The following is a 113220-nucleotide window of genomic DNA, read 5'->3' on the forward strand; positions in this document are numbered from 1 at the left end:
TCCAGGAATTCGCGGTCGTGAGAAATGGCCAGCAAGGTGCCCGGGTAGCGCGCCAGCCAGTCTTCCAGCCAGACGATGGCATCTAGATCGAGGTGGTTGGTGGGTTCGTCCAGTAAGAGCAGATCGGACGGACACATCAGCGCCTGGGCGAGGTTGAGCCGCATGCGCCAGCCGCCGGAAAAGGTGCCTACCTCGGCACGGGTCTGATCCAGCGTGAAACCCAGGCCAAGCAACAGGGCTTCGGCCCGCGCCGGCGCGGTGTAGCCGTCCACGTCGGCAAACGCAGCGTGCGCTTCGGCTTCGGCGGCACCGTCGCCGCGCGCTTGCGCCTCGGCAATGCGCGCCTCGGCTGCGCGCAGCGGAGTGTCGCCGTCGAGCACGAAATCCAGCGCGCTGCGTGCCAGGGCTGGGGTTTCCTGGGCGACATGAGCGATGCGCCACTGCGCGGGTACCCGTACCTCGCCGGCATCAGTGTGGAGCTTGCCCTGCATCAGCGCGAACAGGCTCGACTTGCCGGCACCGTTGGCTCCGATCAGACCCACGCGCTCACCGGGCTGGATCGTTGCTCGGGCGACGTCGAACAGCGGCTTGCCACCGCGCTGGAGCGAGAAATCTTCGAAGACGATCATGGTCAGCGGCGCGCGCGGAAAAAGGCGCGCAGGAGGTCGGCGCAGTCCTGCGCAAGGACGCCGCCTTGAACCTCGACGCGGTGATTCAGGTGCGGATCGTGCAGCACCTGAAAGACGCTGCCGGCCGCCCCGGCGCGCGGGTCGGGGGCGCCGAACACCAGGCGCTCGATGCGAGCATGCACCATGGCACCGGCGCACATCAGACAAGGCTCCAGGGTGACGTATAGACAGCTTCCGGGGAGACGGTAGTTGCGCTGCGAGAGACCGGCCGCGCGCAGGACCTGAATCTCGGCGTGCGCCGTGGGATCATGCTGGCCGATGGGCTGGTTGCCGCCCTCGGCAATGATGCGTCCCGCCTGGACGAGGACCGCACCCACCGGGACCTCGCCAGTCTCCTGGGCCTGCCGTGCGAGCGTGAGCGCGCGCTGCATGAACTGTTCATCGCGGCTCGCATCCGAAGACGGGCTGTCGGAATCGGTCGGCGGATGGCGGGTGGACATGGCGGGCTTAGCCAAGCAGATGTTCCAGTACGCGATCATAGACGGCAGCGAGCTGATCGAGTTCGTCCACACTCACCCACTCGTCGACCTGATGGATCGAGGCGTTGACAGGCCCCAGTTCCACCACCTGAGCACAGTGCCGGGCGAGGAAGCGCGCATCCGAGGTGCCGCCGGTGGTCGAACACGCAGCCTCGCGACCGGTGATCTCTCGCACGGCCTTGCGGACCGCGTCGACCAGCAGGCCTTTTGGCGTGAGAAACGGTTCGGCGCCGAGGGTCCAGTCGATGCTGAAATCGAGCCCGTGATGGACCAGGACTTCCTCGGTGCGCTGGCGCAGGGTGTCCGCCGGGCTGGCCGGATTGAAGCGGAAATTGAACTGCACCGTCATCGTGCCGGGGATGACGTTGCCGGCACCGGTGCCGGCGTGGATGTTGGAGATCTGGAAGGAGGTCGGCGGGAAGTCGGTGCTGCCTTCATCCCAGCGTTCAGCCACGAGTGTGGCGAGGGCCGGGGCGGTCAGATGCACGGGGTTGGCGGCTTTGTGGGGGTAGGCCACATGACCCTGAACGCCGTGAACCTTCAGCGTGCCGCTCAGTGATCCACGCCGGCCGTTCTTGACCATGTCGCCCAGTGCGCGTTCGCTGGTGGGTTCGCCGACGATGCACCAGTCGGGGATCTCTCCGCGCTGTACGAGGGTTTCCACGACCCGCGCCGTGCCGTCCACGGCCGGACCTTCCTCGTCGCTGGTGAGCAGCAGGCCGATGCGCCCCCGAGGTTCCGGATGGCGGCCAAGAAACGCCTCGATGGCAGTCACCATTGCGGCCAGGCTGCCTTTCATGTCGGCGCTGCCCCGGCCGTAGAGGCGGCCATCGCGGATGCTCGGAACGAATGGTGCGCTGCGCCACGCGTCTTCCGGTCCGGTGGGTACCACGTCGGTATGCCCGGCAAACACGGCCAGCGGGCCCTGGTGACCATGCACCGCCCAAAGGTTGGTGACGGCTCCGAACGTCAGCGTTTCCAACCGGAAACCCAGCGCAGTCAGGCGCGCGCCGATCAGCGCTTGGCAACCTGCATCGTCGGGGGTGACCGAAGGGCGCTCGATCAGCGCACGGGCCAGCGCGAGAGTGGGCGACATGGCGGTTTACTCGACTTCACGCAGCAGTTCGTTGATGCCGACCTTCTGGCGGGTCTTCTCGTCAACCTGCTTGACGATCACTGCGCAGTATAGGCTGTAGCTGCCGTCGGCCGATGGCAGGCTGCCGGAGACAACTACCGCACCGGCCGGCACACGGCCATAGCTGATGGTGCCGGTGCGCCGATCGTAGATGCGGGTGCTCTGGCCGATGTAGACCCCCATGGAAATCACCGCACCACGCTCGACGACTACGCCTTCGACGATTTCCGACCGGGCGCCGATGAAACAGTCGTCCTCGATGATGGTCGGGCTCGCCTGTAGCGGTTCGAGCACGCCGCCGATGCCGACTCCACCGGAGAGGTGCACGTTCCTGCCGATCTGTGCGCACGAGCCGACCGTGGCCCAAGTGTCGACCATGGTGCCTTCCCCCACGTAGGCGCCGATATTGACGTAGCTTGGCATGAGTACCGCGCCGCGACCGATGCAGACACCGCGCCGGACCGTGGCCGGTGGGACCACCCGAACGCCCAAGGCGCGGAAGTCAGCTTCAGAAAAGCCCGCAAAGCGGGTCGGCACCTTGTCGTAGAAGCGGGTGAAACCGCCTTCCACCGGATGGTTGTCTTCCAGACGGAACGAGAGCAGGACGGCTTTTTTGAGCCACTCATTGACCTGCCATCCGCCCTGCGCCAGGGGCTCGGCTACGCGCGCCTGGCCGCTCTCCAGCAGATCGAGGGCATTCTGCACGGCGCGGCGCACGCTCTCGGGGGCTTGTTGGGGCGAGATATTCGCCCGATCCTCGAAGGCTGCTTCGATGGTGTCTTGCAGGGATGTCATGGCCGGCCTCCTGAAAATGGGCCGCCTATTCTAGCAGTCGGCTGCCGGCGGGACGATCCGTGCGGGCCAGTCAAGACTGGCCTTCTTCAAGCGCCTGCGTCAGTGCCGCAACCAGTTCGCTGCGCCGGGTTGGGTCGTCGATTCTCCCTTGGGCATCGGCGATCCAGAAAATATCCTCAACGCACTCCCCGATGGTTGCGATTTTAGCGGCGAGGACGCGGATACCATGTTCGGCGAAGACCTGTCCGATCCAGGACAACAGCCCCGGGTAATCGGTGGCGACCAGTTCCATCACCGTGCAGGGTCCCGGATCGTCGCGGAATTCGATGCGCGGCGCGCTGACAAAGATGCGTGCCAGTCGAGAAGGGCGTCGCGTGACCAGGCAATCTTCATCGGCGGGGCGGGTTAGCACCTCGATCAGCTGCTCGCGAATCTCGTGCAGCCGATAATGATCGTCGACGAAATGACCATCCTGTTCGAGCACCATGAACGTATCCAGCGCGTGGCCGTCGGTGGTCGAGCTGATGCGGGCATCCTGAATCGTCAGGCCCAGTTGGGTGAGCACGGCACATACGCGACCGAACAGGTAATCGCGATCCGGCAGGTACAGGAAAATCGCGGTGCTGCCACGATCATTGTCCGGCCGCAACTGGACGATGAGTCCACCGGGGCGGGGTGCCGAAACCAGAGCGCGGGTTTGCCAGGCGATTTCATCGCCCTGATGACGCAGGAAATAGGCCTCGGGAAAATTCTGCCACGTTGCCACGGCGGTTTCTGTGCTGACGCCGCTGCGATTGAGTTGCATCAGCGCCTCCTCGCGGTTCTCGGCGACAACCGTCGCGGCGTTGAGTGGACGATCCAGGCCGCGTTCGAGAGCTTCACGAGTGGTACGGTACAGCTGGCTGAGCAGACGGAACTTCCATTCGGTCAGCAATCCAGGGTTGGTCGCGCGCATGTCGGCGACGGTGAGCAGGAACAGATAATCGAGTCGTGAGCGCGTGCGCACCTTGCGTGCGAAGGCATGGATTTCCTGCGGATCGGCAATATCACGTCGTTGGGCCGTCATGGACATCAGCAGGTGATTGCGGACCAGCCAGGTGACCAGCTCGGTGTCCCGCTCGCTGAGACCGTGGCGACAGCAAAATGCGGTGGCCAGCTGGGCGCCGATCTCGGAGTGGTCTCCCCCCTGACCTTTGCCCATGTCGTGGTACAGGCCTGCGATATAGAGGAGCTCGCGCTTGGGAATGCGCTCGACAATTTCGCTGCACAGCGGGTATTCATGCGCAAATTCAGGCACGGTGATGCGCCGCAGATTGCGCAGCACGAACAGAAGATGCTGATCGACCGTGTACGCATGAAACAGGTCGAACTGCATCCGCCCGACTAGGGCGCCGAACTCCGGTAGATAGCGGGCCAGAATGCCGTAGCGGTTCATGCGCCGCAATTCGTGAGTGATGCCGTGGGGTTGGTGCAGCATTTCCATGAACAGGCTGCGCGCGCGGAGGTCTTCGCGGAACGGGCCGTCGATCAGATCGCGATGCTGCCGGATCAGGCGGATGGTGGCCGCGCGCACGCCCTGAAGTTCGGGGTGCTGCATCAGCAGCAGAAAGATTTCCAACAGGGCAAAGGGGTGGCGGCGAAACACCTCGGGACGGGTGACTTCGATATGCCCGTTGCGGACCTGGAAGCGGCTGTTCAGGGGAATGGGCGGCGAAGCATCACTGGTGGGATAGAGCAGAGTTTCCTCGAACAGCTGAAGCAGCAGCTCGTTGAGCCGGCTAACCCGCGTCACGGTGCGGTAGTAGTTCTGCATGAACTGTTCGACCGCCAGATTATGATCCTGGTCGCTGTAGCCGAACAGCTCGGCTAGCCGCGGCTGTACATCGAACAGGAGCCGGTCTTCGCGGCGCCCAGTCAACATGTGCAGCGCCCAGCGCACTCGCCAGAGGAATTGTTGACTCTGCAGGAGTGAGCGCAGCTCCCGCTCCGTCAGGAAGCCGTGTTCGAGCAACTCGTCGAGTGTCTCGGCCTGGAAATGGCGCTTGGCCACCCAGCCGATGGCCTGGATGTCGCGCAATCCACCGGGACTCTCCTTGACGTTGGGTTCCAGCTGATAGCCGGTATCGTGGAATTTGTGGTGACGGGTCGTCTGCTCGGCAACCTTGGCCGCGAAAAAGGTTCGGCTGTCCCACATGCGGCGCGGGGAGGTGGCGGCCCGCATGGCCTCAAGCAGATGCGGATCGCCGGCGAGCAGGCGGGATTCCAGGAGATTGGACATGACGGTGAGGTCGGTCGCTGCCATCTGGGCGCACTCCGCCACGCTGCGCACGCTATGTCCGACTTGCAACCCGATGTCCCACAGGAAGGTGATGAAGCGCTCCAGCGCGCCGGTCCAGTCGTCGTTGACGCCGGCGGGCAGCAGAATCAGGACATCGATATCCGATTGGGGTTGCAGCTCGCCGCGACCATATCCGCCCGTGGCAGCCAGACACAGCGCCTCGGCATGGGGAGCGAGGAAATGCAGCCAGGAGAGACTGAGCAGGCGATCGATCAAGGTCAGACGCGTTTGGATCAGCTGCTCGATCGGAACGTTCTGCTGTAACTCGGCCCATTGGCGGCTGTCCAGTTCTTTCAGGCTGTTGCGGAGTTCCGCGAGCCCCTTGGCGCCGGTGCTCAGCCAAGTTCGCACCGCCTGCTCATCGGGCAAGGATTGCGGGACCGCGGTTGGGGCAGGGGGTGCGGCGGTGGACATGATACGGCGCTCCGATACGATCAGCGCGCCGGCGCGCGCAGAGGCGGTGTCTCGTTAGAGCGCAAAGTGAGGATTTCGTGCCCGGTTTCCGTGACCAGCAGCGTGTGTTCCCATTGCGCCGATAGACTATGGTCTTTGGTGACCACGGTCCATGCGTCAGGCAAGAGTTTCACCTGCCGCTTGCCCGTGTTGATCATCGGTTCGATGGTAAAACACATGCCGGGCTGCAAGATCAGCCCCGTGCCCGGTGTGCCGTAATGCAGCACTTGGGGTTCCTCATGAAACACTCGCCCGATGCCGTGGCCGCAGTATTCCCTGACCACGCTGAATCGTTCGCGCTCGGCGTGGGCCTGGATGGCTGCCCCGATATCGCCCAGGCGCGCGCCGGGGCGAACCATGTCGATACCGATGTACAGGGCTTCCCGTGTCACCCGCACCAGACGCTGGGCCAGGATCGAGGCCTCGCCGACGACGAACATGGCGCTGGTATCGCCGTGAAATCCGTCCTTGATGACAGTGATGTCGATATTGATGATATCGCCTGACCGGAGTTTCTTGGGTCCGGGGATGCCGTGGCAGACGACGTGGTTGACCGAGGTGCAGATGGATTTGGGGAAGCCGTTGTAGTTCAGCGGGGCAGGGATCGCGTCGAGCTCGCCGACGATATAGTCATGGCAAATGCGATCGAGTGCGTCGGTGGTGACTCCGGGCTGCACGTGCGGCTCGATCATTTCCAGCACGCGCGCGGCGAGCCGGCCGGCCACGCGCATCTTTTCCTGTTCGTCAGGTGTTTTCAGATTGACCTGCATGGATACTCATCAAGATGGAGGGATGGCGTCAGGCGCAGGCGAGTCGCCGAGGACTGGCGCAAGCCCGATTTGTCGTGAATTGAAGGTCTATGGTATAAATCGCCGGCTTTTTCAGCAACAACTTAATGCCGTTGGTACCCGGCTGCGGTGCAGCGGCACCAATGATTCCACACGTACGCCGACACGATTTGCTGGGTGCCCGCATGGGTGGCAGATCGGGGCGTGCGGAGGCTTAACCCAAATCTGGAGTTTTTGATCATGCCTGATATCTCGATGCGTCAGTTGCTCGAAGCGGGGGTTCATTTCGGTCATCAGACCCGATTTTGGAATCCGCGCATGGCACCCTATATTTTCGGGTCGCGCAACAATATCCACATCATCAACCTCGAACATACGCTGCCGATGCTGCGCGAAGCCCTCGATGAGGGGCGCCGGGTCGCGGCCCAGGGCGGCACCATCCTGTTCGTGGGAACCAAGCGTGCTGCTTCCGATCACATGCGCGAGCAGGCAGCTCGTTGCGGCATGCCGTTCGTGGCCCATCGCTGGCTGGGCGGAATGCTGACCAACTGGCAGACCGTGCGTCAGTCGATCCGACGCCTCAAAGGGTTGGAGCAGATGGCTGAGGACGGCACCCTGGATCGGCTCAGCAAGAAAGAAGCCCTGATGCTGGAGCGCGAGCGCGAGAAGTTGGAGCGTAGCCTGGGCGGCATCAAGGACATGAATCGTTTGCCCGATGCCCTGTTCATCGTTGATGTGGGTCATGAGTCCATTGCTGTGAACGAGGCCGCCAAACTCGGCATTCCGGTCATCGGTGTGGTTGACACGAACAATTCGCCACTGGGCGTGCACCATCCTATCCCGGGTAACGACGATGCCATGCGGGCGGTGGGTCTTTACGCGCAGCTCATGGCCGATGCGGTGCTCGAAGGCAAGCTGAGCCGCGGCGAAGGTGGGCTGGGTGATGAATTCGTGGAAGTGGAACCGGAAGCCGCCGCTGCGGCCGCTCTGACCGATACGGCCGATTCGACACCCTGATTTCTCTGCCGCGGTCAGGCGCGACTTTTAAGGAGTTTGATTATGTCTGTAACAGCCGCAATGGTTAAGGAACTGCGCGAACGAACCGGCGCGGGGATGATGGAGTGCAAGAAGGCCCTGACCGAAACCGCGGGCGACCTGGATCAGGCTATCGAGCTGATGCGCAAGCAGGGCCTCGCCAAGGCTGACAAGAAGGCGGGGCGTGTGGCCGCCGAGGGTCGCGTGGTGGTCGAGCGTGATGAGGCAGGTCGCGTTGCGGTCGCGATTGAAGTGAATTGCGAGACGGACTTCGTCGCCGGTGGTGATGATTTCCAGGCCTTTGCCAATCGGATTGCCGGAGCAGCACTGGCCGCATCGCCGGTTGATGTCGACGCACTGCTGGCGCTTCCGTATGCCGATGAGATGACCATTGATGAGCGTCGCCGCGAAATGGTGGCCAAGATCGGTGAAAACATCGCCGTGCGCCGGTTCGAGCGCCTGGAATGCCAGGGTGATGTGTTTGGTCTCTACAGCCATGGCAGCCGAATCGGCGTCATCGTGGACCTCAAGGGCGGCGACGAAGCCTTGGCGCGGGATATCGCCATGCATATCGCGGCCAGTCGTCCGCTTTGCGTCTCGCCCGAAGACGTCCCCGCGGAGGTGGTGGCCAAGGAGCGCGAGATCTTCGAGGCGCAGGCCCGTGAGAGCGGAAAGCCTGACGACATCATCGAGAAGATGGTCGAGGGCCGCGTTCGCAAGTACCTGAACGAAGTTGCGCTCGTGGGTCAGCCTTTCGTCAAGGATCCTGACATGACCGTTGCGCAGCGCCTGAAGCAGGCGGGTGCCCAAGTCATGCGCTTCGTCCGTCTGGAAGTGGGTGAGGGCGTGGAGAAGAAAGTCGAAAACTTTGCCGAGGAAGTCATGGCGCAGGTTCGCGGCGGCTGATTCCGAGGGAAGCTTGATGGGGCCGGAAGTCTCGTATGGCGGGGCTTTCGGTCATTCTGCGTGAACCATCCATAGCAATCGAACCTTCCGAGGATTCCATGATGCCATCCGCCCCGACCTATCGCCGCATTCTGCTCAAGCTCAGTGGTGAAGCCCTGATGGGGGAGGCGGATTACGGGGTAGATCCCGACATCATCGCGCGTTTGGCCGAAGAGATCCGCGAGGTGCGTGATCTCGGCGTCCAGACCGGGATCGTGATCGGCGGCGGCAATATCTTCCGGGGCGCCGGATTGGCCAATGCGGGCATGGATCGGGTCACGGCTGACCACATGGGAATGCTGGCCACGGTGATGAATGCCCTGGCACTGCAGGATGCCTTGGAGCGCAAGGGCGTCTTTGCGCGCGTGATGTCGGCGTTGCGCATCAACGAGGTGTGTGAGGACTATATTCGGCGCCGCGCCATTCGCCACCTTGAAAAGGGTCGGGTGGTCCTGTTTGCGGCCGGAACAGGGAATCCGTTTTTTACCACGGATACTGCTGCCAGTCTGCGTGCTATCGAGGTCGGCGCGGAACTGCTGCTCAAGGCCACCAAGGTCGATGGTGTCTACAGTGCCGATCCGGTCAAGGATCCTGCGGCGCAGCGCTACGAGCGCTTGAATTACGATGAGGTTCTGGATCGCCGGCTCATGGTGATGGACACGACCGCCATCGTCTTGTGTCGTGACCATGATTTGGCGCTCAGGGTGTTTGATATCAAACAGGAAGGTGCCTTGATGCGGATCGTTACCGGTGATCAGGATATCGGTACGACCGTCGATAACGGGACGTACGAACCGGCGGCGTCCCATCGCCAGGGAGCATGAGATGATCGATGAAATCCGCAAGGATGCCGCGGAACGCATGAAGAAAAGCATCGAGGTGCTGCGGCAGAACCTGTCCAAGATCCGTACTGGCCGGGCACACACCAGTCTGGTCGATCATATTCAAGTGCCCTATTACGGAAGCGACGTACCGCTGACCCAGGTGGCCAGCGTGGCAGTCACCGACGCACGCACGCTGACCATCACCCCGTGGGAAAAGAACATGGTGGCGCCGATCGAGAAGGCGCTCATGGCCTCCGACCTGGGCGTCACACCCAACACCGCGGGCACGACCATTCGCATCATCCTGCCGCCATTGACCGAGGAGCGTCGCCGCGATCTGGTCAAGGTGGTGCGGCACGAGGGTGAGAACGCCAAGGTTGCGGTGCGCGCGATTCGGCGCGACGCGAACGATCAGTTCAAGCAGCTTGAAAAAGAAAAGCTCATCAGTGAAGACCAGGTTCGCAAGGCTCAGGATGACATCCAGAAGGTCACCGACGATCATATCGCCCAGGTCGATCGTGTTCTCGAGGAAAAGGAACAGGAGCTGATGCAGATCTGACCGGGCCACCGGCTATCATCCCTCATCAGCGGCCCCCTCTTTCCTCTCTTGAAGGCCAGCACCTGATCCATGAATTCTGCGGCATCCTCCCGAGTTCCCCGCCATATCGCCATCATCATGGATGGCAATGGCCGTTGGGCCATGCAGCAGGGAAAGCCGCGACTGCATGGCCATGAAGCCGGCGTCCATGCTGCCCGCACGATTGTGCGGGCCGGTCGCGATGCCGGGGTCGAGGCGCTCACCCTCTATGCCTTCAGCAGCGAAAACTGGTTGCGTCCTGCGACCGAGGTGAGTTTCCTGCTCGAACTGTTCATTCGCACGATGGCCGTCGAGCTCGACACGCTCCATGACGAAGGGGTTCGCGTTCGATTCATCGGCGATCGGACCGCGCTGCCGTCGAACTTGCTGGCGATCATCGAGGCCAGTGAACGGCGTACCGCAAGCAATCCCGGCATGGTTCTGGTGATCGCGCTGGGATATGGCGGGCGACAGGATCTGGTGCAGACGGTCCGTGCGCTCGGCGCCCAAATCGAAGCCGGTGCCCTGAAGGCCGCTGATCTCGATGAAAAGACCCTGCGCGATGCCCTCGATCTAGGCGATCTTCCCGATCCCGACCTATTGATTCGTACCGGCGGCGAATACCGGATCAGCAACTTCCTGCTGTGGCATCTGGCGTATACCGAGTTTTATTTTTCCGACATTCTATGGCCTGATTTCAGTTCCGCGGATTTTCATCAGGCGCTGGCCTGGTTCGCTGAGCGCGAGCGCCGATTCGGGCGCACGGGCGCCCAAGTTCACTCGGAAAGAGGCGATCAGGATGCCCAGTGACCGTATTCGAACCGCCTTGTGGGTGGTCCCGCCGATTGTCGCTGCGGTTCTGTTGCTGCCCAATCCATGGGTGGCGGTGTTGTTCGCGGCCATCGTCTGGGGCGCCGGACAGGAGTGGACGGCCTTGATGGGCTTGCCGCACGACGGCGGCAGAGCGGCAGGAGTCGTCCTGCTCCCTCTCATGGCGGCAACCTATGTTTGGGGTGATCTGGATGCCGTTGGGGTGCTGCTTGGTGTGGCGCTGTTCTGGTGGGTTCTGGCGACCATCTGGGTCGTCTGTTTCCCGGTGGGTTTGCCGGGTGGCGCCTCGCTGCGGGGCCGCAAGCTGCTCGTCGGGTTGCTGCTGTTGCTGCCGGCGTGGCTGGCGCTGATCACGCTACACGGTTCCGCCGAAGGACCCCGTTGGGTCCTTTTGTTACTGGTCATGATCTGGCTTGCCGATGCCGGCGCCTATTATGCCGGACGCCGCTTCGGCCGGCGCAAACTGGCGCCGCAGGTCAGCCCGGGCAAAACCTGGGCGGGCTTCTGGGGGGGCTTGGCGGCCGGTCTCGCTGCTGGATTGCTCGGTCCGCTGTTGCTGCGGCTGGAAATGCCAGCGCTGGGCGCGTACGCCCTGACTTGCCTGGTGACTGTTGCCGGGTCCGTGGTAGGCGACCTCACGGTCAGCATGTTCAAGCGCCAGATGGGCGTCAAGGATACCGGCCATCTCTTGCCCGGCCATGGCGGGATTCTGGACCGTATCGACAGTCTGACCGCTGCAGCACCGATTTTCACCTGGGGTCTGGGGCGGGCACAGGGATGGCTGTGACGGGACTGTGCATTCTGGGCGCGACGGGGAGCGTGGGGTGCAGCACGTTGGATGTGGTGGCTCGCCACCCCGACCGGTTTCGGGTGGTGGCGCTGACCGCGCAGCGGCAAGTGGAACGGTTGCTGGCGCAATGTCGCCAGTTCGATCCCATGGTGGCGGTGGTTGGAGATGCGACCGCGGCGCGGTGGCTGCAGCAGGAGCTGGCCGCTGGTGGGATCAAAACAGCGGTCTTGCATGGCCCGGATGGGCTGACTCAGGCCGCGGCCCTGCCCGAGGTGAGCACGGTGATGGCCGCCATCGTCGGGGGTGCCGGCTTGATGCCGACGCTGAGTGCAGTGCGCGCCGGCAAGACCGTATTGCTCGCCAACAAGGAATCGTTGGTCATGGGCGGCAGCCTCTTCATGGATGAAGTGCGGCGCTACGGCGCGCGCCTCATTCCGATCGACAGCGAGCACAATGCCATTTTTCAATGCCTGCCGCAGGATTCCTCGGTTGGCCTCGATCCGGATGGCGTGCGTCGCGTGCTCCTGACGGCGTCGGGTGGTCCATTTCGGCAGCTTGCGGCAGAGGCGCTGGCGCATGTCACGCCCGAGGCGGCTTGCGCACATCCCAACTGGGTGATGGGACGCAAGATCTCGGTCGATTCGGCGACCTTGATGAACAAGGGGTTGGAGGTGATCGAGGCGCACTGGCTGTTCGGTCTGCCGGCCGAGCGGATCGAGGTCGTGGTGCACCCGCAGAGTGTGGTGCATTCGCTGGTGGAATATGTCGACGGTTCCGTTTTGGCACAGCTGGGGCATCCGGACATGCGCACTCCCATTGCACACGCGCTGGGATGGCCTGAACGCATCGACATCGGTCTGCCGATGTTGGATCTGATCCAGATCGGTCAGTTGACCTTTGAGGCGCCCGATCAAGGCCGTTTCCCGGCGTTGAGGCTGGCCTATGAGGCGCTGACCGCGGGTGGGGGTGCGCCTGTTGTGCTCAATGCGGCCAACGAAATCGCCGTCGCGGCGTTTCTGGACGACCGGCTGCCGTTTCCGGGAATCGCTGCGCTGATCGAGCGGGCGTTGCAGGTCCTCGGCAGCACACCGGCGGCGTGCTGGGATGCGGTGATAGAATTGGATGATCGCACCCGCGCAGCTTGCGCCGTATGGCTGGGGAACGGAACATGAGTCAGGTGATGTCGTCCTTGCTGGCATTCATCGTCGCGCTGGCGTTGCTCATCGCGATCCACGAATGGGGGCACTTCTGGGTGGCGCGGCGCTTGGGGGTCAAGGTGCTGCGCTTCAGTATCGGCTTCGGCCGGCCTCTCTGGCGGCGTATCGGTCGGGACGGGACCGAGTATCGGGTGGCGATGATTCCCTTGGGTGGATACGTCAAGATGCTCGACGAGCGGGAAGGGCCTGTCGTTCCGAGCGAACGACAGCACGCGTTCAACCGTCAATCGGTCAGCGTTCGTGCCGCCATCGTGTCGGCCGGACCGATCGCGAACCTTCTGCTTGCCATCGCCCTGTACTGGCTGGTGCTGTGCCTGGGTGTGCCGGGCATGCGCTCGCTGATCGATACGCCGGCGCCGAACACCCCTGCGGCTGTTGCGGGCCTCGAGGGCGGTGATGAGATCTTGCGGGTCAACGACGCGTCGACGCCGACTTGGGAACAGTTGGGGCTGCGTGTGGTTCAGGCGGCACTGGATGATGTTCCGCTGGAGTTGCAGGTGCGGCGAGCCGACGGCGCCGAGCAGACACTGATCCTCGACGCGGATTGGTCGAACGCACTCGATGAGCCGGCGCGAATCAATCAGGATCTGGGGCTGGCGCCTTACCAGCCGCCTTTGCCCGCGCAGTTGGGCGCACTGCAGTCCGATGGGCCGGCGGCTTCGGCCGGACTGGCGCCGGGTGATCGCATCCTCGCCATGGATGGGCGGCCTGTGGCGGACTGGGCAGATTGGGTCAATCAGGTCAGGGCGCGTCCGAACGAGGCCGTGGAGATCGAGATTTCCAGTGGCGACGAGACACGGCGCCTCACCCTGCGCATCGGTTCGCGGCAGCAGGACGGGATTCGCATCGGTTATGTGGGCGCCAGCCCTCACGTTCCCCAACAGTTGCAAGAGAGCCTGCGTGCCGAGTACCGTTATGCGCCGATAGCGGCATTGCCCGTGGCCGTTCAACGCACCTGGCAGATGAGTGTGATGACGGTTCGGATGCTGGCACGCATGGCGACGGGGCAGCTGGGGCTCGATAATCTCAGCGGTCCCATCAACATTGCCCAGTATGCAGGGTATTCTGCCCAGATCGGCTTGGTGTCCTATCTTGGATTCCTTGCGGTGATCAGCATCAGTCTGGGGGTGCTCAATCTGCTGCCCATTCCGATTCTGGATGGGGGGCACTTGGCTTTCTATCTGATGGAAGGAATACGGGGCAAGCCGCTTTCCGAACGCGTTCAGCACTGGGGGCAGCAGATCGGGATCATTGCCCTGGTGCTCATGATGGGGCTGGCTTTCTACAACGATTTGGTCCGACTTTTCGCGCCGTGAGCTGCAGGTGGATGCAGGTTCCGGCTCAGCAAACATCAAGGTTTTTATGAACAAGAAAACATGGTCTCGCCTGGTAGGGATGGTACTGTTGCTGAGTCTGGGATCGGCTTGGGCGTTTGACGCCTTCGTGGTCCAGGATATCCGGGTGCAGGGACTGGAGCGGCACGATGTGTCGCGCGTCTATCGCGCCATCAATCTCAATGTTGGCGATCAGGTCGATGAACGTCGCGTCCAGCAGATGACGCGCGACCTGTTCAAGACCGGCTATTTCAGCGATGTCGGGTTTTCGCGGGAAGGCGATGCGATTGTCATCCGGGTCGTGGAGCGTCCGAGCATCGCGCGCTTTACCGTGACCGGAAACAAGGAGATTCCCTCCGACCAGCTGTTGAAGGGCTTGCGCGATGTCGGGCTGACCGAGGGGCGGGCTTTCGACCGATCCGTGCTGGAGCAGGTCGAGCAAGAGTTGCGTCGGCAGTACTTTGCCAATGGTCGCTATGCCGTCAAGATCGAAACCGATATCAAGGAAGAAACCGACAACCGGGTTGCCGTCGCCATCACGATCGATGAGGGGGACGTGGCCTCCATCCGCCGCATCAACATCGTCGGCAACGAGGCATTCAGTGACGAAGAGCTGCTACAGCCGCTGCGCTCGCGCAGCAAGAGCTGGTGGCGCCTGTTCGGCAGCCGGGACCGTTATTCCCAGCAGGTTTTCTCGGGCGATCTCGAGACTCTGACCTCGTTTTACCAGGATCGTGGCTATTTGAACTTTCGGGTTGAATCGACGCAGGTATCTCTGTCTCCGGACAAGGAAAGCATCTATCTCACCATCAACGTCTATGAAGGACCGAAATACAACGTCAGCGAAGTCGCGCTGCTGGGCGAACTGGTGGTGCCCGAATCCCAATTGCGCTCGCTGATCACGATTCGACCGGGAAGCACGTTCTCGCGCCAGGAAGCCACGGAGACGGCCAAGAAGATCTCCGAGCGACTTGGCGATGAGGGGTATGCCTTCGCCCAGGTCGAGCCGATGACGGACATCGATGAGGCCAATCGGCAGGTCAAGATCAATCTCCTGGTCAAGCCGGGAAATCGGTACTACGTGCGCAATGTCAATTTCCGAGGCAACGTCACGACCCAGGACCAGGCATTGCGGCGTGAAATGCGTCAGTACGAGGGCGCATCCTTCGCGGCCAGCGAAGTCACCCGCTCGCGGGTTCGGCTGGCGCGCTTGCCGTTCATCGAGCAGGCTGACGTTCAGGTGCGGCCCGTGCCAGGCGAAAGCAATCTCGTCGATGTCGACTATGAGGTCACCGAGCGCAGTGCCGGCGCATTCCAGGTCGGCGTGGGTTATTCCAGTGGCCAGGGCGTGCTGGTCAATGCGAATGTCTCCCACAGCAACTGGTTCGGAACCGGTAATCGCGTGAGCCTGGATTTCGTGACCAGCGAGTTCAGCCGCAACTACAGCGCTTCGCTGACCCAGCCTTTTTATACGCTCGATGGCGTGAGCCGTACGATCTCGCTGTTCCAGCGCACCACCGATTCCTTGACGCGGGTCAGCTCGCGGTTCGACACGGATACATGGGGTGGCTCGCTACGCTACGGAATTCCCATCACCGAATACGACAGCATTCGTCTGGGTGGCAGCTTCCGATCCACGCAGTTGACGGTGCTCGAGGGCAGTACCCCCCAGCAGATCATCGATTTCGTGGACCAGAACGGCGATTCGTTCAATGCCCTGACCTTCGATACGGGCTGGGTCCGCGACACCCGCAATCGCACCGTCTTTGCAGACAAGGGCTATATTCATCGGCTGTTTGCGGACATCTCTATTCCCGTGGCCGATCTGGAGTACTACAAGCTGACCTATGATTATGAGCAGTATTTCCCCATCAATCGCCACCTGATCGGCACGGCGCGGCTCGGTGTGGGCTATGCCGACAGCTACGGCGACACCACGGACCTGCCGCCTTACGAAAAATTCTTCGCCGGCGGCATCAATTCAGTTCGTGGTTACCAGGGAAGCTCCTTGGGCACACGGGACGAGTACAACAACCCATTGGGTGGCAACTTCCGCACCATTACTCAGCTCGAGATGTTGTTCCCAACCTTGCTCGGAGAAAGTCGCAATACGCGTTTCAGCCTGTTCGTGGATGCCGGTAATGTGTTCGACACCTATGATGACTTCGATGCAGGCGAGCTGCGTGCATCCACCGGTGTTGGCTTCCAGTGGTTGACACCGATCCTCGGTCTGCTGGAGTTCGCCATTGCCTATCCGCTGAACGACGAATCGGGGGACGATACCGAGGTGTTCAGCTTCACCTTCGGAGCCACGTTCTGATTGATCGCGACAGGAGCAATGACAATGCGAATGGCTGTAGCGGTCATCCTGCTTGGCTTGACGAGTTTGGCCCATGCGGAGATGAAAGTGGGCGTGATCGACCTGGCCCAGTTGCTGCGCGAGGCGCCGCAGGCCCGTGCGCTTCGCGAAAGCCTCGAGGCTGATCTGGAGCAGCGCAAGCGCATGCTCGCCCGCGAGGAAACGGCATTCACCCAGAAGCAGGAAGATTTCGATCGCAATGTTCAGACCTTGTCCCCGGAACGACGCGAACAAATGGAGCGGGAGCTTCTGGCCGCCCAGCGGGAGCTGATTCGAAAGCGCCGCCAGTTCGAGGAAGAGCTGCAAGCCCGCCGCATGGAGGGTTTACGAGAAATCGATCGCAATGTCTCGCGCGTGATTCGGGATTTGGCCGAGCGTGAAGGCTTCGACCTGATCCTTTCCGAAGGGGTGCTGTATGCCTCACAGCGGATGGATATCACGGCGCGAGTAATCCAGGAATTGCAGGGCAAGGCGCGCTGATCTGCCGCCGGGAAGTGAGGGTGGCAGAATATACACTGGCCCAATTGGCCCAACGTTTTGATTGTCGCTTGTTGGGCGATGGTGAGACGCGCATTGTCGGCGTCTGTTCGCTGTCGCCTGGCCGGCGGGGGCACATCGCGTTTCTGGCTAGCGCCGCCTATCGGCGATCGCTCGGTCAGACCCAAGCCGGGGCCGTCGTGCTTCAGGATGCGGATGCGGCGTCGAGTCCGGTACCGGCGCTGATCTCCCCCAATCCCCATTTGGTTTTTGCACATCTGGCGACCCTGTTCTGCCCGCCTGATGCGATCGTTCCGGGCATCCACCCCACGGCGGTCGTCGATCCGGCTGCCCGCGTTCATTCGAAAGCCGAAATCGGGCCGCACTGTGTCATCGAGGCCGGGGCCGAAGTCGGCGAAGCGGCCGTCATCGGGCCACATTGCGTGATCGCTGCAAACGCCTGCATCGGCGAGCAGAGCCGGCTGGTCGCGCGGGTTTATGTCGGCAAGGCCGTCACCATGGGTCGCTGTTGCGTCATGCATCCCGGTGTTGTGATCGGTGCCGATGGCTTCGGTTTTGCCCAGGATGGCGAGCAATGGATCAAAGTCCCGCAGCTCGGCTCGGTGAGAATCGGCAACAATGTGGAAATCGGCGCCAACACGACGGTCGATCGGGGTGCCTTGGACGATACCGTTCTGGAAGATGGCGTCAAGCTCGACAACCAGATTCAGATCGGCCACAACGTGCGCATCGGCGAACATACCGCGATTGCGGCCTGCACCGGTATTTCCGGGAGTACGGTGATCGGTCGACGCTGCATGATCGGTGGCGGCGTGGGGATGAACGGTCACCTGCAGATTGCCGACGGCGTTGTGATTACCGGGATGACCATGGTGACCCATTCGCTGCATTCGCCCGGGGTATACTCATCCGGCTTGCCGGTTGACGACAATCGCCGCTGGCAGCGCAACATGGCGCGCGTGCGTCATCTGGACGAGATGGCCGGCCGTCTGCGCCGCCTGGAACGTCGGGTGAGCACCCTCGATCCGGGCGCCGATGAAGAAGGATCTGACACTTGACTCAAATGGACATTCCGCAAATTCAGGCCTTGTTGCCCCATCGTTACCCGTTTCTGTTGCTTGATCGGATCGTCGAGGTCACCCCGAGTAGTCATCTGGTGGCCCTCAAGAACGTCACCATCAACGAGCCCTTCTTCCAGGGGCATTTTCCGGGGCGGCCGGTCATGCCCGGCGTCTTGATTCTGGAGGCGATGGCGCAGGCGACCGGTGTCCTGGCTTACCGCAGCGCCGACACGCCGTCGGATCCGAGCCAGCTTTACTATCTGGTTGGAATGGATCGCGCGCGGTTCAAGAAGCCCGTCGAACCGGGAGATCAGTTGCGGATTCACGTCGTGCTCCAGCGCACGCTGCGGCAAATCTGGCGCTTCGAGACCCGTGCCGAGGTCGACGGCGTCTGTGTGGCCGAGGCCGAAATCATGTGTGCGGCACGGAGGTACGGTCGTGATTGATCCGCGCGCCATCATCGATTCAGGAGCCACGTTGGGCGAGGGGGTTCAGATCGGCCCCTACAGCGTCATCGGTCCCGGCGTGGAGATCGGGGCCGGTTGCGTCATCGGTCCCCACGTCGTGATCAAGGGACCGACCCGGATCGGCTGCAATAACCGCATCTACCAGTTTGCCTCCATCGGCGATGACCCGCAGGACAAGAAATACCGCGGCGAACCCACGCGTCTGGAGATCGGCGACGGCAACACGATCCGCGAGTACTGTACGATCAACCGAGGGACGATCCAAGACGAGGGTGTGACTCGCATCGGTAGCCGCAACTGGATCATGGCCTACGTGCACATCGCCCATGATTGCATCCTGGGCAACGACGTCGTCATGGCCAACAACGCCAGTTTGGCCGGTCACGTGCACATCGACGACCACGCCATCCTGGGCGGTTTCGCCATGGTGCACCAGTTCTGCAAGATCGGCGCTCACGCCTTTTTGCAGTTTGCCGCGGGCGTGAATCGCGATGTGCCGCCGTTCGTGGTGGCCTCGGGCATTCCTGCCAAACCGGCGGGACTGAACACCGAAGGCATGCGCCGTCACGGCTTCGATGCCGACCGGGTCCTGGTGCTCAAGAAAGCCTACAAGCTGCTCTATCGCAGCGGCTTGCGTCTGGAACAGGCACGCGCGGAACTCGAGGTGCTGGCGGCCGGTCATCCCGACGTCGCCCGCTTCAGCCATTTCCTGGAATCCAATCCGCGCAGCATCATCCGCTGATATGGCCTTGCGCATCGGCATCGTCGCAGGCGAGTTGTCCGGTGATCAGCTGGGCGGCGCATTGATCCGAAGCCTGCGTCAGCAGTCGGACCGACCTGTGCGCGTGGAAGGTGTGGCGGGACCGCGCATGGTCGGGGCGGGCGCTCGGCCACTGGCCGATTGCGGCGAGTTGGCGGTGATGGGGCTGACCGAAGTGATCCGTCATGTTCCCCGTCTGATGCGCCTGCGCCGGGAACTCGCCGAGCATTTCCTCCGAAATCGACCCGATGTGTTCATCGGTATCGACGCGCCGGATTTCACGCTGGGCCTCGAGCGGCGTTTGCGAGCCGCAGGAATTCCCACCGTCCACTATGTCAGCCCATCGGTCTGGGCCTGGCGGCAGGGGCGAATCCGGGGCATTCGTCGGTCGGCCGATGCGATGCTGACCCTGCTGCCCTTCGAAGCGGAATTCTACCGCCAGCACGGTGTGCCCGTACGGTTCGTGGGGCATCCCCTGGCCGACATGTTGCCCGATCCACCGGACCGGGCAGCAGCGCGGCGGCGCCTGGGATTGCCGGATGCCGGACCGCTCATTGCGCTCTTGCCCGGCAGTCGGCAAGGCGAAGTTCGCCGGCTGGCGGAACCGTTCCTCGCCGCTGCCCGTCTTGTGGCCGCGCGGCATTCCGATGCCCGTTTCCTGGTCCCGCTGGCCCATCCGGGCTTGCGCGAGCCGATTGAAGCAGCCCGTGTTCAGGTGGCGCCGGGCCTGCCACTGCAACTCTTGGAGGATGGTGCACGCGACGTGCTCGAGGCGAGTGACGGGGCGTTGGTGGCCAGCGGCACCGCGACACTCGAAGCGATGCTACTGGGCTGCCCCATGGTGGTGGGCTACCGGCTCGCGCCGACCACCTATGCCCTGGCGCGTCATCTGGTGCGCACCGAACATGTCGCACTGCCGAACCTGCTCGCCGGAGAACGGCTGGTGCCCGAGCTGATCCAGGACGCGGCAACCCCAGACGCGCTGGCCAACGAGATGCTCGCGTTGCTGGACGATCCGGGCCGCGGTGCGGCGATGCGCGCGCGTTTCACTCAACTGCGCCAGACGCTGCGGGCCGGCGGGGCCGAAGCTGCCGCCGATGCCGTGCTGCGTGTGGCGCGGAGGTTGCCGCCCGCATGATCAAAGGGCATTCCGCAACGTGGATCGCTGGCGTGGATGAGGCCGGTCGGGGTCCCTTGGCGGGGCCGGTGCTGGCGGCGGCAGTCATCCTGCATCCCGAGCGACCCATCGCGGGTCTGGATGACTCCAAGCGCCTCAGCGCCAGACGCCGGGAAGCCCTATTCGGCCACATTCTCATCCATGCCCATGCCTGGGCGATCGGTCGCGCCGAGGTCGCCGAAATCGACCACATGAATATCCTGCAGGCTACCTTGCTGGCCATGGCACGCGCCGTCCAGGCCCTCCCTGTAGTACCCGATGCGGTGTGGATCGATGGCAATCAGGCGCCCGTCCTGTCCATGCCGACACGGACGATAATCGGTGGGGATCGTGACGCGGGCGCCATCAGTGCTGCGTCGATTCTGGCCAAGGTGAGCCGTGACCGGGAGATGACCCAGCTTGCGGCGCGCTACCCCGAATACGGTTTCGCGCGTCATCAGGGCTACCCGACCGCTGCGCATCTGGCCGCATTGCGGCAGCATGGGCCAAGCCCGGTCCATCGGCGCAGCTTCGCGCCGGTTCGGCGCGTGTTGGCGGAAGGTGCAGGATGACGGTTTCCTTCATCCACCTGCGGGTGCATACGGAATATTCGCTGGTCGACGGGCTGGTGCGCATCAAGCCCCTGGTGGCCCGCGCGCGGGAACTGGGCATGCCTGCGGTCGGCATCACTGACCAGTCCAACTTGTTCGGCCTGGTGAAGTTCTACAAGGCGGCTCGGGGCGAGGGCATCAAACCCATCGCCGGGGTGGATGTCTGGGTGGATGAGGGGGAGTCCTTGCCGCCCACACGCCTCACGCTGCTGTGCCAGAACCTTGCGGGCTATCATCATCTGACCCGATTGGTGACGCGGTTGTACCGCGAGGGCCAGCGTCGCGGCCCGCCGCTGCTCACATGGGATTGGCTGACCGAAGAAGGTACCGAAGGACTGATCGCCCTATCGGGCGGGCGGGAAGGCGCGATCGGTCGCGCGCTCATTGCCGGACGGGACGAACAGGCGCGGACGCTCCTGGACTCGGCTACAGCGCTGTTCGGCGATCGCTATTATCTTGAGCTGAGCCGCATCGGCCATGCGGATGAGGCGATCTATCTCCCCGGCGCCGTGGATCTGGCCGGGCGTGCCGGCGTACCCCTGGTGGCCACCAACGATGTACGTTTTCTGCAGCCCGAGGATTTCGACGCACATGAGGTGCGGGTCTGCATCAACAGCGGCCGTCTGCTGGATGATCCCCGGCGACCGCGCGAGTATACGGCTGAGCAGTTTCTGCGCTCGCCCGAGCAGATGGCCGAGCTGTTCGCCGATCTGCCTGAAGCGTTGGCCAACAGTGTCGAGATTGCCCGTCGATGCAGCCTGCAATTGCGGCTCGGGGAAAACGTGCTGCCGCGGTTTCCGGTGCCCGACGCACGCAGTCCGGAGGCATATCTCGGTGAGGTCGCCCAAGCAGGGCTGAGCGCACGGCGTGCGAGCGGTCGGGCGGGGGCGGGCGACGATGTCCGTTATGACCAGCGCCTGGCCCGCGAGCTTGATGTGATCAGCGGCATGGGTTTTGCCGGGTATTTTCTCATCGTGGCCGATTTCATCGGTTGGGCCCGCGAAAACGGCGTGCCGGTGGGCCCGGGGCGCGGATCGGGCGCCGGCTCCCTGGTGGCTTACGCGCTTGGCATCACCGATCTCGATCCCATTGCCTACGATCTGCTGTTCGAGCGTTTCCTCAATCCGGAACGCGTATCGATGCCGGATTTCGACATCGATTTCTGCATGGAAGGTCGTGATCGGGTCATCGACTATGTGGCCCAGCGCTACGGTCGCGATCAGGTGTGCCAGATCATCACCTTCGGCAGCATGGCGGCCAAGGCCGTGGTGCGCGATGTCGGCCGCGTGCTGGGCCATCCCTACGGCTTCGTCGACCGTATTGCGAAGCTCATCCCGTTCGAACTTGGCATCACGCTGGACAAGGCACTGGAGCAGGAACCCGAGCTCGGCCGGCTCTACCGCGAAGATGAGGCGGTGCAGGTGCTGATCGACTTGGCCCGGGCGCTCGAGGGTGTGGCCCGCAATGCCGGTAAGCACGCCGGCGGCGTGGTGATCGCGCCCTCCGAGCTCACCGACTTCACGCCGTTGTACTGCGAAGCGGGCGGCGAGAATCTGGTGACCCAGTTCGACAAGGACGACGTGGAAGCCGCCGGTCTCGTCAAGTTCGATTTCCTCGGCTTACGGACGCTCACCATCCTCGACTGGGCGGTCGCGGCCATCAACCACGAGCGCAACGCGCGCGGCGAAACACCACTGACGCTCGATGCGCTGCCGCTGGATGATGCTGCAACGTTTGCCTTGCTCAAGCGTTGCGAGACCACCGCGGTATTCCAGCTTGAATCGCGCGGCATGAAGGATCTGATCAAGCGCCTGCAGCCGGACTGTTTCGAAGACATCGTCGCGCTGGTGGCGCTGTTCCGGCCCGGACCGCTGCAATCGGGCATGGTGGACGATTTCATCAACCGCAAGCACGGACGGGCGAAGGTAGACTATCCCCATCCGGCACTGGAACCCATCCTCAAACCGACCTACGGCGTGATCCTGTATCAGGAGCAGGTGATGCAGATCGCGCAGGTACTGGCGGGCTATACGCTCGGCGGCGCCGATCTGCTGCGTCGCGCCATGGGCAAGAAAAAGCCCGAGGAAATGGCCAAGCAGCGCGAGATTTTTCTGGCCGGTGCACAGGCTGGCGGCGTGCCGGAGGCGACGGCGACGCACATCTTCGACCTGATGGAGAAGTTCGCCGGCTACGGTTTCAACAAGTCGCACTCGGCGGCCTATGCGCTCCTCTCCTACCAGACCGCGTATCTCAAGGCGCACTATCCGGCCGCGTTCATGGCAGCCGTGCTGTCGGCCGATATGGATCACACCGACAAGGTCGTGAACCTGATCGACGAGTGCCGGGCCATGGCGCTCACGGTGCAGACGCCGGATGTGAATCAGTCCGATTACCGCTTCAGCGCCCCCGCACCGGACCGGCTGCAGTACGGCCTGGGTGCCATCAAGGGTGTGGGACGGGGTGCGATTGATGCGATTGTGGAGGAGCGTGCCGGCGGCGGGCCTTTCAAGGATCTGGTGGATCTGTGCTGCCGCGTTGATGGGCGGCGGGTCAACCGACGGGCGCTCGAGGCCATGATCCGCGCCGGTGCGATGGATACGCTGGGCCCAACGCGCGCCGGGATGATGCAGGGTCTGGATGAGGCGCTTCGCCTGGCGGAGCAGCAGGGGCGTGCCGGCGCTGTGGGGCAGGATGACTTGTTCGGCCTGGGCAGTGAGCCCGTCCGGCCGGCGCTGTTGGCCACGGCCGGGATCCCCGAATGGCCTGAAGCCCAGCGCCTGCAGGAAGAAAAAGAGACCCTTGGCCTCTATCTCACGGGCCACCCGATTACCCAGTTTGAAGCAGATTTGCGACAGTTTGTCTCCGATCGGCTGAGCAATCTTTCCACCGGGACGACGGAGGGCGGATCGGGGCAGAAACGGGATGTGGTGGTTGCGGGGCTGGTCGTCGCGATTCGGCGCCAGGCCGGCAAGCGCGCGTTTCTGACGCTGGATGACCGTTCCGCACGCCTGGAGGTGGCGGTGTTCGAGGATCAATACCAGCGCTATCAACATCTGATCGTGAAAGACCAACTGCTGGTGGTCGAGGGGAGTTTCGGCTACGACGACTACTCGGGTAATTTCCGGCTGACGCCGCGTCAGCTGCTGGATCTTGAGCAGATGCGGCTGCGCTATGGCAAACGCCTCACCCTGACGCTGGATGAAACTTCTGCCACGCTGATCGATCGGCTTGTCGATGGATTGGAACCGTTCCGGGGGGGATCCTGCCCGGTGCGCATCGTCTACCGGACACCAATCGCCGAGGCGATGCTCTGTGCAGGGGAATCCTGGCGCATTCAGCCGTCCGGCGATCTGCTGCAGCGCTTGCGCGATCTGCTGGGCGTTGAAGCCGTGCAACTGGAATACGCGCGTCCCGCACCGTCGGCGGCGACGCGATTTCCTCGGGCTGCGGCCCTTCAAGGCTGAGCCATCCCCTGCGAATCAAGGGTTTGATGTCATTCTGTATCTCTTGGGAAATGAAGCGCCGAAAAGCGCCGCGACCACGCTCAGCGTCACGGTCATGAGCGTATACCACAGCGGCAAGCGCGTCATCACGGGCCCAGTGAAGATCAGCGCAGTCAGCAGCGCGATGCCGAGGGCATGCCAATATTCCAGCGCGGTGACGCGGTTCGCTACCGTGTATCCCGCCGCCCCGGCCGCCGACACGCCGGGTAGGATGGCCAGCACCATTTGGGGATAGGACTGAAATTGCCGGGTCAAGAAGTCATGAATCTGGGCGTCATCCCATCCCCGGACACCCAGATAAAGCCGGGTGAGCCCGGACAGGGCGACACTGCTGATGACCATGGCGGCGAAATAAGCCGCTATTGCCCATCCCATGGCACGCAGGCTTTGGCTGGACCATCCCCTGGTCATCTTCCAATCCCTTGGTTTCGCGAACAGCGCTGATTGTAGCGCGGGCGACATCGCAATACGGATCGTCGGGCTGATGGTGGCGCGTGCCGGCGATCAACGCGCCAGGATGTACTGCCCATTCAGCGTGAGCAGATAGGCGCCGGCCAGGCTCAGAGAAGCGCCGGTGACCGTTCCTGCCAGCCCGGGGAATGAATGCAATCTGGACGCGAAAGGCTGAATCGAAGGCAACGTCACCGGATCGAGGGAATCGCGCAGGCTCATGGCCCAGGTGAACGGGGGCGCGACGGTGGGAAGGCTGAGTCCGATTGCCTCCCATTCGGCATTGAGCGTCCAGGGACTGGAAATCGGAACGGCCGGCTGCTGTGGCTCGATCATGGCGGGTCCCGGATTCCAGGTGCCAAGCCCATTGGTGCCCTCGATACGGCTCAGTTCGGCGTCTGACAGCTCAATCAGTTCGGCCTGAACCGTAAACGGGGCCAATGCCGCAGAAAGTACCCAGGCGCAAGATGTGACTCTTCTCACGATTTTCTCCTCCTCGGTGGACCGGCTATTGTTTCCGACTGCCAGTAATCGCCTTATCGGCACGAGGGTTGGGACGCTGAGCGATCGCGGCGCAGAATGAATTCGGTCTGGCTTGGACAGCGAGGGGGTTTTCTGGTGCAATGTGGCCCTCGCCGATCTGACGACAGGCAGACCATGCAGCTCAACTTCCTTGAATTTGAAAAGCCCATCGCCGAACTCGAAGCGAAAATCGAAGAACTCCGGCATGTAGGGGATGACTCCGCAGTCAACATCAGCGAAGAAATCCAGCGTCTCGAAGCCAAGAGCCGGGCGTTGACCGCGACGATTTTTTCAAAGCTCACGCCTTGGCAGGTCTCGCAATTGGCGCGGCATACCCGTCGCCCGCATGCACTTGATTACATTCAGACGATCTTCACCGATTTCGAGGAACTGCACGGTGACCGGTCGTTTGCGGATGACGCGGCCATCGTGGGCGGCGTGGCGCGGCTGGACGGCCGGCCCGTCATGGTGATCGGCCAGGAGAAGGGCCGCGACACCAAGGAAAAGATCCGGCGTAACTTCGGCATGCCGCGCCCGGAAGGCTATCGCAAGGCGCAACGCCTGATGGAAATGGCTGAGCGCTTCGACCTGCCGGTGCTCACCCTGATCGATACGCCGGGCGCCTACCCCGGAATCGATGCGGAAGAGCGGGGACAGAGCGAGGCCATTGCCCGAAATCTGTTCGTCATGGCGCGGTTGGGGACCCCCATCGTGTGCACGGTAATCGGCGAAGGCGGCTCCGGTGGCGCGCTGGCCATCGGCGTCGGCGATCGGGTGGCGATGCTGCAGTATTCGATCTATTCGGTGATCTCGCCGGAAGGCTGTGCCTCCATCCTGTGGAAGGATGCCGCGCGCGCCGAGGAGGCCGCTGCAGCCATGGGCATCACGTCGGATCGGGTGCTCGAACTCGGTTTGATCGATACGGTGATCGAAGAACCCTTGGGGGGCGCGCATCGCGACCCTGTCTTGATGGCGGAGCGTCTGAAGAGTTTTCTGATCCAGAGTCTCGACGAATTGCAGACCTTCGATCGGGCGCGACTGATTGAGCGGCGTCGGGAGCGGCTGATGGGATATGGGCCCTATCGGGAGAGTTGAGCGGTCGTGACCGCAGCTGTGCGAGATGCCTTCCGGCAGGTCGTTCAGCACTGGCCTGACGCGTCCCGCTGGCATATCGGATTCAGCGGCGGCCTCGACTCGACGGTGCTGATGGATCTGGTCCTGCAGGACCGGAGCGCACTGCCACCCTTTCACGCCATTCATGTCGATCACAGGTTGCATCCGAACAGTGCCGACTGGGGTGCGCACTGTCGGGTATGGTGCCAGGAGCGGGAGATCGACTTCACGCTTCTCACGCTGACGGACGATCCCCCGACCGGGGCGAGTGTGGAGGCCTGGGCGCGCGAAGCTCGCTATGCTGCGCTGGCTGCGCAGCTCGATGCGGGCCAAGTGCTGTTAACGGCCCATCACGCCGATGACCAGCTCGAGACCTTTCTGCTCCAGGCCCTGCGCGGTGCGGGCCCGGCCGGTTTGGCGGCGATCGCGCCGTGGCGTCGTCTTGCCCCGGGTTTTGTGGCGCGACCGCTCCTGTCGCTCACGCGGGCGCAGTTACACGACTACGCGGTGCGTCGCGGATTGCGGTGGCTCGAGGATCCGAGCAACGCGGATCCGTCCTTGGATCGCAACTTCCTGCGCGGTGTGGTGCTGCCGCTGTTGCGCAAACGCTGGCCGCAGGCGGCGCAGACGGTGTCGCGCAGCGCCCACCATTGTGCCCAGGCTGCGCGCCAGCTCGAGTGCTGGTCGGAAGCCAACGCGCATACAGCGGTCGTGATCGACGGCGCACTGGCCTTGGCGCCGTGGCTTGCCCATTCCCGCGTCGAACGCGACCTGTTGCTTCGTCATTGGCTTGCGCGTATCGGCTTGCCATTGCCGAGTGCGCGCATGCTGAGCACCATTGCGCAGCAATTGGCGCATGCGGGCACCGATCGGCAGGTGCTGCTGCGCTATCGGGGCGGGGAGATTCGGCGCCACCGGCATTACGCCTATGCCATGGCGCCGCTGCCCGACGCGCCATCGGGCAGTCTGGACTGGCCGGATCCCCGCGGTCCTCTGGCGTTGCCGTCCGGGTTGGGGACCCTGGATCTGGAATCCACGCTGGGCGGCCTCGATCCGGCACGCCTCACAGGCCGCCATGTGGAAGTCCGCTTCCGGCGTGGCGGCGAGCGAATCCGTCTGCCGGGTCAGGTGCATCGCAAACTCCTGACCGAACTGTGCCGCCAAGCGGGGATCGCCCCCTGGGTCCGCGATCGCTTGCCGCTGCTCTGGGTGGACGGGGAACTGGCAGCGGTGGCCGAGACATGGGTCGCAGCGGCTTTCGCCGCTCCCCCGAATGCGGTCGGCGCGCGGCTGCGTTGGTCGCGCCCCGAAGGGCTACCATGGCCGGTCAGCGCATCAGGTTGAACAGCGACAGACCTTGAACCTTGAGATAGCTCTGCTGAGCGGCCTGCAGGGCCACGGTTTGGAGATTCAACCGGCCGATTGCCTCGGTGTAATCCAGATCCTGCAACTGCGAGCGCAGGGATTGCAGGTTCAGGACCTCATCGGCATTGATTTCCCGTTGCTGATCGAGCGTCGCCATGCGGCTGCCCACCTCCGTGCGGATGGTTTGCAGATGGCTCAGCGCTTGATCGATTTCCTCGATGCCACGTCCGAGCGCGCTGATTTCACGGGCGGATTCAGCCGGATCGCCATCCAGGCTGGATACCGCCTGGGTCACCTGAGCCAATGTGCTGAAGATGTCCTGATGCGCGCTGGGACGGAGCTGAAACTGATCGCCGGCCTTAGGTGTACCACTGACCGTGACCTGAATGCCGTTGAACACGATGGCACTGTCGGCGACATATGCCCCTGAGCCGATGACACCGCCGGTGCCATCGCGGATCTCGTATTGATCAGGCGTCGTCATGACCAGGGTATAGGTGTCCGCGACCCATGCGGACCGGTCCACGACACTGCCGGCATCGATGCGCCCGCTGCCGGTATTGGCGGATTCGGCAGCCGTGCGGAAGACGCCGTTGCCGTCGCGCGCCGTGAGCAGGACCCGCTCGCCGGAATCACTGACGGCCACGAGCCGATTCTGGCCGATGGACACCAAGCGTTGGCCTGCATCGCCCGTATAGCTGACGGTGCCGCTGGCGTCGCGCAGGAATGGCGTTTGCCGGCTCTGATACCCCCCGAACAGGAACTCGCCCTGCGCATCGGTCTGATTCGCGACATCCAGAAGCTGATCCTGGAGTACGCGCAATTCGGCGGTGATCGCGTTCCGGCTGAGGCCATCCTGTGCCGCCGTATTGGCCTGCAGTGCCAACTCGCGTGCGCGCAACAGGATGTCCCCCATGGCCGCCAGTGCGCCTTCCTCGGCCTGCAGGCGGCTTTGAGCCAGATCGCTGTTGCGCCCGAACGTGGTCAGCCGATCCAGGGCGCGATCCAGCGCCAGTGTCCGCAACGCCGCCGAGGGATCGTCGGCGGGGGCGAGCAGACGCTGGCCGGTCGCCAGTTGCTGCTGAGTGCGCGCGAGCTGGGTTTGTTTGTCCAGCATCGTCTGGACCAGTTGGCTTTGAGCTTGGGCGGTAGAAATGCGCATGGTTATCTCCGCAAGGCGTCCAGCAGGGTTTGGAACAGGCCATCTGCCGTCGCGATGACCTGCGCGGCGGCTTGATAGGCCTGCTGAAACCGCAACATCTGCGCCGCTTCTTCGTCCAGGTTCACGCCGGAGACCGCATCGCGCGCCGCGCGGGCCTGATCGACGAGCAGGCGTTGCGTGTCCCGTCCCAGCGCGGCCTGACGACTGCGATTGGCCACTTCACCCACCACACGCTCGTACCGCTCACCGTAGGTTGCGCTCCCGCCGTCCAGCAGGCTTTGTGATTGCAGCCCGGCCAGCGCCAATGCGTTGCGGTTGTCGCCGACGCCGCCGCTGTTTGGCGCGACGGTGAACTGATCGCCCGCTTGAGGTGCCCCATTGATCCGGATCTCCCAGCCATTCATGGCGATTGCGGCATCCGCGCTGTAGGCAAAACTGCCGCTGCCATTGATGGAATAGGTGGTGGGCGTGAGGAATTCGATGGTGACTGGCGTCATCAGGGCGGGATCGGTCGGATCGACGACGAGCCCGGCATCAATGCGCCCCGTTCCCGCGTTGCTGAGGGCAGCGCGGGTACGAACGGGGCTGGCTGCGGCGAGTTCGCGGGGGTCATCGATCACCACGCGCAGACTGGCCGCTCCTCCCGCAGTCGGCTGGATCAGGAACCGATCGCCCGCCGCCGGCGTTCCGGTGAGGTCGATGGTGATGCCGTCCAGCGCCAACGGCAGGTTGCCGCTGGTCTGCATGCCATCCGACAGGCGGGTGATCTCCCATTGGCTGCCATCGTAACGCGCCTGGTAGTCGGATGCCGTCAGCGCTCGGGGATCGGTGATGCTCGCTGCCACGGTCGCGGTGCCGGCATTGTCGCGATGCGGCAGAACCCCCGGGGCATCGATTGCAAAGACCGCGGCGCCCAACTGACCGTTGAGATCCATGCCCATGCGATGTTGTTCGTTGACCGTCTCGGCAACGCCAATCGCCAGCTGGCCCAGACTGTTGCGTGCGACGTCGAGCGTTTCGCGCCGAAAGGCCAGTGTCCCGCCGAGACTGCCGCCGGTGAGCTGGTTGCTCACCTGGGGACCAGTGGGGCTGCCATAGGCAATTTCCAGTCGAGTCGGTTCATAGGCATTGGCGACGGTGGCCAGCGGCGTTGCGGTCTGCCCCACAACCAGGGCCTGACCGCTACCTGCAAACACATTGACCGCGCCGTTGTCCTGGGCAACGGTCTGAATCGAAACTTTTTCTCCCAGCTGGCGCAGGGCTTCGTCACGCGCATCGAGCAGATCATTCGGGGGCGTGCCGTTGGCCCGACTTTGAGCGAGTGCGATTTGTCCGTTGAGCTCGGCGACATTTCTGGAAAGTCGATTGATTTCCGTGACATCGCTTGCGATTTGACTGTTCGTCTCGGCTTGCAGGTTGTTCAACTGTGCGTCGAGCGCGTTGAAACGATCCACAAGCAACTCGGCATCGGTCAGCACCACCTGACGTTCGGGGATGCCGGATGGGTTTTCCGCAAGGCGCTCGATGTCGTTGAAAAACTGCGTCAGCATGGGAGAGATGGAGGTGCCAGGCGCCGCAAGCAGGTTGTCGAGGCGAGCGGCGAGTGTCGCATAGCGATCCATCTGCGCGGCTGCACTGCCCGTGTTGCGGACCTGCTCGGTCAGCAATTGATCGTAGCTGCGCCGGACGGTTTGGCTATTGACGCCGGTTCCGAGGTAGAAATCGTTCTGCAGTTCGGCGGGGCGGGTGCCCAGCTCGACCCGCTGACGGCTGTAGCCCTCGGTGGCGACATTGCTGATGTTGTGACTGGTGGTCGTCAGGGCGTTCTGGAAGGCCAGAAGCCCGGATACCCCGGAAGAAAACATGTCGGCCATGACGAACGACTCCGATCAAACCAGGCTCGTGCCGGGTTCGGGTTGATCCAAATGGGTCATGCGCGTCGCCATGATGCGCTTGATCTTCGCGGCATAGTTCGGGTCGGTAGCGTAACCGGCGCGTTGCAAGGCATCGGCAAAGGCGCCGTGATCATTGCCGGCGCCCAGCGCATCCTGATAACGGGGATTGTTCTTGAGCAGCCGGACATAATCAGCAAAGGCGTCCGACAACGAATCATAGGCCCGGAAGTGCTCCAGCCGCCGCTCGCTCACGGTACCGGTGTATTCCAGCGTCGATACCCGTACGCGTTCACCCTCCCAGCCGCGGCCGGCCTTGATGCCGAACAGATTGAAACTCGTGCGGCCATCGGGATGCCGTATCTGACGCTTCCCCCAACCACTTTCGAGAGCGGCCTGGGCCAGGAGCACCTTGGGCGAGACTCCGAGATCCTCGGCGGCCCGTTGGGCATGGGGCCAGAGGGCGCCGATGAAGGCTTCCGGCGAGTTCGGCGGCCAATCGACACGTTCGGCAGCGGATGCGATCCGGGTCGCCATTGCATCGCGAGCAGGGGCGGCCAGTTGCGGTGGCCGATTGACCGGTTCGACGCTGCGCGCGCGCGGCGCCGGTTCGGCATGACCCGACGCGGGGGCGGAGCGAAGTGGCGCCGCTGCGAACGCGGTGAAGGCCGGGAGAGGCGCTGGCCGGACGGCGTGCGTCGGCGGGGTCAGAGTGGGCCGGTTCAGCGTCAGATTCTGAAACAGTCCAGGTGCGGCCGCCTCCGCGGACGAGTCGGCGCGCGGCCGCACGGGTGCCGGATCAAGCTGGCGGGTCACCTGTTCTCCGATACCGAGGCCCTGTCCCTGAGCCAGTTGCTGGCTGATCTGGGTATCGAACAGTTCCTGATAGAACTGGCTCTGATCCGAGTCGGTCACGCCGGGGCTGATGGTCGCGCTGCGCATGTTCTTGAGCATGATCTGAATAAACAGCGACTCGAATTGACGTCCCACTTCGGTTCGCCCCTGATCCGGCTCATTGCGGAGCCGCTCCCGCAAGGTATCCAGGCTCTTTGGGTCGGCAGCAAAGGTATTGGGGGCATGGATCATGCGGACATCCTCGGAATCAGATCACAACCAGCTCGGCACGCAGGGCACCGGCTTCCTTGAGCGCTTCCAGTATGGCGACCAGATCGCCGGGCGCGGCGCCCACTTCGTTGACAGCCCGGACGATCTCGGCGAGACCCACGCCGGGTGCGAACAGGAACATGCGATTGTTCGCTTGACTCACTTCAATGCCCGTGTCCGGCGTCACGACGGTGCGGCCCTGGCCGAACGGTTCGGGCTGGGACACACGAAAATCCTCGCGAATCGTGACGGTCAGACTGCCGTGCGTCACGGCGGCGGGGGAGACACGCACTTCCTGATTGATGACCACCGTTCCGGTTCGGCTGTTGACGATGATTCTGGCCGGGGCTCCCCCTGGCTCCAGTTCAAGGTTCTCGAGCGCCGCGAGAAAGGCCACGCGATGTTCGGCGCTGGCAGGGGCCCGGATGGTGACCGATGCGGCGTCCTGGGCGCGTGCGATTCCCGACCCGAAGCGTTGTTCGATGGCTTCCGACAGGCGGTTGGCGGTGGTGAAATCAGGGTTGTGCAGGTTCAGCTGGATCGCGTCGCCGTGGGCGAAACCGCTGGGGACTTCCCGTTCCACCGAAGCGCCGCCGGGAATTCGGCCGGCGCTCGGGATGTTGATGCTGATACGAGATCCATCGCGTCCCGATACGCCCAGGCCGCCGACGGCCAGATTGCCCTGTGCCATGGCGTACACCCGGCCATCGGCGCCTTTGAGCGGCGTCATCAGCAGGCTGCCGCCGCGCAGGCTCTTGGCATTGCCGATAGAGGCCACGGTGACATCGATGCGCTGGCCCGGCTTGGCAAAGGCCGGCAACTCGGCCTGTACCGAGACCGCGGCCACATTCTTGAGCTGCGGATTGGCATCCGGCGGAACGATGATGCCGAATTCGGCCAGCATGTTCCGGATGCTCTGGATGGTGAAGGGGGCCTGGCTGGTCTGATCTCCGGTGCCGTCCAGCCCGACGACCAGGCCGTAGCCTACCAGCTGGTTGCTGCGAACACCCTGCACGCTGGCGAGATCCTTGACGCGTTCGGCCTGTGCGATCGGGACGCCCGAGGTGATCATCAGCAGCAGGCCGATGAGAATCCGTTGCCGCACGCGGCCATGTAAGGATTGCAGACGCATCATGCCTCCCTAGAACGGCCACACGGGATGATTGAAAAACCGCGCCAGCCATCCCATCGCGTTGCTGTCGGCCAGCGCGCCGCGCCCGCTGTAGGTGATCCGGGCATCGGCCACCTGCGTCGAGGCCACGGTGTTGTCCGGCGTGATGTCGGTTGGCCGCACAATGCCTTCGACCCGCACCAATTCCTGTCCCTGGTTCAGGGTGAGCCATTTTTCACCTTTCACCAGCAGGTTGCCGTTTGGATGGCGGCCCACGACCTGGACCGTGACGCTGCCAGTGAGTCGGTTGCTTTGCTGGCTGGCGCCTTCGCCATTGAAATCGCGATCGCCTTCGATCGACGCGCTCAACAGCGGTTTGCCGCCCCAGGTGACGTTTCGGCCGAACAGGGTCGGGTCGGCGATCTCCACACTCTGGCTCTTGGAAGTCTGGGTGGAGGCACTCTTGCTTGCGTCGGTGCGCTCCGTGAGGACGATGGTCAGCACGTCGCCCACGCGCCGTGCCGTTCGATCCTCGAACAGCGCCCGTTCGGTTTCCGGCCGGTAGATGGCCCCGTTGGGGCTTTTGTCGATCGGCTGAACCGCGGGCAATGTGGGCGGGGGAACCTCGGTCACCCGGGTCGGCGGCGCTCCGGCGCAGCCAACCAGCAGCCAGGCGGTCGCCAGGCCGAGTCCGGGGAGGGTTCGCGATCGATGCAGCAGCGCGTTCACGGCGGTGTGGTCTTACAGATTGTTGTTGAGATATTCGAGCATGCGATCCGTCGTGCTGATGGCCTTGGAGTTCATTTCATAAGCACGTTGGGTCTCGATCATGTTCACGAGCTCTTCCACCACATTCACATTGCCGCTTTCGACGGTGCCTTGCAGCAGCGTGCCCAGGCCGTTGAGCCCCGGGGTGCCGAGCTGCGCCGGGCCCGAGGCAGCGGACTCCATGAACAGGTTCTGGCCTTGCGGTTGCAGGCCCGTGGGATTGACGAAATCCGCGGTTTGCAGGGCGCCGAGCTGCACCGGGGCGGCCTGACCGGGAAGCTGCACGGTGACCGTTCCGTCGCCACCGACGGTCACGCTTTGCGCGCCTTGAGGAATGGTGATGCCGGGCTGGACGACATAGCCATTGGCGGTCACCAGCTGGCCTTGATCATTCAGATTGAACGAGCCATCACGGGTATAGCCCAGGCTGCCATCCGGCATCAGGATCTGGAAAAAGCCGCGTCCCTGGATGGCGAGGTCCAGCGCGTTGCCGGTCTGGACCAGGTTGCCCTGGGTAAAGATTTTTTCGGTGGCCACCACGCGCACACCCGTCCCCAGGTTGAGACCGGAAGGATATTGGGTCTGCTGGCTGCTCTGAGCACCGACCTGACGCAGGTTCTGATAGATCAGATCCTCGAATACCACCCGGCCGCGCTTGAAGCCGGTGGTGTTGGCATTGGCCAGGTTGTTGGCAATGGTCGCCATGCGGGTCTGCTGGGCATCCAGACCGGTTTTCGAAGCCCAAAGTGCCGGATCCATCAGTGTTTCCTTCTCTCAGCGATTTATTCCATCCGCAGCAGCTGGCTGGCTGCAGCGTCGTTGTCTTCGGCTGTTTTCATCAGCTTGACCTGCATCTCGTATTGCCGAGCGAGGGCGATCATGTCGATCAACGCGCGGCTGGCCTGGACATTGCTGGCCTCGAGCATGCCGGGAATCAGGCGGACCTCCGCCGAGGGATCGGCGCGCTGGCCGTCGGGCAGCCGAAACAGACCGGCCTCATCCTTGGTCAACTGCGCTGGATCCGGATCGGCCAACTCGACGCGATCCAGGACCGCCAGGGTATTGGGACGCTCGCCGGGCGGGACGAGGGAAAGGGTCCCGTCCCGCCCGATTTCGATCCGACTGCCGGGCGGCAGGACAATGGGGCCGTTTTGTCCCAGCACCGGATGGCCGGCACCCGTTTCCAGCAAGCCGGTATTGGTCAGTCGCAAATCGCCCGCACGGGTATAGGCCACACCGCCATCGGGAGCCTGGACGGCGATGAATCCACGGTCCTCGATGGCCACGTCGAGTTCACCGCCGGTCGGGATGAGTGCACCCGCAGCGCGATCGAATCCCGAGCGGGCGGCTTCGGTATACACCCGGCTTGGATGACCGTCGCCGTAAAGCGCGCGTGCCTGGAAGGCATCCAGATCCGCCTTGAATCCGACCGTGCTGGCGTTGGCGAGGTTGTGGCTGATCTGCGTTTGTGCACGCTGGATCTGGCCGGCGCCGCTCATGGCGATGTACAGCATTTTGTCCATGGTTCGGAGCCCTCCTCAGCCGCCGGATCAGCGGATGTTGATCACGGTCTGCGTGATTTCATCCATGGTGGAGATCATCTGTGCATTGGCCTGAAAGCCGCGCTGCGAAATGATCATCTGCACCAGCTCCGCTGTCAGGTCGACATTGGATGCTTCCAGCGCCCCCGATTGGATCAACCCGAGGCTACTGGTACCGGCCTCGCCGCGCAGCGGCGCACCGGAGGCAAAGGTTTCCGTCCAGCGCGTATCGCCCTGTTTCTGCAGGCCCTCAGGATTGGGAAAATCGGCCAGGGCGATTTTCCCCAGCGGGATCGACCGGCCATTGCTGTAGCGCGCCTGCACCACGCCGCTGCTGTCGATGTCGATGCCGCTCAACTCACCGCTGGCATAGCCGTCCTGCGTCAGCCGGTTGGTACTGAAGCTGCCGCCGTATTGCGTGGTGCCGGAGAAGTCGACGGTCAGATTCAACGGGTCGGCGCCATTGGTCGGGGTAAATGCGCCATAGGCCGCACTGCCGCCTGCAGGCGTGGCGAGGCTGCCGTTGGCGTTGAAGGTGACGGGTTGCGCGGCGCCGACGGCGGTTCCGTCGACGTAGAGATAGCTGGACCAGGTGTTCGGCGTGGCGCTGTCCTTGACGACGTAGAGCGTCGCTGTGCGCGCCGTGCCCAGCGAATCGTAGACCGTCGTGGAGACGGCGTTGTTGTAGCTTTCGGGGTCGGCCGGATCGAATGTGGCGACGGGCGGGGGCGTTGCGTCGGCCTTGAAGTTGGCGCCGAGCTGAATGATGCTCGAGGCCTGCGGCGCCCCGGCGCCAGCTTCCAGTCTCAGGTCGGCGAGTCCGCCGGTATTGAAACTTTCGGAGCCGCTGATGGGCGGATAAACCTGCAGGCGCGCGCCGTCGGTGGGTGCAACGACATAGCCGTCCCGATCCACGGCGAACGATCCGGCGCGGGTGTACTCGGGGCTTCCGCCCTGACTGACGATGAAAAAGCCATCGCCGCTGATCGCCAGATCGAGGTTGTTGTTCGTGTAATCGATGCTGCCCTGGCTGAACTGTTGCTGGACACCGGCGACCCGCACGCCGCTGCCGGGTGTGGTGGCGCTGATTCCTTGGTAGGACACGGCATAGACATCGGCGAAGGTGGTACGTGATTCCTTGAAGCCGGTGGTGTTGCTATTGGCGATGTTGTTGGCGGTCACGGCAAGGTCGGTGGAAGCGGCGGACAGGCCGGTCAGTGCGACTTGGAAACTCATGACGGAATCCTCGGAAAGCTGGGTAGAGACTGGGGGTTACGATCAGCGAATCTGCTGCACCTGGGTCAGTTCGACGCTTTGGCCATTGGCTAGATTCAGGCGAAGCGCCTGACCGGTCCGGCCAAGGCTTACGCTGCTCACTTCCATTTCGAGCGCAATGCCCGGCGCGTAATTGCCCGCCGTTCCGACGGTTTCCACCCGATAATCCCCCGGAGCGAGGCGCTCACCATTGGCATCCAGGCCATCCCAGGTAAATGACATTCCATTCTCGGTCCGCGTTGGGGCGAGGGTGCGTACCGGCTGGCCGGCCGCGTCGAGGATTCTGATCCGGGTGTCGGGGCCGGCGTCGGCTGGGAGCTGGCCTTGAATGGTGCCTTGTTCTGCAAGGGTCACCGTCGTGGCCGGAATCAAGACCTTGCGTCCAACCAGCGATGAGCCGAGCAAGGCCTGATTGGTGTACAGACTGTTGGCGAGGTCTGCGAAGCCTGCTTGCATTTCCTGGATGCCGCTGACGGTGCTGAACTGTGCCAGTTGACCGAGGAAGGCACCGTTATCCATCGGCTGGGTCGGATCCTGATTGCGCAGCTGGGTCGTCATCAGCAGCAAAAAGTCATCCTGCCCCAACTCGCCTTGGGTCGAGGCGGTGGATTTCTGGGCCACGGACAAGCCCAGCGAATCAATGGTGCTATTGGTCGGGATGGCCGTCATGGCGTGCCTCCTATTGGCCCAGCATGAGGGTGCGCAGCAGCAATTCCTTGCTGGTATTGAGCACCTCGACGTTGTTCTGGTAAGAGCGGGATGCGGAAATCATGTTGACCAGTTCGTCGATTGGATTGACGTTGCTGCCGTAGACATATCCGTCCTTATCGGCCAGCGCATGGCCAGGTTGATACAGGCGTGGGGGCGGCGCCGGGTTTTCCAGAACGCCCAAGGTGCGAACGCCGGCAGCGGCGACGTCGTTGCCATTCGTCGAGGCGAGCGCATCCTTCAACAAGGGGGCGAAGTAAGGCTGACGGGCGCGATAGGCCTCCTGAGCCGAGCCGGCCACATTGTTTGCGTTCGCCATGTTGCTGGCCGTCAGGTTGAGCCGGACCGATTGCGCTTCCAGTGCCGAGCCAGCGATGGTAAAGACATCAAACAGCGACATGGTCAGCGTTCTCCCCCAGTGATGGCCTGTTGCAGGCTGCGCAGACGGCTCTGGATGAACTGCAGCGTGGCCTGGTAATGCACCGCGTTTTCCGCAAACGCGCCCTGTTCCTGTTGCAGGTCGACGCTGTTGCCGTCCAGCGCCGGTTGGGTCGGGACCCGGTAACGGACGTGGTCGTGCACGCCGCTGGAGGGCAGATGTCGTGCATCGGTCCCGGAAAGCGCGAGGTTCCCGGATTGGCTGGTGGCCCGAGACAGGACGGCCTTGAAGTCCACGTCCTTGGCCAGAAATCCAGGCGTATCGGCATTGGCAATGTTGGCGGCAAGCAGACGCGTGCGCGCCGTCCAGACTTTCAGTGCGTCTTCGTGAATTCCCAGACTGTTCGAGAAGGCAGGTTTCATCGTGGCTGTCTCCGCAGAAAGCGCCCGCATCGCGTGGTCACCAGCAAATATCGGGCCATTTGTTTTCAATCAATCATTTGGCACACGGCCGCAGTGCGGCGAATCCGCTTTTGGCCCGGATTGCGCCGGAAACACGTGATCACGGGCCGTTCGAGCGTCAATCCTCTGGCACAGGGTTCAGCGGCTGTTGAGCGCATTCATGTTGGCAATCTGCTGGGTGAGAAAACTGCTGGTGCTCTGAAGCTGGCCGACAAGCTTGTCCAAGGCCGTGAACTGGGCGAGGTAGCGGTTCTGCAGATTTTCCATGCGTTGATCCAGTCGCTCCCGGTCCTGGGTCAATCCGCGGATGGCGTCCTGCAAACTGCGGGTGCGGGCATCGACCACACCGCTGGTGCCGCCATAGCCGGTGACGACCGGCTCCAGCCGATCGAGCAGGCCGCCATCGCCGGTCAATAGGGCTGACACGGCCGTAGGGTCGTTCTTGAGTACCTCATCGAGCCGAGATGCTTTCAGCGTGAGATTCCCCGCCTTGTCGCTCGTGATGCCAATGGCGCTCAATACGCGCAGGTCATTCGTGGTGTCGCTCAAGGGGGTGCTGAGTTCGCGGCGGAGTGTCGCGCCCAGGGCGCGTGCCGCGGAGTCTCCCAGGAGCGGGCCGGCGGACTTGGACTCGGGGTCATAGCGGCTGAGGTTGCCGAGGGTGCTGATCAATGCATTGTAGGTTTCGATAAATTTCTTGATGGCGTCCTTCGCCCCGGTCGAGTCCAGCGCCAATTGCATATCGGCCGGGTTGCCGGGATTGGCAGCGAGCAGCTCCAGATCCACGCCGTCCACCACATCCTCGATGCGGTTGGTCGGACTGCTGCGCAAGACGCCGTCAATCCGAATCTGCGCATTGTGCGCCGGGCTTTGCTCGGTGTAATTGCCGGTCACGGCATTGAGCGGGTCATGGACCAGGCTTGCCAGTCCGCCATTGCCCCCACTTGTGGTGATGGTGATGGCTTGATCGCTGCCCGTCTTGCCTTGGGTGAGAATCAGGTGTTGGCCATCGTCGCCGTCGACCACTCGGGCCACGATGCCCGGGTTGCCAGTGGCCGCGTTGATGCGATCCCGGATGGCGCTCAGTGTCTGGCCGTTCTCATCGATTGCCACCTCGAATGAAGTTCCACCCGCGGTAATCGCCAGTGTTCCGGTGCCGATCGCGGTATTCGCTGCGAAAGCACCTGAGAGCAATTTGTGGGCGCTTGCCATCTGCACGACTTCAATGCGGTATTCGCCGGCGCTTGCGTCGCTCGAGGCCGTGGCCGTAAACAATTCCGGTTGTGAAATCGTGGCCTTGATCTGACCGAACAACCCGGAGCCGCTCAAGGCAGTCAGGCTGTCGCGCAAGGCGACCAAGGCCCCTTTCAGTGCGCCGAATGCCGACAAGCGTGTCTGCAGTTGCGTCTCGCGCTGATCCAGGCGCAATTGCGCAGGCTGTTGTTCGGCCTGTACCAAGCCTTGCACCAAGGCGTTGACATCCAGTCCCGAACCGAGACCCGGAGAGCTGATGGATGCCATGACTCACTCCCGATTGGTGGGGGTCGGGGTCGGGCAGCGATTGCCGGAACCGAGATGCTGATATCGCCGGACACCCTTTATTGAAGAGTAGCCGCAGCCCGAAAAGCGGGGCTGCGGCATTTTTTGGGGCTTTCGCTTTTCTTATCGCAGCAACGAGAGCACCGTCTGGGGCACCTGGTTGGCCTGGGCCAGGATCGCCGTGCCCGCCTGCTGCAGGATCTGGGCTTTGGTCAGATTGGCGGTTTCGGCCGCGAAATCAGCGTCCAAGATCCGCGAGCGGGACGCACTGACATTTTCAGAAGTGGTCTGGGCATTGGAAATGGCTGTGCTGAAGCGGTTCTGCACCGCGCCCAGGCCGGCGCGCAGGTCGGCCACGAACGCCAAAGCGCCGTCGACCACCGCCAGCGCATCACTGGCGCCCGTCTGGGTGCCGACCGACAGGCTGGCCACCGAAGACAGCGAGCTGGCTACCGTACTCGCGTTCAGTACGGTGCTGGTGCCATCGTCGCTGGTCAGGGTGTAGTTACTGGCGGCGTTGAACGATACCTTGCCGCCCACCACCAGGCTGTCGGTGGCGGCTGCGGTGCCACCCGTGGGGCCGGTCAGGCTGACGCCTTCGACATCCAGGGTTTCCCCGGCATCGCCGGAGTGGACGAAGTTTTCCACGCCGATGTCATAGCCTTCCGCGCTGATCAGCTTGATGGAGGCCTTGTCGGAGGACAGTTCGGCGGTAATGCCAGTGGTGGCCGCCTTGCTGTTGATGGCCTCGGACAGCGCTGACAGGTCGGAGGTGCTGATTACGTTGGCCGAAATCGTCTCGCCGGTGCCGTTCGCGCCATAGAGATCGAAGGTCACGGTGCCGGCCGCGCTGAGGCTATCGATGGTCGCCTCGGTGCGCGCGGTGGCGGTCACGCCAGTGGTGGCGCTTTGGGCATTGACGAGCGCGGCCACATCGCGCGCCGTGGCATCAGCGCCCACGGTGACGGCGGCCGTGCCGGTGGTGCCGGAAATGGTCAGCGACTGGGAAGCCACGTTGTTTCCGCCGGTGACGTCGGCCGCGGCCGTCAGCGCGCCGCCCACATTCGTGTTGGAGCTGGCCTGATTCGCGCCGATATCGGTGGCCTTGGAGCTACCGATGCCGAAGCTGATGGTCTGTCCCTGGTAGGCACCAACCTGGAATACCGCATTGGAAAAGCTGCCGTCGAGCAGGGTCTTGCCGTTGAACGAGGTCTGGGTGGCAATGCGGGTAATTTCCTGCTGGAGCTGGGCCACTTCCTTCTGCAGCGAGGCGCGGTCGGTGGCCGAGTTGGTGTCATTGGCCGACTGGACGGCCAGCTCGCGGATGCGTTGCAGCGCGTTGGTGACTTCCCCGAGGGCGCCTTCGGCAGTCTGAGCGACCGAAATCCCGTCATTGGCATTGCGTGCCGCCTGATTCAGCCCGCGGATCTGTGCGGTCATGCGGTCGGAAATAGCGAGGCCGGCCGCATCATCCTTGGCGCTGTTGATGCGGAGGCCCGAGGACAGACGCTGCATGGCGGTTTGCAGCATGCCTTGCGAGGAACCGAGATTGCGCTGGGTGTTCAGCGACATCACGTTGGTGTTGATCACAGCCATGGTTTTCTCCTGGTCTTTCGTTCTTCGATATTTGTGGGATCCGGAGTTTGCAGGCGGTGATACCGTCCTGATTCAACTCTCCCACCAAGGTATCGGTCCGGTCCCGGGTCAGCTTGAGCGGCGCCGATGCACGGGCGATGGCAGCGCTCAAGAACGCGCTATGACGGTCGCTAAAAATCCTGTCGCGAAAACCGGACGTGAGAGGGCTGAACATGGGGCACGAAGAGGCACTGCGCGCCTATCGCCAAGTGGACACGCTGCGGGCGTTGGAATCGGCATCGCCCCATCGCTTGGTGCTGATGCTGATGGATGGCGCCGAACGGGCCATTGCCTGTGCGCGGGGACATCTGATGCGGGGCGAGCCAGGACCCAAGGGGGTTCAGATCGGTCGTGCCATCACCTTGATCGAAGGCCTGCGCAGCGGCCTCGACCATGCTCAGGGTGGCGAAATCGCAGGCAACCTCGATGCGCTTTATCTCTATCTCCAGCAGCGCCTGCTGTTGGCGAATCTGGATGGCCGGGTGGATCTGCTCGATGAAGTGACGGTCTTGCTCCGGCAAATCCGATCGGCTTGGGAGGCCATTGATCCACAGATACAGCCCGGTGCAACGGCTACGCGGGCCGAGTCTGCGCCGGCGATCCCATGAGCCCTCCGATGGGAGAGGTGGTTTCTCTACTGCAGCCCGAGCGGCAGCGCACGCTGGACGAACTGGACACGTTGAGCCAGTCGATGTTGGCGTCCGCGCTGGCCGGCGACTGGGACATCGTGGCTGCCGCGCAGCCTGAGTTCGAGACAGGGCTGCGTCGACTCTGTGCCGGTCAGTCGACCGCGGCCGAAGCTTTTGTGTTGATGCAAGCCCTGAGGCGTCTGCAAGAGCGGATATCCCATCTGGAGGATCTCGCGCATTCCCAGCATGCCGAACTGTCGCTGCATCTTCGGCGCATGCATCGTCATCAAGGTGCGGTGCGCATCTACCAGACGGCCGCCGGTTCCGGCCACGGTCACGGCGGACATGGCTGATGGAGCGTGCCGGACTGTCGCCAGGAGAGGTTCGCGCACTCATCGCGTATGACTGGCAGCGGTCGGCTGCTCCGGATCCAGCGCGCTTGGCCGCGGATGGTCGGGAGGCAGCCCGCCTGATGGCGCTCACGCTTGCGTTCGAAGAGATCTTCAGCACGGGCGGCTCAGGGGAATTTTCCGGCGAGCTGGCGCTGTTGGCTGCACGGATCGATTGGTTGACCCAGTGGGTGCTGGCCGATCGCACCGAGGAAACGGACTGGCGTCATGAATTGCGGCCGATCGTGCTGACCCAGGCTGCCGCTGAATGGCAGGAGCCTGGCACCTGCGCGCCGGGGCAGTGGGGCGTGCTGCGGTTCTATCCCGAGCCCCGTTTGTCCCGATCGCTCGCGTTCTGGGTCGAGGTCGAACGGGTGAGCCCGGAGCCGGACGGCTGTCGCATTCACGCGCAATGGCGTGGCCACAATGAAGAAACCCAGGAGTTGCTCGGGAAGTTGCTGTTTCGCCTGCACAGACAGGAAGTGGCACGTGCGCGTCAACAGATCTAGTGCGCAATGAGCAACTTGGCCCGAAACATGCTTCTACCCCCGCGGTGGACGAAATCTTGACGGAGGAGAACCATGCAGGACATCGGTGGAATCAGCGCTGTGGGCGTCGATGCGCTCCAGCAGGGCGGGCAAAGCCGCAGCCGCCCATCCCATGCCGAAACCGGTTCGGATGAGTCGTTTGCCGCGTTGCTCAAACAAGGCATCGACAATGTCAACGCCCAGCAGCAACAGGCGGCAGCGCTGGCGAGCGGATTCGAGGCAGGGCAGGACGGCGTGGATCTGGCAGAGGTCATGATCGCATCGCAGAAGGCCGGACTGGCATTTCGGGCATTGACGCAGATTCGCAATCAGGTGGTCAGCGCTTATCAGGACGTGATGCGCATGACGATCTGACACCGGAGACGCTGATCCATGGACATCGCTGAAAAAAAATCGCCAGATCGTTTGGCGGACTGGACTTCCTGGCGGGAACGCCTGGCGGCCTTGCCGAGTATGCCGGGCGCTCAGGTACTTGGTCCGGCCGCCGCGCTGGCGTTGCTCGCCGCCGTGTTGATTGCTGCCGCCCTCTGGATGCAGCAACCGGCTTATCGGGTGCTGTACAACGGCCTGTCCGACAAGGAATCCGGGCAGATCGTCGAGGTTCTGCAGGCACAGAAGATCCCCTTCCGAATCAACGATACCAGTGGAGCCATCGAAGTTCCGGGCAATCAGGTCCACGCGGCGCGGCTGAAGCTGGCGACGCAGGGTTTGCCGCAGGGCGCCGGCGTGGGCTTGGAGATGTTGACGCAGCCGCAGGGTCTGGGCGTCTCCCAGTTCATGGAAAACGCACGCTACCAGCACGCGCTGGAGGTGGAGCTGGCGCGCAGCATCGCCAGTCTGCAACCGGTGCAGGAGGCGCGGGTGCATCTGGCGTTGCCGAAGGCGTCGGCCTTCGTGCGCGATCAGAAAAAGCCGAGCGCATCGGTCATCGTCCAGTTGTATCCCGGTCGCAGCCTCGAGGCCGGTCAAGTTGCGGCAATGGTGCATCTGGTTGCAGCGAGCATTCCCGGCATGGATTCCGGTCAGGTCATGGTGGTGGATCAGCGCGGCAATCTTTTGACGCGTGAGCAGGATGATGCCAAAGGTCCGTTGGGACTGAGCGACGATCAGTTCGCCTACGCACGGCGGCTGGAGCGTGAGTATGTGTACCGAATCGAATCGCTGCTGATGCCCATCGTCGGGCCGGGGCGGGTCCATGCACAGGTCAGCGCCGATGTCGATTTCACCGTCGTCGAACAGACTCAGGAGCGTTTCGATCCGGCCAGTCAGGTCCTGCGCAGCGAACAGATGAGCGAGGAACGTCGCACACCCGGCGCGCTACCGGGCGGGATCCCAGGCGCGCTCAGTAATCAGCCTCCCGGTCCTGTGGCCTTGGCGCAGCGCACCGCTTCCGTTGCGGGGCCGGAGGCTGGCCGCAGCGATGGTGCCGAAAGCGAGCGTGACCCGGCTTCGGCACCGCAGGATGTCAGTCTGCAGAGTACCCGCAACTACGAGATCGACAAGACGGTCAGTCGCATCAGTCAACCGGTGGGGACAGTGCGCCGCTTGTCCATTGCGGTTCTGGTCGACGATTGGGAAAGCACGGGGGAGAACGGGGCGGTCAACAAAACGCCGCTCTCGGAGACCGAAATCGCGCAGCTGACCGCGCTGGTGAAGGAATCCGTGGGATTCAGCGCGGTACGCGGCGACAGCATCAACGTGGTGAACCAGTCGTTTCGCGGCATAGGGCTCGATGACGGCGGCGCCGACGTGCCCTGGTGGCAGCAGCCCGGGTTCATGGAATTGGTCAGCAAGGGTTTTGGCATGCTGATCATTGTTCTGGTGCTGTTGATGATCGTTCGACCGCTGCTTCGGCGCTTGCGGAATTCGACGCCCCAGCGGGTGCAGCTGATGGCGCCACCGGCCTTGACCGAGAACACCGGTCGGGCGGATTTGACAGAAGATCGCTTGAGCCTCTCGAACCTGCCTTCCGCCAGGACGGGTGAGGCATCGGCGAACGCTTTGCCGCCTTATGAGAATCGGCTGGAAGCAGCCCGTCTTCTGGCTGCGCGCAACCCGCGGCAGACCGCCGAAGTCGTGAGAGCGTGGATGGGTGGCGATGATTGAGCAGCAGGAGACACTTGCCGGCTGTGACCGCGCCGCCTTGTTGTTGCTCTCGCTGGAAGAGCAGGACGCCGCAGCCGTGTTGCGACTGATGGGGCCCCAAGAGGTCGAGCGCCTGGGGGCGGCCATGGCCAGCCTGCGCAATGTGGCGCAGGCGATGGCGGCGACGGTACTCGACGAATTCATCCGGCGCATGGAAACCGAAGCATCCGTCGGTCAGGCACCCCGCGAACAGGTGCAGCGCATCCTCGCGCATGCCCTGGGCGAGCCGCGCGCCAGCGTCATGACCGACCGACTGTTTGGCGCCACCGCGCCGGGCAAGGGCCTGGAAACGGTCAAGTGGTGCGATACCCGGACCATTGCGGAAACCATCGCTGGTGAGCATCCCCAGGTGATCGCCATCGTGCTGTCGCACCTGCAGGCCGAGCGAGCCGCCCAAGTGATCGACATGCTTCCCGAGGCGTTGCGCGGGGAGGTGATCTTGCGGATCGCCAACCTCGACGGAGTATCCCAGGAAGCCTTGGAGGCATTGGACGATCTGCTGCAAAACCAGCTGGCGGGCGCACGGCCGGCCAAGCGATATGGCTTGGGCGGCATCAAGGTTGCGGCGGACATCATCAATGCGCTGAAGAGCGCAGCCGATGGCGGCGTTCTGGCGCAGCTGGCCGAACAGGCGCCCGAATTGGCCGAGCAGATTCGTGACCGGATGTTCGTGTTCGAGCATTTGCTGTCGGTGGATGATCGTGGCATGCAGGTCCTGTTGCGGGATATTCGGCCGGAGCTGCTGGTGCTGTCGCTCAAGGGTGCCGATGAGCGGATGCGCGAAAAGATCTTCCGCAACATGTCGAAAAGAGCTGCGGAAATGCTGCAGGACGATCTCGCTGCCAAAGGTCCTGTTCGGCTTTCTGAAGTGGAAGCGGCCCAGAAAGAAATCCTGGTTCAGGCCCGCCGGCTGGCAGAGCAGGGCAGTCTGATTCTCTCCGGACAGGGAGGAGAAGCCTATGTCTGATTGGAAGTCGGCGCCCTCTGGTAAGCCCGCCACCCCCTATCAACGCTGGCAGCCGCCGGTTTGGGATGAGCTCGAACCGATGCTTGAGCCCCTGCGGGCCGAGCCAGCGGCCAATGCGGAGCCCCTGGCCGCCTCGGCTCTGGAACAGTTGCAGCATGACGCCTACGAGGAAGCCTATGCCGTGGGTCTGCGGGAAGGGCGTGCCGCGGGGCGGGAGCAGGTTGCAGCCGAAGCGGCACGATGGCAGGCGCTCATTGACCAGCTGGCTCATCCGCTTCGGGCCTTGGACGAGCACGTGGAAGCGGAGCTGGTGCGGTTGGTGCAGGTCCTGGTCCGGCAGATCCTGCTGCGCGAAATGCGCGAATCGCCGTCGGTCGTGGCGGGCTGGATCAAGTCGGGTCTGGCGGCTTTGCCCGGCGGGGCGGATCGCATCGACGTCCATCTGCATCCGGCGGATGCGGCCTGGTTGCGCGAGCAACTGGACGATCATCCGCACTGGCAGCTCATCGAGGACGCGCAGCTGCCGCGCGGCGCTTGCCGAATCGACAGCGCCGATACGCAAGTCGACGCCGGCTTGGATGCGCGCCTGATGGCGGCGTTTGCCCATGTGTTCGGCGAAACCGCGTCGGCGGTGGAGGCTGCTGATGGCGGGTGAAGCCCTTCCGATCGCCGAACCCGAAGCGCGATGGCCCGCGTTTCTGACGCGCGCCCAGACGCGTGCGCAGAGCTTTGTCTACCGGCCGCAAGCCAGCGGCCGTCTGCGGCGGGTGGTGGGTCTGACCCTGGAAGCCAGCGGCTGCCGTGCGGCGGTGGGTGAGCGCTGCCTGGTCGAGACCCAGGAGGGTGGCCGGCTGGAGGCCGAAGTGGTCGGGTTTGCCGGCGATCGGCTCTACCTCATGCCCACCCATCCGATTCACGGCCTCGCTCCCGATGCGCGAGTCTTTCCCTCGAATACCCAATGGCAGATACGCACTGGCGAAGGCTTGCTGGGCCGTGTGCTCGACGGCGCCGGCGAACCGATCGATGGCTTGGGTCCGCTGCGCTGCAGCGCGGAGCGGCCACTGTACGGCGCGCCGCTCAATCCGCTCGAGCGCGGCTTGATTCGCCAGCCGCTGGATGTGGGCGTGCGGACGCTCAATGCGCTGCTCACCGTGGGGCGCGGGCAGCGTCTGGGCCTGTTCGCGGGCAGCGGGGTCGGCAAGAGCGTGCTGCTGGGCATGATGACCCGCTATACCGAAGCGGATGTCACCGTGGTGGCACTGATCGGTGAACGGGGCCGGGAAGTGCGCGAGTTCGTCGAGCAGATCCTGGGTCGGGATGGCCTGCGGCGCGCCGTCGTGGTGGCCACGCCCGCTGACCACCCGCCCCTGATGCGTCTGCAGGGCGCGTGGGTCGCCACCGCATTGGCGGAATCCTTTCGCGACCAGGGCAAGAACGTGCTGTTGCTGATGGATTCGTTGACCCGCGTGGCACAGGCGCAGCGTGAGATCGCCCTGGCCATCGGCGAGCCGCCGGCCACCAAAGGCTATCCGCCCTCGGTGTTTGCCCAGATTCCGCGCTTGGTCGAACGGGCCGGCAATATGGCCGGCCCCGGTTCACTGACGGCGTTCTATACCGTGCTGGCCGAAGGGGATGACCAGAACGATCCTGTCGTCGATGCCGCGCGGGCCATTCTCGACGGACACATCGTGTTGAGCCGGCGTCTCGCTGAAGCCGGGCAGTTCCCGGCCATCGATGTGGAAGCGTCGGTGAGCCGCGTGTTGACCGATATCGCCGGGCCGGAACATCTGCGCTGGATCCGGCGTTTTCGCCAGATCTATGCGACCTATGCGCAGCACGGCGATCTCATCCGCCTTGGCGCCTATCAGCGCGGCAGTGACGCTGCGATCGATGAGGCCATTGCGCTGTGGCCGCGATTGCAGGCCTTTTTGCGCCAGGACCTGCGCGAAGCGGTGTCCTTTTCCGAGAGTCTCAATGCCTTGGCGGCGGTCCTGCCCGCTGAGGTATTGACCGCAGCCGTCGGCAAAATCGCTGAAGGAGTACAGGCATGACCGGGATCCAGCAGCTCGAGCCGTTGCACAGCATGGCCCGGCGCAATGCCGATCAGGCCGCGCGCGATCTGGGACAGGCGCTCGCGCGCAAGGAACAGCTCGATCGTCAAATGGCGGAACTGGTGCGCTATCGCGCGGACTACCGCGAGGAGCTGCGCTGCGCCATGTCGGAAAGCCTGCGGATCGATCAGGCGCACGCCTACCGGAATCTGCTCGAGCGCCTGGATGCCGCGATCGAGCGGCAGCAGGCGCTGCTGGACACTCAGGTGAGGGCTTGTGACCAGGCCCGGCATCAGTATTTCGATCGTCACGCCCGGTTGCAGGCGCTTGACCAACTGATTCAGGCACGGCGCAAGGCGGAACGGGCGCGTCAGGCGGTTCGTGAACAGCATCTGCTCGATGATCTGACGCAATCGCGCTGGCGTCTGGCGAAGTCCGTGTCATGAATGGCTTGTCGACCGGCTTTCTCCCTCAGGTCGAGGTGACCGCGGCGGTGAACGCCGAGCGTACGCCGGGGGAGGCCACCGAGGAATCGTCGTCGGCCGATGGGTTTGCGACGCTGCTCGAAGTCGTCGGGACGGCGTTGAGCGCCCTGAAGTCCGCCACGCAGCCGGTAGCCGCGGACCGGTCATCAGGGGCCGAAGGCGACGCGCCGACCGCACCGGACATGATCCCGCCGGATGAGGCGGCATCGGCGCCGGACGGCCTTTGGGCGCTGCCTGGACTCGGTTTGTCTGGGGGCGAATCGCCGTTCAGGCTGTTTGCGCCCCTCGCGCCGCAACCCGCCGGGCAGGATGCCCAGCGGCGGCTGCCGATTTCGCCGGCGGATCCACCTCGCCTGCACTCCACCCGTGTCGTTCTGGATGAGGTGCCGCCAGCGGATGATGGCGCGGTCTCGCCGCCCGTCGATACGGTGCTGACATCGGCTTCGCTCACACGGCCACCAGTCGCTTCGCCGTCTGCGGAACCGGGCGGCGACCCTCTGGACGCGGCGGCGCCGCAAGCGATCCGCGAACTGGATCTGCTCAGCGGCCGAGAAGGGAACTCGATCGATGGCACCGACGGGCCGCTGGCCGAGATGGCGCAGCGGTTGATCCGCGATCGGCCCGCTGTTCTTCGGTCCGAACCGGAACCGATGTTTTCCTTGCCGCGCTCGATCCATCATCCGGACTGGGCAGCGGATGTGGGCGAACGGCTGGTCTGGATGCAACGCGCTGACCTCAAGACTGCACATCTGCGGTTGGATCCGCCGCAGCTGGGCGAGATCGAGGTTCACATCACCCTGCGTGAAGCCGGCACCGAAATCTGGTTCTCGACCGCGTCGGCCACGGTGCGTGAGGCATTGGAAACGGCTCTGCCGCGGCTGCGGGAAATGTTTAGTCAGAATGGACTGCAACTGGACCAGGCGGGTGTCTACTCCGGCGGGGGTGGCGGGGAATCCCCGGCGTTCGCGCGGTCGCCGCAGCCATCGCGGCGTCTGCTGCAGGCGCATACTGCGGAACCTGTGGCGCCTGTCGCGTTGTCGCGGCCGCACGGTGGCTTGTTCGAGGCCTATGCCTGAGCAACCTTCGAGCCGCTGAACGGGCTGCGTGGTGTCAAAATCAAGTCGACGCCCTGTGATTCTGCCAACGATACCGTTCCGGTTTTTTGACGCTTTACCGTCCCGCTTTCCTGCCTTCGTCGAGAAGCAATTGAATTAAGGCCTATTTTTCGTCTGGCCCGAATTTTGCCCTGCGCTTGAACGAATCGTTCATGTAAACCAAAGGGGCTTTCGTGGCGCAGCAAATCGATCCAGCCCCAGCCGCTCCGCGGGCTGGCCGTTCGAAGACCTTGATCCTGATCGTGGTACTGGCCTTGGCGCTTGGTGCCGGCGCGGCTGCGGGTGCGTGGTTTCTATGGGGCCGGACCGGTCCGGGTGAGGCTGAGCCCGACCCGGCCGCCAGCGCCCACGGCGGCGCCCACGCGGCGGCCAGCACCGTGTTCTTCACCCTGGAGCCCTCCTTCGTCGTCAATTTCGAGCTTCCCTCGCCGGTGCGCTTCCTGCAGGTCACGGTCGAGCTGGAGTTGGGCAGTGCAGCCGACGAGGAAGCCGTGAAGAAGCATCAGCCCGTCATTCGCAACAATCTGCTGCTGTTGTTCAGTGCCCAGGATTACGAGGGGTTGCGCACGCGGGAAGACAAGGAACGGTTGCGTGAAGCCGTGTTGCAAGAGGTGCGCTCGATTTTGAAGGAACGCGCCGGGCGCGACGGCGTGGTGCAAGTGTACTTCACCCATTTCGTCATGCAGTAGGAACGAGCCATGGGTACGGTCGGCGACATTCTGTCTCAGGAAGAGATTGCAGCCTTGCTTCACGATGCGACCCCGGGTGCATCCGGTCCGATCGTGGCGACCTTCGATTTTGCTGCGGATGATCACCAGATTCGCGCCCTCCTGCCGTTGTTCGATCCCATTGCCCAGAACTTCGCCCGACGTCTGCAGCACACATTGAGTGCGGGCTTGCGTCAACCGGTCGCGATCGCGGTACGGCCGGCCGTCTGCCATGGGTCGTCGACGGCCGCCCTGGCCACGCTGGGCGCGGTGTCCACGGCTTGCCTGGAAAGTACCGATCCGGTCGATTTCCTGTGGGTCGCCATCGAAAGCTCGTGGGTGATTCGAATGGTGGACGCCTACTACGGCGGCGCTGGTGGGCAGAGTGGCGGCGACTACGCGGCGTCGCTGGCCGCGAACTGGGCCCAGCGTCGGCTGATCGAGCTGGTCCGATCGGAGCTGTTGGCCGTTTGGCCGCCTGCCCATCCGCTTCATTTGGCCCCGGTCGAGGCGCAGGGCGGAAAGCCGGTGGCAGGTGCCGGCGAAAACCCCGAGAAGGTGATTCTGCAGCCTTTTGCCCTGCAGATGGCAGAGCAGGAAGCGGAGCTTGCGCTGGTGATTCCCCTGTCGTTGCTGACCGGAATCACCACATCGGAGATGCCGTACAGCGTGGCGCGGCAGAAGGGCTGGCAGCGTGCCCTGGGGCAGGCATTGCGCGAAGCGCCCCTGACCCTGTCGGCGCAGCTGGCCGAGGTCCGGCTGACAGTGCGGGAACTGCTGGCGCTTCGCAACGGCGACATCCTGCCGCTCGAAGCCCCCAGCCGGGTCAAGGTCTATCTCGAAGATCGGTCCCTGATGGAGGGTGAAATCGGTATGACGGGCGGACGCAAGGTCGTGCGGCTGCGGCACGGCATGGATCACCTGGACGATACAGGCAAGGGAGTGAACTGATGGCGGAAACGATCGAGCGAACCGAACAGCCGGCCGAAGCCGCGGCAGCAGAGCCTGCGGTGCCGCCCGAGGAGGCCGGCGCGACCGATGCCCTGCTCGCCGGATCGGCGGCGACCCGTGGCGCCGTCAGCCTGGATGTCTTGATGGACGTCCCAGTGACGCTGTCCATCGAAGTTGGGCGCAGCCGGCTGAGTATCCGGGAGGTTCTGGCCTTGCATGAGGGTGCAGTGGTAACGCTGGACCGCCATGCGGGGGAGCCGCTTGGGGTATTCGTCAACGGCGCGTTGGTGGCCAAAGGGGAGGTGGTGATCGTCAATGAAACCTTCGGCATCCGGCTCACCGAGGTGGTGAGTCCCTCCGAACGCATGGGGAAACTCAAGTGATGCGTTGCGGCGGGTATCCGGTACTGGCCGTGCTATCGGTGCTTCCGTTTCCGGTTTCCGCGGCGGGTGCGCTTCCGCCCGCGGTTGCGCCCCTGCGGATCGCCGTCAGCCTCGCGCTGGTGATCGCGCTCATCGGCATCCTGGCCTTGATCATACGGCGGCTGCCCGGTCTGGGGATGACGCGTGCCGGCGAATTGCGGGTGCTTGGCACCGTGGCGGTCGGCAATCGCGAGCGAGTCGTGCTCATCGAAGCCGGCGGTAGCCGGATGCTGCTGGGCGTTGCGCCGGGACGTGTGCAGGCCTTGCATATCCTGCCCGTCGAGGTGGATCGATCGCCGGATACGTTGTCCCCGGTGGACCCGACCACCCCGAAGTTCACAGCGACAAGGAGCGTCCCATGAGGATCGGCCGGAACGGCATGTTCGCCGTGTTGCTCGCCCTGCTGACCAGTCCCGTGTGGGCTGCGCCCGGTTTGCCGGCGGTGACCGTGCAAGGCGCGGGCGGCGAGCAGACCTATACCCTCAGCCTGCAGATTCTGGCACTGATGACGGCGCTGACGCTGCTGCCGGCGCTGCTGCTGGCCATGACGGCGTTTACCCGCATCATCATCGTCCTGGCCGTATTGCGTCAGGCGCTGGGCATGCCGCAAACCCCGCCCAATCAGGTGCTGCTTGGACTGGCCTTGTTTCTTACCCTGTTCATCATGGCGCCGGTGTTTCAGGCGGTCTACACGCGCGGGCTGGAGCCCTATCTCAACGACCGGGTCGGGTTCGAGGAGGCCGTTCAGGCGGGTGTCGAGCCACTCAAGGGCTTCATGCTGGCCCAGACCCGCGAACAGGACATCAAGCTTTTCCTCGACATGCGCGGTGATCCGGCGCCCGAGACAGCCGCCGGCGTACCGCTACCGGTGCTGGTGGCGGCATTCATGACCAGCGAGCTCAAGACGGCCTTCCAGATCGGCTTTGTGATCTTCATTCCGTTTCTGATCATCGATCTGGTGGTTGCCAGCGTACTCATGGCCATGGGGATGATGATGCTCTCGCCCATGTTGGTGTCCTTGCCGTTCAAGCTCCTGCTCTTCGTGCTGGTGGATGGCTGGGTGCTGCTGCTGGGTACGCTGGCCTCGAGTTTCGTCGTGTCCGGAGGGGCAGCGGGATGACGCCCGAAACCGCCATGGAAATCGCCCGCCACGGGCTCTGGGTCACGGTTCTCCTGGCCGGCCCGCTGCTCGCAGCAGCGCTGGTGGTGGGGGTGGTCGTCGGCCTGTTCCAGGCAGCGACGCAGATCAATGAGGCGACCTTGAGCTTCGTGCCCAAGCTGGCGGCGATCGCGCTGGCGCTGATGATCGCCGGCGGGTGGATGCTGGGCTTGCTGGTGGACTACACCCGGGAGCTCTATCAGTCCATCCCGGGCTGGATCGGGTAGGCCGCGTCATGGAGGAGCAGATGCTCATGCAGACGCTGGATCAGGCCGGGGGCGTTTTTTTCCGGGTGAGCGGCTTTTTCATGGCGATGCCGCTGTTTTCCGGACCGGCGGTCCCGGTGCGCGTGCGGCTGCTACTCGCCTTGACCGTGACCTGGCTGATCCTTCCGTTGGCGCCGCCGGCCCGAATGGCGCTGTTGGGTTCGGAAGGCATTTTGGTGGCGGTGGAGCAGATCCTGCTCGGGGTTGCCATGGGGATGGCGTTGCAGATCATCTTTCAGGCCGCATTGATGGCGGGTCAGATGATCGCCACGGCCATGGGCCTGGGGTTTGCGGTCACCGTCGATCCGGTCAACGGGGTCAGCGAAATGGTCCTCGGACAGTATTTTCAATTGGTCGCCAGTTTGCTGTTCCTGGCCTTGGATGGGCATCTGGCCGTGATCCGTATCCTCGCCGAAAGCTTCGTGCTGTTGCCGGTCGGGCTGGGCAACTTGCCCGCGGGCAGTGTGGAAACGCTGCTGCGCTGGAGTGCGCATCTGTTCAGTGGCGGTATTCAGCTGGCACTGCCGGCGCTGGCAGCACTCATGATGGTCAATCTCATTCTGGGCGTGACCACGCGTGCGGCGCCGGCGCTCAACCTGTTCGCCGTGGGATTCCCGGTTTCGCTGAGCCTCGGATTGCTGGCCGTCATCTGGACGTTGCCGGTGATGGCGCGCCTTTTCGAACCCTGGCTGGAGGCGGCGCTCCTGACGCTGCGCCGCCTCATTGGCATGGGGGGTTGAGTCACCATGGCCGATTCCACCCAGGAAGACCGCACCGAAGAGGCCAGCCCACGGCGCCTGCAACAGGCGCGGGAACGCGGCCAGATCCCGCGCTCCCGGGAACTGGTCAGTATGAGTCTGGTGATTGGCGGGGCATTGGGGATGTTGCTGCTCGGCCCGTCCTTGGCGGAATTCCTGGGCCAGACCCTGCGTCAGGCGCTGCAGCGTGCGGCCAGTCCGGTCGACGACCAGTTGCCTGGATTGCTGGGTGACACATTGGGGGCCGGCGCATGGACGCTGCTGCCCGTGATTGGACTGCTGGCAGTGGCGGCGGCCGGTGCCAGCGTTGCGGTGGGCGGATGGAATTTCACGGTCCAGGGGATCGAATGGCGCGCCGAGCGTCTCGATCCATTGAAGGGGCTGGGCCGACTGCTTTCGACGCAGGGACTGATCGAAACCGTCAAGGGCCTGCTCAAGGTGGGCGTGATCGGTGCCATCGGATTCATGGCGTTCCGTCAGGCCATTCCCCAGTTGCCGGCGCTGGCGCTCTCCGCATTGCCGGTCGCCATGCCGGCGCTGGTGGGCTTGTGTCTGAAGCTGTGGGCCGTCCTGGGGTTGGGGATGGGCCTGATTGCGCTGGTCGACGTTCCGATGCAGCGATGGCAATACGCCCGCCAGCTGCGGATGAGCCGTCACGAACTGCGGGAAGAGCACAAGGAGATGGAGGGGCGGCCGGAGGTGCGTGCCAAGATCCGCCAGCTTCAGCGCGAGCGCGGCCGCCGGCGCATGATGGAACAGATCCCGACGGCCGATGTGGTACTGACCAATCCCACCCATTACGCCATCGCGTTGCGCTATGACGCCGAGCACATGCGGGCGCCGGTGGTCGTGGCGAAGGGTGTGGGGCTGATCGCGCTGCGCATTCGCGAGCTGGCCGGGCAGCACGGTGTGCTGGTGCTTGAATCGCCACCCCTTGCGCGCGCCCTGTACCGTCACGCGGAGCTGGATCAGCCCATTCCAACGGATCTCTACCTGGTGGTGGCGCATGTGCTGGCCTATGTCTACCAGCTCAAGCATCAACCCCACCCACCATCGGCGCCGCCTGATTTCGAAGTGCCGGCGGCCTATGCCGTCGCCGCCGATCCGGAAGCGGCGCAGCCAGAACCGCTCCAACGGGAACAGGAGTAGTCCCCATGGCCAGCGAAGCCCTTTCTCCGCGCTGGCGGATTCTGGAGGTCGGCATCGGTACACCGTTGGTGGTGACCTTGATGCTGGCGATGGTGGTCTTGCCGTTGCCGGCGCCGTTGCTGGACCTGCTGTTCACCTTCAACATCACCTTGTCGCTGGTCGTGTTGCTGGCGACGGTTTATGTCCTGCGGCCGCTGGATCTGGGAATCTTTCCATCCGTATTGCTGATTACCACGTTGCTGCGTCTGGCCATGAACGTGGCCTCCACGCGGGTCATCCTGCTGCACGGCCATGAGGGCCCGGAGGCGGCGGGCCGGGTGATCGAAGCCTTCGGCAATTTCGTGATCGGTGGGAACTACGCGGTCGGCCTGGTGGTGTTCGCCATTCTGGTCATCGTCAACTTTGTCGTCGTCACCAAAGGTGCTGGACGCATCTCCGAGGTCGCGGCGCGATTCACCCTGGACGCGCTGCCGGGCAAGCAGATGGCAATCGATGCCGATGTCGGCGCCGGACTGATGTCCCAGGAACAGGCGCGCCAGATGCGCCAGGAAGTTCGTCAGGAAGCCGATTTCTACGGGGCCATGGATGGGGCGGGAAAATTCGTGCGCGGCGACGCCGTCGCGGGAATCCTGGTGCTGTTCATCAATCTTCTGGGCGGGCTGTTCATCGGCATGCTGCAGCACGGCCAGCCGTTCATGGATGCGGTGCAGAACTACACGCTGTTGACTATCGGGGATGGCCTGGTGGCACAGATTCCGGCCTTGCTGCTGTCGGTGGCCACGGCGGTGATTCTGACCCGGGTGTCCGGGACCGTGGACATGGGTAGACAGATGGCGACCCAGTTGCTTGATCAGCCGCGATCACTGATCGTGGCGGGCGGCATCCTGATGGCCTTGGGTATCGTCCCCGGGATGCCCAGTCTGGTGTTTATGGCCCTGGGTGGCGCCAGCCTCTGGGGCGGCTATGCGATGTCACGTCGCGCGGCGATGCGTGCGGCCGCTCCGGTCGTCGAGGACACGCCGGCCGAGCCCGCTGCTCCCCGGGAGCTGTCCTGGGATGAGCTGGCGCCGGTGGATCTTCTGGGTCTGGAGGTGGGCTATCGCCTGGTTCCGCTGGTGGATCCTCACCAAGGCGGCGAGGTCATGGATCGCATCAAGTCGGTGCGCAAGACACTCTCGCACGAGCTGGGTTTCCTCATCCCGGCCGTGCATATCCGCGACAATCTGGAGCTGTCACCCACGGCCTATCGCGTTTCGCTCAAAGGCGTGGTGATCGGACAGGGAGAGCTGCAACCCGAACGTGAAATGGCCATCGATCCCGGGCAGGTGTTCGGGTCGCTCGAGGGGATCGCCACCCACGATCCTGCATTCGGCCTGGATGCACTGTGGATCGAGAAAGGCCAGCGCGACCAGGCCCAGATGCTCGGCTATACCGTGGTCGATGCGGGCACGGTCCTGGCCACCCATCTCAGTCAGCTGCTGCGCCAGCATGCCCATGAACTGCTCGGTCACGACGAAATTCACCAGCTGCTCGGCCAACTCGGCCGCACCGCACCCAAGCTCGTCGAGGAGCTGGTACCCAAGGCCGTGAATATGGCCACTCTGGTGCAGGTGTTACGCGGCCTGCTCGCTGATGGTGTGTCGATCCGCGATATCCGCACGATCGCCGAAGTGCTGGTCGCTCGTGCCGGAACGAGCCAGGAACCGGCCGAACTGCTGCGTGTCGTGCGCGAACATCTGGGCCGAATGATTCTTCAGAATCTGCGCTTCACGGGCGAGGAATTGCCGGTGATCGCACTCGATCACGGTCTCGAACAGCTGGTGAGCGGTGCTCTGCAGGACGGAATGGCGCTTGAACCGGGCCTCGCCGAGCGTTTGCTCAAGTCGCTCGGCGAGGCGACCCAGCGCCAGGAAGGACGTGGGGAGCCCGCCATTCTTCTGGTGTCGCCGCGTCTGCGCCCGCTGCTGGCGCGCCTGACCCGACATGCCGTACGCGGTCTGCACGTCCTTGCCTACAGCGAAATTCCGGAAGACCGGCGGATCCGGCTGGTCACGACCATTGGCGCTTGAGCCCGTGGCCAGGGCCCATTATCAGGGGAATGAAAAGCGATGAAGATCAAACGATTCCAGGGTGCCGATGTCCGCAGCGTTCTGCAGCAGGTGCGCGAGGCGCTGGGGCCCGACGCGGTGATTCTGTCCAATCGGCGGGAACATTCGGGCGTCGAGATCGTGGCGGCGACCGACTACGACGAAGCGCGCGTGTGGCAGGCGGTGGCGCACGCCGAATCCCGCGCACCCTCACCGGTCAACCCAGGCGCACCGGGAGCGGACACGCGGCAGGCACCGACGCCGCACCCATCGTCGACCAGCCTGCACGAGGTCCGGGAGGAGCTCGGGCGCCTCAAGAGTCTGCTGGAGGAACGGCTCGACAGCCTGTCCTGGCGGCAATGGCTGCATCACCATCCCCAGCATCGGGCTGCCTTCCAGGAACTCCAGAGTCTGGAGCTGAGCTTGGAAATGACCCAGCGCATCCTCTCGGCGCTGCCCGGCGCCGCGCAGGGTGCGGACGAGCTGCGCCGCCAGGCGATGGCAAGCCTGGTGCGCTTGCTGTCCATTCCCGCCGCAGACCCGTTGACCCAAGGCGGCATCGTCGCGTTGGTGGGGACGACCGGGGTGGGGAAGACCACTACGCTGGCCAAGCTCGCGGCCCGTTACGCGATGGCGCATGGTCCGGAGTCGGTTCGGCTGGTTTCAAGTGACGGTCATCGGATCGGTGCGCATGAGCAGCTCATGACCTACGGCCGGCTGCTCGGGGTTGGGGTCCATGTGGCCGAAACAGCCGCGGAACTGCGCCGTGTCCTGGCCGAGCTCAAGGATGTGCCGCTGGTACTGGTGGACAGCGCCGGGATGGGGCAGCGGGATCGACGTCTGACCGATCAGCTGCGCCGGCTGCAGGGCGCCAGTGACCGGTTGCGTGCCTACGCCGTGCTGCCCGCGCCAGCCCGCCTGGAGGTGCTGGAGGAAACCGTCGAGGCACTGCCGGTTTCGCATCTGGCTGGGGCGATGATCAGCAAGCTGGACGAGGCGGTCTCGCTGGGACCGGTGCTGTCGGTGTTGTCGCGGCGCCGTCTGGGTGTCGTCTATCTCGCCAACGGGCAGCGGGTGCCGGAGGATCTGCTTCGGACGCGGCCCGCCGATCTGGTGATTCGCGCCCAGGCGTTTGCGCGCCAACAGCGGAGCGGATCGATGGACGATAAATGGCGTGGGGTTCGGGCTGGATAAGGGGCGGTCGAGATGCAGGCAATAGTCGATCAAGCCGCCGGTTTGAAGCGTGCAGGCGGGGCGCGGATGCTGGCCGTTGCCAGCGGCAAGGGCGGCGTAGGAAAGACCACCGTGGCCGTCAATCTGGCGATGGCACTCGGCCGGCAAGGACGTCGCGTGATGCTGGTCGATGCCGACTTCGGACTGGCCAATGTGGATGTGTTGCTGGGCGTGCAGCCGTCGGCCCATCTGGGGCAGTGGCTCGACGGACAGGTGCCACTGGAGGATCTGCCCTTGGCGGTGGCCGATCATGTGCAGCTGGTGGCGGCAAGCTCCGGCGCCCGCCGCATGGCCGATCTCGATGCACCGGGGCGGAGCCGGATTCTCGGTGCGCTTCAAGACCTGCGGCGTCAGGTGGATTGGATGGTGCTCGATCTGGGCGCCGGGATCGCGCCGTGTGTGCGCGAATTCGCTGCCTTGGCCGATGAGGTCCTGGTCGTCGTATGTGACGATCCGGCATCGCTGACCGACGCCTACGCACTGATCAAGATCCTCCATCAGGAAGAAGGGGTGCTGCGCTTCGGTGTGGTGGCCAATCAGGTTCACGAGTCCGGTGCCGGGGGACGGCTGTTTGCCAAGCTCGCCCGTGTCGTCGAACGCTTTCTGGCGATCCGGCCCGTCTACCGGGGCGGGGTGCCCCACGATGGGCTCATCCGCCACGCCCTGGAGCACCAGCGCGCGCTGGTGACCTGCCATCCTCATGCGGCTGCGAGCCTGGCGTTCAAGAGTCTGGCACGGGCGGTCGATAAGCAGGACGAAGGCGATGGGGTTCATCGCTCCGCGCCCGGCCCCAAGGATCGGTTCGCCGTCTGGGGCGATGCGTCTCAAGCGTGAGGAGCCCGCCGTCTGGCCCGTCTGATGGGCGTGCCGGTCTGCCGTTGCATGGGGCGCCGTACCACGTCCAATAGCAAAAGAGTACATACGTGGACATCTTCAGTCTCATCGGCCTGGTTCTGGCCGGCGTCGCCGTGATCGGCGGCAGCATTCTCAAGGGTAGCGGGGTGGCTGCGCTGCTCAACCCGGCTGCATTTGTGATTGTGGTGGTCGGGACCTTCGCATCCATCTGCCTGCATACGCCGATGTCGGTGTTCATGCATGCGATCAAGATGGTTCGGCTGGTTTTTGCACCACCGCGATCGGACTTGAACGAGATCATCGAGAAGGTGGTGAGTTGGAGCCAGATCGCCCGGAAGGATGGATTGCTTGGCCTGGAAAAAGTCATCGAACAGGAATCGGGCGAGTTCGAACGCAAGGGGATTCAACTCCTGGTCGATGGGACCGGCCCGGAAGCCATTCGCCAGATCCTGGAGGTGGATGTGTCCGTCAAGGAACACCGCGATCTGCAGGGGGCGAAGGTGTTCGAGTCCATGGGGATCTACTCACCCACCCTCGGAATCATCGGCGCGGTGCTGGGGCTGATGTCGGTCATGCAGCATCTGGATGATCCCAGCCATCTCGGCACCGGCATCGCCGCAGCGTTTGTTGCGACGATTTACGGCATCGGGTTCGCCAATCTTCTGCTGCTGCCGGTCTCGGCCAAGCTCAAGGCGGCGATTCAGGAACAGGTGCAGGTGAAAGAGGTGTTGATCGAGGGGTTCCTGGCGATCGCCCATGGCGAGAATCCGCGCAATATCGAAACCCGGCTCAAGGGCTATCTCCACCATTGAGGGCAGGGTCAATGCCGAAGAAAGGACATGAAGAACACACCAATCACGAAGCATGGGCCATTCCCTACGGCGACCTGGTGACGTTGCTGCTGGCGTTTTTCGTGGTGATGTATTCCCTGTCTTCAGTCAACGAGGGGAAATACCGCATTCTCTCCGATGCGCTGCAGGCCGCCTTCCGTGGCGACACCCGAACGCTGGAACCGATCCAGATCGGCGAGGTGCGCAAGGGCGCGGAGCCGCGCGAGGAACCCACCATGATTCCCCTGCCGCTCGCCGCCCCGCCGGTGGGTCAGCCGGATGCGAGCGGCGCATTCGGTGGCGGGGAATCGCTGGATCGCATCGCCAGCCAGGTCGAGCAGGCGATCGCAGCGTCCGTTCTGGCGGATTGGGTCGTGGTTCGCCGCGGCCGGCAGTGGATCGAAGTGGAGATCCAGACCGATCTGTTGTTCGAGAGCGGGGCGGCAGCGCTCGATGCGCGTGCCCTCCCGGTCATCGATCAACTCGGCGAAATTCTGCGTCCCTTCTCCAATCCCATTCATGTGGAAGGGCACACCGATACCGTGCCGATCAATACGCTGCAGTTTCCATCCAACTGGGAATTGTCGGCGGGGCGGGCTGCTACCGTCGTGCGCCGCTTCGAATCGCTGGGTATCGAGCCCTCGCGCATGACGATCATCGGGCTGGGTGAACACCGGCCGATGGCATCCAATGATTCATCCGATGGGCGAGACCGGAACCGGCGGGTCGTCCTCGTGGTGCTCGATCCCGCCGTGGCCAATGCCACGTCAGCCGGTGTTCTGCCGGCGGCACCTCAGGAGCGGCCCGAATGAAGACGCACCATTTACCCGCGAGTCATCCGTCGAAGGCGGAAGGGAAGTTCAGATGACGCTTGTGACCATTGTGAGTGCTGCGCTGCTCGGGGGCGCGTGGGGAGCGCTGCTGGTCTGGCTGCTGCTGCGCCTGCCGATGCGTCGTCAGGCGGTGGCTGCCGAGACCCTGCAGCGTGGCGTGGCGGACTTGCAAGGGCAGTATTGGGCGCTTCGGCAGTGCCTGCCCCAGGCCAGCGGCGCGCCGGCTGCGCCACCCGTCCCGGACAACCCGACGGGCGCCGGGCTCGAGCGGCTGTATGACCGGGCGATCCGCATGGCCCGACAGGGCGCCCCCGTTGACGCCCTGACGGGATCGTGTGGTCTCAGTCAGGCCGAAGCCGAGTTGGTGGTTCGGTTGCACGCCACACCGACCACGGCTACGCGCAAGGCAGCCGGGGCTTGAAAACCGAGCGGAGCGTCCGGGCATCGCGGGGCCGGGCGAGGGCAGGGCCCTGGGCCGGGATGCTGCTCATGGGGTTCGGGGCAGCGGCCGCGGCCGAATCGCCCGTGAACGTTCAGATTCGTGCGGCCGTCGAGGCGGCCTTGCAGGCGCAGTGGCCGGATCAGACGCTGGAGATCGACCTCATCGCGCCCGATGCCCGACTCAACCTGTCGCCCTGCGAGAGACCGCTGGCCATCGAGCCGCTGCGTCCCGGGCCATTGCGCTCGGCGGCCACCCTGTCCGTCGTCTGCGATGCACCCGAGTCGTCATGGCGCGTGTATGTGCCGGCTCGGATCAGCGCGATGGGCGAGGTGCTGGTGGCGAGCCGCCCTCTCCCGGCCGGGACCGTGTTGACGGCGCAGGATGTGACCCTGGCACGCCGCCGCATGACGGATCTGTCTTATGGATACCTCAAGCACGCCGAGGCCGCCGTGGGCAGCACACTGCGCCGGCCGGTGACCGAAGGCGCCGTGATTTTACCGTCGCAGTTGGCCCAGGCGGTGGTGGTGCGCCGCGGTCAGCAGGTGGTAATCGAAGCCGCCAGCGGTTCGATCCGGGTGCAGGGCAACGGCGAGGCACTGGCCGATGGGTTGGCCGGGCGTCGCCTCAAGGTGCGCAATGGGGCGAGCGGCCGGATCGTCGAGGGCACGGTTCAGGCCGACGGGCGTGTTCGCGTGGATTTCTGAATCACCTCAAAAGGAGCGAGGGATGAATACGGATCAGTCGTCGACAGGCCAAGCGCTTCAGCCAGCCATGATTCTGGAGGTCATGGGCCAGCTGGAAGACTGTCTGGAACGCGAAGCCGCCAGCCTGATCCAGCCGGAAGTGCCGGATCTGGTCGATATCGCAGCCGAAAAGACTCGCTGCTTTTCGGCCTTGGTGCCGCTGGACCGTGCGCTGCGCGCCATTGCCGCGCGCGCAGAGGCCGCCGATGGGGATCGGCTGCTGCAGCATTGGCTCGATGCGCATGGGGTGACCGGTGAGGTGGCCGAACGGTTGCGGACGGCGCTGGCGTCCTGTCAGCGACTCAATCAGCGCAATGGTGCCCTCCTGCTGGCCCGGCAGCGCCAGGTCGCGCTTCAGCTTCAGGTGCTCGGGATCCTGCCGGAAAACACGCTCTACACCGAAAAAGGCACCGTTAGCAGCGGGCGGCGCGGCATGACCAGCTTGCGCATCTGATCGCCTTTTCGGGCGATCGAACCGGCCCGGAGCGCGGCGTGATGTGGCGGCCAAGCACTCACCGGGACCGGCATGCATCGTCCGAATCGTGCACGGCATCCGGTGTTTTGGCGCCATTGCCGGGTGGTCGGCTGCCCGATCCGGCGCCACATGCGGGATAGCCTCAATCGGCCGTGCTCACCCCGGCGCCATCGAAAGTGGCCATCTCGCCATGCAGCGCGCAGGCGGCCCGCAAAAGAGGCACCGCCAGTGCCGCCCCGCTGCCTTCGCCGAGCCGAAGATCCAGATCGAGCAGGGCGCAGCTGCTCATCGCGTCCAGCAGTCGCGCATGTCCCGGTTCGGCGGAGCGATGGGCGAAATGCAGCCACTCGGCCACGCCCGGATTGAGGCGCATGGCCACCAGTGCCGCCGCCGTGGCGATGAATCCGTCGACCAGCGCGGGCAGCCGCGCCTGCGCCGCAGCGATGTAGGCGCCGGCCAGGGCGGCCAGCTCGAGACCGCCCAGTCGGCAGAGTACGTCGAAGGGGTTTCCCGCTGCGCCGTGGCGGGCGAGCGCCAGAGCCAGTGCTTCGCGTTTGCGCGCAAGGCCCGCGGCATCGAGGCCGGTGCCGGGTCCGAGCAGCGCCTCGGGTGGTGCGGCGAGCAGTGCGCAGCCGAGTGCCGCGGCCGCGGTGGTGTTGCCGATCCCCATCTCGCCGCCGATGAACAGTTCCGCCTCGGCCGCCCGTACCGCCGCCACGCACGCCGCGCCGACGGCCAGCGCGGCCTCGGTCTGCGCCGCGGTCATGGCTGGGGCCTGGGTGAAATCGGCTGTCCCATGGGCGACGCGCCGGTCGAGCACGCCGGGCAGCGGATGCGCCGCATGGACACTGCCCACATCGACGATGGTCAGTTCGGCGCCGAGCTGCCGCGCCAGAACGGCGATGGCCGCGCCGCCGCCCGCGAAGTTGGCAAGCATCTGGCTGGTGACCACTTGCGGATAGGCCGAAACCCCGCGCTGCACAACCCCGTGGTCGCCTGCGAAAACGACGATATGCACCCGCGCCAGGGTGGGGGTGATCCGCCCCTGCTGCGCCGCCAGGCGTGTCACCGCGCGCTCCAGCCGGCCGAGCGAGCCGGGCGGTTTCGTCAGGCTGTTCCAGCGGGCTGTTGCCGCTTCCCCTGCTGCGGCATCCGGGGGGAGTGGCGCGAGCGTCCACCAGGGCAGCTTCACGGCGTATCCTTCAGTATCAGCGGCAAGCCTGCGGCCAGGAGCGCCACGCGCCCGCAGCGCGCTGCCACCGCCTGGTTCAGCCAACCCAGCTCGTCCGCGAAGCGGCGCGCCAAGGCGTTCATCGGAACCAGGCCCCAGCCCACCTCGTTGCTCACCAGCAGGATGCGGCCAGGCAGTGTCGGCAGCTGTTCGAGCAGCGCCGCGCGCTCGGCGGTGAAGGCCGCTTCGCCCGCATGCAGGAGATTGGAGACCCACAGGCCCAGACAGTCGACCAGCAGGCAGCGATCCGGCGCCGCTACCGCTGCCAGCGTGGCGGCCAGTGCCGACTCGGCTTCATGGGTGACCCAATGGCCTGGCCGGCGTGCGCGATGCGCCGCGATGCGGGCCGCCATTTCCGTATCTCCCGCCGCGGCCGTGGCAATGACATGCACCGCCAGCCCGCTGGCCCGGGCCTGCGCCTCGGCGTAGGCGCTCTTGCCCGAACGCACGCCGCCGAGGATGAGTTCCGCGCGTTCGTTCACGGTCGATGTCCTTGTGATGGCAGGCGGGGTGGCAGTATAGCCAAGCCAGAAGATTGTGCGCGCAGTACCGCCCCGGATGACGGACCAGCGATTCCCACGCAGAACCTTGGGGCGGTCGTCACGTCCAACCATTGCTGCTTTCGAGCGCGTCGTACAATGCTGATTTCTCCTTCACCGGACGCAGGCTGGATAACACAATGGCGACTGGCAGGCCCATGAGCGCAATGGCGCTGGCCGTGTGCATGATTCTCAGTGGATGTGCGGGGCTCGGTCAGACGCCGGACCTCGATGATTATCCCGACGATGTGTACGGCCGGGGCGGTTGGATGGATCCGTATGATCCCTGGCGATACCCGTACACGCCGTATGGATGGGGTTACGACCGATTCGGTGGGTTCGGTTATTGGGGCTATCCCGGTTGGTGGGGGCCTCCGGTGTACTGGGTCGATGTCGACCGGGACGAGATCGAGCCGGAGCCGCCCCGGCGGAATGGATTGCGTCGCTATCAGGAACGGCTGCTGACGGGCCCTACCTGGCTCTCCCCAAAGAATCGCTGGGTTCCACGGCCGGATCGGTCTTCGCAGGCGCGTCCCGTGGATGTCCGGCCGGTTCGGCCCGCGCCTTTTCCATCGGACCGGCGTACCGGTCCCGCCGAGCCACCGGCGCCGCCCCGTGTGCAACCGCTTTCTGTGCCACCACCACCGGTATTCCGAGCCCCTCGCGTCCATCTCCCTGAGCCACAGGCGCAACCGCCTGCGCCCCGGCCGCGCCGGCCATGGCGCCGCTCCAACGGTGCCGAGGACTGACGAAGGCCCGATCGGCAGCGCGCAGGCCGATCGGGTTGAGCAGTGCGCGGATGGCCTCGACAAGCGGGGACTTTGGTATGCTCTGCGCTGATGGCACAGGTGTCGCTCGGGCATTCTCCGGCCTGAATTTCCTCTTGACTCGAACGTGTTCCCATTCACAGGCATGACCCATGACCCGGTCTCGATTTGGCTTCTTGAGTGTGGTTTTGATGTGGTCGTCGGCAAACGGTCTGGCGCTGGCCGACGCGTCGGCCCCCGCTGCCGGGGCGTCTTTGCCCGCGGCGAGTGCGGCTGCCACGGATCTCGCCCAGCAGGCTGAAGCGGGCGAGATCCAGGCACAGCTTGCGCTGGCCGAGCGTCTGGCCGGCGAGAACCGCTGGGAGGAGGCGGTGCGTTGGTATCGGGCTGCCGCAGAGCAGGGCAGCACGCAGGCCCAGCTGCAACTGGGCGATGCGATGCTGGCCGGGCGCGGCACCGTGCGGGATGAAGCGCGCGCCGTGCAGTGGTATCGCCAGGCGGCAGACCAGGGTTTGGCAACAGCGCAGGTTCGATTGGGGGAGGCTTATCTTTCCGGGGTTGGCCTGGCCCGCGACCCGATCCGAGCGGTCCAGTGGTTCACGCAGGCGGCCGAACAGGGCGAGCCGGTGGGGCAATTGCGATTGGCGCTGGCGTATGACACGGGGCAGGGCGTGGCGCGCGATGCGGCACGCGCGGTGCAATGGTTCACCCGGGCTGCTGAACAAGGCCACCCGCTGGCGCAATCCGCCTTGGGCGATGCGTATTGGCAAGGCGAGGGGGTGGCCCGCGACCCGGCGCAAGCCGTGCGCTGGTTCACTCAGGCTGCCGAGCAGGGGGACACGGAGGCACAGTTCCGACTCGGCCAGGCCTTGTTCCAGGGGGTCGGCGTGGCGCGTGATCCCGCGCTGGCGATCCAGTGGTGGCGCCGTGCCGCTGAGGCGGATCACCGCGAGGCGGCCTTTGAACTGGCCCAGACACTGGCTCGGGGTGAGGGCGTGCCGGTGGACAAGGTGGCCGCCGCGCGTTGGTACACCAAAGCCGCATTGCAGGGGGAGGTGCGGGCTCAGACTGCGCTGGGCATCGCCTACGTGGCGGGCGATGGAGTGCCGAAAAGCTTTGGTGAAGCGTTCACATGGCTATCCCGAGCAGCTGAATTGGGCGACGTCCGCGCGCAGCTGCTGCTGGGTCAACTCTACTATCGCGGATTGGGGGTGCCACAGAACTTCGAGCAGGCCTATATCTGGGTGGATGTCGCCGCTTCACGCTATACCGGCGACGGGCGTCTCGAAGTGGTTCGGCTACGCGATGCCCTGGCACGGCTGTTGAGTACCGAACAACTCATTCGTGCTCAGGGCCGCGCCCTGGAACTGGTGCGCAGCCACAACTGGCGCTAGGTCATCAACTGCGCCCCGGGGTCGTGGGCGCCGCGCTTCCGGGCAGACGGTTCAGATCCCAGAAGATACCGCTGATTTCCCGGGCCATCGCCTGAAACAGCAGCGGCTCGGCTTCCTTGAAGGTGAGCCGCAGCTTGCTCGCGAATCCCACCACCTGACTGTTGTACAGATCCCAACTGTCGGGTGAGGCGGGGGTGTGCCGGTCGATGAGCGGTGCCGATTCGATGTGGGTTTCGCTCAGGCCCAGTACCGTGTTGAGGTCCCGGAAGGCGCGATCGGCGGCAAGCCGATAGGCCTCGGCGGGTGGCAACGGCGGCGGAACCGCGGGCTGGCGCTCCCGGATCTGCAGATCGACGACCAGCTCATAGGTGTTGGTCTCGAAGTAATGCCCGGTCACGGCGCCGGTGACCGTTCCGACCAAGCCGCCGATCCCGGCGTTCTGGATCACCTCGTTGCGCCGTCCGACCGTAGCGGCGACCGCGGCCCCGCCGACGCCGGTGGCCAGCGCGGTAACGGTGGACAGGTCACGTACTTCCTTGCCGACGTACAACACGTTGTAGAGCAGCATGTAATGCGCGTCGGCGGGGTTGTTGGTCAAGCGGTAGCCACGCTCGGCCAGGCGCTGCAACAGCAGCGGATGCAGCCGGTCATTGGCGGACTGGATCGTGGAGGTGTTGGTCCCGACCACGTAGACGCGCCGCTGCGTCTCTGGGACGGGCGGGGCGACCGGTGGAATGAAGACGTTCGATGACATCCGCACTTCCAGGTTGACGCCTTCGACGGTCAAGCCGCTGGGGTCATCCTTTTTCGCGTTGCGTGTACAGCCGGCCACCGAAAGGGCGAGGACGATCAGGAGGATCGAATAACGCCATCGCGCACGGGGGGTGCGCGCTTGCGGGCGGCGAAATGAACCGGGGGTTACGCGGGGGATGATGTCGTTTTCGACCGGCATGGCATGGTTCACGGCAGTGGCAGGACCAGGTTCGGCTATCATACATTGGACGCGGAGCGAGCCAAGGGGTTGCCTCGCGGTCGACTTGAGCCCACGGCCGTCTTGAGAACTAAGCGAGGGAACGCACCATGCAGGCATGGTTGCCGGTGACCGTGATGATCATTTTGCTGCTGGGCGTGCTCATCCTGTTTGACATGCGTTCGGCCGATACCGAGGACGGTTCGGACGAGGATTTCGAAGAGGACGATAGCGGGCTGGAAAGCAGCTGGGATGCGTTTTTCCGCCAGCAGGACGAGCGCCGCAAGCGCTGAGGCGCCTCAGTCATCCGGCAGTCGGTAGCGATCCCCTTCGGCCGGACGCAGCACCGGCCAGCCGAGCGACTCCTCGATGTGCGCGGCCATCGCCGCGCGGGCATGGGTTTCGCCGTGGGTCACGAACACCCGCGTGGGTGGTTTGGACATTCTGCCAAGCCAATCGGTCATCTGAACATGATCGGCGTGCGCCGAGAGGCAGTGCAGTTGCCGGACCTTGGCGCGGATGGGAACCATGTGACCGTGGATCTTCACCGCGTCTGCGCCGTTCACGATGGCATCGCCACGGGTACCGGGTGCCTGGAAGCCGGTGAAGAGCAGCGTGTTGCACGTTTCGCGCGCAAACACCTTGAGGTGATGCAGCACCCGTCCGCCGGTCGCCATGCCGCTGGCCGACAGAATGATCATCGGGCCGACCTTTCCGGCGAGCGCCATCGATTCTTCGGGCCCTTCCACGAACGTCGCGATCTCGCCGAGGGCGCGGGTCTGGGCCGCATCCAGGCGATGGGTCTCGGGATAGGCCTGGAACACGGCCGTGGCCCGGGTTGCCATGGGACTGTCGACATAGATCGGCAGCGCCGGGATGGCTTTGGTCCGGCGCAGTTCGTGGAGCAGGTGCAGGAGAGCCTGTGCCCGGCCCACTGCAAACGCGGGAATCAGCAGCACGCCTCCGGCCCGGGCGACGTCATCGACCACTGCGGCGAGGGCCTGCTGCGGATCTTCATCGGGATGACGTCGATCCCCGTAGGTCGATTCCACCACCAGATCGTCGGTGGGTTCGAGCACCTCCGGCGGCGCCATCAGAGGATCGTCCGGCCGGCCCACATCGCCGCTGAACGTCACGGTGTGGCCATCACAGGTGACGCGCACCGCGCAGGCGCCAAGCAGGTGGCCGACGGGAGTCAGACGGACTTCGAACGGTCCGATGCGATGGGTCTTCCCTGTTGCAAGCGGCTTGAACCGCTCCAGACAGTTCATCGCATCGGCCCGGGTGAACAGGGGTTCGGCCGGGTGATGGCGGCTGTAGCCGAGGCGGTTGGCCAGACGGGCCTCTTCTTCCTGCAGATAGCCCGCATCGGGGAGCAGAATGCCACACAACGCGGCGGTGGCCGCCGAACAATGAATCGGACCCCGGTATCCCTGGCGGTGCAGCAGGGGCAGATAGCCGCTGTGATCGAGATGAGCATGGGTCAGAACGATGGCATCGAGGCCACCGAGCGTCGCGGACAGCGATTCCCAGTTGCGCCGGCGCAGCGACTTGACCCCCTGGAATAACCCGCAATCCACCAGCAGTCGATGCTTGCCGCTTTCCAGGAGATATTTCGAGCCGGTCACGGTTTCCGTGCCGCCCAGGAAGGTCAGTCGCATGCGGGTCTCCATCGCCGTGCCGGTATCGGCCGTCGTGGGGGCATGCTACCGGCTGGGCGGCCGCAAGGAAACGTTACTCGGTCGCCGCGGATTGGCTGACCTGGAGGTGCTGTTGGGGATCGAGCCGGTTGGGGCTGTCGCGCTCCGCCAGAAAATCGCCGATGTTGGCGATGGTGGTATCGGCAATGGCGGTGAGCGCTTCCTGGGTGAAGAACGCCTGGTGGCCGGTTACCAGCACATTGGGGAAGGATAACAGGCGGGCAAACACATCATCGGCAATGATCTGCTCGGACAGATTCTGGAAGAAAAGGTGTGATTCTTCCTCATAGACATCCAGAGCGACTGCGCCGATGCGGCGCTGCTTGAGCGCCTCGATGAGTGCGCTGGTGTCGATCAGGGCGCCGCGGCTGGTATTGATAAGGAGTGCACCGGGTTTCATCTGGGCCAGGGTGTGGGCATTGATCAGATGGTGGGTTTGCGGTGTGAGCGGGGTATGCAGGCTGATCACATCGGCGTTCTGCAGGAGGTTGGTCAGATCGGTGTACCGCACGCCCAGAGCCGCACACTCCGGGTCGGCAATGGGGTCGTGGGCCAGCAGACGGCAACCGAAGCCGGCCATGATCCGCGCGAACGCCCGTCCGATCTGTCCGGTCCCGACCACGCCGACCGTCTTGCCATGCAGATCCATGCCGAGCAGATTGTCGAGCAGGAAATTCCCTTCCCGGACCCGGTTGTAGGCCCGGTGGATACGGCGGTTCAGGGTGAGCAGCAGGCCCACGGCGAATTCAGCCACGGCCTCGGGCGAGTAGTGGCTCACCCGCATCACCGTGATCCCCAGCCGGTGCGCGGCTTGCAGGTCAACATTGTTGAAGCCGGTCGCGCGCAGCAGAACGAGGCGGGTGCCGCCCTCATACAGCGCGCCCAGCACCGGGGCGTTGAGTTCATCATCGACGAAACAGCACACCGCCGGATATCCCGCGGCCAGCGCGGCGGTATCGGTCCGCAGCGTGGTTTCCAGGAAATGCAGGCGGTAGCTTGGCTGGCGATTGGCAGCCTCCAGGAACTGGCGATCATAGGGGCGGGCACTGAAAACAAGAACACGAAACATGGTTGCGACCTAACGGATTCAGGATGAACGATTCTTATCATGTGCGTGCTTCAGAATCGAGTCGCGCGTGATTTGATGAACATCCGGAGGGGTGGCCGGCTGCGAGCGCGGCGCATGGCGCATGCAATTCCGGGCTGCCGGCACGTGCGCGCGGTGACGCGCCGCCCTTACGGTGTTCGGGTCGACACTCAAAGGTGAGGCGCACCGTCTGGTCGTTGGCCTGGATGCCGGATCGCTCGGTCCGGCGCGGCCGGCGCCATCCGCATCACGCCGATCGACCTGTCGGTCGCCCTCCGGCTGGGTCTTGGGTCTGGACCATTGGCGAGCACCGGGGCGTGATGTTCCAGCCGTCGAAGCCGAGGGGCAGCGCCGTCTGGGCACGATCGCGCCTGGGCGTGAGGCCGCCGGTCGGTGGGCACCCTTTTGGCCTGGGTTATCGGCGCAAATCGCATGCCGTTCCGGTTGCGATTCGGTGCCACGATATCGGCGAGGCCGTGATTGCAAAGCCGTCGCCTGCGTGTGTTAAGGTCGGTTGATTACTTTCTTTTACTTCACAATGGATTCGCAATGTCAACGATCGAGCCCGTTACCTCCGTCGAGGAAGCTGAAGCGCCATCCGAGCCGACCGATCTGACCCGGGCGGACCTGTATCTCAATCGCCATATCAGCCTGCTCGCATTCAACGAGCGGGTCCTGGCGCAAGCGCGCGATCCCGGCGTGCCCCTGCTGGAGCGGCTCAAGTTTCTGTGCATCACCAGCTCCAACCTCGACGAATTCTTCGAAACCCGCGTGGCGGGTCTCAAGGAACTGCAGGCGTACGGTGCCTGGCAGGTCGATGTCGACAACCGCTCCCCCGCTGAAACGCTCCGGCTGATCACGGCCAGGGCGCATGAACTGGTCGTGGAGCAATACCGGGTCCTGAACGAGGAATTGCTGCCCGCCCTGGCCCATGAGCAGATTCACTTGATTGCTCCGAAGCGCTGGACCAAGGCACAACGCGCGTGGGTGCGGCGCCATTTCGAGGAAGAGGTTTCGCCGCTGCTCAGCCCTATCGGCCTGGATCCAGCCCACCCGTTTCCCCGGATTCTGAACAAGAGCCTCAATTTCATTCTTTCGCTGGAAGGCAAGGATGCCTTCGGTCGCAACAGCGCGCTGGCGGTGCTGCAGGCGCCGCGGATCTTGCCGCGTGTGATTGCGATGCCGCAGGAGGTGGCGCCCAAAGGGCATTGTTTCGTCCTGCTCTCCGAGATTATCCGTACCCACGCCGAGGACCTCTTTCCCGGCATGCAGGTGAAGGGTTTCTATCCATTCCGGCTGACGCGCAACAGCGAGATGTTCGTGGACGAGGAAGAGGTCGACGACCTGCTGCGGGCCATGGAGGGCGAGCTCTCTTCACGCCGCTATGGCGATGAAGTACGGCTGGAGGTGGCACGGGAGTGCCCGACGGAAATGGTCGAGTTGCTGCTCAAGCAATTCGAACTGGAACACTCGGATGTCTATTCGGTGGATGGGCCGGTCAATCTGAGCCGCCTGATGGCCATGATCGATCAGGTGGAACGACCTGAGCTGAAATATCCCCCGTTCACGCCGGGATTGCCGCGCGAACTCGTCGGGGCTTCGGGCAGTGCCATGGGCAATCTGTTCGAAGTGATCCGCAAGGGCGATGTGCTGCTGCACCAGCCGTTTCAGTCCTTCATGCCGGTGGTCGAGTTTCTGCGTCAGGCAAGCCAGGATCCCCAGGTGCTGGCGATCCGCATGACCTTGTACCGAACCGGTGCCGATTCGGCCATCGTCGACCTGCTGCGTCAGGCGGCCATTCGAGGCAAGGAAGTGACGGTGGTGGTCGAGCTGCGTGCACGCTTCGACGAGGAGGCCAACATCAGTCTGGCGACCCGTCTGCAGGAGGCGGGCGCGCATGTGGTGTACGGTGTGGTGGGCTACAAGACCCACGCCAAGCTCACTTGGGTCGTGCGCCGGGAAGGGCGGCAGCTGCGCCACTATATGCACTTGGGTACGGGGAACTACCATGCCCGTACGGCAAGGCAGTACACGGACTTCGGCCTGTTGACCTGCAATCCCAAGATCGCCGAGGACGTCAATCACGTCTTCCTGCAGCTGACCAGCCTGGGCCGCGTCCCGCGCTTGCAACGGCTGTTGCAATCGCCATTCTCGCTGGTTTCCGGGCTGCTCGAGCGCATCCACCGCGAGATCGATCATCACCGCGCCGGGCGCCCGGCGGCGATTCGTTTCAAGGTCAACGGCGTGACGGATCGCGAAGTGATTCAGGCGCTCTACGAAGCCTCCCAGGCGGGCGTACCGATCGATCTGATCGTGCGCGGCATGTGCTGCCTGCGTCCTGGGGTGCCGGGCGTGTCCGAAACGATCCGTGTGCGCTCCATTGTGGGTCGTTTTCTGGAGCATCCGCGCGTCTATTACTTCGAGAACGGCGGGAAACCTGAGGTGTATTGCGCCAGCGCCGATCTGATGGAGCGCAATCTGCATCGGCGTATCGAAGTCGCCTTCCCGGTGCTGGATCCGGCGTTGCGCCAGCGCGTGATCGAAGAGGCATTGGACTATTACCTGCGGGACAACATGCAAAGTTGGCTATTGCAGGACGATGGAACTTACATCCGCGCCGATGTCGGTGATGAGGCGCCGTTCAGCGCCCAGGGGGCTTTGCTCAAAGCCCTGGCCAGCGAGGGCACGATCGGAATCGGTTGAGGGGAACCCGGGCGTCTAGTCGGTTTCGCCAAACGAAAGCGCGAATCCGGCTCGCTCCAGCAGGGCTTGTTCTTCCAGCAGATCAGCGTGCATGAGTGGGCGCAGCGTCAGGCCTTTCTTGGGAAAGTCCATGTGCAGGCCATCGGTCGTGGCAGTCAGCTGGATCGGCGGGGCGGGCTCGGAACCGCGGGCGCGATGGAGCAGCACCGCGAGCCGCAACACGATGGTCAGACGCAGCGCCGTCAGCCGCTGCTCGGGGGGCAGAACATTGAATTCGCGGCGGATGATCTTGCGCCGATGAAAGCGGACCAGCAGGCTGACCAGCGTCTGTGTGTTGCGGGAAAAGCCGGCCAGATCGCCGTTGGCCAATAGATAATGGCCATGCTTGTGATAACCGCTGTGGGATATCGCCAGACCGATTTCATGCAGCATGGCAGCCCAGCGCAAGGCGTCGATGTCTGGGGTTTGCCCGAGCGCCCATTGTTCACGCAGTTGGTCCAGGAAGCCCAGCGCGGTGGTGCAGACACGGCTGGCCTGGCCGCGGTCGGCATGGTAGAGCTGCGAGAGAGCCTCGGCCGTATGGTTGCAGACATCCTGGCGTCCCCGGCGTCCCGCGGCCAGTTCGTCAAGCAGGCCTTCGCGCAAGGCGCCGTCGCAGGGAAGCATGCGCTCGATTCCCAGCGCCGCGAACGCCGCGCTCAGAATGACGGCGCCGCCGGCAAACACCTGCTGACGTTCCGCCGCCAGATCCGGCAGGTTGAGCCGGTCCACTCGACCCGCGCGGATCAGGCGATCGCGTAGATCCGCAAGGCCGGCCGCATCGATGTCCGGTGTGTTGCGCAGCGTCTGCACCATCGCCGCGACCGCTCGGATCGAGCCGGAGGTGCCGATGGCTTCATGCCACCCGGCAGCGCGGAAGTTCGCGGCGACCGGCTGGAACTCGAGGCGTGCGGCGGTTTCGGCTGCCTGCCAGCGCTTGGCCGTGATGCGCCCGTCGCGGAAGAATCGCTGGCTGTAGGTGATGCAGCCCATATGCAGGCTTTCCATGCAGATGGGGTGAATGCCGTCTCCCAGTACGATTTCGCTGCTGCCCCCGCCGATGTCGAAGACCAGTCGCCGGTTCGCCGGGGGGCCCAGGGTGAAGCTCACTCCCCGGTAGATCAGGCGCGCCTCTTCCTGACCAGAAATGACTTCGATCGGATGGCCGAGCACCTGCCCGGCCTGTTCGAGGAAGTCGACGGCACGGAAACCGCGGCGCAACGTGTAGGTGCCGACGGCGCGGATGTGCTGCGGCGGGATGTCACGCAGGCGGTCGCCGAATCGGCGCAGTGTCTCCAGCGCCCGCTGCTGGGCCTCGGGCGTGATGGTTCCGTCGGCCCGTAGCCCGGTTCCGAGACGCACCATTTCCCGCAGCCGGTCGATGACCTGGATATGTTGGCCCAGACGGCGGGCGAGAATGAGGTGAAAGCTGTTCGAACCCAGATCCAGGGCCGCGAAATGTCCCGCGGGATCCCCATTTGGCGGGGCGGTAATGCCTTGAGGTAGCGGCTGTGGCTCCATGGACCATCCGAAGGTTGAGTCAGACGATGGATGAGCGCTCCACGGATCATCGGGATGGGACCGTGTTGGCGGTGGGTCAGGGATTCGAACCCTGGAAGGACTTGCGCCCTTGCTGGTTTTCAAGACCAGTGCATTCAACCGCTCTGCCAACCCACCGTGAGCGCGAAACTCAGGCAGCGCCAAGGATACTGAAATGCTCTGGTTGACCGCTACCTTGACAGGAACTTCTCTATTGGTCTTGAGTCTTTTAGACTGAAGACGGTTTCCATTTGCTTTCATCGACGAGGGATGCAATCCATGTCCACGCCTCGACCCCATGTTGTCCACGACACTTCGGTTCGTGTCGCTGATAACAAGCTGATTCGTAACACCTATACCCTGCTCGCCATGACGCTGTTGTTCAGCGCGGGAACGGCTGGGCTATCGATGATGCTCAACCTGCCGCATCCCGGCGTGCTGATTACCCTGGTTGGCTATTTCGGGCTGCTCTTTCTGGTGACCCGCTTGCGCAACAGCGCGTGGGGGCTGGCCGCCGTCTTCGGTCTCACGGGTTTTATGGGGCTGACCCTGGGCCCGATCCTGCAGGCGTATCTGACCATGCTTCCGAATGGCAGCCAGGTCGTCATGATGGCCATGGGCGGCACGGGCGCCGTATTCCTGGGCCTGTCGGGCTATGCGCTCAGCTCGCGGCGCGACTTCAGCTTCATGGGCGGCTTTCTGACGGCGGGCATCCTGGTCGCGTTCCTGGCGGGCCTGGGTGCGATCTTTTTCCAGCTTCCCGCATTGTCACTGGGCGTCTCGGCGATGTTCGTCCTGCTGATGTCGGGGCTCATTCTGTATGAAACCAGCAATCTGGTACACGGGCATGAGACCAATTACATCATGGCCACGGTGACCCTGTACGTCGCCATCTACAACCTGTTCCTGAGCCTGCTGCAACTGCTGGGCTTTGCGGGTAGCGACGACTAGGCCTCACTGGCTTCAACTGGAGGCTTCCCGGGCCGCGGCCCGGGAAGCCTTTTTCATGCACGGGTTCCGGGCGCGGTGAAGGCATTTTCCGACTGGTTCTCCAGCCCGTACCAGCGCAGTTTTTCGCGCAATCGGACCACTTCGCCGACGATGACCAGCGTGGGCGCCTTGAGGGCGGCGGCGCGCACCGCCTCGGCCAGATGCGCCAGGTCGCTCACCACGACCCGTTGCGCCGGGGTGCTGCCCTGCTGGATCACCGCTGCGGGATGATGCGGCGGGAGCCCGTGCGCGATCAGTGACGCACAGATTGATTCCAGTCCCTGCAAACCCATATAAATCGCCAGCGTCTGCATCGGTTGGGTCAGCGTGTTCCAATCCACGCCGAGCGCGGCGTCTTTTGGATGGCCGGTCAAGAAGACGCAGCTGTGCGCATGGTCGCGATGCGTCAGGGGAATGCCGGCATAGGATGCGCATCCGGCGGCAGCGGTAATGCCCGGTACGACCTGGAACGGGATGCCCTGGGCCGCGAGCTGATCGATCTCCTCGCCGCCCCGGCCGAAAATGAATGGGTCGCCGCCTTTGAGTCGCAGCACGCGCTTGCCTTCTCGAGCCAGGGCGACCAGCTGCGCGTTGATCTGGGCCTGCGGGACGACGTGATGGCTGCGCGCCTTACCGACGTAGATGCGCTCGGCTTCCTTGCGTACCAGCTCGAGGATTTCCGGCGTCACCAGCCGGTCGTAGAGCACGACGTCAGCCTGTTGCATCAGCCGCAGGGCGCGGAAGGTCAAAAGGTCTGGATCACCCGGGCCGGCGCCGACCAGGTAGACCTCACCGCGGTGTGGTTGCTCGCCAGAGAGCGCCGCATCCATCAAGGCATCAGCCTCTGTTTCCCGACCGTCCAGAACGCGCTCGGCGATGGGGCTATCGAGCGTGTCTTCCCACCAGCGCCGTCGGTCGGCGGGATCGGTCACCCGTTCGCGCACCTGTGCCCGCCAGCGCTCTGCAAACCGCCCCAAGGCGCCGTAGCGAGCGGGTAGCCAAGCCTCGAGGTGCGCCTTGATGCGGCGGGCGAGAATGGGTGAGGTACCGGCGCTGGAGATGGCAATCTGGACCGGGGAGCGATCTACGACCGCGGGCAGGATGAAGGTACATAGATGCGGCGCATCGGCGACGTTCACCGGGATGTTGCGGGCTCGGCAATCGTCGTGGACGGTGCGGTTGACCGCTTCGTCATCCGTCGCGGCGATGACCAGGCTGGGCGTGCCCAGGCGTTGTCCGGAGTAGTCGCCTACCGCCCAGCGAATGCGGCCTTGTGCCTCGAGCGCGAGGAGGGTCGGGTTTAGCTGGGGAGCGATGACCGTCACGCAGGCGCCTGCCTTGAGGAGGCCGTCGACCTTGCGGGCAGCCACCGCACCGCCGCCCACAACAGTGCAAGGCTCGGCGTCCAGTTTCAGAAAGACCGGATAGAACCCCATGTCTGCCACTCTCGGATAGAACAAACCGATCTTTTATACTACCTTATGAGGTGATCTTCTGCATAACGGCGAGTGTTGAGCGTGAAACTGCGACAGTTGCACTATATCCGGGAAGTGGCCAACCGGGGCCTCAATGTAACGGCTGCGGCCGAAGCCCTGTTCACCTCGCAGCCCGGTGTCAGCAAACAGATCCGCTTGCTGGAAGACGAACTCGGGGTCTTGATCTTCGAGCGCAACGGCAAGCATCTCACGCGCCTGACGCCGGCGGGCACGGCGATTCTCGCCATTGCCGGGGACATTCTGCAGGATGTGGAGAATATCGAGCGTATCGCGCGGGAGTATCGTGATCCGGCCCGGGGCAGCCTGCGCCTGGCCACCACCCACACCCAGGCTCGCTATGCGCTCCCCGCCGTGATCCCACAGTTTCGCCAGCGCTATCCCGACGTCGCCTTGCATATTCATCAGGGCACCCCGTTGCAGATTGCCGAGGCTGCCGCCAAGGGCGAGGTCGACTTCGCCATCGCCACCGAAGCCATGGAGCACTTCGAGGAACTGGTGATGATGCCGTGCTATCACTGGAACCGATGCGTGCTGACCCCACCAGATCATCCGCTGACCCGCGAAGATCCGCTTACCCTGGACGCCATCGCCCGTTATCCGCTGGTCACCTACGTCTTCGGATTCACCGGCCGCTCCTTGCTGGACCGGGCCTTTGCGGATGCGGGTCTGCAGCCCCAGGTGGTGCTCACGGCGGTGGATGCGGACGTGATCAAGACCTATGTGCGGCTGGGTCTGGGCGTGGGCATTGTGGCCCGCATGGCCTACGACCCCAAGACTGACGTCGATCTGGTCGCGCTTGATGCCCGCCATCTGTTCCGGCCCAGCACGACCCGGATCGGATTCAAGCGCGGCCTGATCCTGCGTCAGTACATGTACGACTTCATGCAGATGTTCGCGCCTCACCTGAACCGCAATCTGGTGGATCGCTGCGCCCAGCTGGCGACGCATGAAGAGCGCAACGCGTATCTGAATCAAGCGGTCGGCGATCTGCCTATATATTGATTTGTCTATTTTGATATAGAGATCAATTCCTTTTTATGCATATGAAATGTCCTTTAAACTAGCGATTCCATCGCCGGTGGCCGCCGGCGCGCAATGGCAAGGCAGGAATCGCAGCCATGTACCGTTACGATACCCATGATCAGACCCTGGTCGATGAACGCGTCACGCAGTTTCGCGACCAGACCCGCCGTTTTCTCGCCGGGCAGCTCAGCGAGGAAGAGTTCCGCCCGCTGCGGCTGCGCAACGGCCTCTATATTCAGCGCCATGCGCCCATGCTGCGCGTCGCCATTCCCTACGGCCTGCTCGGTGCGCGCCAGTTGCGCATGCTGGCCCATATCGCGCGCAGCTACGATCGCGACTATGGGCATTTCACCACGCGCCAGAACATCCAGTACAACTGGCCGGCGCTGGAGCGCGTACCCGACATCCTGGCCGATCTGGCCAGCGTCCAGATGCATGCGATCCAGACCAGCGGGAACTGCATCCGCAACGTGACCTCCGATCAGCTGGCCGGCATCTCTCCCGATGAGCTGGTCGATCCACGTCCGTACTGCGAGATCATCCGCCAGTGGTCGACCTTCCATCCCGAGTTCTCCTATCTGCCGCGCAAGTTCAAGATCGCGGTGACCGGCGCACAGCGCGACCGGACGGCGGCGCAGATTCACGACATCGGGCTTCAGATCGTCGAGAACGCAGCTGGTGAACGAGGTTTTCGGGTCTACGTCGGCGGTGGGCTGGGCCGGGCGCCGATGATCGGCGAGGTGATTCGCGAATTCCTGCCCGAGGCCGACTTGCTCACCTATCTCGAAGCCATCCTGCGGGTCTATAACCAGCATGGCCGGCGCGACAATATCCACAAGGCGCGCATCAAGATCCTGGTCAAGTCCTGGGGGCGCGAGGCCTTCGCCGAGGCCGTAGAGGCCGAATGGGCACGCCGCGACAGCGACGCCTTGCGCCTGCCGCCCGAGGAAGTCGCCCGCATCGCGGCCCATTTCGAGGCGCCGCCCTATGCGGCCGAAGCCGCAGCCGATCGCCTCGATCCGGCCCTCGAGTCCGATCCGGCCTTCGCCCGCTGGTATGCCCGCAACACGGTGCCGCACAAGATCCCGGGCTACCGCGCTGTGCACATCAGCCTCAAATCGCCGGGCCGCGCGCCGGGCGATGCGACGGCCGAGGAAATGATTCTCATCGCGGATCTTGCCGAGCGCTACAGCTTCGGCGAACTGCGCGTGACCCATCACCAGAACCTGCTGCTCGCCGACGTGCGCCTCGCCGATCTGCCGGCGCTGTGGCAGACGCTGAGCGCGCACGATCTGGCGCATCCGAACGTCGGGACGCTTACGGACATGATTGCCTGCCCGGGGCTCGATTTCTGCGCGCTGGCGAACGCCGGTTCGATCGACGTGGCGCATCAGATCCAGTCGCGTTTCGAGGATCTGGATTACCTCTATGACCTCGGCGAGTTGCGGCTCAACATGTCGGGCTGCATGAACGCCTGCGGACATCACCATGTCGGCCACATCGGCATCCTCGGCGTCGACAAGAAAGGCGAGGAGTGGTACCAGATCCAGATCGGCGGCAGCTCCGAGAACAGTGCGTCGCTCGGCAAAGTGCTGGGCCCGTCGGTCCCCAAGGAGCAGGTCGCCGAGGTCATCGGCCGGCTGCTCGCGGTCTATCTGGACCTGCGCGAGGAAGGTGAGCGCTTTCTCGACACCTGTCGCCGCGTGGGTATCGAGCCATTCCGCGAACGGGTCTACGCCGAGCTGGAGGTGGCGGCATGAGCGGCACCGTGTTGCACGTTGAGGGCCGCGTGCTGGAGGACGATGCCTGGATTCAGGTTGCCGATGACGCTGCATTGCCGGAAGGGCCGGTGCTGGTCAGCCATGCGCGCTGGCAGGCCGACCGCGAGGTGCTGCTGGCCCGCGCCGCGCCGGTCGGCGTGGTGCTGGGGCCGGATGAGCCAGTGGACGCGCTCGCCGCCGATCTGCCGCATCTCGCCTGTATTGCCCTGCACTTTCCCGGTCCAGGGGAAGGTCGGCCCTACAGCGCCGCGCGTCTGCTCCGCGGGCGCTATGCATACCGGGGCGAGCTCCGCGCGGTGGGCGCGGTGCTTATCGATCAGGCGCACTTCCTGAAGCGCTCGGGCTTCGATGTGCTGGCCTTGCGGGCCGATCAGGACGTGCCGGCCGCGCTTGCGGCGCTGCGGACCTTCTCGGTGCACTATCAGCCCGGGGCAGACGAACCTTTGCCGCTCTATCGGCGCCGCGCCGCGAGCTGAAGGCCCCCTCCGCCGGGCGGGGCAGGGTGTCGCATCCATGCCGCGTTCCCGGCCGGACATGCGTCTGAAATGGCGGGGTATCCCGCGCCCATGGCCGTGCGTGGCGTGATTGGGCATGATCCCTGCTGCGCATGAAGCACGCTCGTCGGACACAGGGGGATGCATGGCGCTGGAACTGATCGGCGCGGGGTATGGACGCACCGGGACCGATTCCACCAAGGAAGCCCTGAACATCCTCGGCCTGCGCTGCTATCACATGCGCGAGGTGATCGGGAATCCCGACAACGCCCACCACGTCGATTTCTGGTGCCGAGTGGCCAAGTCGCCGCCGGGGACGGCGCACGACTGGGCGCAAGTGTTCGCGGGGTATCGGGCGGCGATCGATAATCCCGCGGCCTGCGTGTGGCGAGAGTTGATGGACGCCTATCCCGACGCCAAGGTGTTGCTTACGGTGCATCCAGGCGGGGCCGAGGCCTGGTATGACAGCGTCATGGAGACCATCTACTTCACCGAACGGCTGTGGCAATGGCGGGTGCTCGAAGCCATGACGCCGTTCGCACGCAAGTTCGGCCCGATGGCGCGCACCCTCATCTGGCAGCGTTTCCACAAGGGGAGGATGCCCGATCGCTCGGCGGCGATCGCCGAGTATCACCGCCATATTGCGGCGGTGAAGGCGGAAGTCCCCGCCGATCGGCTACTGCTCTTCAACGTGGCCGACGGCTGGGCGCCGCTATGCGCATTTCTGGGTATGCCTGTGCCGGAGCAACCCTTTCCCCGGGTCAATGATCGGGACGCCATCAAGCGCGACATCCGCGGGATGGTGCGGGGCGCCTATGTCATCCTGGCGATTGGCGCAGCAGTGGTGCTGGGCGTTGCCTGGGCGGCGTCGCGGCTCGTCTAGTTGCTGCGGGGCGGATATTCGGGCGCACGATGCCCATCGGCCGATGCACTCGGCATGCGGTTCGTGTCCGGCTCGTGGCATGATGGGAATCGATCAGGCGTGGCGTCGCGGAAACCGAATCGCAGAGGCGGGGCGGGCGCGGGCGCCGGGAGGGCACTATGGAAATCATTCTGGCCAATCCGCGCGGCTTCTGTGCCGGCGTCGAGCGGGCCATCGATATCGTCGAACGGGCGCTCGATGCATTCGGTGCGCCCATCTATGTGCGTCATGAAGTGGTGCACAACCGCTTCGTGATCGAACGGCTGCGCGCCCGCGGCGCGGTGTTCGTCGATGAGCTCAGCGAAGTACCCGACGGGGCGACCGTCATCTTTTCCGCCCATGGCGTGAGCCGGGCCGTGGTCGATGAAGCCCGCAACCGCGGTCTGCAGGTTTTCGACGCTACCTGTCCGCTGGTGACCAAGGTGCACGTGGAAGTCGCGGCACTCGCTCGCAAGGGTTTCGATGTGATCCTGATCGGCCATGCAGGGCACCCGGAAGTGGAAGGCACGCTGGGCCGTTTCGATCCCGCGCATGGCGGCAAGATCCATCTGGTCGAGACGGCGGCCGATGTGGCGGCGCTCCGGGTGCGTGATCCCGAGCGCGTGGCCTATGTCACCCAGACCACACTGTCGGTGGATGACACCCGCGCCGTGATCGAGGCGCTGATGGCGCGCTTTCCCGCATTGGCCGCACCGCGCCGGGACGACATCTGTTACGCCACCCAGAACCGCCAGGACGCCGTGCGCGATCTTGCCCGCGAAGTCGATCTGGTGCTGGTGGTGGGATCGGTGACGAGCTCCAATTCCAATCGGCTGCGCGAACTGGCCGAACAGTGTGGCCGGCCGGCCTATCTCATCGACGGTCCCGAGGATATCCGCCCCGAATGGCTCGCGGGTATCGCCAGGATCGGGTTGACGGCGGGGGCATCCGCGCCCGAAACCCTGGTACGGGCGGTCATCGATCAGTTGCGCGCGGCGGGCGGGACGGTGCGCGAGCTGCCCGGGCCGGTCGAGACCATGGTGTTTGCGTTGCCGCGCGCGTTGCGCGGCGTTTCGGTCGCCTGATATTCGATCCGATTGTCTTGAGCCCATCGCACGGAACGACACCGTGCGCTTGATGCCAGCGCTAGGGGCAGGTCAGCGTGTCGGTCGATCCAGCCAGACGGATGCGTCCGGTATTGGCGAGAATCAGTCCGCGCGCCACCGACTCGCCGCGATGATCGCAAAACGTATAGCGGTGATTGAAGAACGCGGCGCTGCCGGTGACGGTAAAACGCATCCGGTCGGCCGGTGTGCCGGTCTTGCGCAGCGTCACGCCGGTGGGCAGGGCAGGTTGCACACGCAGCAGTCGCCCGTCGTCCAGATCGCAGCGCGCGTCATTGTCTGCATCGGTACAGTCACGGTCTCCGTTGCGATCCTCGAAGACCAGCCACCCGGTTTCCCAGGCCGTCTGGCCGCTGCAGGATAGATCGGCCCCGCGCGTGCACAGCACCACCGGGCGGCGCATCCGCGCGGCTTCCCCCCGGGCGCGCTGCAGATCACCGGCCAGCGCATTGTTGAGCGCAATCAAGCGCTGATTGCCCAGCCACTCGGCCAGCGCGGGTCCGGCCAACGCCATCAAGAGGCTCAGCATTGCCGCGGCGATGAGCAATTCGACCAGCGACAGGCCCTGCTCGGCGCGCCAAGACCTGATCCGCCGTGCGTGGCCGTTTCCGTGCATCCCCAAAGTCCTTACCAGCACTGCGTCGTGCTGTTGCCACCGCCGCTGTTGGTCGCCGTGCGGGCGCCGGTGTGGGTGATCTGGATCGTGGCGCAGGTCGTGTCACCGGCCGCCGGGCTGCCGCCTACCGGGGTGGCCTGCAAGGTGTAGGTGATGGCGGCTCGATTGGAGATGGCGATCGTCCAAAGCGCGCTGCCCCCTTCATCGACCACACTGCTGGGAAAGGTGGGGCAGGCTGTATTGGCGGCGAGAAAGCCGTTCACCGGATCGAGCGCGGCGCAGCGCTCCAGCCGCGCCGCGCGGTCCATGAGCGCGGTGGTCGCAAGGCTGCGGTAGCCCTTGCGGGTCTGCTCCCGATAGCTGGGAATCGCAATGGCCAGCAGCAAGGTGACCACGACCACGGCGATCAATAGCTCGATGAGGGTGAAACCCCCCGCCCGGCTGACGCCGGTGGGGGTGGTGGACTGGCCGGTCATGGATCCGTCTCCCGTGAGGTCAGTTGGGCACATCGCGCCAGAAGGTGCGTTGGGTGAGCTGGCCGAAGTCGGCCGTGAACGGCGTCTCGGGACCGATCAGGATCACCGGATCGGCGCCGGCCGGGAACAGGATGACGGCGCCGGGCGGGATGCCGCCGCGCTTCAGTCCGCGCTTGCGATCGGCCTTGACGCAATTCACGCTGTCCTCGCTGCAGGCTTTGTCCCGATCCGGATCATCGACCGTGGCATCGAGGTTCTTGACGGCGCGGCCGTCGTACAGGTCGACCAGATAGGAGCTGCCCGCGCCCACCGCGCCACCGCAGGTGGTGGTGCTCACGGCCGGGGTGAAGGTGGAGAAGACGATCTGTTCGTTGAACACTTCGGCCTGAGCCAGGGCTTTTTCGCCATCTTCTTCGAGCTGGATAAACCAGCCCTGCTTCGCTGCGAGATTCGCCGCGGCGGCGGTCTGCTCCGCTGCAGTGCCCTGCTGGATCAGATTGGCGGTCACATCCGAGAGACTTGCCTCCGTGAGCTTGGTGTAGCTCCCGCCCGCAGGCGGCCCGAAGGCCGCGGCCTGTTTGATCACATAGAAGCGATCATCCACCACGGTATCGAGCGGATGCTCCCGCCACCCGGTCCCGATCGCCAGCGCGAGATAATTGACACCATTCTGCCGGGCCAGAGCGATGCTGGGCGCGTAATGGAAGCGGCGATTGCCGGCGGCGTTGCCCCCATTGGCGTCGAAGATCACCCCGCCGGCCACCAGGTTCGAGCCGCTCTGCCCATTCGTGACATCGAAGCGCCAGAGCTGACCGCCCAGATCACCGACGTAGATCTGGTCAAAGAGGCCATCGCCGTTCATGTCCAGCGCATTGACATCCGAGGCGATGGCGTAGCGCATGTCGGTAAAGGTCTTGGTGAAGGTTTCGGGGCTGGTATCGGCCGTACCGCCGGACCACAGCAGCGCGCCGGTGTCGGCGTCGGCGATATAGACGGCGCGCCCCTGGCCGTCGTTGCTGCGTGTGGTCTTGGTGTCATGGGCGGGGTCGTAGCCGCCCGCGAAGATCATGACGTTCTTGACCGTGCCGCCGATGTTCATGCGGCCGATGGCGGGTGCCGACCAGCTCTGGCCCATTTCTGCGAAGCTGCCGCTCGTCCCGCCCTTGATCATCCATTTGAGTCGCGGCGTGTCGCGGTTCGTGACATCGAGCGCGTAGTAATTCTTACCACCGCGGCGCATGCCGACATACAGCCAGGCGAAGTCGCCTTCGCTGGTCTGCAGCGCCGTGGCTCCGGTGTTCTTGACCCGCTGGACGAGCGGGCCGTCCAGTCCGTAGATGTGATTGGTCCCGGCTTCATTGACATAGAGTTCCTCGATGTTGCTCAGGAGCTCCTTGGGCATGAACGCGAAGCGCTCGGTGCCATCGCTCGGGTTGATGGCGTAGAGAAAGCCGTCGTTGGTGGTCCCATAGATGGTGATGTCCGGACTGGTTTCAGTGCCGCCATAGGTGATCAGAATGGGGCGGGTATGCAACGGATCCCCCATCTGTTTGCGCGGCTCGTTGGTGATGCCGTCGTTGTCCCGGTCCAGCAGATCCACGCCGCGTGCCCACTGGATCAGGTCGGTGGCTGCAATATTGCCGTTCTGGATGGCCAGCAGCGGCGTGAGCACCGCGAGGTTGTCTTCGTGCAGGCGGTTGGCCGTCGTCGTGAGATCGACGTTGCTCGGGGCGCCGCTGCCGGTGTAGGTGTAGACCTTGCGATTGGTCAGGCTCTGTTGATTGGCGGCGCCGCCCTTGGCCACCTCATCACCGTCGAGCACCGTGCTCCACCAGCTCTTGGCCCCGGAACGGAAGCTGCCGCTGGAGGGATCGATGGCCGAGAAGCCATTGACGTCGACGATGGCCCCCGGTGGGTTGCCCGTACCGTTGTCAAAGCTCGCATTGTAGCGGTAGCGCTTGATGTTCCCGGGCCAGCTCACCCGGTCCTGGGGGGCAAACAGCGCGAAATAGATCTCGTCACGATGATTCAGGCGATTGAAGGCGTTCACGGACACGGCTGGCGCCGTGAAGAGGCCTTCGCGCAGCAGGATCTCGATGAAGATTTCACTCAGGGAGGCTTCCAGGCCCGCGTAGTCGCTCACCGTGTAGTATTTGCCACCGCCCTTGACCGCCATGTCGTCGAGCAGACTCTGATCGCTGAAGAAGCCCACCGTATAGGTGGTGATGTTCTGGATGCCGGGCAGCGTCGAGGCATCGAGGTAGTCGTGCATATAGCCGGCCAGTTCGTCGATGCAGATGCCGTTGGTGCTGGACGAGGCGCTGCAGTTGCCTTTGGGGCGGGCACCGAGCAGGTTGTAGATCAGCGAATGGGCATCGGTATCTTCCGTCGGTTCCCCGTCGGTCAGGTAGACGATGTAGTTCTTCTGGCAGGCCTCGGCGATGGGCGACTTGTATTTGCTGGTGTCGCTGGGGTTCTTGGATGCAGCGACGCTGGGCGGACTGGAGGTGAGGCCATACTTCACCGCCTGGCCGGTGAAGTAGAGATAGGCCTCCCAGTAGGTTTCCTCCAGCGGGGTATTGCCCGAGGCGGTGTAGCCGCTGATGGTGGTCTTGAACAGGTCGCGGGTTTCCCGGATATCCGCGATGGGCAGGGTGACCGGGCCGCCCTGGTAGCCGCCGCTGCTATGGCCGTCAAAGCGCATCAGCCCGATGTTCACACCGTTGAGCCGGTCGACCAGCTTCCTGGCGACGTCCTGCACGATCCACAGCCGAGTCACGGTCATGGTGCCGCTGCCGTTCGTGGACGCCCACCAGTTCAGGTAGTTGGCCGACCAGAAGTTATAGGGTGTCGAATAGCTGTACTTCTTCGAGGCGTTCGAGCTCCACTTGGGATCGCTGTTGCGCGCATCCTTGTCGGCATACCACACCCCATCGGCGCTGCCGTGATTGCCCGAATCATCCTCGCATTCCAAAGGATGACTGTAGGCGCCGCCTTCCAGGCTCTGCCAGCGCGCCGAGGTCCAGCCGCGCTCGCCGAAAAAGCCCCAGTCCTTGCGCCATATCGCCGCATGGTCGAAGAAGCGGCCGCCGCTTGCCAGCGGCGCGAGGGAGGCCTTGCAGTAGTTCTGGCTGGTGGGGATCCACTGGTCGGTGGAGCACGACGGCGGCGTGCTGCCGGTTGTCCAGTAGATGCGGCTGGTGGAACAGCTGCCGCTGTAGGTGGTCGCCGGATCATAGACCGCCGGGATGGTGACCGTCGTCCCCATGCTGCCGGAGGTATCGACGATGAACAGGATATTGGGCTGGGTGCCTTCGGTACTGGTGGTGACATAGACTTCGGTGTCGTCGGCGAGCGCCAGCGGAGCATGGATGAGCAACGCCGCCAGCCCGGCGCCCAGAAAGGCCGTGAGGCGTTTGGCGAGTTTGTTTTTGTCGGTTGTCATGAGAAGACTCTCCCGCACCGGGCGGCGCTATTTCACGAGGCGGAGCACGCGTTCGCTTTTGATGTCGAAGATCACAGTGGCGGCCTGCCCATCCAGGGCGCGCAGCGGCATGCGGGGCCGGGGACGGCCGTTGACGATGATCACCACCGGACCATCGACGCGGAAGGTGCGCGGCGCGCAGCCTCGACCCTCGCAGGGCGGCGGGAAGGCGGTTAGATCGCCGCGTCCGCTGTCATCGACCCGAATCTCGATCCGGTTGGCTTCGACCGCGTCTTCCAGAAACACCATCGGGCCCCTGATGTCCGCATGGACGGGCGCGGCGAGCCACAGGCCGATCGCGATCAGGGCCGCCAGGAGTTTGCGCAGCCATGGGAAGCGCGAGCGAGGGGGAGCCAGGGTGAGCAGATGCATGGCCGATCCTCCGGTTTCAGTTGTTGCTCGCTGCCGCCGGGGCGATGCGAAAAACGCCCTGGGCGGTGACGGCGGAGAGATTGACACCGCTGCTCCCGGTGGTGCCGGTGCCTTGAATCAGAAAGTGATACGCGGCGAACTGGCTTTGCGCACCGAGTGAATAGCCGGCAATGTTCGAGGCATCGCCGAGATAGGTGGTGCTGGCGCTTGCGGTGACGGGAATGGTGCCCAATGCCTGAGTGCGGCTGACCGGTGTGGTACTGGCCAGCGCAGCGGAAAGATGACCCACATCGCTCATGGCGCCCTCGATGGCACTTTCGGCGCCCTGAAAGCTCATGGTCTGGAACTGGGCGGTGGCGGCGATCCGCTGTTCGGTCGTGGCGGTTCCCAGGGTCATGGTCGCGAGCAGCGTGATGACGGCGAGCATGATGAGCGCGACCACGAGCACCATGCCGCGCTGGCCGTGGGGGATCGACGAGGTGGATGTCGTGGTCATGGGGGTCTCCCTACAGGTCGCGGCGGTTGCGCACGTTGGCAGACGCGGTGAACACGCGCCGCAGCCGCTGGTCGTTCGGATAGGTGAGGGTGGCACCGGAGGTGCCGGCCTTGGCGACGCTCTGATCGAGCAGGGTGTACGTGGCGGTATCGGCGGCTTCGAGCACCGGATCGCGCGAGGCGGCGAGCAGCGCGACACGGACGGCGACCACCTGGCTCCAGTCGGTGACGTTCGCTGCCGCGCGGTAGCGGATGGCATCGGTGCCGCTGCGTTCGCCATACAGCACGCGCAGCCGTTCCACGCCTTCCACAAGCTCCTGGGCTGCCTGATTCTGGCGGCTGGTGTCGAGTCGGTAGAGCGAGAAGATGGCACTGCCGTCGGCGGCATCGCGTCCGCTGTCGCGCACGAAATAGACCCAGCTGTTGAACCGCATTGCCTGAGCCGCATTCAAGCCGGTGGTGTTGGTGTAGGCCTTGCTGAGCGTGGTCTGGGTATTGTCTGCGATGGAATAGACGAGCGTGAGCCCGCCGGTGACCGACGTGATGCGAATCAGGTCGGCCGCGGTGCAATCGGCGATGATGGCCATTTCCCCCGCCGTGAGATTGTCGGGATTACTGGCCAGCGGAACATTGGCCGAGGCGCTGCTCATGGCGCTGGCGAGGTTGCTGACCGAGCGCGAGCCACCCTGGATCTGCAGCACATCGCTGCCGGCCAAGGGAACGGCGCCGACCCAGTTGATGGGAATACGGCCGCCGGTCCAGCTGCCACCCGTGGTGACCGAGAAACCCAGGATGGCGCTGGTGGCGAGGGTGGTGGTGGGGGCGTTCCGGGCGAGCACGTTGGCGGCGACGCGATTGGCGTCGGCGCAGCCCTGAAAGGCCGCCATGCGCAGATTTCCGCTCAGTTCATTGAGCGCAAAGCGGCCGGTCTGTTCGATCTCGCTCACGCCGCTGCCCAGCCGGCTGGTTTGCTGGTTGCCCAGATAGAGTTGCAGGACGCCCGTAAGCAGGAACAGGCTCACGAGAATGGCGACCATGATCTCCACCAGGGAGAAGCCGGCCATGCGTCGTCGGGGGAAGGCAGGCTGCGTGTTCATGGATCGTTGATCAGCACGTTGAGCGCGGCAGTCTGATTTGCCGGCGCTTCGGTATTGGTGTCCAGATCCTGCCAGGTAATGGCCAGGCTGAAGATCAGCCCATTGCGGGTCACCGTGCCGCGTGCGCGGGGGAGCTGGCCCAGCGCCAGGCCCCACTGCCGAATGTCCAGATTGGCCTGCTGGGCCGGGGTGCAGGCATTCGCGGCACAGTCGGGATCGGCCGGGAGACCGGATTGCCAGCCGCTGGTCGTGGTGTTGATGTCGATGGCGCTGTAGCGGCCATCACCGATCCCCTGGGGATTGGTGCGCATCCGGTCGGTCATGTCGGTCAGCAGGGCTGTGGCCTGGGCGCGCAGGTAGGCGCCCTGGTGATAGCGCAGACCACTGAGCTGCATCCCCGCCACGCCGAGCAGGCCGATGGAGAGCAGTACGACGGCGATCAGCACCTCGATCAGGGTGAAGCCGCGCGCCGGCGCGTGACGCAAACGGTTCATGGACATGTGGCATCCCCTCCGCTCAGGACCTGAGGGATCTGGTTGGCATTGGTATCCACGGGGCGCACCACCTTGCCGATTGTATTGACGCCCAGGGTGCGCGCGCGGGTGGCGCCACGCGCGTCGCACAGGACGAAGGTGCCGGTCGAGGCCGGCAGTCCGCGGGCGTCAAACCGGATGAAGCCCGCATTCGTGAATCCGGTGGTCCGCAGGGTCATGCCGCCGGGCAGGGCCGGATGGCTGGCCAGGAGCAGTTCTGCCGCCGCGCGGGCGCCATTGCCGTTGGTGTCGGCGAACAGGATCCAGCCGCCTTCCCACTGCGCCGCTGCGCTGGTGCGGCAAAGACTGCCGTCGACGCTGCTGCACAGGCTGACCCAGCTGCGCCGTGCCACCGCTTCGCCGCGGGCTCGGGTGAGCCCGGCGTTGAGCGCATTGCTCTGGGCAGTGAGACGGTTGTTGCGCAGCGTGTCGGCGAGCGGCGGCCCGCCCACGACGGCGAGGGTTACAATCACGGCCACGGTGATCATGAGTTCGATCAGGCTGAGGCCGCGGTTGCGCGGCATGTTCATGGACAGATCTCCCGGATCTCGTCTTTGCGTTCTTCTGTTGCGGTTGACGGCGTCGAGCCGCCAAGCTGAAGTCGCCGCGCGATGAGCGGTTAAAACAGCAGATGAGCGGCAAATGCGGGGCTGTGGATGATCCGGGAGGCGGATGTGGAAACGGTGACAGTGATCGGGTCGGGAATCGTGGGCTTGACCACGGCCTGGGCGCTGAGCGAGGCCGGGATGGCCGTGCGACTGCTGGACCGCATGGCCTTGGGGCGTGAAGCCTCGTGGGCGGGCGGTGGAATCCTTTGCCCATTGCACCCCTGGCGCTATCCCGATGCGGTGCAGGCCTTGGCTTGGCGCGCCGCGGTCGCTTATCCCGAACTGGCCAGCGGGTTGGCCGAACGAACCGGTATCGATCCGGAATGGACGCGGAGCGGCCTGCTCGTTCTGGATGGCGATGCAGGGGCTGCCCGGATCTGGAGCCAGCGCTGGAATCAGCCGGTCGAGTTCGGTTCACCGCGTGAGCTGGCGGCGTGGGAACCCGCACTCACGCCCACCGAGGGGTCCCTCGTGCGCTTGCCGCAGGCGGCCCAGGTGCGCAATCCGCGGCTGCTTCAGGCGCTGTCCGGTGCCTTGCGCGCGCGCGGCGTGACCATCCGCGAACATTGCACGGTTCACGGCTTGCGCGTGGCGGCCGGGCGGGTCATCGCCCTCGACACCGGGGAAGGACGGGTGTCCACCGATGGGCCGGTCGTGGTGGCGGCGGGTGCCTGGAGCGCTGATCTGGTGGCCCCTTTGGGGGCGCCGGTGCCGATCGCGCCCGTGAAGGGGCAGATGCTGTTGTTCGAGGCCGCGCCTGGCTTGATCGGACATGTCGTGCTCAAGGGGGATCGCTATGCCCTTGCGCGCCGCGACGGTCGGGTTCTGTTCGGCAGTACCGTGGAGTCGGCTGGCTTCGACAAGCAGCCCGATCCCGCCATCGGGCAGCAGCTGCGCGAGGCGGCGGTGGCGTTGATTCCCGCCTTGGCCGAGGCCCATCTGGCCGCCCACTGGGCCGGTCTGCGTCCCGGCTCGCCGGATGGGATTCCGATCATCGGACGACACCCACAGGTCGCCAACCTGTGGCTCAACGCGGGGCATTACCGCAACGGCGTCCTGCTTGCACCGGCGTCGGCCGAGCTGCTGGCCGATCTCCTGCAGGGTCGCCGTCCGGCGCTGGATCCTGCGCCTTACGCCTGGCCTACCGGGGCTTCGTGATGGGGGTGACGCGCCGATGGGCCGTATGGGGGTTGATCCTTACGCTGGTGCTGGCCGGCTGCGGACGGTCGTCCGATCCGGTGGAGGCCGAGATCTATGCGATGGGGACGTTGGTGCAGATCAGCATCTACGGCATGGCGCCGGACCGTGCGGTGGGCGCGATCGATCACAGTGAGGTGTGGTTGCAGCGCTTCGGCCGGGATGCCTGGGCGTTCGGCGACGGCGAGCTCGCCCAGCTCAATACCGCCCTGGCGCGCGGCACCTGCGCCGTGGTTTCGGACGATCTGGCACAGGTGATCGAACAGGCGCGCGCACTCCGCGTGGCGAGCGGCGGCGACTTCGACCCAGCAGTGGGCGCGCTGGTGGCCCTGTGGGGTTTCGACCGCGCACCCCGTGATCCAGCCCGGCCGTTTCCCGAGGCGCCGGCCATCGCCGCCCTGTTGCCGCTGCCATCGATGGATGCGGTTCATGTTTCCGCCGATGGGACAGTGTGCGGTCCGCGTGGGCTGTTCATCGATTTGGGCGGCATCGGCAAGGGCTACGCGGTCGATCGCCTTATCGATGAGTTGTCGCGCCAAGGTGTTGCCACGGCATTGGTCAACGCGGGCGGCAATCTCAAGACCTTGGGGCAGTTGCCGCAGCGGGGCTGGCGGATCGGTATCCGGGATCCCTATCGGAACGGCGTGATGGGCACCCTCAGTTTGGAGGCCGGCGAGGCGGTGTCGACCTCCGGAGATTATGAGCGCATGTTCGAATACGCCGGGCGGCGCTACCATCACCTGCTCGACCCGCGCACCGGTTATCCGGTTCGGGGACTGCATGCCGTCACGGTGGTGGATGCCGATGCGGCGCGGGCCGACGGCGCCTCCACGGCGCTATTCGTGGCGGGAGCGGACGGGTGGCGGCGGGTCGCCGCGCGCATGGGCATCACGCGGGTATTGGTGGTGCGTGAGGATGGGGCCGTGGAGATGACGGCGGCCATGGCCGAGCGCGTGAGCCTGGCGCCGGGTTGGGCGGTTGCGTCCATCGTCGGCGAATGAAGCCGGTGTCGCCAAAATCCTACCGATGTGGCGCACTACCCATTTTGCGCTATGGTTTGGTGCTCTGGTTTCACTATCACAGGAAGTCCCGATGCACAGAATGGTTGGCTCAAGTCGGCGAATGGTTTTTCTGGCCTGCGCGTTGTGGGCGCTGACGCTCTCTGCCAGCACCGCGTTCGCGGCCACTGGCGCGGAGATCGATCAAGCGGTGGATCGCACGTTGACGTCGTTCCGGAACATCGACGGCGCCGCCGAATTTCTCGAGATCGCCAAAGGGGTTCTGGTCTTTCCCAAGGTCTACAAGGCCGGCATCGGTGTTGGCGGTGAATATGGTGAAGGTGCCTTGCGCGTCGGCGGAAAGACGGTGGACTACTACAGTACAGCGGCCGCGTCGATCGGGTTCCAGCTGGGCGCACAGGCCAAATCGATCGTGGTGATCTTCACCAGCGAGGCCGCGCTGGACCAGTTTCGCGCCAGCGAAGGCTGGAAGGTCGGGGTGGACGGCTCGGTGGCCCTGATTGATCTGGGGATCGGTAGGAGCCTGGACACCAACAGCATCCAGGATCCGGTGATCGGATTCGTATTCGGTCAGCAGGGATTGATGTACAACCTCACGCTCGAAGGGTCGAAGTTCACCAAGCTCTACAAGAACTGATCCTGGCGGCTGCCCCGACCGTTCCCGATCGGGAGACCGGTTCGGGCAGCCGCGGACGCGGCCGTGCTTCAGTCGAGCTTGACCTGGTCCAGGCCCTCAGGTGCCGGGGGATAGTGCATGCGCAGTCGGGTCAGGGTGTCCACCAGAATGGTGGTGACGATCAGGTCGCGCACCCATTTGTGGTTGGCCGGAATCACATACCATGGCGCATGCGGCAGGCTGGTGACGGTCATCGCGTCCTGATAGGCCTTGATGTACGCATCCCAGTATTCGCGTTCGCGGATGTCCGAATAATCGAATTTCCAGTGCTTGGTGGGATCGTCCAGCCGATCCTGCAGGCGCTGGCGTTGTTCCTCGATGCTGATGTGCAGGTAGCACTTGATGATGGTGGTGCCCTCATCGCTCAGCATGCGTTCGAAATCGGCGATGTGACCGAGCCGGCGCTGCTGTTCGCGGCGGGACTGGTGGCCGCGGGCGCGGGGCACCAGAACGTCTTCGTAGTGGCTGCGGTTGAAGATCACAATCTCGCCGTTGGCGGGCACCTTGCGGTGTACGCGCCACAGGTAGTCGCGTGCCTGTTCCTCGGTGCTGGGCGCCCGGAAATTGGCGACTCGGACGCCCAGGGGATCGATGGTATGGAATACCCGGCGGATGGTGCTGTCTTTGCCAGAGGTATCCATGCCCTGAAGAATCAGCAGGATGCGGTGCTTTTTCTGGGCATAGAGCAGGTCCTGCAGTTCATCAAGCCTCTCTGCAAGCTGCTCGCGTCGATGGACGCCCTGGGCCTTGTCGCCATCGGTGACCCACTTGTCGCCCGGATCCCAGCGCGTGAGTCGGACCCGGCTGCCCGGTGCAATCCGGTAGCGGTCGCTGATGTCGGAAAGTTTGCTCATGCTTTCGCTCCGCGGGAAATTTGCTTGAATGGAGGGACGAGAGGCCATCACGACCTTCGTTATGCCACATCCAATCAGGGAGGATAGGGAATTCATGGCGCGCGTGCATTTGTGGGAGTGGGAAGACCTGCCTTGGGTTCCCGACTTCATTCGCCGGTTCATTACCGATCATCTGCGTTTTCTGGCCCATGTGACCGGCCTGTTCCAGCCGCTGATGCCGCAACTGGTCGGTGCGCTGCGCGAGAGCGGGGCGAGCCGCATCGTGGATCTGTGTTCCGGTGCGGGCGGTCCGGTGCCCGGTTTGCTGCCCCAGCTCGATGCGGCCGGCGGGCAGGACATTCCGGTCATCCTGACTGATCTGTATCCCAACCGGGCGGCGTTCGCTGAACTCGAGGCCGTTACCGGCGGCCGCATCCGCGGCTGGCCGGAGCCCGTGAGCGCTTTTGACCCGCCGGCCGAGCTGACGGGGTTCCGGACCATCTTTACGGGTTTTCATCATTTCCGGCCCGAGCAGGCCCGGCGTATCCTGGCCGATGCCGTGGCCAAGCGCGCTGGCATCGCCGTCTTCGAAGCCCAGGAGCGGGCCGTTCATACGGTGGTCCTCATCCCGCTGCTGGTATTTGTGGCCGGGGTTCTGTTCACACCCTTCGCCGGGCGGGTAACCTGGCAGCGGCTGGTCTTTACCTATCTGATTCCGATTTGCCCGCTGGCGTTTGCATGGGACGGTTTCGTCTCATGTCTGCGCACCTATTCGCCGGCCGAGCTGCGCGCCCTGACGCAGGATCTGGACCGGCCGGACTATCACTTCGAGATCGGCAAGCGCTGGCTGTTCGGGCGCTTTGGCTTCCCCTACCGGGCGACCTATCTGATCGGACTGCCGAAGCCGGCTGCGAACTGACCCCCCAGCGTTCCCCGTCGGACCGCCTGGTGGGCGGTTGCATTCGGTTCCGTCCGTCCCAATACTGCGCGGCGAGTGGGCAGTTGGAACGGACAACGTTGAAGACGGTTTTTTTTGCAACGGTGGCAGCAGGACTCGAAGACTTGCTGGCCCCTGAACTCGAAGCCCTCGGTGCCCGGGACATCCGGCGTCAGAGCGCGGGCGTGCAATTCACGGGCGATCTGGCCTGCGGCTACCGGGTGTGTCTGTGGTCGCGTCTGGCCAGCCGTGTGTTGCTGCGCCTGGATCACTTCCATGCGCCGAACGCCGCTGCGCTGCGATCCGGCATCGAGCGGATGTCGTGGGAGGATCACCTGTTGCCGGACGGCAGTTTCATGGTCGCGTTCACCGGCACCTCGGCGGCCATTCGCAACACGCATTTCGGTGCGCTTACGGTCAAGGATGGGCTGGTGGACCGGTTTCGTGCCCGCACCGGACGTCGGCCCAGCGTGCGTGCCGAACGTCCCGATCTGCGTCTGGCGGTGCATCTGTTTCGGGAGCAGGCCACGGTCTATCTGGATCTGGCGGGAGAGAGCCTGCACCGTCGGGCCTATCGACTGGAAGCCGGCCCGGCCCCGTTGAAGGAATCGTTGGCTGCCGCGGTGCTCCTGCAGGCCGGCTGGCCGGCGTTGGCGACATCGGGTCAGCCCTTGTTCGATCCGCTGTGCGGGGCGGGGACGCTGCTGATCGAAGGCGCCTGGATGGCCGGGGATGTCGCGCCGGGGCTGTTGCGATCCTATTTCGGTTTTCAGGGCTGGCTCGGCCATGTGCCGACATTGTGGCAGCGTCTGCGCCAGGAGGCGCAGGCTCGTCGGATCGCCGGTCTCGACCGGTTGCCGGTCATTGCGGGACGCGACGCCGATGCCCGCGTCATCCGCGTGGCGGAGGCCAACGTGGCCCGCGCCGGCCTGACGGGACGGATTCATCTCACCCCGGGCGAGCTCGGCGACGCGCACCCGCCAGGCGACACCCAGGCCGGTCTGATGGTCGTCAATCCCCCGTATGGCGAACGGCTGGACAGCGTCGGGACATCGCGAACGCTGCATGCGACGCTGGGCAGACGGGTAGCGACGGCGTTTGGCGGCTGGCGCGCCGCCGTGATCAGCGCGCTGCCGGAAGCGGGATCCCTGATGCGCGGTCCGCATTCGCCGCAGCTCGAGGTGGCCAATGGTGCCATCCCCTGCGGGGTCTGGGTCTGGGATGTTCCCGCAACAGGGGCTTCCGACGCGCCGGGCGCTGAGGCCGCCATCGTCGCGGATCCCGGTGCCGAGGCCCTCGTCAACCGTCTGCGCAAGAACATGCGTCATCTGGGGCGGTGGGCGCGCCGCGAGGGCATCGAGGCTTACCGGGTCTATGATGCCGATCTGCCCGAGTATGCCTTTGCCATCGATCGCTACGGCGATTGGCTGCATGTGCAGGAATATGCGCCTCCGGCCAGCGTGGATCCCGAACTGGCGGCACGGCGGCGGGCGACGCTGCTCGCCGGCTTGCCCGAGTGGCTGGAGGTTCCGCTGGATCGCGTCGTCTTCAAGACCCGTGAACGCCAGCGTGGGCGGGCGCAGTATGTCCGGCAGGATACGAAGGGTGAGGGGCAGGTCATCCAGGAAGGGGGGCTGCGCTTTTGGGTCAACCTCACCGATTATCTCGATACCGGCCTTTTTCTCGATCATCGGGCGACCCGCGTCCTGTTGCGCGAAGCCGCTGCCGGCAAGCGATTTCTCAATCTGTTTTGCTATACCGGCAGCGCGACGGTCTATGCCGCTGCTGGGGGGGCACGCTCGACGACTTCAGTCGATCTGTCGGCAACCTATCTCGACTGGGCACAGGAAAACCTGCGCCTCAATGGCCTCGATGGCTCGCAGCACCGGCTGATCCAGGCCGACGGCCGCACCTGGATCGATGAGGATACGGGAACCTATGATGTGGTCTTTCTCGATCCGCCGACGTTTTCGAACTCCAAGCGCATGAGCGGAACCTGGGATGTGCAGCGGGATCATGCGGCGCTTATCGCGGCAGTGATGGCGCGTCTGGCGCCGGGTGGGCAGCTGGTGTTCTCGACCAATCACCGCCGTTTCCGGCTCGATGCCGAAGTTGCGGAGCGCTGGCAGGTGGCTGATCTCAGCCGGGCCACGCTGCCGCCGGATTTCGCGCGCAACCCGGCCATTCGCCGCTGCTGGCGCATTACCCCCCGCTGAAATACGGCCCGTCGTCCGATGCGTTACCGCAAGGCATGCACAGGCATGGCTAGGGGGTATCGGGCCTTGCAAAACGACGTGTCGGGTCAATTTGTGCCCGTATCGCGGGGGTTGTCACCGGAGTCGCGAGCTTTCCCAAACCGAACGGCTCCTCTGATGAGACCGATCGGATTCGGCTCCCCGGCAGCCTTCAAAGCGCAAAGTTAATTCAAGCTATTGGTTTTATTTAAACCGATCGGTTTTTTGGAGCGGACTGCCAGTCGTCGGATACGCCGCCGTGCGGCAATTCCCAGCGTTGGCACGCGGTGTGCAATATTTCATGTGACGGTGAATAAAGGGCCGGGACCAGACCGACAAGAATATCGAAAAAATCCGCCGAAAATCAGAGATAACGCCGCCAATGCATCGCCAAGAATGAAGCTGGAATACCACACCCGCTCGGATGGCTCACAATAACAACAAGAAGAAGACTGACCGGCCCTCGCTCGCGAGGGCCGTTTCTTTTTGCGATTCCCGATGCACCGAGCGACGGTCAGCCGGCCGCGGCTTCGGGGAGTATCGGCTGTTCTTCGAGGCGTTCGTCGTTGCCGGGCACCATGCTGCCGGCGCGGGTGAGCACCCGTCCCAGCCGATCCCGGCCGTGAACCGGTGTGTACTGCTTGCCGTCCCAGGCGATCTGTCCGGCGATGATCACCTGCGTCACGACACCGTCGGAGCGGTTGACCATCTGCACGTTCTCGAAGATGTCGCGATGCTGCATCACCGTGCTCGCTTGCGGATCGTAGGCACGCAGCGCGGCAGGATCGATCAGGATCACGTCGGCCTGCGCGCCGAGATCGAGGGTGCCGACATCCAGGTTGAACAGGGCCGCAGGGTCGCGGGTCAGCCGCCGGACCTGCTTGGCGACGGTCTCGAGACCGTCTTCATGGGCCAGCTGCAGGGTGCGCAGATTGCCGTCGAAGAATGCCATATTGGTGAGGTGGGCGCCGGAGTCGTTGAAACCCGGGAGCGTGTTCTCATCCAGCAGCAGTTGCTTGAGGATTTCGCGGCGCGTGTTGGCTGTGGTCATCGCCCAGCGGAACTGGCGGTCGTAGCGGCGCAACAGGTGCATCATGAATTCGGCGTCGTCGACGATGGGATTGGGGAATTGCGCGAACGCAGCGCCTTCGGCTTCGCTCAGATGTCCCGTGCGTCCTTCGGCCTGTTGGTACCGCAGCAGCCGATCATAGATCGCCTGCATGTTCTGCCCGCTCCACTCGGGCATGTCCGGAACCGAAACCATTTCCATGTCGCGCAGATCGCGGTTGAAGGTCGTCGGCTCGAAGCCCAGACGGCGCGCCAGGCGGGCGAGATTGAATCCCTGCTTGCCGGACATCCAGTCTTTACGGAACCGCACCTGGTAGCTCGGATCGTTGAGCAGGCGCTGGCGGCCCTCGCGGTCGTCCAGTTCCAGGGCGATGAGTTCGCGAAATGCCGGGCGTTCTTCCATCAACGGAGAAGTGACGCCGTCGGCATAGACCTTGAAAGGTGCCGATAGCGCCTGGAAGGCAAAACGGCCTTTGACCAGTTTTGAGTTAATCAGGCGATTGACGCGCAGCAAGCCTTTCCATGCCATGGGTTGCGACTTCAGATCCATGGCTGCGGTGGCAGTCATGCGCAGCGATTTGCCGTAAATGCGTTTGCTGCCCATCATCATCAAAGACAGCGTGGCGAGCTTGGCATCGGGGTTGGGGGTGAACTGGACGATGCCATCGTAGGATCGCACCACCTCGCACAGGGCGCGGATCTCCTTGCGCGTGGCATGCTGGGCCGGAATGCGTTCGCCGCGGTAAGGGTCGTTGGCCAGATAGTGCAGCGGCAGGCCGTCGGTGGACAGACCGACGTAGCCGGCCTGCATGCATTCATCCAGAACGCGGCACATTTCGACGATCTGTTCGTCGGTCGGGCGGTCGCTCAGGGCGCCCGGCATGCCCATCACCGCGACACGCAGCATGGTGTGGGGCACCATGGGGCAGACGTTGGGGCCAAGCGCCAGATCCTTGAAGTGTTTCAGGTACTCGATGGGGTTGTCCCAGGTGATGTGGCCATCCAGCGCCTTGACCAGCACGGGTTTGGGCATGTTTTCGACCCGGGCGAAGCAATCGACGGTCGGATTGTCCTCCAGCGCATTGCCCCAGCCGTAGGACTGCAGACCGAAGGCGAGTCCGAGACTGCAATTGCTCATCACCACCGTGGTCGTACCGTGGCGCACCGATTCGGGCAATCCGGGGTCGATCTCGACCTCGAGGTCATAATGGGTATGGATGTCCAGCAGTCCCGGCATCAGCCATTGACCGGTGCCGTCGATGACAGTGCGGGCCCAGCTCGATTTGAAATCCACACCTTTGGCAGCAATGCGCCCCTGATGGATCGCAATGTCGTAGGTTTGTGGCGCCTCGCCACTGCCGTCGAAAACCAGAGCGTTCTTGATCAAAAGATCCCATGTGGTCATGTGTCCTCTCCTCCTCATCACCGCATCCTGCGGATTATCGACACGCGGTGGCTGCTGTCGCGCGACACCGGGTCGTCTGCGTTCCTGTCCCCATCATAAGCCCGGTTACAAAAAAAAGGAAAAAATGCAAGCCCCGCCGGACCGTCTAAGCTTCTTTTGTCTCTTCAGTGGCTTAGTCGCTCTGGCTGCGACGGCCATGAGGGACGTCACCCAAAAATGATCAAGGAGGCGATAAACATGGCGACAGGGATGATCGTCCGGGGGTCCGCGTGGCGGGCCATTGTGCACGGGCAACGTTCGGTGCAGCCGCCGAGGCCGGTGAGCCTATCGCATACGGCACGGTCGATGCGGCGATGTTCGAAGAAGCGGTGACCGCGTACCGAAACAATCCCATCTATCTGGTCGCCAACATGCCCTTGCTGCGAGCGCTCACGCCGGAGCAACTGGCCGAGGCGATCGAGCGGCTCGACATGACGCATTACAGCGACCTGCATCCCGTGGTGATCAAAGGATCCGCGATCGCTGGACTGGTCGGAAGAGCGCTGCGCAGGTCTCGGTCATGGCGGTACGCGGGGATCGCATACAGTCCATCCCGTTCCAGATCGCCGGGATGGATGAGAAAGGGTGGGTTTTCCTGCCCGAGGTGTCGCCCAACCCGGTACGGGGGCGCTGCGGCATCATCGACCCGATCGACGAAATCGTGTTCATGTACCGGGATACCGGATTATGACCCCTACGAGACGAAGCGACACGATGCGATCGCGGGCCGAATTCTCCAGGAGCGGCGCTTCGAGCATGGCGGCCGGGCGCGCTATGCCTATCTGGTCCAAGGTGACCCAAGGCGCAACGGGGCGGATTATGTCTCTTTCGACGCCGAGACCGGGATCTCCCGCAACCGCTACGACGCGTTCCGCACCGATCCGGCCGATTTCCTCGACTTCCAGGACTTTTGCGCCAACGGGGGGCGCGTCAGGACAAGCGCGTGCTCGACGCCATCTATGGTGGGCTGGAGACTGGCGTGTTCACATCCTGGCCGAAGCTGCGGTTCAACACCATGGACGACATCCGCCCGGAACTGATCTTTGCCAAGGACGGTGCGGTTCGTGCCACGGGGGTGCTCAAGCTGCGGATCATCGTGGCGGGGATTCCCGTCTTCAACATCCTCTCGCAGGTCACGGTCCACGATCAGGGCATCACTCTGCCCGTCTCCATCCAGGTCACGGGGGGTGAGGTCTTGACCCGTGTGCTCAATCAGCCGCACTTCATCCTGGCCCTGGATTTCAACGATATCCAGGGCGGACGGGCGAACGCCGCCGGCAGCCGTGATCCGGATGCCTATGCGATTGGGGAAGTCAGCTGAGCGAACTGGGGCGTACGGCAACCATTTCGCACGAGAAGAACTGGCTGTGGATGGGCAGTCGCCTGGGCTGGGATGTGTTCGCGCGCTTCGATATCCCGCCGGGCTGGCCGGAAGATCTCCGGCTTCGGTATCAGGGTGATCCCAACGCCACGACATTCTGGAAAGATTTTCCGGGCGCCAGCTCACGGATCGGCGTGGATGCCCGGGGCCTTCGAGTCGGCAAACTCGACATCTCGTTGACGGTGATTCTGTGGTTTCCCGATACGGTCGGTCCCGGCGGACCGCGGCGTTTCGCCGAGGAGATGTGCAACCCTCCGGCTTGGACGGCGCGCGCATGTTCAGCCGCTCGGCTCGCCGGCATGAACTGAGCGGTCAACGCTGGAAGCTTTCAGGGCCAGAGGGGACGAGGGCCCTGGGAGGGGCCTCGTCCCTGCATGCATCTGGCCCTATGGGCGAGTGCCGCAATCGGGTGTCGCGATCAGTGGAACAGTACGAAAGTGTGGGTATTGGACCAGGACAAGTCGATCGGGTCCCAATTGCCGCTGCCGGCTTTGCTGACGTACGTGTTGCCGGAGTTTTTGCCGGTCATGCTGAAATTCCAAGAGGGGGATACCTCCCAGTTCAGACCGGCACTCGTATCGATTTCAACACCGCCCAGGACGGGCGATGTGGTCACGTTGAAATACGGGGCGGTATAGCTCGGATTCCAGGCAGCCGAGGCAGCGTAATTGAACAGGACGCCACTGTAGCTGGCCTGACCATTCACGTCAGACAACTCGGCTTCGTTCAGTTCGACCATGGCCGCCTGGGCGACGACCGGGGCAGCCAAAAGGGCAATCAGCGGCATGTGTTTCAGACTCATGAGCCAGGACTCCTTAAAACTGTTTTGATTCAGGTCTGCGAAACGAGACTTGCCGGTGGGAACCGGCATTTGCAGTCTGACACCCCGGAGTGACGCATTTCTGACACTTCTATGAAGGTTCGATCGCGGATAGACCGATTGGGCCGGTCCCTGCGATCGCGCAAGGCAGCCGAATTGCTGTCTTGCGCGATGGTTACGGACACCCGGATGCATCGGGGGTCGCCGGATGGTGATGGGGTGAACACTCACGGCACAACGGCGATACGCGTCTCGATCGCCGCGGAGAACGGTTGGGGCAGGCGCTCGACGTGATCGATCAGGGCGTCCAGATCCACTGGACCCACCACACGCCCCGTTCCCTCGGGCAGCACACTGAAATTGTCGCCGCCGTCTGCGATGAAATTGTTCACGGTAATCGAATAGGTCGCGCCCGGATCAAGGGGTGCGCCATTGATCTGGATGCTCCCCGCATCCACGCGATTGTCGGCATGACCGGGACCGTTTTCGTGCCAGCGGTAGGTCAAGCCTGCGGGTTTCAGGATGCGCGCAAAAGGTTGGCCGTCCCACTGCTGATTCAGCAGGGCCACGATCTGGTTACCGGTAAGATTCAAACGCACCAGATCGTTATTGAATGGCTGCACACTGAACAGATCGCCCCAGGTTACCTCGCCGGCCGCAATGTCGGCACGGATGCCTCCTGGGTTCATCAGGGCGATGTCCGTGCCCAGCGCCGCGCGCTGCGCATCGGCGATGAGGTTGCCGAGTGCGGATTCACCTGCCGGGCTCTCGGCACGGGTGATGTCGGCGCTGGCTTGCCCGATCACTCGATTAACCAGAGGGGCTACCCGTTCGTCGGCCCGGGCCACCAGGTTCGCGATGGCATCGTCAGGGTGCAGGCCCGGACCTTCATCCGCCCAGGTGGTGACGACGGCGGCAGATTTGTGAATGACATCGCGCGATCGGGGGTCGAGCGCCAATTCGATATCGCCATAGGCCGTCCCGGCGGAAAAGGCCTGGGTGACCAGAATCAGCTTGCCGTGGGCATTGGGCATCAGGGTATTGGTGAAGCTGTGGGCATGGCCGGACACTACGACGTCGACCTCATCGTCCAGTTGCGACACGATGTCGCCGATCGCGCCGTCCAGCGCCTGTGGTGCATCGCGGGTGGGGCCGAGATAACTGGTCTGTCGGGTGCCTTGATGGATGGCCACGACGATGGCGCGCACGCCCCGACGCTGCAGGGCACGGACCTCTTGATTGATCGCAGCGGCCTCATCGACGAACCGGACACCCGCCACGCCCGACGGCGTGACGATGGTGGGGGTCTCCTTGAGCACGGCACCGACGAAGCCGACGCCAATGCCGCGGATCCGCTTGATCGTCGACGGCGGATACAGCGTTTTTCCCGTGGCGGTGTCGACCACGTTGGCAACCACTGTGGCAAAGCGTGCCCCGCGCCAGGGATCTTCGAGGAAAGGTCCGTCGGCATGGTTGCCGCCGTCCAGCAGCCGGGTGAGCTCGGTCACGCCCTCGTCGAATTCGTGATTGCCCAAGGTGCCGATCACGTTGCAGCGCGGATGCATGCGTTGTTGCGGCAGGACGCCGCAATGCGGGTTGGCCAGAAGATTCAGGACGCTGATGGCCGGTTCATCCTGCAGCAGCGCCGAGTTGGGCGGACTGGCACCGACCTGATCACCGGCTTGGACGATGAATGCGCCATCGGGGGCATCCGCGGACGCCTGCTTGAGGTAGCTCGCCAGTACGGCCGCTCCGCCTGCGGGCCGTCCGCCTACCGAGCGGGGGGAAAGCTGGCCATGAAAGTCATTGATTCCCAGAATCTTGAAGCGAATCCACTGTCGTGGAGCGGGTGCCTCCCGCGCTGTCCAGTTCACGCGCAAGCCCGCCTGCGCGCGTGCCGCCATGCCATCTTCGTCGGCATCGGGCGCATGCGTTCCCCCGGCCTGCACCAGCGAGGCCGTGAACAAACAGATGATGGCAAGCCACTTGGTCAACGACAAACCAGATCGGATGAACAGCATGATGGGTTTCCTCACCTCGGAGCCAGCGGTGAGCAAAAGAATGATGCCGCCGCACTGCGCTCGAGTGACGCGGCGATGGCGATTCGGTGACGATGGCGTTAGACGATGCGGCCGCTGACCCGGCGCGGCTCCCCGGTCCCTGTGGTGACGGGAGCGGCTGATCCGGGACGAAGCAGGGGTGTGAGTCCCTCTTGTCGATCGGGCATGGCTCTGATATACAATCGCGGTTTATTTTTGTCCCCGGCCCGGGACAGGCGATTAGCTGAGGAGTACCGCGATGGCGGCCACTGACCAACCGAGCCAGTCTTCCATCCATCCCCCCGTGAAGGGCTTCGAGCCCTATCCGATCCGGGAGGGTGAGGAGTATATGAATCCGGCCCAGCAGGCCCACTTCCGGGCGATCTTGCAGGCATGGAAACGGGAGCTGATGGAAGAGGTCGACCGCACGCTGCACCACATGCAGGACGAGGCGGCCAATTTTCCCGATCCCAACGATCGCGCCAGCCAGGAATCGGACTTCAGCCTTGAACTGCGTACCCGCGACCGCGAACGCAAGCTGCTCAAGAAGATCGACGAAGCCCTGAGTGCGCTCGATGCCGGGGACTACGGCTATTGCGAAAGCTGCGGCGTCGAAATCGGCATCCGCCGTCTCGAAGCCCGACCTACCGCCACCCAATGCGTGGACTGCAAGACGCTCGACGAGATCCGCGAGCGCCAGATGGGGGGCTGAGCCCCTTACCCGGTTGCGCTGCACCCGCTGTGGCCATCCCGTGCGGCCGCTTCGCTCCGTCACCGACCGGCCCTTTGCATTTCGGATCACTCGTCGCCGCCTTGGCGAGCTTCCTCGATGCGCGCGCTCGAGGTGGGCATTGGCGGGTCCGCATCGAGGATCTCGACCGGCCTCGGGTCATTCCCGGAATGGCCAGTGACCATCTGCGCACCCTGGAACGCTTCGGTCTCCACTGGGATGACGACGTCCTGTACCAAAGCCATGGCGCCGAACGCTACGCCGTTGCCCTGAGGCAACTCGAGCGGGCGGGATGGCTTTACCCCTGCATCTGCAGCCGTTCGGACATTGCCCAGGCCGGGCTTGCCGGTGCTGAGGGTTACCGTTACCCCGGTACCTGTCGCACGCGATCCGGATCGGCAACGGACTCCGCCGCATGGCGGGTGCGCGTGGAGGCGGCGCCCATCGAGTGGCCGGATCTGGTGCAAGGGCCGCAGCGGCACGCGCTCGATGCGCTGTGCGGCGATTTCGTGCTGCGCCGGGCCGACGGAATCATCACCTACCAGCTTGCCGTAGTCATCGACGATGCCATCCAGGGGGTAGACCGGGTGGTGCGCGGTGCGGATCTGATCACCTCGACTCCACGCCAGATCCATCTGCAACGCCTTCTGGGCCTGCCGACGCCGGCCTATGTGCATGTGCCGCTGGCGCTCGACCGGCAGGGCGACAAGCTGGCCAAACGGCTGGGCGCGGCGGCGGTGGCGGCCGCAGAGCCGGTTCCTCTGCTGTGTCGGGCGCTCGCCTTCCTTGGGCAGAGCCTGCCCCCGGAGGCGCCTCGTCTCGGCCGCGACACCTTGCTCGGCTGGGCCATCCAGCATTGGGATGTGGGGCGGATCCCGCGCGGCCAGGGCTGGCCAGCGCCGCCCTTGCCGAATGTCGCGGACAGCCCCGAGATGTGAGCCCGGGCGCCGGCGGTCGGATCGGTGTCAGGTGACGCCGCGGCGGACGAATCGCAGCGGTATGGCCGTGTCCGCTGCCGGCGGTTCGTCCGGCTCACCGCCGCCCCGGACCGCGGATGCGCTTGCCAGCCAGTTGACTTGCGGGCCTTCGCTTGCCCCCAGGGCTGCGAAGTCGAACAGCGTGGGGTCGGCCAGATGCGCGGGGCTCACATTGCGCAGGGCGGCGAAGATCGAATCGGTGCGGCCGGGGTACTGCCGCTCCCAATCCTGCAGCATCTGCTTGATTGCCTTGCGCTGCAGGTTTTCCTGTGAACCGCAGAGGTTGCACGGGATGATGGGAAAGTCGCGGGCGCGCGCATAGCGGGCAATGTCGGCTTCGGCGCAGTAGGCCAGTGGCCGGATGACCACATGGCGCCCATCATCGGACAAGAGCTTGGGCGGCATGGCTTGCAGCTTGCCGCCAAAGAACAGGTTCAGAAACAGCGTTTCGACCAGATCGTCGCGATGATGGCCCAGGGCGATCTTGGTGATGCCATGCTCGGCGGCGAACCGGTAGAGGATGCCGCGGCGCAGGCGTGAACACAGTCCGCACGTCGTCTTGCCTTCCGGAATCACCGACTGGACGATGCTGTAGGTATCCTGTTCGATGATGTGGAAGGGCACACCGAGTTCGGTGAGATAGGTCGGCAGCACCGTTTCCGGAAAACCCGGCTGCTTCTGGTCGAGATTCACCGCCACGATTTCGAAGTCGACCGGCGCGCTGCGCTGCAATCCAAGCAGGATGTCCAGCAGAGTGTAGGAGTCCTTCCCGCCAGACAGGCACACCATGACCTTGTCGCCGGGTTCGATCATGCCGTAGTCCTGGATCGCCTGACCAACCTGATGGCGCAAGCGTTTTTTGAGGCGCTTGAAGTTGTGGGAAACATCGGTGGAGGGGATGGACATGGGTCGAGGCTCGGCACGGCGATCTTGGGGAACGCCATTGTATACCGCCCGTCCAATTCTTCTGAGCCGTACCTTGTCCGAAGTGAGGATTCGATGAACGTCCAGCCCGATGCGTTTCCGGAGCGTTTTCACCCCGCGCTTCGGTGCTGGTTTACTCAGGCCATCGGAACGCCCACGGCGATACAGGCCGCGGCGTGGCCACGCATCGCCGCCGGTTGCGACACCCTCATCAGTGCCCCGACCGGCTCGGGCAAGACGCTGACCGCCTTTCTGGCAGCGATCGACACGCTGGTGCGCGAAGCACTGGCGGACGGACTACCCGACGAGACCCGCGTGCTCTATGTCTCGCCGCTGCGCGCGCTGTCCAATGACATCGACAAGAACTTGCAGCCGCCGCTGGCCGGTATTGCCGATCTGCTGCGTGCCGGGGGGAGTCCCGAGGTCGCGATCCGGACTTGGGTGCGCACCGGCGACACGCCGGCCGGCGAGCGTCAGCGCATGGTTCGCACCCCGCCGCACATCGTCGTGACCACACCCGAGTCACTCTATCTGCTGCTGACCAGCGCGTCCGGCAGGCGCATGCTGCGCACGGTGCGGACGGTCATCGTCGATGAGATCCATGCACTGGCCGGCACCAAGCGCGGCGCACATCTCGCCCTGTCGCTGGCGCGGCTCGACGCCCTGACGGGCCAGCGCGCGCAGCGCGTCGGCCTTTCTGCCACCGCGCAGCCGCTCACTGCCGTCGCGGCGTTCCTGACGGGCCGCGCCACCGGGTGCGCGATCGTGGATGCGGGTCATCGCCGGCAGTGGGACCTGGCCTTGGAGTTGCCGGATGCACCACTCGAAGCGGTCATGTCGAACGAGGTCTGGGACGAACTCTACGACCGCCTGGCGCAGCGCGCGCTGGCCCATCGCACCACGCTGGTTTTCGTCAACACGCGGCGGCAGTGCGAGCGTCTGGCGCGCCAACTGGCCGATCGGCTGGGCCGCGATCAGGTCGCCGCCCATCACGGCAGCCTGGCACGCGAGCATCGTCTGGCCGCCGAGACGCGCCTGAAGGCCGGGACCCTGCGCGTGCTGGTGGCGACGGCGTCGCTTGAACTCGGCATCGACATCGGCGAGATCGATCTCGTCTGCCAGATGGGCTCGCCGCGCAGCATCAACGCGCTGCTGCAGCGCGTCGGCCGTTCCGGCCACGGGGTGGGGCGCACCCCAAAGGGCCGGCTGTTTCCGCTGAGCCGGGATGACCTGCTCGAATGCACGGCGCTGCTGCGTGCGGTGCGCGACGGCGCGCTCGACCGGCTGTCGATTCCGCCCGGGGCGCTGGACGTGCTGGCACAGCAGATGGTGGCGGAGGTGGCTGCGCGTGGTGAGATCACCGAGGCGGCGCTGTGGACGCAGCTCGCGGCCGCCTGGCCGTACCGGGCGCTCGATCGAGCGACGTTCGATCAGCTCGCCGAGTTTCTCGCCAACGGGGTGGACACCCGGCGCGGCCGACGCGGCGCGCACCTGTTTCGCGATCACGTCAGCGGGATGTTGCGGCCGCGCCGCGGCGCGCGCCTGAGCGCCCTGCTGAACGGCGGCGCTATCCCCGATCTGTTCGACTATGACGTCATGCTCCAGCCCGAGGGGGTGCGCGTCGGCACGGTGAACGAAGACTTTGCCTTCGAAAGCATGGCGGGCGACATCTTCCAGCTCGGCAATCGCGCCTACCGCATCCTGCGTGTGGAGACCGACCGGGTGCAGGTCAGCGATGCCGGAGCGGTGCCACCGGGCATTCCATTCTGGCTGGGCGAGGCGCCGGGTCGGAGCGATGCCTTGTCCGAGGCCGTTTCGGATTTGAACGCGGCGACCCAGACGGCGCTGGCCGCGGGCGGGGTCGAAGCAGCGCGGACCCTCTTGGCGCGCGACTATGCACTGTCCCTGCCGGCAGCCGATCAACTGGCGCAATACCTCGGCGCGGCGCATGCGGCCCTGGGCGCGCTGCCGACCCATGATCACCTGATTCTGGAACGCTTTGTCGACGAGGTGGGCGATCCGCATCTCGTCATCCACAGTCCCTTGGGCGCCCGCGTCAACCGCGCCTTCGGACTCGCGTTGCGCAAACGCTTCTGTCGCCAGTTCAATTTCGAGCTGCAGGCCGCGGCGCTGGAAGACAGTTTGCTGCTGTCGCTGGGACCGACGCACCAGTTCGCGTTGCTCGATGTGCCACGGTATCTGCATTCACGTACAGCGCGCGGCGTACTCGTCCAGGCGCTGCTGGATGCACCGTTCTTTCCGGCGCGCTGGCGCTGGGTGGCTACCACCGCGCTGGCTATCGCACGCCGCCAAGGCAGCCGGCGGCGGCCACCCCAATTTCAGCGACAGGACGCCGAGGATCTCATTGCGCTGATCTTTCCCGATCAGCTGGCCTGTCTGGAGAACATCCAGGGGGAGCGCGAGATTCCCGATCATCCACTGGTTCGGCAGGCCTTGCGGGATTGCCTGGATGAAGTCATGGATGCAGACGGACTGGAGCGCTTGCTGAAAGGCCTCGAATCCGGCGCCGTCCAGGTGAGCGGGCGCGATCTCCCCGGGCCGTCTCCCTTGGCTGAGGCGGTGATCAACGCCAAGCCCTATGCGTTTTTGGATGATGGCGAGGCCGAGGAACGGCGCACGCGCGCCATTTCCACCCGCAGTGCAGCCTGGGCCGAGGCTGCCGTGCCGAACGTGTTCGACGCGGCCGTGGTTGCGGCCGTTCGGGATCAGATCCGGCCTGCGCCGCGGGACGCCGAGGAACTGCTTGATGCGCTCGAGGTCTGCGGTTTTCTCACCGCCCAAGAGGGCGCTGCTGCTCATCTTGAGGCTGGAACGTGGTTCGACGCCCTGTGCCAGGCCGGGCGGGCGCAAGCCGTCAACCCGGGGCCCGGCGTCGCGCTGTGGGTGGCGCGGGAACGGCTGGCCGAAGTGCGGTCCGCCAGCCAGGCGTCCGAGGGATCAACCAAGCGCGCCGCGGCCGCCCTGCAACGCATCCTGCTCGACCGCCTGGCAAGCTGCGGTCCCCTGAGCGCTGCCGAACTCGCCGAGTCTTTGGCGATCGCGTCGGCGGCGGTGGAATCGGCGCTCGAAGCCTTGGCCGCACGGGGTGAAGTCATGGCCGGGCGCTTTACCACGCTGGAGTCGTCACAGTGGTGCGAACGGCGTGTCCTGGCGCGCTTGCAACGCGCCAGCCTGCAGCGGCAGCGCGCGCAGCAGGAGGCCGTCGGCGCGGCCGATTTCCAGCGGTTTCTGTTTCAATGGCAGGGCCTGGATGCACCGCCTCAGGGCCCGGATGCCTTGTGTGCGGCACTGGACCATCTGGCCGGCTGGTCGGCGCCCGCACCGGTCTGGGAACGCGAGCTCCTGCCGGCCCGCGTCAAGGGGTTTGCCCCGACGGATCTCGATGCTGTGCTGGCGCAGGGCCGCTACCTCTGGTTGCGTCTGTCGCCACCGGTGGGTTCCGATACGGCTGACCGGCCGCGCTTTCGCGGGGGCAGCCTGGGCCAGATTCCGCTGACCCTGATTCCGCGCGGACAATGGCGCACGTGGCGCGCCGTTGCACCGATGCCCGATCCGGCTGCGATACCGCTGTCCGGCACTGCACAGACGATCCTGGCCGCACTGGATACCGGCGGCGCGCTTTTTCACGAAGAACTGGTCGCCGAATGCGGCATGCTCCCGAGCCATGTCGATCTGGCGCTGACCGAACTCGTGGGGTGGGGCTTGATCACGGCGGACGGCTTTGCTGCGTTCCGTCGATCGTCGCATGGGGGCACACGCCGGCGCGGGTTTGGTGGTGGACGGCGTGCCACGCGCGCGAGCGCATTGGCGCAGGCCGGGCGCTGGTCACGGTTGCGGCCGCTCGCGGCAACCGCGGGCACCCCGGTGCGTTTCCCGACGCATACGCTCGAGACCCTGGAGGCCATCGCCCGAACCCTGCTGCGCCGCTACGGGGTGGTGTTCAAGGCGCTGATCGCGCGGGAGGCGCCGTTGCCGCCCTGGCGTGAACTGCTGTACGTGTTCTGGCGCCTGGAAGCGCAGGGCGAGGTGCTGGGCGGACGCTTCGTCGCGGGCTTTTCCGGCGAGCAGTTCGCACGGCCCGAGGCGGTTGGGCTGCTGCGCACGCTGGCGCGGCAACCCGGGCGGGGCGAGCCGCGGATACTGTCTGCCGCCGATCCCTTGAACCTTGCCGGCATTCTCACGCCCGGCGAGCGTGTTCCGGCTTTTCCGGGGCGGCATGTGTATTACCGCGATGGGCAGGTCGATCCATCGGGTGAAGCCGCCGGATCGTTGCACCGGGCGCCGGGATCATAGCGCCGATCCCGGCGCCCGGCGACTGAGCGAGCGCGGAGGGATCAGGGCGAGATTTCTTCGTGAACGGCGCGCACCATCCGAACCCGGAAATACTGCGCAAGATCGAGATCGGCCTCGAGCGTCACAACGGCAACTTCTTCCCGGGCAAGCAGGTCTTCCAATCCACCCATATTCTTGACGGCCTGGAACTCGACATCGACGGTGGTACTTTCCTCGCCGGGCAGATGGCTGTCTGAAAACGAGAAGGTCGCTACTTCAACAGGTTCGCCGTTTTGCAACGGTGTGGCGAATTCGGTGCCGCGTACCGTCAGCCGGAGGTTGGTGAAGACGATCTGGGCCAGGTGGGGCCCCAAGGCTGCCGATGCATCGTTCCATAACTGGAAGCGCACTGTGAAGGTTTCACCGACATTGACCGCATCACCGTCCTGATGCGCGAGATAATTGGTCAGGCGCAGCTCATTGCGGATGGCCTGGTAGAACTTTTCAAGGTCCATCGTGTTCTCCTCTGTATGGTCAGGCATCGCAGGCGTGGCGGAGCGCCGATCGCATCGCAGCCGTGGGCGATGTGCTGGATCCGGCGACCCGTTCGCCGTCTGCAGATGATGTTCACATCCAGAGCCGTCCCCTGGCATGATCCGCGTCAAGATGCCCGGTCGCTATGAGAATGCGCTCCGGCCGCCGGTGCGGCTACCGTTTGCTGCACAGGGGCACACCACAAAAAACGCCGAGGAGTCCCCGGCGTTGATTTCAGAAACCGAGCGGGTCGGATGTCGTCACAACAAGGCGGCGACGCCGTCGCGTTCCTCTTTCAGCTCCTGATAGGTTGCATCCATGCGCTCGCGGCTGAAACCGTTGATTTCGAGGCCCTGAACGATCTCGTATTGCCCGTTCTTGCAGATCACGGGGTAGGAGTACACCACGCCTTCGGGAATGCCATAGCTGCCATCGGAGGGGATGCCCATGCTGACCCAGTCGCCTTCGGCGCTGCCCAGCGCCCAGGTGCGCATGTGGTCGATCGCGGCGGACGCGGCCGATGCGGCCGACGACGAGCCGCGGGCCTTGATGATGGCGGCACCGCGCTGCTGCACGATCGGGATGAATTCATCGGCATACCAGCCCATGTCGACCTGCTCCAGTGCGGCCTTTCCGCCGACGGTGGTGTGGTGCAGGTCCGGATACTGGGTGGAGGAATGGTTGCCCCAGATTGTCACCCGGCGCACGTCGTTCACGTGCTTGCCCAGCTTGGCGGCGATCTGATACAACGCGCGATTGTGGTCCAGCCGGGTCATGGCGGTGAACTGGCGCCGGTCCAGGCTCTTGGCGTTGCTGGCGGCGATCAGGGCGTTGGTGTTGGCCGGGTTGCCGACCACCAGCACACGGATATCGCGGCTGGCGTGCTGATCCATGGCCTTGCCCTGGACCGAGAAAATCTGCGCATTGGCTTCCAGAAGATCCTTGCGCTCCATGCCCGGGCCGCGGGGGCGGGCACCGACCAACAGCGCATAATCGGCGTCCTTGAAGGCTTCCTCGGGTCGATCGGTGGCGATCACGTCGGTCAGCAGCGGAAACGCACAGTCGTTCAGCTCCATGACCACGCCTTTCAGCGCTTCCTGAGCTTGCGGGACTTCCAGAAGCTGCAGGATCACGGGCTGATCGGGGCCCAGCATGGCGCCCGAGGCGATGCGGAAGTTCAGTGCGTAACCGATCTGGCCAGCGGCGCCGGTTACTGCGACGCGTACAGGTTTTTTCATGGAAGACTCCGTAGGGTTCGCGGATACCAGTGTATTCACCGGCGTCGATCAAAAACGTTCCGGCACAGGCCGTAAAAGGCGGCTAGTGTAACAAAATTCAGGTGGGCGACATGGAGACGACCGGCTCGAACAAGCCCAGAACCGTCCCATCGGGCGCCCGGATCCGCGCGTAGCGGCCATAATCCGGGATATCCACCGCTGTCTGCGCGATCGCACCGCCCAGCGCGGGCACACGCACCAGGACCTCATCGAGATTCTCGATGGCGATGAACGCCTGTTGTGTTTCGCCTGCCGGCCGGTCGGAGACCTGAAGCAGGCCGATCCTCGGGCCGTGTTCAGGGCTCGTCTCCCGATAGCGTTGCCCATGGTGGATGAAGGTCCAGCCGAACAGTTCACCCAGGAAGGTGGACACTGCCGTGGCATCCCGGCAGTGCCATTCCACGTGCGAGATCCAGGCGCGTGCGGTCACGGCAGGTCGACGCGCGTGGCGCCTGGGAAGGCAAGGATG

General features: G+C 64.4%; 110 protein-coding genes, 1 tRNA gene and 1 pseudogene (2 of these 112 only partly in view). 65 read left to right on the plus strand and 47 right to left on the minus strand.

All coding sequences use genetic code 11. From position 1 onward, the window contains the following. The 6 genes from E4680_RS04125 to map form a co-directional block, all read right to left on the minus strand. On the minus strand, nt 1-629 hold the beginning of the coding sequence (locus tag E4680_RS04125) for an ABC-F family ATP-binding cassette domain-containing protein (protein WP_135281127.1). The gene continues 1261 nt to the left of window position 1, outside the view; only the first 629 of its 1890 coding nucleotides appear in the window; it begins with the start codon at nt 627-629; its stop codon lies beyond the left edge, outside the window. 2 nt (nt 630-631) lie between these two features. After that, the gene (gene tadA, locus E4680_RS04130; protein ID WP_135281276.1) at nt 632-1129 is read right to left on the minus strand and encodes a tRNA adenosine(34) deaminase TadA; all 498 of its coding nucleotides are present in this window, start codon (nt 1127-1129) and stop codon (nt 632-634) included. Nucleotides 1130-1136: 7 nt separating this feature from the next. Further along, nucleotides 1137-2264 carry a succinyl-diaminopimelate desuccinylase gene (dapE, locus tag E4680_RS04135; protein WP_135281128.1) on the minus strand — a complete coding sequence of 376 codons (1128 nt, stop codon included), beginning with the start codon at nt 2262-2264 and terminating at the stop codon, nt 1137-1139. 6 nt (nt 2265-2270) lie between these two features. After that, on the minus strand, nt 2271-3098 hold the full coding sequence (gene dapD, locus E4680_RS04140; RefSeq protein ID WP_205688746.1) for a 2,3,4,5-tetrahydropyridine-2,6-dicarboxylate N-succinyltransferase: 828 nt from the start codon (nt 3096-3098) through the stop codon (nt 2271-2273). A gap of 70 nt (nt 3099-3168) precedes the next feature. Further along, entirely contained in the window at nt 3169-5850 is a 2682-nt protein-coding gene (gene glnD / locus E4680_RS04145) for a [protein-PII] uridylyltransferase (protein WP_135281129.1), read from the minus strand. 20 nt (nt 5851-5870) lie between these two features. Next, nucleotides 5871-6659, minus strand: coding sequence for a type I methionyl aminopeptidase (gene map, locus E4680_RS04150; RefSeq protein WP_135281130.1), 789 nt, complete (start codon nt 6657-6659; stop codon nt 5871-5873). 258 nt (nt 6660-6917) lie between these two features. Here map and rpsB point away from each other — a divergent pair, with 258 nt between their 5' ends. From rpsB to dnaE, 16 genes are all read left to right on the plus strand, one after another. Beyond that, complete coding sequence (gene rpsB / locus E4680_RS04155) at nt 6918-7694, plus strand: 30S ribosomal protein S2 (RefSeq protein WP_135281131.1); 777 nt, start codon at nt 6918-6920, stop codon at nt 7692-7694. A 42-nt stretch (nt 7695-7736) separates the two neighbouring features. After that, a complete protein-coding gene (gene tsf, locus E4680_RS04160; protein WP_135281132.1) occupies nt 7737-8618 on the plus strand; it encodes a translation elongation factor Ts in 882 nt (293 codons plus the stop codon). A gap of 98 nt (nt 8619-8716) precedes the next feature. Continuing rightward, nucleotides 8717-9481, plus strand: coding sequence for a UMP kinase (gene pyrH / locus E4680_RS04165; RefSeq protein WP_205688747.1), 765 nt, complete (start codon nt 8717-8719; stop codon nt 9479-9481). A gap of 1 nt (nt 9482) precedes the next feature. Next, complete coding sequence (gene frr / locus E4680_RS04170) at nt 9483-10040, plus strand: ribosome recycling factor (protein ID WP_135281133.1); 558 nt, start codon at nt 9483-9485, stop codon at nt 10038-10040. 69 nt (nt 10041-10109) lie between these two features. Next, nucleotides 10110-10868 (plus strand): polyprenyl diphosphate synthase, encoded by a 759-nt coding sequence (uppS, locus tag E4680_RS04175; RefSeq protein WP_135281134.1) that lies wholly within the window; start codon nt 10110-10112, stop codon nt 10866-10868. Beyond that, entirely contained in the window at nt 10858-11676 is an 819-nt protein-coding gene (locus tag E4680_RS04180; protein WP_135281135.1) for a phosphatidate cytidylyltransferase, read from the plus strand. Before uppS ends, E4680_RS04180 begins: the two co-directional genes overlap by 11 nt. Beyond that, nucleotides 11667-12851 (plus strand): 1-deoxy-D-xylulose-5-phosphate reductoisomerase, encoded by a 1185-nt coding sequence (gene ispC, locus E4680_RS04185; RefSeq protein ID WP_135281136.1) that lies wholly within the window; start codon nt 11667-11669, stop codon nt 12849-12851. The genes E4680_RS04180 and ispC overlap by 10 nt, the downstream gene beginning before the upstream one ends. After that, nucleotides 12848-14212, plus strand: a complete 1365-nt coding sequence (rseP, locus tag E4680_RS04190; protein ID WP_135281137.1) for an RIP metalloprotease RseP — start codon at nt 12848-12850, stop codon at nt 14210-14212. The genes ispC and rseP overlap by 4 nt, the downstream gene beginning before the upstream one ends. A gap of 46 nt (nt 14213-14258) precedes the next feature. Beyond that, on the plus strand, nt 14259-16550 hold the full coding sequence (gene bamA, locus E4680_RS04195) for an outer membrane protein assembly factor BamA (protein ID WP_135281138.1): 2292 nt from the start codon (nt 14259-14261) through the stop codon (nt 16548-16550). 24 nt (nt 16551-16574) lie between these two features. After that, nucleotides 16575-17069: an OmpH/Skp family outer membrane protein gene (locus E4680_RS04200; protein WP_167792374.1), complete on the plus strand. Its 495-nt coding sequence runs from the start codon at nt 16575-16577 to the stop codon at nt 17067-17069. 20 nt (nt 17070-17089) lie between these two features. Continuing rightward, nucleotides 17090-18145: a UDP-3-O-(3-hydroxymyristoyl)glucosamine N-acyltransferase gene (gene lpxD, locus E4680_RS04205; protein ID WP_240696109.1), complete on the plus strand. Its 1056-nt coding sequence runs from the start codon at nt 17090-17092 to the stop codon at nt 18143-18145. 5 nt (nt 18146-18150) lie between these two features. Then, nucleotides 18151-18594, plus strand: coding sequence for a 3-hydroxyacyl-ACP dehydratase FabZ (gene fabZ, locus E4680_RS04210; protein WP_422666663.1), 444 nt, complete (start codon nt 18151-18153; stop codon nt 18592-18594). Next, on the plus strand, nt 18587-19357 hold the full coding sequence (gene lpxA, locus E4680_RS04215; RefSeq protein ID WP_135281142.1) for an acyl-ACP--UDP-N-acetylglucosamine O-acyltransferase: 771 nt from the start codon (nt 18587-18589) through the stop codon (nt 19355-19357). Before fabZ ends, lpxA begins: the two co-directional genes overlap by 8 nt. A gap of 1 nt (nt 19358) precedes the next feature. Further along, entirely contained in the window at nt 19359-20513 is a 1155-nt protein-coding gene (gene lpxB, locus E4680_RS04220) for a lipid-A-disaccharide synthase (RefSeq protein WP_135281143.1), read from the plus strand. Then, nucleotides 20510-21103: a ribonuclease HII gene (rnhB, locus tag E4680_RS04225; RefSeq protein ID WP_135281144.1), complete on the plus strand. Its 594-nt coding sequence runs from the start codon at nt 20510-20512 to the stop codon at nt 21101-21103. The genes lpxB and rnhB overlap by 4 nt, the downstream gene beginning before the upstream one ends. Then, nucleotides 21100-24606, plus strand: coding sequence for a DNA polymerase III subunit alpha (gene dnaE, locus E4680_RS04230; RefSeq protein WP_135281145.1), 3507 nt, complete (start codon nt 21100-21102; stop codon nt 24604-24606). Before rnhB ends, dnaE begins: the two co-directional genes overlap by 4 nt. Before the next feature lie 15 nt (nt 24607-24621). Here dnaE and E4680_RS04235 read toward each other — a convergent pair whose 3' ends face one another. Beyond that, entirely contained in the window at nt 24622-25056 is a 435-nt protein-coding gene (locus tag E4680_RS04235; RefSeq protein ID WP_135281146.1) for a hypothetical protein, read from the minus strand. Nucleotides 25057-25149: 93 nt separating this feature from the next. Further along, on the minus strand, nt 25150-25578 hold the full coding sequence (locus E4680_RS04240) for a hypothetical protein (RefSeq protein WP_135281147.1): 429 nt from the start codon (nt 25576-25578) through the stop codon (nt 25150-25152). A gap of 174 nt (nt 25579-25752) precedes the next feature. On the opposite strand from E4680_RS04240, the gene E4680_RS04245 reads away from it, so the two are divergent. Next, complete coding sequence (locus E4680_RS04245; RefSeq protein ID WP_135281148.1) at nt 25753-26712, plus strand: acetyl-CoA carboxylase carboxyltransferase subunit alpha; 960 nt, start codon at nt 25753-25755, stop codon at nt 26710-26712. Nucleotides 26713-26718: 6 nt separating this feature from the next. Then, nucleotides 26719-28074, plus strand: coding sequence for a tRNA lysidine(34) synthetase TilS (gene tilS, locus E4680_RS04250; RefSeq protein ID WP_135281149.1), 1356 nt, complete (start codon nt 26719-26721; stop codon nt 28072-28074). On the opposite strand, the gene flgL is transcribed toward tilS, so the two are convergent. From flgL to E4680_RS14530, 13 genes are all read right to left on the minus strand, one after another. Then, nucleotides 28058-29257: a flagellar hook-associated protein FlgL gene (gene flgL, locus E4680_RS04255; protein ID WP_135281150.1), complete on the minus strand. Its 1200-nt coding sequence runs from the start codon at nt 29255-29257 to the stop codon at nt 28058-28060. The two genes, tilS and flgL, sit on opposite strands and share 17 nt — an antisense overlap. Before the next feature lie 2 nt (nt 29258-29259). Beyond that, entirely contained in the window at nt 29260-31131 is a 1872-nt protein-coding gene (flgK, locus tag E4680_RS04260; protein WP_135281151.1) for a flagellar hook-associated protein FlgK, read from the minus strand. Between the two features lie 15 nt (nt 31132-31146). After that, the gene (gene flgJ, locus E4680_RS04265; RefSeq protein ID WP_135281152.1) at nt 31147-32235 is read right to left on the minus strand and encodes a flagellar assembly peptidoglycan hydrolase FlgJ; all 1089 of its coding nucleotides are present in this window, start codon (nt 32233-32235) and stop codon (nt 31147-31149) included. Between the two features lie 16 nt (nt 32236-32251). Further along, entirely contained in the window at nt 32252-33379 is a 1128-nt protein-coding gene (locus tag E4680_RS04270) for a flagellar basal body P-ring protein FlgI (protein ID WP_422666664.1), read from the minus strand. A gap of 15 nt (nt 33380-33394) precedes the next feature. Further along, entirely contained in the window at nt 33395-34081 is a 687-nt protein-coding gene (gene flgH, locus E4680_RS04275) for a flagellar basal body L-ring protein FlgH (RefSeq protein ID WP_135281279.1), read from the minus strand. 24 nt (nt 34082-34105) lie between these two features. Beyond that, nucleotides 34106-34891, minus strand: a complete 786-nt coding sequence (gene flgG, locus E4680_RS04280) for a flagellar basal-body rod protein FlgG (protein ID WP_135281154.1) — start codon at nt 34889-34891, stop codon at nt 34106-34108. A 23-nt stretch (nt 34892-34914) separates the two neighbouring features. Next, nucleotides 34915-35655 (minus strand): flagellar basal-body rod protein FlgF, encoded by a 741-nt coding sequence (flgF, locus tag E4680_RS04285; protein ID WP_135281155.1) that lies wholly within the window; start codon nt 35653-35655, stop codon nt 34915-34917. Between the two features lie 27 nt (nt 35656-35682). Beyond that, nucleotides 35683-36909, minus strand: coding sequence for a flagellar hook protein FlgE (flgE, locus tag E4680_RS04290; RefSeq protein WP_135281156.1), 1227 nt, complete (start codon nt 36907-36909; stop codon nt 35683-35685). Between the two features lie 42 nt (nt 36910-36951). Further along, nucleotides 36952-37617, minus strand: a complete 666-nt coding sequence (locus tag E4680_RS04295; RefSeq protein ID WP_135281157.1) for a flagellar hook assembly protein FlgD — start codon at nt 37615-37617, stop codon at nt 36952-36954. 10 nt (nt 37618-37627) lie between these two features. After that, on the minus strand, nt 37628-38056 hold the full coding sequence (gene flgC / locus E4680_RS04300; protein ID WP_135281158.1) for a flagellar basal body rod protein FlgC: 429 nt from the start codon (nt 38054-38056) through the stop codon (nt 37628-37630). Between the two features lie 2 nt (nt 38057-38058). Further along, complete coding sequence (gene flgB, locus E4680_RS04305; protein WP_135281159.1) at nt 38059-38457, minus strand: flagellar basal body rod protein FlgB; 399 nt, start codon at nt 38455-38457, stop codon at nt 38059-38061. A 177-nt stretch (nt 38458-38634) separates the two neighbouring features. Then, on the minus strand, nt 38635-40017 hold the full coding sequence (gene fliD, locus E4680_RS04310; protein ID WP_135281160.1) for a flagellar filament capping protein FliD: 1383 nt from the start codon (nt 40015-40017) through the stop codon (nt 38635-38637). Nucleotides 40018-40158: 141 nt separating this feature from the next. Continuing rightward, nucleotides 40159-41631 (minus strand): flagellin N-terminal helical domain-containing protein, encoded by a 1473-nt coding sequence (locus E4680_RS14530; protein ID WP_135281161.1) that lies wholly within the window; start codon nt 41629-41631, stop codon nt 40159-40161. Nucleotides 41632-41843: 212 nt separating this feature from the next. Between E4680_RS14530 and fliS the strand changes: the two genes are divergently transcribed. The 26 genes and pseudogenes from fliS (at nt 41844) to flgN (ending at nt 62888) form a co-directional block, all read left to right on the plus strand. Further along, nucleotides 41844-42278 (plus strand): flagellar export chaperone FliS, encoded by a 435-nt coding sequence (fliS, locus tag E4680_RS04320; RefSeq protein WP_135281162.1) that lies wholly within the window; start codon nt 41844-41846, stop codon nt 42276-42278. Beyond that, entirely contained in the window at nt 42275-42652 is a 378-nt protein-coding gene (gene fliT, locus E4680_RS04325; RefSeq protein ID WP_135281163.1) for a flagellar protein FliT, read from the plus strand. Before fliS ends, fliT begins: the two co-directional genes overlap by 4 nt. Then, entirely contained in the window at nt 42652-43197 is a 546-nt protein-coding gene (locus E4680_RS04330) for a PilZ domain-containing protein (RefSeq protein WP_135281164.1), read from the plus strand. The genes fliT and E4680_RS04330 overlap by 1 nt, the downstream gene beginning before the upstream one ends. Before the next feature lie 72 nt (nt 43198-43269). Then, nucleotides 43270-43590: a flagellar hook-basal body complex protein FliE gene (gene fliE, locus E4680_RS04335; protein WP_135281165.1), complete on the plus strand. Its 321-nt coding sequence runs from the start codon at nt 43270-43272 to the stop codon at nt 43588-43590. A gap of 18 nt (nt 43591-43608) precedes the next feature. Beyond that, nucleotides 43609-45342 carry a flagellar basal-body MS-ring/collar protein FliF gene (gene fliF / locus E4680_RS04340; protein ID WP_135281166.1) on the plus strand — a complete coding sequence of 578 codons (1734 nt, stop codon included), beginning with the start codon at nt 43609-43611 and terminating at the stop codon, nt 45340-45342. Further along, nucleotides 45335-46348 carry a flagellar motor switch protein FliG gene (gene fliG, locus E4680_RS04345; protein WP_240696111.1) on the plus strand — a complete coding sequence of 338 codons (1014 nt, stop codon included), beginning with the start codon at nt 45335-45337 and terminating at the stop codon, nt 46346-46348. The genes fliF and fliG overlap by 8 nt, the downstream gene beginning before the upstream one ends. Further along, entirely contained in the window at nt 46341-47003 is a 663-nt protein-coding gene (locus E4680_RS04350) for a FliH/SctL family protein (protein ID WP_135281167.1), read from the plus strand. Before fliG ends, E4680_RS04350 begins: the two co-directional genes overlap by 8 nt. Next, nucleotides 46993-48399 (plus strand): flagellar protein export ATPase FliI, encoded by a 1407-nt coding sequence (gene fliI, locus E4680_RS04355; protein WP_135281168.1) that lies wholly within the window; start codon nt 46993-46995, stop codon nt 48397-48399. The genes E4680_RS04350 and fliI overlap by 11 nt, the downstream gene beginning before the upstream one ends. Next, the gene (gene fliJ / locus E4680_RS04360) at nt 48396-48845 is read left to right on the plus strand and encodes a flagellar export protein FliJ (RefSeq protein ID WP_135281169.1); all 450 of its coding nucleotides are present in this window, start codon (nt 48396-48398) and stop codon (nt 48843-48845) included. Before fliI ends, fliJ begins: the two co-directional genes overlap by 4 nt. Beyond that, nucleotides 48842-49960, plus strand: coding sequence for a flagellar hook-length control protein FliK (locus E4680_RS04365; RefSeq protein WP_135281170.1), 1119 nt, complete (start codon nt 48842-48844; stop codon nt 49958-49960). The genes fliJ and E4680_RS04365 overlap by 4 nt, the downstream gene beginning before the upstream one ends. Nucleotides 49961-50172: 212 nt before the next feature. Continuing rightward, a complete protein-coding gene (locus tag E4680_RS04370) occupies nt 50173-50688 on the plus strand; it encodes a flagellar basal body-associated FliL family protein (RefSeq protein ID WP_135281171.1) in 516 nt (171 codons plus the stop codon). Between the two features lie 9 nt (nt 50689-50697). Then, nucleotides 50698-51657, plus strand: coding sequence for a FliM/FliN family flagellar motor switch protein (locus tag E4680_RS04375; protein ID WP_135281172.1), 960 nt, complete (start codon nt 50698-50700; stop codon nt 51655-51657). A 140-nt stretch (nt 51658-51797) separates the two neighbouring features. Beyond that, a pseudogene (gene fliN, locus E4680_RS04380) lies at nt 51798-52040 on the plus strand (flagellar motor switch protein FliN); the annotation flags it as partial. Then, nucleotides 52040-52441 carry a flagellar biosynthetic protein FliO gene (gene fliO / locus E4680_RS04385; protein WP_135281174.1) on the plus strand — a complete coding sequence of 134 codons (402 nt, stop codon included), beginning with the start codon at nt 52040-52042 and terminating at the stop codon, nt 52439-52441. The pseudogene fliN and the gene fliO, both read left to right, overlap by 1 nt. After that, on the plus strand, nt 52438-53199 hold the full coding sequence (gene fliP / locus E4680_RS04390; protein ID WP_422666662.1) for a flagellar type III secretion system pore protein FliP: 762 nt from the start codon (nt 52438-52440) through the stop codon (nt 53197-53199). Before fliO ends, fliP begins: the two co-directional genes overlap by 4 nt. Further along, entirely contained in the window at nt 53196-53465 is a 270-nt protein-coding gene (gene fliQ / locus E4680_RS04395) for a flagellar biosynthesis protein FliQ (protein ID WP_135281175.1), read from the plus strand. The genes fliP and fliQ overlap by 4 nt, the downstream gene beginning before the upstream one ends. Nucleotides 53466-53491: 26 nt before the next feature. Then, nucleotides 53492-54244, plus strand: coding sequence for a flagellar biosynthetic protein FliR (fliR, locus tag E4680_RS04400; protein WP_167792376.1), 753 nt, complete (start codon nt 53492-53494; stop codon nt 54242-54244). Nucleotides 54245-54250: 6 nt separating this feature from the next. Then, nucleotides 54251-55411 (plus strand): flagellar biosynthesis protein FlhB, encoded by a 1161-nt coding sequence (gene flhB, locus E4680_RS04405; protein WP_135281177.1) that lies wholly within the window; start codon nt 54251-54253, stop codon nt 55409-55411. 5 nt (nt 55412-55416) lie between these two features. Further along, nucleotides 55417-57480: a flagellar biosynthesis protein FlhA gene (gene flhA / locus E4680_RS04410; protein WP_135281178.1), complete on the plus strand. Its 2064-nt coding sequence runs from the start codon at nt 55417-55419 to the stop codon at nt 57478-57480. 39 nt (nt 57481-57519) lie between these two features. Then, entirely contained in the window at nt 57520-58692 is a 1173-nt protein-coding gene (gene flhF / locus E4680_RS04415; RefSeq protein ID WP_135281179.1) for a flagellar biosynthesis GTPase FlhF, read from the plus strand. A 12-nt stretch (nt 58693-58704) separates the two neighbouring features. Next, nucleotides 58705-59565 (plus strand): MinD/ParA family protein, encoded by an 861-nt coding sequence (locus E4680_RS04420; protein WP_135281180.1) that lies wholly within the window; start codon nt 58705-58707, stop codon nt 59563-59565. A gap of 89 nt (nt 59566-59654) precedes the next feature. Next, nucleotides 59655-60398: a flagellar motor protein gene (locus E4680_RS04425; protein ID WP_135281181.1), complete on the plus strand. Its 744-nt coding sequence runs from the start codon at nt 59655-59657 to the stop codon at nt 60396-60398. A gap of 11 nt (nt 60399-60409) precedes the next feature. Continuing rightward, nucleotides 60410-61228: a flagellar motor protein MotD gene (gene motD / locus E4680_RS04430; RefSeq protein ID WP_135281182.1), complete on the plus strand. Its 819-nt coding sequence runs from the start codon at nt 60410-60412 to the stop codon at nt 61226-61228. A 52-nt stretch (nt 61229-61280) separates the two neighbouring features. Then, entirely contained in the window at nt 61281-61670 is a 390-nt protein-coding gene (locus tag E4680_RS04435) for a DUF2802 domain-containing protein (RefSeq protein WP_135281183.1), read from the plus strand. Between the two features lie 68 nt (nt 61671-61738). Continuing rightward, complete coding sequence (gene flgA, locus E4680_RS04440) at nt 61739-62395, plus strand: flagellar basal body P-ring formation chaperone FlgA (RefSeq protein WP_167792377.1); 657 nt, start codon at nt 61739-61741, stop codon at nt 62393-62395. Nucleotides 62396-62417: 22 nt separating this feature from the next. Further along, entirely contained in the window at nt 62418-62888 is a 471-nt protein-coding gene (gene flgN, locus E4680_RS04445) for a flagellar export chaperone FlgN (RefSeq protein WP_167792378.1), read from the plus strand. Between the two features lie 163 nt (nt 62889-63051). Here the strand turns inward: flgN and cobT are convergent, their stop codons facing one another. Together cobT and cobU are read right to left on the minus strand one after the other, a co-directional pair. After that, nucleotides 63052-64101: a nicotinate-nucleotide--dimethylbenzimidazole phosphoribosyltransferase gene (cobT, locus tag E4680_RS04450; RefSeq protein WP_135281282.1), complete on the minus strand. Its 1050-nt coding sequence runs from the start codon at nt 64099-64101 to the stop codon at nt 63052-63054. Then, nucleotides 64098-64622 carry a bifunctional adenosylcobinamide kinase/adenosylcobinamide-phosphate guanylyltransferase gene (gene cobU / locus E4680_RS04455; RefSeq protein ID WP_240696112.1) on the minus strand — a complete coding sequence of 175 codons (525 nt, stop codon included), beginning with the start codon at nt 64620-64622 and terminating at the stop codon, nt 64098-64100. The genes cobT and cobU overlap by 4 nt, the downstream gene beginning before the upstream one ends. A gap of 197 nt (nt 64623-64819) precedes the next feature. Between cobU and E4680_RS04460 the strand changes: the two genes are divergently transcribed. Both E4680_RS04460 and E4680_RS04465 read left to right on the plus strand, forming a co-directional pair. Next, nucleotides 64820-65428 (plus strand): hypothetical protein, encoded by a 609-nt coding sequence (locus tag E4680_RS04460; protein WP_135281187.1) that lies wholly within the window; start codon nt 64820-64822, stop codon nt 65426-65428. Nucleotides 65429-65628: 200 nt separating this feature from the next. Next, entirely contained in the window at nt 65629-66840 is a 1212-nt protein-coding gene (locus E4680_RS04465) for an SEL1-like repeat protein (protein WP_240696123.1), read from the plus strand. Between the two features lie 4 nt (nt 66841-66844). Here the strand turns inward: E4680_RS04465 and traT are convergent, their stop codons facing one another. Continuing rightward, a complete protein-coding gene (traT, locus tag E4680_RS04470; RefSeq protein ID WP_167792380.1) occupies nt 66845-67792 on the minus strand; it encodes a complement resistance protein TraT in 948 nt (315 codons plus the stop codon). A gap of 128 nt (nt 67793-67920) precedes the next feature. On the opposite strand from traT, the gene E4680_RS04475 reads away from it, so the two are divergent. After that, nucleotides 67921-68103 carry a hypothetical protein gene (locus E4680_RS04475; protein ID WP_135281190.1) on the plus strand — a complete coding sequence of 61 codons (183 nt, stop codon included), beginning with the start codon at nt 67921-67923 and terminating at the stop codon, nt 68101-68103. Between the two features lie 6 nt (nt 68104-68109). On the opposite strand, the gene E4680_RS04480 is transcribed toward E4680_RS04475, so the two are convergent. Continuing rightward, entirely contained in the window at nt 68110-69471 is a 1362-nt protein-coding gene (locus E4680_RS04480) for an MBL fold metallo-hydrolase (protein ID WP_135281191.1), read from the minus strand. A 73-nt stretch (nt 69472-69544) separates the two neighbouring features. Continuing rightward, nucleotides 69545-70579 (minus strand): 2-hydroxyacid dehydrogenase, encoded by a 1035-nt coding sequence (locus tag E4680_RS04485; RefSeq protein ID WP_135281192.1) that lies wholly within the window; start codon nt 70577-70579, stop codon nt 69545-69547. A 567-nt stretch (nt 70580-71146) separates the two neighbouring features. Here E4680_RS04485 and ppk1 point away from each other — a divergent pair. Then, a complete protein-coding gene (gene ppk1 / locus E4680_RS04490; RefSeq protein WP_135281193.1) occupies nt 71147-73300 on the plus strand; it encodes a polyphosphate kinase 1 in 2154 nt (717 codons plus the stop codon). A gap of 15 nt (nt 73301-73315) precedes the next feature. Here the strand turns inward: ppk1 and E4680_RS04495 are convergent, their stop codons facing one another. Further along, on the minus strand, nt 73316-74860 hold the full coding sequence (locus E4680_RS04495) for a Ppx/GppA phosphatase family protein (RefSeq protein WP_135281194.1): 1545 nt from the start codon (nt 74858-74860) through the stop codon (nt 73316-73318). Nucleotides 74861-74926: 66 nt separating this feature from the next. After that, nucleotides 74927-75016: transfer RNA gene (locus tag E4680_RS04500), tRNA-Ser, on the minus strand. Between the two features lie 141 nt (nt 75017-75157). Here E4680_RS04500 and E4680_RS04505 point away from each other — a divergent pair. Continuing rightward, nucleotides 75158-75829: a Bax inhibitor-1/YccA family protein gene (locus tag E4680_RS04505; RefSeq protein WP_135281195.1), complete on the plus strand. Its 672-nt coding sequence runs from the start codon at nt 75158-75160 to the stop codon at nt 75827-75829. A gap of 53 nt (nt 75830-75882) precedes the next feature. Here the strand turns inward: E4680_RS04505 and cysG are convergent, their stop codons facing one another. After that, complete coding sequence (cysG, locus tag E4680_RS04510; protein ID WP_135281196.1) at nt 75883-77304, minus strand: siroheme synthase CysG; 1422 nt, start codon at nt 77302-77304, stop codon at nt 75883-75885. Between the two features lie 81 nt (nt 77305-77385). Between cysG and cysB the strand changes: the two genes are divergently transcribed. The 5 genes from cysB (at nt 77386) to ispH (ending at nt 82648) form a co-directional block, all read left to right on the plus strand. After that, nucleotides 77386-78366 (plus strand): HTH-type transcriptional regulator CysB, encoded by a 981-nt coding sequence (cysB, locus tag E4680_RS04515; RefSeq protein ID WP_135281197.1) that lies wholly within the window; start codon nt 77386-77388, stop codon nt 78364-78366. Nucleotides 78367-78482: 116 nt separating this feature from the next. Then, on the plus strand, nt 78483-80147 hold the full coding sequence (locus E4680_RS04520; protein WP_135281198.1) for a nitrite/sulfite reductase: 1665 nt from the start codon (nt 78483-78485) through the stop codon (nt 80145-80147). Next, the gene (locus E4680_RS04525; protein WP_135281199.1) at nt 80144-80644 is read left to right on the plus strand and encodes a DUF934 domain-containing protein; all 501 of its coding nucleotides are present in this window, start codon (nt 80144-80146) and stop codon (nt 80642-80644) included. Before E4680_RS04520 ends, E4680_RS04525 begins: the two co-directional genes overlap by 4 nt. Before the next feature lie 163 nt (nt 80645-80807). Then, nucleotides 80808-81545 (plus strand): sulfotransferase family protein, encoded by a 738-nt coding sequence (locus E4680_RS04530; RefSeq protein ID WP_135281200.1) that lies wholly within the window; start codon nt 80808-80810, stop codon nt 81543-81545. 158 nt (nt 81546-81703) lie between these two features. Continuing rightward, entirely contained in the window at nt 81704-82648 is a 945-nt protein-coding gene (gene ispH / locus E4680_RS04535) for a 4-hydroxy-3-methylbut-2-enyl diphosphate reductase (RefSeq protein WP_135281201.1), read from the plus strand. A 61-nt stretch (nt 82649-82709) separates the two neighbouring features. On the opposite strand, the gene E4680_RS04540 is transcribed toward ispH, so the two are convergent. Genes E4680_RS04540 through E4680_RS04575 form a run of 8 tightly spaced genes read right to left on the minus strand, consistent with a single transcriptional unit; the run spans nt 82710 to nt 90290 of the window. Next, nucleotides 82710-83303, minus strand: a complete 594-nt coding sequence (locus tag E4680_RS04540) for a GspH/FimT family pseudopilin (RefSeq protein WP_135281202.1) — start codon at nt 83301-83303, stop codon at nt 82710-82712. An 11-nt stretch (nt 83304-83314) separates the two neighbouring features. Beyond that, nucleotides 83315-83779 (minus strand): type IV pilin protein, encoded by a 465-nt coding sequence (locus tag E4680_RS04545; RefSeq protein ID WP_167792381.1) that lies wholly within the window; start codon nt 83777-83779, stop codon nt 83315-83317. A gap of 19 nt (nt 83780-83798) precedes the next feature. After that, the gene (locus E4680_RS04550; RefSeq protein WP_135281204.1) at nt 83799-87224 is read right to left on the minus strand and encodes a pilus assembly protein; all 3426 of its coding nucleotides are present in this window, start codon (nt 87222-87224) and stop codon (nt 83799-83801) included. 27 nt (nt 87225-87251) lie between these two features. Beyond that, nucleotides 87252-87635, minus strand: a complete 384-nt coding sequence (locus E4680_RS04555; RefSeq protein ID WP_135281205.1) for a hypothetical protein — start codon at nt 87633-87635, stop codon at nt 87252-87254. 16 nt (nt 87636-87651) lie between these two features. Further along, nucleotides 87652-88131: a pilus assembly PilX family protein gene (locus tag E4680_RS04560; protein WP_135281206.1), complete on the minus strand. Its 480-nt coding sequence runs from the start codon at nt 88129-88131 to the stop codon at nt 87652-87654. A gap of 10 nt (nt 88132-88141) precedes the next feature. Next, nucleotides 88142-89227: a PilW family protein gene (locus tag E4680_RS04565; RefSeq protein WP_135281207.1), complete on the minus strand. Its 1086-nt coding sequence runs from the start codon at nt 89225-89227 to the stop codon at nt 88142-88144. Next, nucleotides 89224-89727, minus strand: a complete 504-nt coding sequence (gene pilV / locus E4680_RS04570; RefSeq protein ID WP_135281208.1) for a type IV pilus modification protein PilV — start codon at nt 89725-89727, stop codon at nt 89224-89226. Before pilV ends, E4680_RS04565 begins: the two co-directional genes overlap by 4 nt. Then, complete coding sequence (locus tag E4680_RS04575; protein ID WP_135281209.1) at nt 89718-90290, minus strand: GspH/FimT family pseudopilin; 573 nt, start codon at nt 90288-90290, stop codon at nt 89718-89720. The genes pilV and E4680_RS04575 overlap by 10 nt, the downstream gene beginning before the upstream one ends. Nucleotides 90291-90434: 144 nt before the next feature. Here E4680_RS04575 and thiO point away from each other — a divergent pair, with 144 nt between their 5' ends. The 3 genes from thiO (at nt 90435) to E4680_RS04590 (ending at nt 93221) form a co-directional block, all read left to right on the plus strand. Next, nucleotides 90435-91526 (plus strand): glycine oxidase ThiO, encoded by a 1092-nt coding sequence (gene thiO / locus E4680_RS04580; protein WP_240696113.1) that lies wholly within the window; start codon nt 90435-90437, stop codon nt 91524-91526. Continuing rightward, the gene (locus E4680_RS04585; RefSeq protein ID WP_135281211.1) at nt 91526-92566 is read left to right on the plus strand and encodes an FAD:protein FMN transferase; all 1041 of its coding nucleotides are present in this window, start codon (nt 91526-91528) and stop codon (nt 92564-92566) included. Before thiO ends, E4680_RS04585 begins: the two co-directional genes overlap by 1 nt. A 91-nt stretch (nt 92567-92657) precedes the next feature. Continuing rightward, nucleotides 92658-93221, plus strand: a complete 564-nt coding sequence (locus E4680_RS04590) for a lipid-binding SYLF domain-containing protein (RefSeq protein ID WP_135281212.1) — start codon at nt 92658-92660, stop codon at nt 93219-93221. A 68-nt stretch (nt 93222-93289) separates the two neighbouring features. Here E4680_RS04590 and E4680_RS04595 read toward each other — a convergent pair whose 3' ends face one another. Beyond that, nucleotides 93290-94114, minus strand: coding sequence for a PPK2 family polyphosphate kinase (locus E4680_RS04595; RefSeq protein WP_135281213.1), 825 nt, complete (start codon nt 94112-94114; stop codon nt 93290-93292). Nucleotides 94115-94208: 94 nt separating this feature from the next. On the opposite strand from E4680_RS04595, the gene E4680_RS14450 reads away from it, so the two are divergent. Next, a complete protein-coding gene (locus E4680_RS14450) occupies nt 94209-95012 on the plus strand; it encodes a hypothetical protein (protein WP_240696114.1) in 804 nt (267 codons plus the stop codon). Nucleotides 95013-95110: 98 nt separating this feature from the next. Continuing rightward, nucleotides 95111-97246, plus strand: a complete 2136-nt coding sequence (rlmKL, locus tag E4680_RS04600) for a bifunctional 23S rRNA (guanine(2069)-N(7))-methyltransferase RlmK/23S rRNA (guanine(2445)-N(2))-methyltransferase RlmL (protein ID WP_240696115.1) — start codon at nt 95111-95113, stop codon at nt 97244-97246. A 532-nt stretch (nt 97247-97778) separates the two neighbouring features. Here rlmKL and E4680_RS04605 read toward each other — a convergent pair. Continuing rightward, the gene (locus tag E4680_RS04605; RefSeq protein ID WP_167792382.1) at nt 97779-99737 is read right to left on the minus strand and encodes an N-acyl-D-amino-acid deacylase family protein; all 1959 of its coding nucleotides are present in this window, start codon (nt 99735-99737) and stop codon (nt 97779-97781) included. 206 nt (nt 99738-99943) lie between these two features. Beyond that, nucleotides 99944-100216 carry a hypothetical protein gene (locus tag E4680_RS04610; RefSeq protein WP_135281216.1) on the minus strand — a complete coding sequence of 91 codons (273 nt, stop codon included), beginning with the start codon at nt 100214-100216 and terminating at the stop codon, nt 99944-99946. An 80-nt stretch (nt 100217-100296) separates the two neighbouring features. On the opposite strand from E4680_RS04610, the gene E4680_RS14015 reads away from it, so the two are divergent. The 3 genes from E4680_RS14015 to E4680_RS04620 all read left to right on the plus strand — a co-directional run bounded on the left by E4680_RS14015 (nt 100297) and on the right by E4680_RS04620 (nt 101465). Then, nucleotides 100297-100467 (plus strand): hypothetical protein, encoded by a 171-nt coding sequence (locus E4680_RS14015; protein ID WP_167792383.1) that lies wholly within the window; start codon nt 100297-100299, stop codon nt 100465-100467. A gap of 252 nt (nt 100468-100719) precedes the next feature. Further along, nucleotides 100720-101097, plus strand: coding sequence for a hypothetical protein (locus E4680_RS04615; RefSeq protein WP_135281217.1), 378 nt, complete (start codon nt 100720-100722; stop codon nt 101095-101097). 50 nt (nt 101098-101147) lie between these two features. Next, nucleotides 101148-101465, plus strand: coding sequence for a hypothetical protein (locus tag E4680_RS04620; protein ID WP_135281218.1), 318 nt, complete (start codon nt 101148-101150; stop codon nt 101463-101465). Nucleotides 101466-101575: 110 nt separating this feature from the next. Here E4680_RS04620 and E4680_RS04625 read toward each other — a convergent pair whose 3' ends face one another. After that, nucleotides 101576-101959 carry a hypothetical protein gene (locus tag E4680_RS04625; protein WP_135281219.1) on the minus strand — a complete coding sequence of 128 codons (384 nt, stop codon included), beginning with the start codon at nt 101957-101959 and terminating at the stop codon, nt 101576-101578. A 245-nt stretch (nt 101960-102204) separates the two neighbouring features. Then, nucleotides 102205-103998, minus strand: coding sequence for a bifunctional metallophosphatase/5'-nucleotidase (locus E4680_RS04630; RefSeq protein ID WP_135281220.1), 1794 nt, complete (start codon nt 103996-103998; stop codon nt 102205-102207). A 277-nt stretch (nt 103999-104275) separates the two neighbouring features. On the opposite strand from E4680_RS04630, the gene dksA reads away from it, so the two are divergent. Together dksA and gluQRS are read left to right on the plus strand one after the other, a co-directional pair. Then, the gene (gene dksA, locus E4680_RS04635) at nt 104276-104728 is read left to right on the plus strand and encodes an RNA polymerase-binding protein DksA (RefSeq protein ID WP_135281221.1); all 453 of its coding nucleotides are present in this window, start codon (nt 104276-104278) and stop codon (nt 104726-104728) included. Nucleotides 104729-104757: 29 nt separating this feature from the next. Beyond that, nucleotides 104758-105684: a tRNA glutamyl-Q(34) synthetase GluQRS gene (gluQRS, locus tag E4680_RS04640; RefSeq protein WP_276605612.1), complete on the plus strand. Its 927-nt coding sequence runs from the start codon at nt 104758-104760 to the stop codon at nt 105682-105684. Between the two features lie 27 nt (nt 105685-105711). Here gluQRS and ttcA read toward each other — a convergent pair whose 3' ends face one another. Beyond that, the gene (gene ttcA / locus E4680_RS04645; RefSeq protein WP_135281223.1) at nt 105712-106629 is read right to left on the minus strand and encodes a tRNA 2-thiocytidine(32) synthetase TtcA; all 918 of its coding nucleotides are present in this window, start codon (nt 106627-106629) and stop codon (nt 105712-105714) included. A gap of 93 nt (nt 106630-106722) precedes the next feature. On the opposite strand from ttcA, the gene E4680_RS04650 reads away from it, so the two are divergent. Beyond that, the gene (locus E4680_RS04650; RefSeq protein WP_167792384.1) at nt 106723-110961 is read left to right on the plus strand and encodes a DEAD/DEAH box helicase; all 4239 of its coding nucleotides are present in this window, start codon (nt 106723-106725) and stop codon (nt 110959-110961) included. A 41-nt stretch (nt 110962-111002) separates the two neighbouring features. Here E4680_RS04650 and E4680_RS04655 read toward each other — a convergent pair whose 3' ends face one another. From E4680_RS04655 to E4680_RS04670, 4 genes are all read right to left on the minus strand, one after another. Next, nucleotides 111003-111455, minus strand: a complete 453-nt coding sequence (locus tag E4680_RS04655) for a hypothetical protein (protein ID WP_135281225.1) — start codon at nt 111453-111455, stop codon at nt 111003-111005. 279 nt (nt 111456-111734) lie between these two features. Further along, entirely contained in the window at nt 111735-112712 is a 978-nt protein-coding gene (locus tag E4680_RS04660) for a malate dehydrogenase (RefSeq protein WP_135281226.1), read from the minus strand. A 97-nt stretch (nt 112713-112809) separates the two neighbouring features. Further along, complete coding sequence (locus E4680_RS04665) at nt 112810-113154, minus strand: VOC family protein (RefSeq protein WP_135281227.1); 345 nt, start codon at nt 113152-113154, stop codon at nt 112810-112812. 23 nt (nt 113155-113177) lie between these two features. Then, nucleotides 113178-113220, minus strand: partial view of a saccharopine dehydrogenase family protein gene (locus tag E4680_RS04670; RefSeq protein ID WP_135281228.1) — the 3' portion only. The gene runs 1013 nt beyond the window's last position; only the last 43 of its 1056 coding nucleotides appear in the window; its start codon lies beyond the right edge, outside the window; the stop codon is at nt 113178-113180.

Origin of the sequence: Candidatus Macondimonas diazotrophica, assembly GCF_004684205.1 — a bacterium.
Lineage (GTDB): Bacteria > Pseudomonadota > Gammaproteobacteria > UBA5335 > UBA5335 > Macondimonas > Macondimonas diazotrophica.

Excerpts from the sequence above, each read along its gene's own strand:
- tadA (WP_135281276.1), bottom strand. The coding sequence starts at position 1,129 with ATGTCCACCCGCCATCCGCCGACCGATTCCGACAGCCCGTCTTCGGAT.
- dapE (WP_135281128.1), bottom strand. The coding sequence starts at position 2,264 with ATGTCGCCCACTCTCGCGCTGGCCCGTGCGCTGATCGAGCGCCCTTCG.
- dapD (WP_205688746.1), bottom strand. The coding sequence starts at position 3,098 with ATGACATCCCTGCAAGACACCATCGAAGCAGCCTTCGAGGATCGGGCG.
- glnD (WP_135281129.1), bottom strand. The coding sequence starts at position 5,850 with ATGTCCACCGCCGCACCCCCTGCCCCAACCGCGGTCCCGCAATCCTTG.
- map (WP_135281130.1), bottom strand. The coding sequence starts at position 6,659 with ATGCAGGTCAATCTGAAAACACCTGACGAACAGGAAAAGATGCGCGTG.
- rpsB (WP_135281131.1), top strand. The coding sequence starts at position 6,918 with ATGCCTGATATCTCGATGCGTCAGTTGCTCGAAGCGGGGGTTCATTTC.
- tsf (WP_135281132.1), top strand. The coding sequence starts at position 7,737 with ATGTCTGTAACAGCCGCAATGGTTAAGGAACTGCGCGAACGAACCGGC.
- pyrH (WP_205688747.1), top strand. The coding sequence starts at position 8,717 with ATGATGCCATCCGCCCCGACCTATCGCCGCATTCTGCTCAAGCTCAGT.
- frr (WP_135281133.1), top strand. The coding sequence starts at position 9,483 with ATGATCGATGAAATCCGCAAGGATGCCGCGGAACGCATGAAGAAAAGC.
- uppS (WP_135281134.1), top strand. The coding sequence starts at position 10,110 with ATGAATTCTGCGGCATCCTCCCGAGTTCCCCGCCATATCGCCATCATC.
- E4680_RS04180 (WP_135281135.1), top strand. The coding sequence starts at position 10,858 with ATGCCCAGTGACCGTATTCGAACCGCCTTGTGGGTGGTCCCGCCGATT.
- ispC (WP_135281136.1), top strand. The coding sequence starts at position 11,667 with ATGGCTGTGACGGGACTGTGCATTCTGGGCGCGACGGGGAGCGTGGGG.
- rseP (WP_135281137.1), top strand. The coding sequence starts at position 12,848 with ATGAGTCAGGTGATGTCGTCCTTGCTGGCATTCATCGTCGCGCTGGCG.
- bamA (WP_135281138.1), top strand. The coding sequence starts at position 14,259 with ATGAACAAGAAAACATGGTCTCGCCTGGTAGGGATGGTACTGTTGCTG.
- E4680_RS04200 (WP_167792374.1), top strand. The coding sequence starts at position 16,575 with ATGCGAATGGCTGTAGCGGTCATCCTGCTTGGCTTGACGAGTTTGGCC.
- fabZ (WP_422666663.1), top strand. The coding sequence starts at position 18,151 with ATGGACATTCCGCAAATTCAGGCCTTGTTGCCCCATCGTTACCCGTTT.
- lpxB (WP_135281143.1), top strand. The coding sequence starts at position 19,359 with ATGGCCTTGCGCATCGGCATCGTCGCAGGCGAGTTGTCCGGTGATCAG.
- rnhB (WP_135281144.1), top strand. The coding sequence starts at position 20,510 with ATGATCAAAGGGCATTCCGCAACGTGGATCGCTGGCGTGGATGAGGCC.
- dnaE (WP_135281145.1), top strand. The coding sequence starts at position 21,100 with ATGACGGTTTCCTTCATCCACCTGCGGGTGCATACGGAATATTCGCTG.
- E4680_RS04235 (WP_135281146.1), bottom strand. The coding sequence starts at position 25,056 with ATGACCAGGGGATGGTCCAGCCAAAGCCTGCGTGCCATGGGATGGGCA.
- E4680_RS04245 (WP_135281148.1), top strand. The coding sequence starts at position 25,753 with ATGCAGCTCAACTTCCTTGAATTTGAAAAGCCCATCGCCGAACTCGAA.
- flgL (WP_135281150.1), bottom strand. The coding sequence starts at position 29,257 with ATGCGCATTTCTACCGCCCAAGCTCAAAGCCAACTGGTCCAGACGATG.
- flgK (WP_135281151.1), bottom strand. The coding sequence starts at position 31,131 with ATGGCCGACATGTTTTCTTCCGGGGTATCCGGGCTTCTGGCCTTCCAG.
- flgJ (WP_135281152.1), bottom strand. The coding sequence starts at position 32,235 with ATGATCCATGCCCCCAATACCTTTGCTGCCGACCCAAAGAGCCTGGAT.
- flgG (WP_135281154.1), bottom strand. The coding sequence starts at position 34,891 with ATGGATCCGGCACTTTGGGCTTCGAAAACCGGTCTGGATGCCCAGCAG.
- flgF (WP_135281155.1), bottom strand. The coding sequence starts at position 35,655 with ATGGACAAAATGCTGTACATCGCCATGAGCGGCGCCGGCCAGATCCAG.
- flgE (WP_135281156.1), bottom strand. The coding sequence starts at position 36,909 with ATGAGTTTCCAAGTCGCACTGACCGGCCTGTCCGCCGCTTCCACCGAC.
- E4680_RS04295 (WP_135281157.1), bottom strand. The coding sequence starts at position 37,617 with ATGACGGCCATCCCGACCAATAGCACCATTGATTCGCTGGGCTTGTCC.
- flgC (WP_135281158.1), bottom strand. The coding sequence starts at position 38,056 with ATGTCGCTGTTTGATGTCTTTACCATCGCTGGCTCGGCACTGGAAGCG.
- flgB (WP_135281159.1), bottom strand. The coding sequence starts at position 38,457 with ATGAAACCTGCCTTCTCGAACAGTCTGGGAATTCACGAAGACGCACTG.
- fliD (WP_135281160.1), bottom strand. The coding sequence starts at position 40,017 with ATGGCATCCATCAGCTCTCCGGGTCTCGGTTCGGGACTGGATGTCAAC.
- E4680_RS14530 (WP_135281161.1), bottom strand. The coding sequence starts at position 41,631 with ATGGCTGTGATCAACACCAACGTGATGTCGCTGAACACCCAGCGCAAT.
- fliS (WP_135281162.1), top strand. The coding sequence starts at position 41,844 with ATGGGGCACGAAGAGGCACTGCGCGCCTATCGCCAAGTGGACACGCTG.
- fliT (WP_135281163.1), top strand. The coding sequence starts at position 42,275 with ATGAGCCCTCCGATGGGAGAGGTGGTTTCTCTACTGCAGCCCGAGCGG.
- E4680_RS04330 (WP_135281164.1), top strand. The coding sequence starts at position 42,652 with ATGGAGCGTGCCGGACTGTCGCCAGGAGAGGTTCGCGCACTCATCGCG.
- fliE (WP_135281165.1), top strand. The coding sequence starts at position 43,270 with ATGCAGGACATCGGTGGAATCAGCGCTGTGGGCGTCGATGCGCTCCAG.
- fliF (WP_135281166.1), top strand. The coding sequence starts at position 43,609 with ATGGACATCGCTGAAAAAAAATCGCCAGATCGTTTGGCGGACTGGACT.
- fliG (WP_240696111.1), top strand. The coding sequence starts at position 45,335 with ATGATTGAGCAGCAGGAGACACTTGCCGGCTGTGACCGCGCCGCCTTG.
- E4680_RS04350 (WP_135281167.1), top strand. The coding sequence starts at position 46,341 with ATGTCTGATTGGAAGTCGGCGCCCTCTGGTAAGCCCGCCACCCCCTAT.
- fliI (WP_135281168.1), top strand. The coding sequence starts at position 46,993 with ATGGCGGGTGAAGCCCTTCCGATCGCCGAACCCGAAGCGCGATGGCCC.
- fliJ (WP_135281169.1), top strand. The coding sequence starts at position 48,396 with ATGACCGGGATCCAGCAGCTCGAGCCGTTGCACAGCATGGCCCGGCGC.
- E4680_RS04365 (WP_135281170.1), top strand. The coding sequence starts at position 48,842 with ATGAATGGCTTGTCGACCGGCTTTCTCCCTCAGGTCGAGGTGACCGCG.
- E4680_RS04375 (WP_135281172.1), top strand. The coding sequence starts at position 50,698 with ATGGGTACGGTCGGCGACATTCTGTCTCAGGAAGAGATTGCAGCCTTG.
- fliO (WP_135281174.1), top strand. The coding sequence starts at position 52,040 with ATGCGTTGCGGCGGGTATCCGGTACTGGCCGTGCTATCGGTGCTTCCG.
- fliP (WP_422666662.1), top strand. The coding sequence starts at position 52,438 with ATGAGGATCGGCCGGAACGGCATGTTCGCCGTGTTGCTCGCCCTGCTG.
- fliQ (WP_135281175.1), top strand. The coding sequence starts at position 53,196 with ATGACGCCCGAAACCGCCATGGAAATCGCCCGCCACGGGCTCTGGGTC.
- fliR (WP_167792376.1), top strand. The coding sequence starts at position 53,492 with ATGCAGACGCTGGATCAGGCCGGGGGCGTTTTTTTCCGGGTGAGCGGC.
- flhB (WP_135281177.1), top strand. The coding sequence starts at position 54,251 with ATGGCCGATTCCACCCAGGAAGACCGCACCGAAGAGGCCAGCCCACGG.
- flhA (WP_135281178.1), top strand. The coding sequence starts at position 55,417 with ATGGCCAGCGAAGCCCTTTCTCCGCGCTGGCGGATTCTGGAGGTCGGC.
- flhF (WP_135281179.1), top strand. The coding sequence starts at position 57,520 with ATGAAGATCAAACGATTCCAGGGTGCCGATGTCCGCAGCGTTCTGCAG.
- E4680_RS04420 (WP_135281180.1), top strand. The coding sequence starts at position 58,705 with ATGCAGGCAATAGTCGATCAAGCCGCCGGTTTGAAGCGTGCAGGCGGG.
- motD (WP_135281182.1), top strand. The coding sequence starts at position 60,410 with ATGCCGAAGAAAGGACATGAAGAACACACCAATCACGAAGCATGGGCC.
- E4680_RS04435 (WP_135281183.1), top strand. The coding sequence starts at position 61,281 with ATGACGCTTGTGACCATTGTGAGTGCTGCGCTGCTCGGGGGCGCGTGG.
- flgA (WP_167792377.1), top strand. The coding sequence starts at position 61,739 with ATGGGGTTCGGGGCAGCGGCCGCGGCCGAATCGCCCGTGAACGTTCAG.
- flgN (WP_167792378.1), top strand. The coding sequence starts at position 62,418 with ATGAATACGGATCAGTCGTCGACAGGCCAAGCGCTTCAGCCAGCCATG.
- E4680_RS04460 (WP_135281187.1), top strand. The coding sequence starts at position 64,820 with ATGGCGACTGGCAGGCCCATGAGCGCAATGGCGCTGGCCGTGTGCATG.
- traT (WP_167792380.1), bottom strand. The coding sequence starts at position 67,792 with ATGCCGGTCGAAAACGACATCATCCCCCGCGTAACCCCCGGTTCATTT.
- E4680_RS04475 (WP_135281190.1), top strand. The coding sequence starts at position 67,921 with ATGCAGGCATGGTTGCCGGTGACCGTGATGATCATTTTGCTGCTGGGC.
- E4680_RS04480 (WP_135281191.1), bottom strand. The coding sequence starts at position 69,471 with ATGCGACTGACCTTCCTGGGCGGCACGGAAACCGTGACCGGCTCGAAA.
- E4680_RS04485 (WP_135281192.1), bottom strand. The coding sequence starts at position 70,579 with ATGTTTCGTGTTCTTGTTTTCAGTGCCCGCCCCTATGATCGCCAGTTC.
- ppk1 (WP_135281193.1), top strand. The coding sequence starts at position 71,147 with ATGTCAACGATCGAGCCCGTTACCTCCGTCGAGGAAGCTGAAGCGCCA.
- E4680_RS04495 (WP_135281194.1), bottom strand. The coding sequence starts at position 74,860 with ATGGAGCCACAGCCGCTACCTCAAGGCATTACCGCCCCGCCAAATGGG.
- E4680_RS04505 (WP_135281195.1), top strand. The coding sequence starts at position 75,158 with ATGTCCACGCCTCGACCCCATGTTGTCCACGACACTTCGGTTCGTGTC.
- cysG (WP_135281196.1), bottom strand. The coding sequence starts at position 77,304 with ATGGGGTTCTATCCGGTCTTTCTGAAACTGGACGCCGAGCCTTGCACT.
- E4680_RS04520 (WP_135281198.1), top strand. The coding sequence starts at position 78,483 with ATGTACCGTTACGATACCCATGATCAGACCCTGGTCGATGAACGCGTC.
- E4680_RS04525 (WP_135281199.1), top strand. The coding sequence starts at position 80,144 with ATGAGCGGCACCGTGTTGCACGTTGAGGGCCGCGTGCTGGAGGACGAT.
- E4680_RS04530 (WP_135281200.1), top strand. The coding sequence starts at position 80,808 with ATGGCGCTGGAACTGATCGGCGCGGGGTATGGACGCACCGGGACCGAT.
- ispH (WP_135281201.1), top strand. The coding sequence starts at position 81,704 with ATGGAAATCATTCTGGCCAATCCGCGCGGCTTCTGTGCCGGCGTCGAG.
- E4680_RS04540 (WP_135281202.1), bottom strand. The coding sequence starts at position 83,303 with ATGCACGGAAACGGCCACGCACGGCGGATCAGGTCTTGGCGCGCCGAG.
- E4680_RS04545 (WP_167792381.1), bottom strand. The coding sequence starts at position 83,779 with ATGACCGGCCAGTCCACCACCCCCACCGGCGTCAGCCGGGCGGGGGGT.
- E4680_RS04550 (WP_135281204.1), bottom strand. The coding sequence starts at position 87,224 with ATGACAACCGACAAAAACAAACTCGCCAAACGCCTCACGGCCTTTCTG.
- E4680_RS04555 (WP_135281205.1), bottom strand. The coding sequence starts at position 87,635 with ATGCATCTGCTCACCCTGGCTCCCCCTCGCTCGCGCTTCCCATGGCTG.
- E4680_RS04560 (WP_135281206.1), bottom strand. The coding sequence starts at position 88,131 with ATGACCACGACATCCACCTCGTCGATCCCCCACGGCCAGCGCGGCATG.
- E4680_RS04565 (WP_135281207.1), bottom strand. The coding sequence starts at position 89,227 with ATGAACACGCAGCCTGCCTTCCCCCGACGACGCATGGCCGGCTTCTCC.
- pilV (WP_135281208.1), bottom strand. The coding sequence starts at position 89,727 with ATGTCCATGAACCGTTTGCGTCACGCGCCGGCGCGCGGCTTCACCCTG.
- E4680_RS04575 (WP_135281209.1), bottom strand. The coding sequence starts at position 90,290 with ATGAACATGCCGCGCAACCGCGGCCTCAGCCTGATCGAACTCATGATC.
- E4680_RS04585 (WP_135281211.1), top strand. The coding sequence starts at position 91,526 with ATGGGGGTGACGCGCCGATGGGCCGTATGGGGGTTGATCCTTACGCTG.
- E4680_RS04590 (WP_135281212.1), top strand. The coding sequence starts at position 92,658 with ATGCACAGAATGGTTGGCTCAAGTCGGCGAATGGTTTTTCTGGCCTGC.
- E4680_RS04595 (WP_135281213.1), bottom strand. The coding sequence starts at position 94,114 with ATGAGCAAACTTTCCGACATCAGCGACCGCTACCGGATTGCACCGGGC.
- E4680_RS14450 (WP_240696114.1), top strand. The coding sequence starts at position 94,209 with ATGGCGCGCGTGCATTTGTGGGAGTGGGAAGACCTGCCTTGGGTTCCC.
- E4680_RS04605 (WP_167792382.1), bottom strand. The coding sequence starts at position 99,737 with ATGACCACATGGGATCTTTTGATCAAGAACGCTCTGGTTTTCGACGGC.
- E4680_RS04610 (WP_135281216.1), bottom strand. The coding sequence starts at position 100,216 with ATGCGTCATGTCGAGCCGCTCGATCGCCTCGGCCAGTTGCTCCGGCGT.
- E4680_RS14015 (WP_167792383.1), top strand. The coding sequence starts at position 100,297 with ATGGCGGTACGCGGGGATCGCATACAGTCCATCCCGTTCCAGATCGCC.
- E4680_RS04620 (WP_135281218.1), top strand. The coding sequence starts at position 101,148 with ATGGGCAGTCGCCTGGGCTGGGATGTGTTCGCGCGCTTCGATATCCCG.
- E4680_RS04625 (WP_135281219.1), bottom strand. The coding sequence starts at position 101,959 with ATGAGTCTGAAACACATGCCGCTGATTGCCCTTTTGGCTGCCCCGGTC.
- E4680_RS04630 (WP_135281220.1), bottom strand. The coding sequence starts at position 103,998 with ATGCTGTTCATCCGATCTGGTTTGTCGTTGACCAAGTGGCTTGCCATC.
- dksA (WP_135281221.1), top strand. The coding sequence starts at position 104,276 with ATGGCGGCCACTGACCAACCGAGCCAGTCTTCCATCCATCCCCCCGTG.
- ttcA (WP_135281223.1), bottom strand. The coding sequence starts at position 106,629 with ATGTCCATCCCCTCCACCGATGTTTCCCACAACTTCAAGCGCCTCAAA.
- E4680_RS04650 (WP_167792384.1), top strand. The coding sequence starts at position 106,723 with ATGAACGTCCAGCCCGATGCGTTTCCGGAGCGTTTTCACCCCGCGCTT.
- E4680_RS04655 (WP_135281225.1), bottom strand. The coding sequence starts at position 111,455 with ATGGACCTTGAAAAGTTCTACCAGGCCATCCGCAATGAGCTGCGCCTG.
- E4680_RS04660 (WP_135281226.1), bottom strand. The coding sequence starts at position 112,712 with ATGAAAAAACCTGTACGCGTCGCAGTAACCGGCGCCGCTGGCCAGATC.